This is a genomic window from Bradyrhizobium sp. P3_C3 (assembly GCF_056402655.1).
Map to the genome: position 1 here is coordinate 57,192 of NZ_JBFUGY010000005.1, position 113,247 is coordinate 170,438.

Annotated in this window: 105 protein-coding genes, 1 pseudogene and 1 riboswitch (2 of these 107 running past the window's edge); of the genes and pseudogenes, 51 read left to right on the forward strand and 55 right to left on the reverse strand. The window is 64.6% G+C overall.

Annotated elements, in window-relative coordinates; all coding sequences use genetic code 11:
• The 3 genes in view from fdhF to AC1DW2_RS07825 are tightly spaced (at most 4 nt apart) and all read left to right on the forward strand, a layout consistent with a single transcriptional unit that may run on beyond the window.
• On the forward strand, window positions 1–1,905 hold the 3' portion of the coding sequence (gene fdhF, locus AC1DW2_RS07815) for a formate dehydrogenase subunit alpha (RefSeq protein ID WP_477005639.1). The gene continues 969 nt to the left of window position 1, outside the view; the window shows 1,905 of its 2,874 coding nt (coding positions 970–2,874); its start codon lies off the left edge, out of view; the stop codon is at window positions 1,903–1,905.
• A 4-nt stretch (window positions 1,906–1,909) separates the two neighbouring features.
• Window positions 1,910–2,740: a formate dehydrogenase accessory sulfurtransferase FdhD gene (fdhD, locus tag AC1DW2_RS07820; RefSeq protein ID WP_477005640.1), complete on the forward strand. Its 831-nt coding sequence runs from the start codon at window positions 1,910–1,912 to the stop codon at window positions 2,738–2,740.
• Window positions 2,727–2,963, forward strand: coding sequence for a formate dehydrogenase subunit delta (locus AC1DW2_RS07825; RefSeq protein WP_028151503.1), 237 nt, complete (start codon window positions 2,727–2,729; stop codon window positions 2,961–2,963). The genes fdhD and AC1DW2_RS07825 overlap by 14 nt, the downstream gene beginning before the upstream one ends.
• Here the strand turns inward: AC1DW2_RS07825 and AC1DW2_RS07830 are convergent.
• Entirely contained in the window at window positions 2,920–5,907 is a 2,988-nt protein-coding gene (locus tag AC1DW2_RS07830; protein WP_477005641.1) for a bifunctional [glutamine synthetase] adenylyltransferase/[glutamine synthetase]-adenylyl-L-tyrosine phosphorylase, read from the reverse strand. The genes AC1DW2_RS07825 and AC1DW2_RS07830 overlap by 44 nt on opposite strands.
• Window positions 5,904–7,358 (reverse strand): sensor histidine kinase, encoded by a 1,455-nt coding sequence (locus AC1DW2_RS07835; RefSeq protein ID WP_477005642.1) that lies wholly within the window; start codon window positions 7,356–7,358, stop codon window positions 5,904–5,906. Before AC1DW2_RS07835 ends, AC1DW2_RS07830 begins: the two co-directional genes overlap by 4 nt.
• 259 nt (window positions 7,359–7,617) lie before the next feature.
• On the opposite strand from AC1DW2_RS07835, the gene AC1DW2_RS07840 reads away from it, so the two are divergent.
• The gene (locus AC1DW2_RS07840; RefSeq protein ID WP_477005643.1) at window positions 7,618–8,850 is read left to right on the forward strand and encodes a tyrosine-type recombinase/integrase; all 1,233 of its coding nucleotides are present in this window, start codon (window positions 7,618–7,620) and stop codon (window positions 8,848–8,850) included.
• Here AC1DW2_RS07840 and AC1DW2_RS07845 read toward each other — a convergent pair.
• The 4 genes from AC1DW2_RS07845 to AC1DW2_RS07860 form a co-directional block, all read right to left on the reverse strand.
• Complete coding sequence (locus AC1DW2_RS07845; protein WP_354131488.1) at window positions 8,829–9,269, reverse strand: hypothetical protein; 441 nt, start codon at window positions 9,267–9,269, stop codon at window positions 8,829–8,831. The two genes, AC1DW2_RS07840 and AC1DW2_RS07845, sit on opposite strands and share 22 nt — an antisense overlap.
• Before the next feature lie 48 nt (window positions 9,270–9,317).
• Window positions 9,318–9,521, reverse strand: a complete 204-nt coding sequence (locus AC1DW2_RS07850; RefSeq protein WP_028151507.1) for a helix-turn-helix domain-containing protein — start codon at window positions 9,519–9,521, stop codon at window positions 9,318–9,320.
• Between the two features lie 487 nt (window positions 9,522–10,008).
• Window positions 10,009–10,200, reverse strand: coding sequence for a hypothetical protein (locus tag AC1DW2_RS07855; protein WP_028151508.1), 192 nt, complete (start codon window positions 10,198–10,200; stop codon window positions 10,009–10,011).
• 274 nt (window positions 10,201–10,474) lie between these two features.
• Window positions 10,475–12,106 carry a hypothetical protein gene (locus tag AC1DW2_RS07860; RefSeq protein WP_477005644.1) on the reverse strand — a complete coding sequence of 544 codons (1,632 nt, stop codon included), beginning with the start codon at window positions 12,104–12,106 and terminating at the stop codon, window positions 10,475–10,477.
• Window positions 12,107–12,320: 214 nt separating this feature from the next.
• Here AC1DW2_RS07860 and AC1DW2_RS07865 point away from each other — a divergent pair, with 214 nt between their 5' ends.
• The 4 genes from AC1DW2_RS07865 to AC1DW2_RS07880 are packed head-to-tail and all read left to right on the forward strand — an operon-like array spanning window position 12,321 to window position 16,432.
• Window positions 12,321–12,989, forward strand: coding sequence for a hypothetical protein (locus AC1DW2_RS07865; RefSeq protein ID WP_028149888.1), 669 nt, complete (start codon window positions 12,321–12,323; stop codon window positions 12,987–12,989).
• Window positions 12,986–14,422, forward strand: a complete 1,437-nt coding sequence (locus AC1DW2_RS07870; protein ID WP_477005645.1) for a phage portal protein — start codon at window positions 12,986–12,988, stop codon at window positions 14,420–14,422. The genes AC1DW2_RS07865 and AC1DW2_RS07870 overlap by 4 nt, the downstream gene beginning before the upstream one ends.
• A 2-nt stretch (window positions 14,423–14,424) precedes the next feature.
• Complete coding sequence (locus AC1DW2_RS07875; RefSeq protein WP_477005646.1) at window positions 14,425–16,215, forward strand: prohead protease/major capsid protein fusion protein; 1,791 nt, start codon at window positions 14,425–14,427, stop codon at window positions 16,213–16,215.
• 1 nt (window position 16,216) lies between these two features.
• The gene (locus AC1DW2_RS07880) at window positions 16,217–16,432 is read left to right on the forward strand and encodes a phage head-tail joining protein (RefSeq protein ID WP_028149891.1); all 216 of its coding nucleotides are present in this window, start codon (window positions 16,217–16,219) and stop codon (window positions 16,430–16,432) included.
• A 283-nt stretch (window positions 16,433–16,715) separates the two neighbouring features.
• Here the strand turns inward: AC1DW2_RS07880 and AC1DW2_RS07885 are convergent, their stop codons facing one another.
• The 15 genes from AC1DW2_RS07885 to AC1DW2_RS07955 all read right to left on the reverse strand — a co-directional run bounded on the left by AC1DW2_RS07885 (window position 16,716) and on the right by AC1DW2_RS07955 (window position 32,024).
• On the reverse strand, window positions 16,716–18,149 hold the full coding sequence (locus tag AC1DW2_RS07885) for a chromosomal replication initiator DnaA (RefSeq protein WP_249164987.1): 1,434 nt from the start codon (window positions 18,147–18,149) through the stop codon (window positions 16,716–16,718).
• A gap of 97 nt (window positions 18,150–18,246) precedes the next feature.
• Window positions 18,247–18,549, reverse strand: coding sequence for a DUF6680 family protein (locus AC1DW2_RS07890; RefSeq protein WP_309249507.1), 303 nt, complete (start codon window positions 18,547–18,549; stop codon window positions 18,247–18,249).
• A gap of 52 nt (window positions 18,550–18,601) precedes the next feature.
• On the reverse strand, window positions 18,602–18,940 hold the full coding sequence (locus tag AC1DW2_RS07895) for a helix-turn-helix domain-containing protein (protein WP_477005647.1): 339 nt from the start codon (window positions 18,938–18,940) through the stop codon (window positions 18,602–18,604).
• Between the two features lie 143 nt (window positions 18,941–19,083).
• Window positions 19,084–19,764 (reverse strand): response regulator transcription factor, encoded by a 681-nt coding sequence (locus AC1DW2_RS07900; protein ID WP_477005648.1) that lies wholly within the window; start codon window positions 19,762–19,764, stop codon window positions 19,084–19,086.
• Between the two features lie 274 nt (window positions 19,765–20,038).
• Window positions 20,039–21,616 (reverse strand): Do family serine endopeptidase, encoded by a 1,578-nt coding sequence (locus AC1DW2_RS07905; protein WP_028149896.1) that lies wholly within the window; start codon window positions 21,614–21,616, stop codon window positions 20,039–20,041.
• Between the two features lie 219 nt (window positions 21,617–21,835).
• Complete coding sequence (locus AC1DW2_RS07910) at window positions 21,836–23,179, reverse strand: methyl-accepting chemotaxis protein (protein WP_477005649.1); 1,344 nt, start codon at window positions 23,177–23,179, stop codon at window positions 21,836–21,838.
• A 128-nt stretch (window positions 23,180–23,307) separates the two neighbouring features.
• Window positions 23,308–23,790 carry a cytochrome c-type biogenesis protein gene (locus AC1DW2_RS07915; RefSeq protein ID WP_247308447.1) on the reverse strand — a complete coding sequence of 161 codons (483 nt, stop codon included), beginning with the start codon at window positions 23,788–23,790 and terminating at the stop codon, window positions 23,308–23,310.
• Window positions 23,791–23,794: 4 nt separating this feature from the next.
• The gene (locus tag AC1DW2_RS07920; protein ID WP_247308446.1) at window positions 23,795–25,774 is read right to left on the reverse strand and encodes a heme lyase CcmF/NrfE family subunit; all 1,980 of its coding nucleotides are present in this window, start codon (window positions 25,772–25,774) and stop codon (window positions 23,795–23,797) included.
• The gene (gene ccmE / locus AC1DW2_RS07925) at window positions 25,771–26,280 is read right to left on the reverse strand and encodes a cytochrome c maturation protein CcmE (RefSeq protein WP_063984547.1); all 510 of its coding nucleotides are present in this window, start codon (window positions 26,278–26,280) and stop codon (window positions 25,771–25,773) included. The genes AC1DW2_RS07920 and ccmE overlap by 4 nt, the downstream gene beginning before the upstream one ends.
• Before the next feature lie 37 nt (window positions 26,281–26,317).
• Window positions 26,318–27,427, reverse strand: coding sequence for a c-type cytochrome biogenesis protein CcmI (gene ccmI / locus AC1DW2_RS07930; protein WP_071917603.1), 1,110 nt, complete (start codon window positions 27,425–27,427; stop codon window positions 26,318–26,320).
• Window positions 27,428–27,558: 131 nt separating this feature from the next.
• Complete coding sequence (locus AC1DW2_RS07935; protein WP_028149902.1) at window positions 27,559–27,828, reverse strand: hypothetical protein; 270 nt, start codon at window positions 27,826–27,828, stop codon at window positions 27,559–27,561.
• 99 nt (window positions 27,829–27,927) lie between these two features.
• Window positions 27,928–29,331 (reverse strand): hypothetical protein, encoded by a 1,404-nt coding sequence (locus tag AC1DW2_RS07940; protein WP_477005650.1) that lies wholly within the window; start codon window positions 29,329–29,331, stop codon window positions 27,928–27,930.
• Window positions 29,332–29,492: 161 nt separating this feature from the next.
• Window positions 29,493–30,869, reverse strand: a complete 1,377-nt coding sequence (locus AC1DW2_RS07945) for a sensor histidine kinase (protein ID WP_071915617.1) — start codon at window positions 30,867–30,869, stop codon at window positions 29,493–29,495.
• Window positions 30,870–30,961: 92 nt separating this feature from the next.
• Window positions 30,962–31,636, reverse strand: coding sequence for a response regulator transcription factor (locus tag AC1DW2_RS07950; protein WP_477005651.1), 675 nt, complete (start codon window positions 31,634–31,636; stop codon window positions 30,962–30,964).
• 232 nt (window positions 31,637–31,868) lie between these two features.
• Window positions 31,869–32,024 (reverse strand): hypothetical protein, encoded by a 156-nt coding sequence (locus AC1DW2_RS07955; RefSeq protein WP_223153641.1) that lies wholly within the window; start codon window positions 32,022–32,024, stop codon window positions 31,869–31,871.
• A gap of 236 nt (window positions 32,025–32,260) precedes the next feature.
• On the opposite strand from AC1DW2_RS07955, the gene ku reads away from it, so the two are divergent.
• From ku to AC1DW2_RS07995, 8 genes and pseudogenes are all read left to right on the forward strand, one after another.
• The gene (ku, locus tag AC1DW2_RS07960) at window positions 32,261–33,247 is read left to right on the forward strand and encodes a non-homologous end joining protein Ku (protein WP_085402737.1); all 987 of its coding nucleotides are present in this window, start codon (window positions 32,261–32,263) and stop codon (window positions 33,245–33,247) included.
• Window positions 33,248–33,307: 60 nt separating this feature from the next.
• Entirely contained in the window at window positions 33,308–33,544 is a 237-nt protein-coding gene (locus AC1DW2_RS07965; protein WP_085402736.1) for a hypothetical protein, read from the forward strand.
• 184 nt (window positions 33,545–33,728) lie between these two features.
• Window positions 33,729–33,908 carry a hypothetical protein gene (locus AC1DW2_RS07970; RefSeq protein WP_028149907.1) on the forward strand — a complete coding sequence of 60 codons (180 nt, stop codon included), beginning with the start codon at window positions 33,729–33,731 and terminating at the stop codon, window positions 33,906–33,908.
• Window positions 33,909–34,125: 217 nt separating this feature from the next.
• Complete coding sequence (locus AC1DW2_RS07975) at window positions 34,126–34,290, forward strand: Flp family type IVb pilin (protein WP_014496710.1); 165 nt, start codon at window positions 34,126–34,128, stop codon at window positions 34,288–34,290.
• 349 nt (window positions 34,291–34,639) lie between these two features.
• Entirely contained in the window at window positions 34,640–35,074 is a 435-nt protein-coding gene (locus AC1DW2_RS07980) for a hypothetical protein (protein ID WP_477005652.1), read from the forward strand.
• A 191-nt stretch (window positions 35,075–35,265) separates the two neighbouring features.
• Window positions 35,266–36,909: pseudogene (locus tag AC1DW2_RS07985) on the forward strand (thiamine pyrophosphate-requiring protein); the annotation flags it as partial.
• A 95-nt stretch (window positions 36,910–37,004) separates the two neighbouring features.
• Entirely contained in the window at window positions 37,005–39,518 is a 2,514-nt protein-coding gene (locus tag AC1DW2_RS07990; protein WP_208085765.1) for a GAF domain-containing protein, read from the forward strand.
• A gap of 21 nt (window positions 39,519–39,539) precedes the next feature.
• Window positions 39,540–41,240: an alpha/beta hydrolase gene (locus AC1DW2_RS07995; protein ID WP_477005653.1), complete on the forward strand. Its 1,701-nt coding sequence runs from the start codon at window positions 39,540–39,542 to the stop codon at window positions 41,238–41,240.
• A 3-nt stretch (window positions 41,241–41,243) separates the two neighbouring features.
• Here AC1DW2_RS07995 and AC1DW2_RS08000 read toward each other — a convergent pair whose 3' ends face one another.
• Window positions 41,244–42,830 (reverse strand): MDR family MFS transporter, encoded by a 1,587-nt coding sequence (locus tag AC1DW2_RS08000; RefSeq protein ID WP_208085763.1) that lies wholly within the window; start codon window positions 42,828–42,830, stop codon window positions 41,244–41,246.
• Window positions 42,831–42,985: 155 nt separating this feature from the next.
• Window positions 42,986–43,501, reverse strand: coding sequence for a YcgN family cysteine cluster protein (locus AC1DW2_RS08005; RefSeq protein ID WP_014496718.1), 516 nt, complete (start codon window positions 43,499–43,501; stop codon window positions 42,986–42,988).
• Between the two features lie 292 nt (window positions 43,502–43,793).
• On the opposite strand from AC1DW2_RS08005, the gene AC1DW2_RS08010 reads away from it, so the two are divergent.
• The 3 genes from AC1DW2_RS08010 to AC1DW2_RS08020 are packed head-to-tail and all read left to right on the forward strand — an operon-like array spanning window position 43,794 to window position 47,248.
• Window positions 43,794–46,079, forward strand: a complete 2,286-nt coding sequence (locus AC1DW2_RS08010; RefSeq protein ID WP_477005654.1) for a transglycosylase domain-containing protein — start codon at window positions 43,794–43,796, stop codon at window positions 46,077–46,079.
• Window positions 46,080–46,088: 9 nt separating this feature from the next.
• Window positions 46,089–46,667: a DUF1214 domain-containing protein gene (locus AC1DW2_RS08015; protein ID WP_028149914.1), complete on the forward strand. Its 579-nt coding sequence runs from the start codon at window positions 46,089–46,091 to the stop codon at window positions 46,665–46,667.
• Window positions 46,664–47,248 (forward strand): DUF1254 domain-containing protein, encoded by a 585-nt coding sequence (locus AC1DW2_RS08020; protein ID WP_063984559.1) that lies wholly within the window; start codon window positions 46,664–46,666, stop codon window positions 47,246–47,248. Before AC1DW2_RS08015 ends, AC1DW2_RS08020 begins: the two co-directional genes overlap by 4 nt.
• A gap of 350 nt (window positions 47,249–47,598) precedes the next feature.
• On the opposite strand, the gene AC1DW2_RS08025 is transcribed toward AC1DW2_RS08020, so the two are convergent.
• Both AC1DW2_RS08025 and AC1DW2_RS08030 read right to left on the reverse strand, forming a co-directional pair.
• Window positions 47,599–48,291 carry a glutathione S-transferase family protein gene (locus AC1DW2_RS08025; protein WP_477005655.1) on the reverse strand — a complete coding sequence of 231 codons (693 nt, stop codon included), beginning with the start codon at window positions 48,289–48,291 and terminating at the stop codon, window positions 47,599–47,601.
• 40 nt (window positions 48,292–48,331) lie between these two features.
• Window positions 48,332–48,568: a DUF1127 domain-containing protein gene (locus AC1DW2_RS08030; RefSeq protein ID WP_166050647.1), complete on the reverse strand. Its 237-nt coding sequence runs from the start codon at window positions 48,566–48,568 to the stop codon at window positions 48,332–48,334.
• A gap of 129 nt (window positions 48,569–48,697) precedes the next feature.
• Here AC1DW2_RS08030 and AC1DW2_RS08035 point away from each other — a divergent pair, with 129 nt between their 5' ends.
• Window positions 48,698–49,636, forward strand: a complete 939-nt coding sequence (locus AC1DW2_RS08035; protein ID WP_477005656.1) for a transcriptional regulator GcvA — start codon at window positions 48,698–48,700, stop codon at window positions 49,634–49,636.
• A 72-nt stretch (window positions 49,637–49,708) separates the two neighbouring features.
• On the opposite strand, the gene AC1DW2_RS08040 is transcribed toward AC1DW2_RS08035, so the two are convergent.
• The 3 genes from AC1DW2_RS08040 to AC1DW2_RS08050 form a co-directional block, all read right to left on the reverse strand.
• On the reverse strand, window positions 49,709–50,455 hold the full coding sequence (locus tag AC1DW2_RS08040; protein ID WP_477005657.1) for a sulfite exporter TauE/SafE family protein: 747 nt from the start codon (window positions 50,453–50,455) through the stop codon (window positions 49,709–49,711).
• A gap of 130 nt (window positions 50,456–50,585) precedes the next feature.
• On the reverse strand, window positions 50,586–51,182 hold the full coding sequence (locus tag AC1DW2_RS08045; protein WP_477005658.1) for a superoxide dismutase: 597 nt from the start codon (window positions 51,180–51,182) through the stop codon (window positions 50,586–50,588).
• Between the two features lie 28 nt (window positions 51,183–51,210).
• Window positions 51,211–52,107 (reverse strand): DUF1259 domain-containing protein, encoded by an 897-nt coding sequence (locus AC1DW2_RS08050; protein WP_477005659.1) that lies wholly within the window; start codon window positions 52,105–52,107, stop codon window positions 51,211–51,213.
• Between the two features lie 712 nt (window positions 52,108–52,819).
• On the opposite strand from AC1DW2_RS08050, the gene AC1DW2_RS08055 reads away from it, so the two are divergent.
• Window positions 52,820–53,602 carry a sulfite exporter TauE/SafE family protein gene (locus tag AC1DW2_RS08055; RefSeq protein WP_477005751.1) on the forward strand — a complete coding sequence of 261 codons (783 nt, stop codon included), beginning with the start codon at window positions 52,820–52,822 and terminating at the stop codon, window positions 53,600–53,602.
• Window positions 53,603–53,609: 7 nt separating this feature from the next.
• Here AC1DW2_RS08055 and AC1DW2_RS08060 read toward each other — a convergent pair whose 3' ends face one another.
• The 5 genes from AC1DW2_RS08060 to AC1DW2_RS08080 all read right to left on the reverse strand — a co-directional run bounded on the left by AC1DW2_RS08060 (window position 53,610) and on the right by AC1DW2_RS08080 (window position 58,057).
• Window positions 53,610–54,782: an MFS transporter gene (locus AC1DW2_RS08060; RefSeq protein ID WP_477005660.1), complete on the reverse strand. Its 1,173-nt coding sequence runs from the start codon at window positions 54,780–54,782 to the stop codon at window positions 53,610–53,612.
• Between the two features lie 28 nt (window positions 54,783–54,810).
• Complete coding sequence (locus AC1DW2_RS08065) at window positions 54,811–56,031, reverse strand: MFS transporter (RefSeq protein WP_477005752.1); 1,221 nt, start codon at window positions 56,029–56,031, stop codon at window positions 54,811–54,813.
• A complete protein-coding gene (locus AC1DW2_RS08070; protein WP_477005661.1) occupies window positions 56,028–57,398 on the reverse strand; it encodes an NAD(P)-binding domain-containing protein in 1,371 nt (456 codons plus the stop codon). Before AC1DW2_RS08070 ends, AC1DW2_RS08065 begins: the two co-directional genes overlap by 4 nt.
• A 48-nt stretch (window positions 57,399–57,446) precedes the next feature.
• Window positions 57,447–57,764 carry an ArsR/SmtB family transcription factor gene (locus AC1DW2_RS08075; RefSeq protein ID WP_477005662.1) on the reverse strand — a complete coding sequence of 106 codons (318 nt, stop codon included), beginning with the start codon at window positions 57,762–57,764 and terminating at the stop codon, window positions 57,447–57,449.
• A 92-nt stretch (window positions 57,765–57,856) separates the two neighbouring features.
• The gene (locus AC1DW2_RS08080; protein ID WP_080586512.1) at window positions 57,857–58,057 is read right to left on the reverse strand and encodes a GDCCVxC domain-containing (seleno)protein; all 201 of its coding nucleotides are present in this window, start codon (window positions 58,055–58,057) and stop codon (window positions 57,857–57,859) included.
• A 98-nt stretch (window positions 58,058–58,155) separates the two neighbouring features.
• Here AC1DW2_RS08080 and AC1DW2_RS08085 point away from each other — a divergent pair, with 98 nt between their 5' ends.
• The 4 genes from AC1DW2_RS08085 to arsC are packed head-to-tail and all read left to right on the forward strand — an operon-like array spanning window position 58,156 to window position 60,155.
• Window positions 58,156–58,518 (forward strand): ArsR/SmtB family transcription factor, encoded by a 363-nt coding sequence (locus AC1DW2_RS08085; protein ID WP_477005753.1) that lies wholly within the window; start codon window positions 58,156–58,158, stop codon window positions 58,516–58,518.
• Window positions 58,511–59,038: an arsenate reductase ArsC gene (locus AC1DW2_RS08090; protein ID WP_477005663.1), complete on the forward strand. Its 528-nt coding sequence runs from the start codon at window positions 58,511–58,513 to the stop codon at window positions 59,036–59,038. The genes AC1DW2_RS08085 and AC1DW2_RS08090 overlap by 8 nt, the downstream gene beginning before the upstream one ends.
• Window positions 59,038–59,739, forward strand: coding sequence for an aquaporin (locus AC1DW2_RS08095; protein ID WP_259258428.1), 702 nt, complete (start codon window positions 59,038–59,040; stop codon window positions 59,737–59,739). Before AC1DW2_RS08090 ends, AC1DW2_RS08095 begins: the two co-directional genes overlap by 1 nt.
• Window positions 59,736–60,155: an arsenate reductase (glutaredoxin) gene (gene arsC / locus AC1DW2_RS08100; RefSeq protein WP_477005664.1), complete on the forward strand. Its 420-nt coding sequence runs from the start codon at window positions 59,736–59,738 to the stop codon at window positions 60,153–60,155. Before AC1DW2_RS08095 ends, arsC begins: the two co-directional genes overlap by 4 nt.
• A 79-nt stretch (window positions 60,156–60,234) precedes the next feature.
• On the opposite strand, the gene AC1DW2_RS08105 is transcribed toward arsC, so the two are convergent.
• From AC1DW2_RS08105 to AC1DW2_RS08120, 4 genes are all read right to left on the reverse strand, one after another.
• Entirely contained in the window at window positions 60,235–63,405 is a 3,171-nt protein-coding gene (locus tag AC1DW2_RS08105; protein ID WP_477005665.1) for an efflux RND transporter permease subunit, read from the reverse strand.
• Window positions 63,402–64,835: an efflux RND transporter periplasmic adaptor subunit gene (locus AC1DW2_RS08110; RefSeq protein ID WP_477005666.1), complete on the reverse strand. Its 1,434-nt coding sequence runs from the start codon at window positions 64,833–64,835 to the stop codon at window positions 63,402–63,404. Before AC1DW2_RS08110 ends, AC1DW2_RS08105 begins: the two co-directional genes overlap by 4 nt.
• Window positions 64,836–64,919: 84 nt before the next feature.
• Window positions 64,920–65,312: a FixH family protein gene (locus tag AC1DW2_RS08115; protein ID WP_477005667.1), complete on the reverse strand. Its 393-nt coding sequence runs from the start codon at window positions 65,310–65,312 to the stop codon at window positions 64,920–64,922.
• A 102-nt stretch (window positions 65,313–65,414) separates the two neighbouring features.
• Window positions 65,415–65,780, reverse strand: coding sequence for a hypothetical protein (locus AC1DW2_RS08120; protein WP_477005754.1), 366 nt, complete (start codon window positions 65,778–65,780; stop codon window positions 65,415–65,417).
• Between the two features lie 230 nt (window positions 65,781–66,010).
• Window positions 66,011–66,218, forward strand: a riboswitch (cobalamin riboswitch).
• Between the two features lie 200 nt (window positions 66,219–66,418).
• On the opposite strand from AC1DW2_RS08120, the gene AC1DW2_RS08125 reads away from it, so the two are divergent.
• The 3 genes from AC1DW2_RS08125 to AC1DW2_RS08135 all read left to right on the forward strand — a co-directional run bounded on the left by AC1DW2_RS08125 (window position 66,419) and on the right by AC1DW2_RS08135 (window position 70,553).
• Window positions 66,419–68,767 (forward strand): TonB-dependent receptor, encoded by a 2,349-nt coding sequence (locus AC1DW2_RS08125; protein ID WP_477005668.1) that lies wholly within the window; start codon window positions 66,419–66,421, stop codon window positions 68,765–68,767.
• 138 nt (window positions 68,768–68,905) lie between these two features.
• Complete coding sequence (locus AC1DW2_RS08130; protein ID WP_208085752.1) at window positions 68,906–69,313, forward strand: GFA family protein; 408 nt, start codon at window positions 68,906–68,908, stop codon at window positions 69,311–69,313.
• Window positions 69,314–69,473: 160 nt separating this feature from the next.
• The gene (locus AC1DW2_RS08135) at window positions 69,474–70,553 is read left to right on the forward strand and encodes a Cj0069 family protein (RefSeq protein WP_477005669.1); all 1,080 of its coding nucleotides are present in this window, start codon (window positions 69,474–69,476) and stop codon (window positions 70,551–70,553) included.
• Between the two features lie 114 nt (window positions 70,554–70,667).
• Here AC1DW2_RS08135 and AC1DW2_RS08140 read toward each other — a convergent pair whose 3' ends face one another.
• The 5 genes from AC1DW2_RS08140 to AC1DW2_RS08160 form a co-directional block, all read right to left on the reverse strand.
• Window positions 70,668–72,515, reverse strand: a complete 1,848-nt coding sequence (locus tag AC1DW2_RS08140; RefSeq protein ID WP_477005755.1) for a TRAP transporter large permease — start codon at window positions 72,513–72,515, stop codon at window positions 70,668–70,670.
• A gap of 41 nt (window positions 72,516–72,556) precedes the next feature.
• Window positions 72,557–73,582: a TRAP transporter substrate-binding protein gene (locus AC1DW2_RS08145; protein ID WP_166351341.1), complete on the reverse strand. Its 1,026-nt coding sequence runs from the start codon at window positions 73,580–73,582 to the stop codon at window positions 72,557–72,559.
• Window positions 73,583–73,751: 169 nt separating this feature from the next.
• Window positions 73,752–74,762 carry a transketolase family protein gene (locus AC1DW2_RS08150; RefSeq protein ID WP_477005670.1) on the reverse strand — a complete coding sequence of 337 codons (1,011 nt, stop codon included), beginning with the start codon at window positions 74,760–74,762 and terminating at the stop codon, window positions 73,752–73,754.
• The gene (locus tag AC1DW2_RS08155) at window positions 74,759–75,604 is read right to left on the reverse strand and encodes a transketolase (RefSeq protein ID WP_477005671.1); all 846 of its coding nucleotides are present in this window, start codon (window positions 75,602–75,604) and stop codon (window positions 74,759–74,761) included. Before AC1DW2_RS08155 ends, AC1DW2_RS08150 begins: the two co-directional genes overlap by 4 nt.
• A 22-nt stretch (window positions 75,605–75,626) precedes the next feature.
• Entirely contained in the window at window positions 75,627–76,388 is a 762-nt protein-coding gene (locus AC1DW2_RS08160; RefSeq protein WP_477005672.1) for an SDR family NAD(P)-dependent oxidoreductase, read from the reverse strand.
• 137 nt (window positions 76,389–76,525) lie between these two features.
• On the opposite strand from AC1DW2_RS08160, the gene AC1DW2_RS08165 reads away from it, so the two are divergent.
• The gene (locus AC1DW2_RS08165; RefSeq protein WP_477005756.1) at window positions 76,526–77,422 is read left to right on the forward strand and encodes a LysR substrate-binding domain-containing protein; all 897 of its coding nucleotides are present in this window, start codon (window positions 76,526–76,528) and stop codon (window positions 77,420–77,422) included.
• On the opposite strand, the gene AC1DW2_RS08170 is transcribed toward AC1DW2_RS08165, so the two are convergent.
• Window positions 77,419–78,246 (reverse strand): MBL fold metallo-hydrolase, encoded by an 828-nt coding sequence (locus tag AC1DW2_RS08170; RefSeq protein WP_477005673.1) that lies wholly within the window; start codon window positions 78,244–78,246, stop codon window positions 77,419–77,421. The two genes, AC1DW2_RS08165 and AC1DW2_RS08170, sit on opposite strands and share 4 nt — an antisense overlap.
• 93 nt (window positions 78,247–78,339) lie before the next feature.
• Here AC1DW2_RS08170 and AC1DW2_RS08175 point away from each other — a divergent pair, with 93 nt between their 5' ends.
• Window positions 78,340–79,203 (forward strand): LysR family transcriptional regulator, encoded by an 864-nt coding sequence (locus tag AC1DW2_RS08175; protein WP_477005674.1) that lies wholly within the window; start codon window positions 78,340–78,342, stop codon window positions 79,201–79,203.
• Here AC1DW2_RS08175 and AC1DW2_RS08180 read toward each other — a convergent pair.
• The gene (locus tag AC1DW2_RS08180) at window positions 79,200–79,961 is read right to left on the reverse strand and encodes a hypothetical protein (RefSeq protein ID WP_477005675.1); all 762 of its coding nucleotides are present in this window, start codon (window positions 79,959–79,961) and stop codon (window positions 79,200–79,202) included. The genes AC1DW2_RS08175 and AC1DW2_RS08180 overlap by 4 nt on opposite strands.
• A gap of 15 nt (window positions 79,962–79,976) precedes the next feature.
• Window positions 79,977–80,165, reverse strand: a complete 189-nt coding sequence (locus AC1DW2_RS08185; RefSeq protein WP_014496746.1) for a hypothetical protein — start codon at window positions 80,163–80,165, stop codon at window positions 79,977–79,979.
• A gap of 255 nt (window positions 80,166–80,420) precedes the next feature.
• Between AC1DW2_RS08185 and AC1DW2_RS08190 the strand changes: the two genes are divergently transcribed.
• On the forward strand, window positions 80,421–81,395 hold the full coding sequence (locus AC1DW2_RS08190; RefSeq protein WP_477005676.1) for a DUF2336 domain-containing protein: 975 nt from the start codon (window positions 80,421–80,423) through the stop codon (window positions 81,393–81,395).
• Here AC1DW2_RS08190 and AC1DW2_RS08195 read toward each other — a convergent pair.
• From AC1DW2_RS08195 to AC1DW2_RS08205, 3 genes are read right to left on the reverse strand one after another with little or no spacing between them, the layout of a single operon-like run.
• Entirely contained in the window at window positions 81,392–81,736 is a 345-nt protein-coding gene (locus tag AC1DW2_RS08195) for a DUF1491 family protein (RefSeq protein WP_063986550.1), read from the reverse strand. The genes AC1DW2_RS08190 and AC1DW2_RS08195 overlap by 4 nt on opposite strands.
• Window positions 81,737–81,793: 57 nt before the next feature.
• Window positions 81,794–82,510 (reverse strand): peptidoglycan-binding domain-containing protein, encoded by a 717-nt coding sequence (locus AC1DW2_RS08200; RefSeq protein WP_085402709.1) that lies wholly within the window; start codon window positions 82,508–82,510, stop codon window positions 81,794–81,796.
• Complete coding sequence (locus AC1DW2_RS08205) at window positions 82,503–84,374, reverse strand: PAS domain-containing sensor histidine kinase (protein ID WP_477005677.1); 1,872 nt, start codon at window positions 84,372–84,374, stop codon at window positions 82,503–82,505. The genes AC1DW2_RS08200 and AC1DW2_RS08205 overlap by 8 nt, the downstream gene beginning before the upstream one ends.
• Window positions 84,375–84,783: 409 nt before the next feature.
• Here AC1DW2_RS08205 and AC1DW2_RS08210 point away from each other — a divergent pair, with 409 nt between their 5' ends.
• Both AC1DW2_RS08210 and AC1DW2_RS08215 read left to right on the forward strand, forming a co-directional pair.
• Window positions 84,784–85,209 carry a DUF5330 domain-containing protein gene (locus tag AC1DW2_RS08210; protein ID WP_063984586.1) on the forward strand — a complete coding sequence of 142 codons (426 nt, stop codon included), beginning with the start codon at window positions 84,784–84,786 and terminating at the stop codon, window positions 85,207–85,209.
• 68 nt (window positions 85,210–85,277) lie between these two features.
• Complete coding sequence (locus AC1DW2_RS08215) at window positions 85,278–85,706, forward strand: SufE family protein (protein ID WP_028149946.1); 429 nt, start codon at window positions 85,278–85,280, stop codon at window positions 85,704–85,706.
• A 5-nt stretch (window positions 85,707–85,711) separates the two neighbouring features.
• Here AC1DW2_RS08215 and AC1DW2_RS08220 read toward each other — a convergent pair whose 3' ends face one another.
• Together AC1DW2_RS08220 and AC1DW2_RS08225 are read right to left on the reverse strand one after the other, a co-directional pair.
• The gene (locus tag AC1DW2_RS08220) at window positions 85,712–86,128 is read right to left on the reverse strand and encodes a Ros/MucR family transcriptional regulator (RefSeq protein ID WP_063984587.1); all 417 of its coding nucleotides are present in this window, start codon (window positions 86,126–86,128) and stop codon (window positions 85,712–85,714) included.
• Between the two features lie 158 nt (window positions 86,129–86,286).
• Window positions 86,287–87,147: a DUF308 domain-containing protein gene (locus tag AC1DW2_RS08225; protein WP_477005678.1), complete on the reverse strand. Its 861-nt coding sequence runs from the start codon at window positions 87,145–87,147 to the stop codon at window positions 86,287–86,289.
• A 312-nt stretch (window positions 87,148–87,459) separates the two neighbouring features.
• Here AC1DW2_RS08225 and AC1DW2_RS08230 point away from each other — a divergent pair, with 312 nt between their 5' ends.
• On the forward strand, window positions 87,460–89,109 hold the full coding sequence (locus AC1DW2_RS08230) for a glycosyltransferase family 39 protein (protein ID WP_477005679.1): 1,650 nt from the start codon (window positions 87,460–87,462) through the stop codon (window positions 89,107–89,109).
• A 186-nt stretch (window positions 89,110–89,295) separates the two neighbouring features.
• A complete protein-coding gene (locus AC1DW2_RS08235) occupies window positions 89,296–90,075 on the forward strand; it encodes a class II aldolase/adducin family protein (protein ID WP_477005680.1) in 780 nt (259 codons plus the stop codon).
• 319 nt (window positions 90,076–90,394) lie between these two features.
• Here the strand turns inward: AC1DW2_RS08235 and AC1DW2_RS08240 are convergent, their stop codons facing one another.
• The 3 genes from AC1DW2_RS08240 to AC1DW2_RS08250 form a co-directional block, all read right to left on the reverse strand.
• On the reverse strand, window positions 90,395–91,789 hold the full coding sequence (locus AC1DW2_RS08240; protein WP_477005681.1) for a M20/M25/M40 family metallo-hydrolase: 1,395 nt from the start codon (window positions 91,787–91,789) through the stop codon (window positions 90,395–90,397).
• 24 nt (window positions 91,790–91,813) lie between these two features.
• The gene (locus AC1DW2_RS08245) at window positions 91,814–93,097 is read right to left on the reverse strand and encodes a glycosyltransferase family 87 protein (RefSeq protein ID WP_477005682.1); all 1,284 of its coding nucleotides are present in this window, start codon (window positions 93,095–93,097) and stop codon (window positions 91,814–91,816) included.
• A gap of 233 nt (window positions 93,098–93,330) precedes the next feature.
• Window positions 93,331–94,956: a helicase HerA-like domain-containing protein gene (locus AC1DW2_RS08250; protein ID WP_477005683.1), complete on the reverse strand. Its 1,626-nt coding sequence runs from the start codon at window positions 94,954–94,956 to the stop codon at window positions 93,331–93,333.
• A 348-nt stretch (window positions 94,957–95,304) separates the two neighbouring features.
• Here AC1DW2_RS08250 and AC1DW2_RS08255 point away from each other — a divergent pair, with 348 nt between their 5' ends.
• The 16 genes from AC1DW2_RS08255 (at window position 95,305) to AC1DW2_RS08330 (ending at window position 110,377) form a co-directional block, all read left to right on the forward strand.
• A complete protein-coding gene (locus tag AC1DW2_RS08255) occupies window positions 95,305–95,670 on the forward strand; it encodes a hypothetical protein (RefSeq protein ID WP_063984593.1) in 366 nt (121 codons plus the stop codon).
• 24 nt (window positions 95,671–95,694) lie between these two features.
• Window positions 95,695–96,102: a DUF4332 domain-containing protein gene (locus AC1DW2_RS08260; protein WP_071915663.1), complete on the forward strand. Its 408-nt coding sequence runs from the start codon at window positions 95,695–95,697 to the stop codon at window positions 96,100–96,102.
• Between the two features lie 229 nt (window positions 96,103–96,331).
• Entirely contained in the window at window positions 96,332–97,192 is an 861-nt protein-coding gene (gene folP, locus AC1DW2_RS08265) for a dihydropteroate synthase (protein WP_477005684.1), read from the forward strand.
• The gene (folB, locus tag AC1DW2_RS08270; RefSeq protein ID WP_008553485.1) at window positions 97,189–97,557 is read left to right on the forward strand and encodes a dihydroneopterin aldolase; all 369 of its coding nucleotides are present in this window, start codon (window positions 97,189–97,191) and stop codon (window positions 97,555–97,557) included. The genes folP and folB overlap by 4 nt, the downstream gene beginning before the upstream one ends.
• Window position 97,558: 1 nt before the next feature.
• Window positions 97,559–98,050, forward strand: a complete 492-nt coding sequence (folK, locus tag AC1DW2_RS08275; RefSeq protein WP_477005685.1) for a 2-amino-4-hydroxy-6-hydroxymethyldihydropteridine diphosphokinase — start codon at window positions 97,559–97,561, stop codon at window positions 98,048–98,050.
• An 81-nt stretch (window positions 98,051–98,131) separates the two neighbouring features.
• On the forward strand, window positions 98,132–100,003 hold the full coding sequence (locus AC1DW2_RS08280) for a methylmalonyl-CoA mutase family protein (protein WP_477005686.1): 1,872 nt from the start codon (window positions 98,132–98,134) through the stop codon (window positions 100,001–100,003).
• Window positions 100,000–100,464, forward strand: a complete 465-nt coding sequence (locus AC1DW2_RS08285; protein ID WP_063984598.1) for a GFA family protein — start codon at window positions 100,000–100,002, stop codon at window positions 100,462–100,464. Before AC1DW2_RS08280 ends, AC1DW2_RS08285 begins: the two co-directional genes overlap by 4 nt.
• A 24-nt stretch (window positions 100,465–100,488) precedes the next feature.
• Complete coding sequence (gene scpA / locus AC1DW2_RS08290) at window positions 100,489–102,645, forward strand: methylmalonyl-CoA mutase (protein ID WP_477005687.1); 2,157 nt, start codon at window positions 100,489–100,491, stop codon at window positions 102,643–102,645.
• A 37-nt stretch (window positions 102,646–102,682) separates the two neighbouring features.
• Entirely contained in the window at window positions 102,683–102,979 is a 297-nt protein-coding gene (locus AC1DW2_RS08295) for a nucleotidyltransferase family protein (RefSeq protein WP_354174748.1), read from the forward strand.
• Between the two features lie 53 nt (window positions 102,980–103,032).
• The gene (locus AC1DW2_RS08300; RefSeq protein ID WP_477005757.1) at window positions 103,033–103,785 is read left to right on the forward strand and encodes an RsiV family protein; all 753 of its coding nucleotides are present in this window, start codon (window positions 103,033–103,035) and stop codon (window positions 103,783–103,785) included.
• Window positions 103,786–103,916: 131 nt separating this feature from the next.
• A complete protein-coding gene (locus AC1DW2_RS08305) occupies window positions 103,917–104,909 on the forward strand; it encodes a tripartite tricarboxylate transporter substrate binding protein (protein WP_028146998.1) in 993 nt (330 codons plus the stop codon).
• 191 nt (window positions 104,910–105,100) lie between these two features.
• A complete protein-coding gene (locus tag AC1DW2_RS08310; RefSeq protein ID WP_041955719.1) occupies window positions 105,101–105,595 on the forward strand; it encodes a tripartite tricarboxylate transporter TctB family protein in 495 nt (164 codons plus the stop codon).
• 4 nt (window positions 105,596–105,599) lie between these two features.
• A complete protein-coding gene (locus tag AC1DW2_RS08315; RefSeq protein ID WP_477005688.1) occupies window positions 105,600–107,111 on the forward strand; it encodes a tripartite tricarboxylate transporter permease in 1,512 nt (503 codons plus the stop codon).
• A gap of 51 nt (window positions 107,112–107,162) precedes the next feature.
• On the forward strand, window positions 107,163–108,152 hold the full coding sequence (meaB, locus tag AC1DW2_RS08320; RefSeq protein ID WP_477005689.1) for a methylmalonyl Co-A mutase-associated GTPase MeaB: 990 nt from the start codon (window positions 107,163–107,165) through the stop codon (window positions 108,150–108,152).
• Window positions 108,149–108,805, forward strand: a complete 657-nt coding sequence (locus AC1DW2_RS08325; RefSeq protein WP_477005690.1) for a pyroglutamyl-peptidase I — start codon at window positions 108,149–108,151, stop codon at window positions 108,803–108,805. Before meaB ends, AC1DW2_RS08325 begins: the two co-directional genes overlap by 4 nt.
• Window positions 108,806–109,006: 201 nt before the next feature.
• Entirely contained in the window at window positions 109,007–110,377 is a 1,371-nt protein-coding gene (locus AC1DW2_RS08330; protein ID WP_477005691.1) for a TIGR03808 family TAT-translocated repetitive protein, read from the forward strand.
• Between the two features lie 28 nt (window positions 110,378–110,405).
• Here the strand turns inward: AC1DW2_RS08330 and AC1DW2_RS08335 are convergent, their stop codons facing one another.
• Window positions 110,406–111,128, reverse strand: a complete 723-nt coding sequence (locus tag AC1DW2_RS08335; protein WP_477005758.1) for a TIGR03809 family protein — start codon at window positions 111,126–111,128, stop codon at window positions 110,406–110,408.
• Window positions 111,129–111,639: 511 nt separating this feature from the next.
• Window positions 111,640–113,247, reverse strand: the 3' portion of a protein-coding gene (locus tag AC1DW2_RS08340; RefSeq protein WP_477005692.1) for a S8 family serine peptidase. The gene runs 99 nt beyond the window's last position; only the last 1,608 of its 1,707 coding nucleotides appear in the window; its start codon lies off the right edge, out of view; it ends in the stop codon at window positions 111,640–111,642.

Sequence of the window (113,247 nt, forward strand, 5' to 3'; positions counted from 1 at the left end):
TGGGATGAGGCGTTCTCGTTTGCCGCGGCCAAGATGCGCGGCATCCAGAAGAAATACGGCCGCGACGCCATCGGCGGCATCACCTCGTCCCGTTGCACCAACGAAGAAACCTATCTGGTGCAGAAGCTGATCCGCGGCGGCTTCGGCAACAACAATGTCGACACCTGCGCCCGCGTCTGCCATTCGCCGACCGGCTACGGCCTGTCGCAGACCTTCGGCACGTCGGCCGGCACGCAGGACTTCGACTCGGTGGAAGATACCGACGTCGCGGTCATCATTGGTGCAAATCCCGCCTCCGCTCACCCGGTGTTCGCTTCGCGCCTGAAGAAGCGGCTGCGCCAGGGCGCAAAGCTGATCGTGATCGATCCGCGCCGCACCGAAATGGTGGAATCGCCGCACGTAAAGGCGTTGCACCTGCCGCTGATGCCCGGCACCAACGTTGCCGTCGTGACGGCGCTGGCGCATGTCATCGTCACCGAGGGCCTCGCCAACGAAGCCTTCGTGCGCGAGCGCTGCGACTGGGCCGAGTTCGAGGAATGGGCCGCCTTCGTCGCCCAGCCGAAACACAGCCCGGAAGCCACCGCGATCCTCACCGGCGTCGATCCGCAGGTGTTGCGTGAAGCCGCGCGCATCTACGCCACCGGCGGCAATGGCGCGATCTATTACGGCCTCGGCGTCACCGAGCACAGCCAGGGCTCGACCACCGTGATCGCGATCGCCAACCTCGCGATGGCGACCGGCAATATCGGCCGTCCCGGCGTCGGCGTGAACCCGCTGCGCGGCCAGAACAACGTGCAGGGCTCGTGCGACATGGGCTCGTTCCCGCACGAGCTGCCCGGTTATCGCCACATCTCGGGCGACGCCGTGCGCGATCAGTTCGAGGCGCTCTGGAACGTCAAGCTCAACCCGGAGCCGGGCCTGCGCATTCCCAACATGTTCGATGCCGCGATCGAAGGCACGTTCATGGGCATCTACGTGCAGGGCGAGGACATCCTCCAGTCCGATCCCAACACCAAGCACGTGGTGGCGGCGCTGTCGTCGATGGAATGCGTCATCGTTCACGACCTCTTCCTGAACGAGACTGCAAACTACGCCCATGTCTTCCTGCCCGGCTCGAGCTTCCTCGAGAAGGACGGCACCTTCACCAACGCCGAGCGCCGCATCCAGCGCGTTCGCAAGGTGATGTCACCGAAGAACGGCATGGCCGACTGGGAGGTCACCATCGCCCTCGCCAAAGCCATGGGCTTCGAGATGAACTACAGCCATCCGTCCGAGATCATGGACGAGATCGCGGCACTGACGCCGACGTTTACCGGCGTCTCCTACGCCAAGCTCGACGAACTCGGCTCGGTGCAGTGGCCCTGCAACGAGAAGGCGCCGGAGGGCACCCCGGTGATGCATATCGGCGGCTTCGTCCGCGGCAAGGGCAAGTTCATCGTCACGGAATATGTCGCGACCGACGAGCGCACCGGCCCCCGCTTCCCGCTGCTGCTCACCACGGGCCGCATCCTCAGCCAGTACAATGTCGGCGCGCAGACAAGGCGCACCGAGAACGTGGTCTGGCATGCCGAGGACCGGCTCGAGATTCATCCGCACGACGCCGAGCAGCGCGGTGTGCGTGACGGCGACTGGGTGCGGCTCGCGAGCCGTGCGGGCGAAACCACGCTGCGCGCGGAGATCACCGACCGCGTCTCACCGGGCGTCGTCTACACCACCTTCCATCACCCGGACACGCAGGCCAACGTCATCACTACCGACTATTCGGATTGGGCCACCAACTGCCCCGAATACAAGGTCACGGCGGTGCAGATCTCGCCGTCGAACGGCCCGTCCGACTGGCAGAAGGCCTATGACGCGCAGGCGCAGCACTCCCGCCGCATCGCGCCGGCCGAGGCCGCGGAGTAACGGCATGCACGTGCCGGTCCAGGCCATCGACCGCGAGATCTGGCGCGACGGAGTCGCGTCCGAAGGCGCGCGCCTGATCCCGGAGGAGACGCCGCTGGCGCTGACCTATAACGGCGGCACCTATGCCGTCATGATGGGGACGCCGCAGAATCTCGAGGATTTTGCGGTCGGCTTCAGCCTGGACGAAGGCATCATCAAGTCGGTCGATGACGTCAAGTCACTTGAGGTGGTCCGCCTCGACGACGGCATCGAGCTGCGCATGTGGCTGGAGTCGGAAGATGCCGCGCGCATCAGCGAGCGGCGGCGGCACATCGCCGGCCCGACCGGCTGCGGCATTTGCGGCATCGATTCGATTGCCGAGGCCGTGCGGCCCGCGGCCGTCGTCCCACCAGGGTCCAGCTTCACGCCGCAACAGATCATGACGGCGATGCAGGCGATCGCGCCCCTGCAATCGATCAACATGCAGACGCGCGCGGTCCACGCCGCGGCCTTCTGGTCGCCATCGAATGGCATTGTGGCCCTGCGCGAGGACGTCGGCCGCCATAACGCGCTAGACAAGCTCGCAGGTTCGCTGGCGCGCAGCCGGACGGACGCTAGCGTGGGCATGGTGCTGCTGACGAGCCGTGTCTCGGTCGAGATGGTGCAGAAGACGGCTGCAATCGGCGCCCCGGTGCTGGTCGCCGTCTCGGCGCCCACCGCGCTCGCGGTTCGCACCGCGGAGGCCGCCGGCATCACGTTGATCGCGATTGCCCGCAGCGATGGGTTTGAAGTATTCACGCACCAGAGTCGCGTTACGGCTCATCGTGCTCAGGAGATTATCGATGTCGTCGCCTGACCGCCTCGTCTACATGGCCAACCAGATCGGTACCTTCTTCAAGAGCCAGGGCCACGACAAGGCCGTGCCGGGGATCGCCGATCACATCAAGAAGTTCTGGGATCCCCGGATGAAGCGCGCGATCTTCGCCCATCTCGACGCGGGCGGCGCAGGCCTGGAGCCGAACGTGCGCGAGGCTCTCACCTCGCTGAAGCAGACGACGTCCCTTCCAGCAGCGCCGTAAATACGCGCCTCACCTCGCTCTGCGTTTCCTTCACGCGCGCCTCCAGCGACGAGAAGTCGGGCGCATCGCCGGCGCGCGCCATCACGCGCTGAAGGTCGGTGCCGGCGGTCTCGGGCTTGAAGCCGTCGCTGACGCAGAGCCGCAGGATCTGCGTCAGGTCGTGATAGAGCCGCGCCGCCGCGCGAAGGATCTCCGCCTCCGATTGCGGGAGCACGTTGAGCTTGGCGGCGTTGTCCAGAACCTGAAGGGTGCTGACGTCGAGAATTTCAGGCTTGTCATGGGCGTGCACGAGCTGGAGATATTGCGCGATGAAGTCGATATCGACCATGCCGCCTGCGGCGTATTTGAGATCCCAATGGTCGCTCTCGCCCTTCTCCTGCGCGATGGCGCGCCGCATGTCGGCGACGTCGTTGGCAATGGTCGCCCGATCGCGGCGGCGGGTCAGGACATCGCGGATGATACGCTCGATCCGCTCACGGAATTCATCCGAGGCCGATACCACGCGGGCGCGGGTCAGGGCCATGTGCTCCCAGGTCCAGGCCTCGTTGGCCTGGTAGTCCGCGAATGAGACGAGGCTCGACGCCACCGGACCGGCGCGTCCCGACGGGCGCAGCCGCATGTCGATCTCGTACAGCACGCCGTAATTCGTGCGTGTGGTGAAGGCACTGATCAGGCGCTGGGTGAAGCGCGCGAAGTAGTGGGCGCCCTGAAGCGATTTGGCCCCGTCGGAGTCCGGATTGTCGCTGTCGAAATCGTACAGCAGGATCAGGTCGAGATCGGACGATGCCGTCATCTCGCGGCTGCCGAGCCGGCCCATCGCGATGATCGCGGTCTCCTGATCCTTGATACGTCCGTGTTGGGCGGCGAAGCGTTCGGCGACAAGATCGTGCACAGTGTGGACGATGCCTTCGGCGACATCGGCGAAAGCCGTGCTGGCCTGCTGCGCCGAGACAGTACCGGAGAGAATGCGCGTGCCGATCAGGAACAGGCTCTCCTGCCCGAACAAGCGGAGACGGTCGAGAAACTCCTCATAGGAGTCGGCGTCGCGCACCGTCGCGGCCAATCGCGCCGACAATTCCTGTTTGTCCGGCATCGCGCCGAAGAATCTGGGATCGATCAGGCCGTCCATGAGCTGCGGCTTCCGCGCCAGCATCTCGCCGAGCCGCGGCGCCGCGCCCAGCACCAGCGCCACGAGCGCGACGAGATCGCGGTTCTGGCCGAGCAGCGTGATCAGCCGGCCGCCAAGCTGGAGTGCCTGGAGGAACTGATCGAACGCCACGACGGCGCGATCCGGCTCCTCGGCCCGCGCGAGGCCGTCGATCAGGGCCGGCACGAACTCGACGAAAGCGCTTCGCGTCTGGTCGTTGCGGAACACGCGGTAGTCGCCGGTGATCCAGTCGCGTATGGTCTGCGCGAGCGCGGCCGGCTTCTTGAAGCCGAGCGTCGTCAAATATTGCAGCAGGCGCGGATCGTCAGGACCTGCACTGTAGTCGAGCGCCGGCAGCTTTGCCGTGCCGGTCGGGTCATCGCCCTCGAACAGTTTTTCGTAGTGTCCCTGCACGATCTGGAGCTGCCGCAACAGGTCGCGCGCAAAGGCTTCGCGATCCGGATAGCCGAAGAAGCGCGCAAAGCGCTCGACCACCTCCTTGTCGTCGGGCAACGCATGGGTCTGCTCGTCGGCGATCATCTGGAGGCGGTGCTCGACACGGCGCAGGAATTCATACGCAATGGTCAGCTCGTCACGCGCGGCAAAGGTGATCCAGTTGCTGGTGGCGAGAATATCGAGCGCGGCGAGCGTCGGCCGCACCCGCAACTCCGGATGGCGACCGCCGGCGATCAGCTGCTGCGTTTGCGCGAAAAATTCGATCTCGCGAATGCCGCCGCGGCCGACCTTGACGTTGTGCCCCTCGACCGCGATCTCGCTCTGGCCGCGATAGGTCTGCATCTGCCGCTTCATGTCGTGGACGTCGGCAAGCGCGGCGAAGTCGAGATGCTTGCGCCAGACGAAGGGCGCGATTTCGGCGAGCAGCGCCTCGCCCGCTTTGGCATCGCCGGCGCAGGCACGCGCCTTGATCATCGCAGCACGCTCCCAGGTGCGCCCTTCCCGCTCGTAATAGTTCAGCGCGGCGTCGCGCGAAATCGCCACTTGCGTCGAGGACGGATCGGGACGCAGGCGCAGGTCGACGCGGAAGACGTAGCCGTCATAGGTACGCTGCTGGAGAATGCGCGCCACGCCCTGCGTCACCCGCACGAAGAACGGCTGCGGCTCGATGTCGGGCGCGAGCGTCGTGGCATCGGGATCGAAGAACACGATGAGGTCGATGTCGCTGGAATAGTTCAGCTCGCCCGCCCCCATCTTGCCCATCGCGAGCACGATCAGGCCGCAGCCCTCTTCCGGAGCTTCGGGATTGGGCGGCAGGATCTTTCCACGTGCGGCTTCCTGCCGCAGCTGGTACTGGAGCGCCGCCTGCACCGAGGATACCGCGACATCGGTCAGCGCCGCCGTCACCCGCATCACCGGCCAGACGCCGCCGATATCGCACAGCGCAGTGAGAAGCGCCGCTTCGGCCTTCATCCTGCGAAGCAGCCGCATCACCTCGGCTTCGTCGGTCGCCGCGAGGACCGCGTCCCTCGCCTCCGCGATGAGCGCGGCCAGATGCGCGTCCGGATCGCATTCGAGCAGCCGGATCAGGCGCGGCGCGTCGGCGCGCACGAGATCAAACAGATAGGGCGAGAATTCGGCGATGCCGGCCAAAATATCCCGTGCGAAGGGATGGACCAGCAGGGCTTGGAGACGGGCTGATTGAACCGGCTCAAGCTCGGCCAGCCAGTTTTCAAGACGTCGTTCATCGGTTGTGGAAGCGGCAATATGGGGAGCCTCCGCGAAGCGCGCGGCCAGGCCCTCTCCATGCTTGTCCGCGTTTCCCGGCGCGGAGTGGTTCATGCCACCTTCTGTGGCACATCCTGCATTGGCGGAGCAACCCTGTCGCCGGCACGCGCCGGGAGCACCAGCGTGGCGACGAGGCCGGGCTGGGCATCACCCAGCCGCAATTCTCCGCCATGCAATGTCGCAACTGCGGCGGCAAGGCTGAGACCGAGGCCGGAGCCCGGCAGCGTGCGGCTGGCTTCAAGCCGCACGAATCGCTCGACGACATGCTTGCGGTCGGCTTCGGGGATACCAGGGCCGTGATCGGTGACGCTGAGCAGCACCTGGTCGCCCTCGCGCTTCGCCTCGATGATGATCTGCCTGGAGTCCATGCTAACCACGGTTCCGCCGGTCTGCGCGACCGGCTGGCCGTACTTGATCGCATTCTCGACCAGGTTGGCAAGCGCCTGGCTGATCAATTCGCGGTTGGCGTGAACCGGCGTCGGCTCGGCCTTGACCTTCAAGGTCATGCCGTCGTCCTCGGCCAGCGGCTCGTAGAGCTCGTGAATGCCGCCCGCGACTTCGGCGGCGTCGAAATCATCCATGTTGCCGCGCGCCTGGCCGGACTCGGCGCGCGCGATCATCAACAGCGCATTGAAGGTGCGGATCAGGCCGTCGGATTCCTCGATGGTCCGCTCCAGCGCCGCTCGGTAATCGGTCTCGCTGCCCGATTTCGCCAGCGCCTCCTCGGCGCGGTTGCGCAGACGCGTCAGTGGCGTCTTGAGGTCGTGGGCGATGTTGTCGGAGACTTCCTTCAGCCCCGCCATCAGCGCCTCGATCCGCTCCAGCATCGCATTGAGGTTTTCCGCAAGACGATCGAGTTCGTCGCCGCTGCGCCCCACCGGCAGGCGCCCGCTGAGATCGCCGGTCATGATGCGCTGCGCGGTGCCGGTCATCGCATCGATGCGCGTGAGCACGCGGCGCGCGACGAAGATGCCGCCGCCGAGGCCCAGCACGACCACGATCAGGATCGACCATTGCGCGGCCTTGGCGACGATGCCGAACAGGCGCCGCCGCTCGTCGAGGTCGCGGCCGATCAGGAGGCGGAAACCGTTTTCGAGCTCGGTGACGCGCACCAGCGCGCGATGGTCGCGCTCGTCGGCGTCCTCGATCCGCTTGTAGGCCGTCTCCGACCAGCCGCGCGTCGCCATTACGCCCGGCGCCAGCGAGCCGACATTGCCGGCGATCGCCTGCCCGGTCGGCGTGGTCACGAGATAGAGGTTGGCGCCCGGCCGCAGCGCCCGGTACTCGATCGCGAGCACGAGGCCGCGCAGGCCGCGACGGCCGTAGATCTCGTTGATCTCCGAGGTCTCGGCATTGACCGTCTGCGTGATTTCCTCGGTGATCAGCCGCCGCGTATTCCAGGCGAAATAGCCGAGCAGCGAGGCCGCGAAAATCGCAAACAGGAACAGGTAGACCAGCGTCAGCCGGAATGCCGTGGTGCGGACGAGTTTACCGAATGCCGTCACGGATCCGGTACCTAAAAGCTGCCACTGCGTCGATTGTCATGCCTTACCGTCCTTTTGACAATTATCATTTAATTTCAATAAGATAACTGTCACAAATTATCGTCAACTCACATCGACGATCGTCCGACGTCAGCTCACCTCGGTAAAATAGCGGTAAGCATCTGGCTTACACACTTCCAAATGATCCGTGCCGGTCGTACATATTTGGTTGTTTCTGCCGAAGTGTCCGTGACAGCAACTGGTAAGTGGGGAGCCTAAAGTGAAGCTGAACTCGACCCAAGTTAAATCCCTGAAAGACGGCGTTCACGCTGACGGCGGCGGTCTCTATCTGGTGGTTCGCCCCACCGGCCGCATGTGGCAGTTCCGTTTCACGGCGCCCGATGGCAAGCGCGCCGCCATGGAGTTCGCGAGGGTCGGCGACAAGGAGGGCGAGCTGAGCCTGACCGAAGCCCGTGATCAGGCCCGCGCCTACCGGCTGGCCCTGAAGAAGGACGGCATCGACCCCCGCCATAAGAAGCAGCTCGCCTTGAACGGTGACAAGACCTTCAAGGAGTTCGCCGAGGAGCAGTATCCGGACTGGTGCAAGGGCCTGTCGAGCGAAGAGGAGAAGCAGTKGGCGCGATCGATCGCCGACGTGCCGAGCCTGCACAAGCGCAAGCTGCACGAGATCACCACCGACCACGTGCTCGCCGCCCTCAAGCCGATCTGGAGCGAAAAGCCGGTCACCGCGATGCGGACGCGCCAGCGCATCGAACGGCTGCTCGACGCCGCCAAGGCGCTGAAGCTGCGGGTCGGCGAGAACCCCGCGATGTGGCGCGGCAATCTGAAGTACCTGCTGCCGAGCCCGCGCAAGTTGAACCGACAGAAGAGCAAGGGCGGTCACGCCGCGATCCCCTATGGCAAGACGCCGGCCCTGATGGTCGAGCTTCGCTATGATGCCGGCGTCGTCGCCCGCTGCGTCGAGGTCGGCATCCTGACCGCAACGCGCAGTCAGGAAATCCGACTGATGGAGTGGAGCGAGATCGACTTCGACAAGCGCACATGGCTGATCCCGGCCGAGAAGATGAAGATCAAGGGCGAGGTCAAGCCGAAGCCGCATCTAGTGCCCCTCTCCGATCAGGCGATCGAGATCATCCGCTCGATGCCGCGCGTCGGCAAATATGTGTTCCCCTCCGATCATGCCGACGTTCACCAGCCGTTCCGACCGAACGCGCTGGTCGGCGCCATCACGCGCGCCGGCTTCCGTGCCACCATGCACGGCAATCGCACCAGCTTCCGCAACTGGGGCGGCGAGAGCGTCGAGCACAACTTCCGTCGTGAAGTGCTGGAGCATTGCCTGTCGCATAGGCTCGGTGATGAAGCCGAGCTGTCGTACTGGACCGGCGACATGGTCCAGCGGCGCCGCGTCGTGTTGCAGGCATGGGCCGACTTTGTGAAGCCGAAGCGAAGCAAGGAAAGCGGCAAGCGCGGTCAACTGACATTGGTCGCCTGATCGCCGGACGTATCCACCAATTTGTCGTTTGCGTCCCGGCCCGTCGCCAGCGACCAAAAGCAACACCGCTCGGCTCGGTAATCTGTAGGTGGCGACTTCGCCAGTTTGAATATCTTCTGTCCGTCAGCATGCACCGTGATTTCCTGTTGCCCGCATACGAGACCCTTACGCCGAAGGTTCGCCAACGCACGCTTGGTGGCGGTGTGCTGGGCGTCGTTGCACCATCGATTGCCATCTTGGTCTCGCTCGACCTGATAGACTTCACAGGCGACGGTGAAGGTCGTCGGCCTTTCGCCGGCAGCCTCATAGCTTTTAATGACGCGCAGACATTCGCGCTGTATCCGACCAAGACCTCTAGACACCTGATGCTCCCGCCGTAAGCGTTGCTCAACCGGGAATTTTTCTTTGTTGAGGAACACATAAAAGCCCCGCCTAGGCGGGGCTTTTTGTGGTTCTCAAGACAATAGCTAAGCGAGCGGCATGGTATCCACCCACGCATCGAGATCAACACGCTTGATCATCTTGCGAGTGCCGTTCTCGCGCCCTTTAAGAGCCTTCGACTTGAGCGCCGCACGGATCGTGGTGACACCGATACCCGTGAGGTCGCTTGCCTCGTCCGGCGACAACAAAATCCGCTCAGCCAACGGCACATTCCCCTTGAACTTATGCATCCCTCTATTTCCCTGTGAAGACGACGCCACCTGTCGGCGTCCAGTGATAGCTACAGCAGCAAGATGAGTTTTGGACAAGGCGCGTTGGTACGTAACTCTGAAAAGGCGGTTCAAAACCTGAGACGACGATCGATGCCGGTGACCATTTTGGTCACTTCGTCCAATTTGGACACTTCGACGGCCTGCACCACTCAATTCGGTTCCGCAGATGCAGACGCGCAATCACGAGCGGCAACGGCTTCATGCGCACCGGGAGAAACATCAACACCCCGGAAAAACACCGTCCCAAGCGATAGCCTGAGCGCGCGCGCGACCGGCCCCCGCTCCCCATATAGGGGAGCCGCGCCAATTGCGTGGCCCTCCCAAAGCATTCCACAATCAGTATAGCCGGAAGCTACTTCCGAATGGGAAGCAGCTCGGCCTCACGCATAAAGACATTCATGAAGCTCGCGCCATCCGCGACGCCGAACTCGCCGAGCCCGGCATCTCACTTGTCGGCCCAGTCGTCGTTCAAACACAGCTCGACGCGCAGCTCGCGTGCGATGGCGTCGGCGCTGTCGCGCATCGCGATCTCGACCATCCGAAGTTGGTCGCGATCGGCGCCGCGTAGCGCCTCAGCGCCGAGTTGCCGAACGAGATCGGCGAGGGAGGGATGGTCGGTGGTGATCTGTATCGTCATGGCATCCCTCCCGGGTTCGCCGTCCGATCGACGATCGAGGATCGAGGACGACGCAGCCGACGTGACAGATGACACGCTTGACCAGTGTTTTCCTATTATCTCTATAACTCTCACTTTCCTCTCTCTCTTCCCTTCTATTTCTATTACTTAGCTTTAATAAAAATAACTGGTCACTACTGTCATAGATGGTGGAATTACAAACGCGACCAATGACTTGCGACGGTGACAGTTGCTATGACAGGTCTCGATCGGCAGCGCCCAAACTGGTCACTGGTCACGCCGAATTCGTGACCAGTTTGGCCGGCGTGACCAGTTGCATGACACTTGCCCGCGAGCTGTCATGACGCTCGAAGCCTTTGCGCATGGCGACGATGCTGTCCTTCACGTCCCAGCTCGCCGGGATGAAGCCGTTGACCTCACGCGCGGGGTCCGTGGCCGTGAGCGCCTTTACCTCGAACGACCGGCCCTCGTGACCATTACGATGATAACGAAGCCCGGCCGTGTTCAGCTTCATCCCGCAATAGTAGCGCCCGGCATTGTCGCGCAACTCTTTGCGGTCGATCGCGATGCGCCTGTCGCCCATCGCCTGCAACGCCTTGTTGATCGCCTCGTTAGACGGCAGGCGCCGGTTCTCTCCCTTCAGCTCCGACCACCACACCGTATGCGCCAGACAAAAATCGACGATCTTCAGCCGAGCATTGGGGTCGAACTCGACACACTCGCTCAAGAAGCCCGCTACGAGGTTGCTGTCCTCATGGATGGCCTTGGCCGTTGCGGCGATGCTCTCGGTGGTGGCGATCGAACCCCGCTCCAGTGCGCGCTTAAGGCCGGCAATCGCCCAGTTCAAGACGCCGGGTAATTCCGTCGCGACGATGAACTCGCCGGGCTTGGCGAAGCCGCGCCGGATCGCTTCGGCAGCGGCGCCGATCGGCTTGCTCTCCGAGAATGCGCGCGTGACCTCGATCACCATCATGCGCGAGACGATCGCCTTCGTCGCTTCCTTAAACTGCGGCTGGAAGTTCGTCGCCCAAAAGACCGGCGCCCGGATCGGCTGCGTCAACATCGGACCATTCTTGATGTTGATCAGGATCGGCTCGCCCGTGATGATCGACTTCACGATCGACGACAAGTGCCACTGACCGCTAAACGCTTCGTGCAGAACCCACGGCGCCCGGCGCACAAACGGCATCGTGCCATGGTTGCCTTCTAACGACCCGATCGACGTGGCGATCGGGTTGCCGCCGAACAGGCCGGTCACGACATCAAGGGCACCGGACTTGGCCCGGTTCTCGATGCCCCAGAACACGCACGCCTTCGAGAGCGCGCGCGGCTTCTTGTCGATCAGCGCGGCGCCCATCAACTCCTGAACAATACCGATTAGAGCACGCTGTTCGTCTGGCTCCTTGTCGCCGAACATGTCGGCGATCATGATCTCCCACCACGTACACTTCTCGGCCGGGTCGTAGTCGATGTCGATGCGCCAAGAGCAGAAGTGCTCAGGCTTCGCCGGCTCTAGCTCGCCGGTGCGCGGATCGACGAGGCCCGAGCGCGTCGGGATTTTGCCATGCTGGTCCCATGGGATTTCCGTCTCGCGCCACAGCTTAGGACGGTGTTCGATCCAGCGGGTGGCTTCGTAACGCAGCTTGTTGTTCACCGTGAAGCCGAGATCATCACCGGCAGCCTGGACGCGAACTTCGAGCCAGTCCGTAGACGTGCGCAATTCCCAGACGCCTTTTCTGTAGAGCCACAGTCCATCGCGTGTACTGATCAACTGCTCGCCATCGTGCGCCATCTTGTTGAGCACAGCTTCGCCGACGACGACGTGTTGCTCGTTCTTCTTCACACGCCGATGCCGTTGCAGCAGCGCTCTTGCAGTCGCAAGATCGATCGGGGTAGTGTCGGTCATTCCAACATATCTCCTTTTGATCTGCCTCCGGTTCACCAGACCGGGGCAGATTTTTTTCGTTTCACCGGACGACACGTGGTGAGCACCACACGCGATCAGACGCGCTCGGATGACACCTCGTAACGTATTGATTTATTTATCTTTTCTTCTTGTCGCTCGTTCTATGACGGCTTATGGCTGGAGGTCAACAGCATCGTCACGGGAGACCTCAAACATGTTCGCACTCACCCCGATCGCACCGACCCTCTTCGACAAGTTGATCGCGAAGTCCGAGCACAACCGCCGGCAGATGAAGCAGCGTGGACAGCTTCAACCGCTCATCGTCGCGACGCCAGAGCAGCGCGCGGATGGCTTGTGGCGCGAACAGATTTTGCTTGTCGCTGACGCTGTGATCATGGTGCTGATCGACATGCTGATCGAGGCTGGAGCTAAGCGCGCACAGCTCGACGACGCCGTCATGCACGCGCTGCAGCTCGAAATGATCTCGCGCTTCCACGATATTGACGAAGGTAAGTCCGTCGTTCTTGCTTTTGCTCACGACGGTCGCCGCTGGCTGATCTCCTCGGCGGCGACCGTTAACGACGTGATGCAGGCGACCGCCGAACACTTCATTGCGACCGACGAAACCCTCGCGAAGTTCGGTGTCACTGTGACGCCGCGCGTCTCCTTCTATTGCGCTCCGCTGCACGAAGCTCTGGCGACTGTTCGCACTCGTGCCGCCGAGCACGACATCCAGCTTCCGGAACGCATCTGGCCGACGCCTGACGAACTCGATGCCGGCGCCGGCTTGCTCGCGGCAGCAATTGCGCCCCGCACCAGCCCGATCATCGAGAAGTGGCAGGCGTCGCGTCAGAGCGAAGCTGCGGCGGATGTGCTGCAGTGAGCGCGAAGGCCCCGAACATCATCAAGCGGACCGCTCGCGCTTTCCGCGCGTTCGCGCGTTCGTTCAGCGGATACGACATTACTGGCGGCTCTGGCCGCTGGCCTCAAAACTATATGCTCAACAGCCCGGTCACGCAGTCGCTCGCGGCTGCCCGACTGGCATCGCGCAAAATTGCACACCAAGCCGAGAACAACGCGCTCATCTCGTCGATCGTCACGAACACTGCCACGGCGATCGTCGGCGACGGTCCCACCGTCCGCTCGGCTCATCCTGACGCCGAGGTCAACGCCCACCTGCAGCGCGTCTGGAATGCGTTCTTCGCACGCTGCGACATCGAGGGCACCATGGGGCTCGGCGGCTATCTCTGCCGAGTGGGGCGCGGCTTCGTGATCGACGGGGAGAGTTTTACGAAATTCGTGGTCGATCCCGACGCCATGACGCTGAGCTTGCAGCTTCTCAGCGCCGATCAGGTTGACAGCGCCCGGACTGTGCCCTCGCTCGGAATGACCGGCGATGCGCCGAACATCGTTGCCGGCGTCGAGTTCGACGCGATTGGTCGTCGTGTTGCCTATTGGGTTCTCCCGACGCAGCCAGATGCGCCATGGGCATCGGTCCTGCCTCCGGTGCGCGTGGCGGCGCTCGATGTCTGTCACGTCTATGAACCTCGCTTTCCCGGCATGCCGCGCGGCATCAGCCCGTTGACGGCAGTTGCGCCGCTGGCGATGCAGCTCGACGAAGCTGTCGATGCGTCGATCGTGAAGCTGAAGACGACGGCGCTGCTCTCGATGCTCATTCGCGACCCAGAGGGCGAACTGAGCTACGACTTCGACAGCACCAACAATCCGCAAGCCTTGCATCTCGAACCGGGCGCGACCTTGCGTCTGCCGCCCGGCGCCGATGTGTCGTTCCCGCCTGTCAGCGAGATGAACACGCTCGGCGAAGTCCTCGCGCATATCGAACGCCTCATCTGTGCCGGCTCCGGCACGGGCGTGCCGTTCTTCATCGCGACGGGCGATCTTGGCAGCGTAAACTTCAGCGCCGGAAAGCTCGGCATGGCGGCGTTTCAGCGCCGCGTTAAGGCGCTGCAGGCGAACCACTTCGTCGCGCAGCTCTTGACGCCTATCTGGGACCGTATCGTCTTGCTCGAAGTCCTCAGCGGCCGACTACGGGCACCCGACTTCGAGAGCAACCCCGAACGCTACACCGCCCAGTTCTTGTTCACCGGCTGGCCACCGATCGACGAGCTGAAGGCCGCGAAGGCCGCCACGTTGAACATCGCGGCAAAGGTTAAGTCGCGCGCTGAAGTGATCTCGGAAGGCGGGCGCGATCCCGCCGATGTCGATGCCGAGATCGAAGCCGATCCATTCGCCGCCGACGATCTGTCGGCCAGCGCAACCACCATCAACGGTCAACCCGACACGGAGAACGCCTAACCATGCGTCATATTCTTCTGCGCGAGAGCGCACTTCCCCTCGAACGTCGCCATGCCGTGCCGCGCCCGCGTTCGTTTGACCCCGAGGCGCTGACCATCGAAGCGGTCATCGCGTCCAACACGCCTGTGCGTCGCCGTAATGCGCAGGGCGAGTTCTTGGAAATCCTCGACCCGGCTGGCCTCGACATCGCGACCACGCGAGGCGCTTCCGTGTTGAGCAACCACAACAGCGGCAGCCTGGACGCCGTCCTTGGTTCGCTCGACGACGTGCGCGTTGAAGGCGATCAGGTCATCGGTCGTGTCCGCTTTTCGTCCCGTCCGGAGATCGCTGCGGTCGTTCAGGATGTCCGCGACGGCATTCTGCGCAGCCTGTCTGTCGGCTACGCGGTGGATGAATGGAAGCCCGGCAAGGACGCCAACGGCCAGCGCACGATGACCGCTGTGAAATGGTCGATCCGCGAAGCCTCGTTCGTCGCGGTCCCGGCCGATCCAACCGCGCGCACGCGGGCAACTGACCCAAATGGGTCAGTTGTCCCAGATGGGACAACTGACACCCGCGCCATCCGCTCGCTCGGCCTGCGCGCTGGCGCCTCTCAGCAGCGCATCGACGCTCTTATCGAACTCGGTGCCACCGTCGAACAGGCGCGCGCTGCCTTCCTCAACGACATGATCGACCGCAACGTGACGGTTCGCAGCAATGGAAACTCTATGCCTCACAACCGTGAAACTCTCGACAATCCCGAAGTGTTCCAGCGCGCCGTCGCTGAAGCGCTCTACACTCGCATGAACTCGACGTTCACTCCGATGCCGCAATCCCGCGAGTTCATTGGCATGACCTGCGCCGACGTTGCGCGGGCGTGTCTGTATCGCGCGGGCGTGTCGGTCATGGGCATGGCCGGACCGACCGTGATCACGCGCGCGTTGCAGACGACCAGCGACTATCCGCTGTTGCTGGCGAACGTCATGAGCAAGAGCCTGCGCGATGCCTATCAGGCGGCGCCGGGCGGCATCCGCCGCATCGCTAAGGAAACGCAGGCCAACGACTTCCGCGCCAAGTCGCGCATCGTGATCGACCATTCCGGCTTCGTGCTGGAGCAGGTCAGCGAGAGCGCCGAGTATCCCTTCGGCAGCTTCATCGATAGCGCCGAGACCTACGCCATCGCGACCTACGGCAAGATTTTCTCGATCTCGCGCAAGGCGCTGGTCAATGACGACCTTGGAGGTCTCGGCGATGTCTCGCGCAACCTCGGCCTTGCGGCTGCCGAGTTCGAACGTCAGGCTCTCGTCAATCTATTGGTTGGCGCCGCCGGCCTTGGCCCGACGATGTCGGATAACGTGACGCTATTCCATGCGACCCATGGCAACGTTGGCACGGCCGGAGTGCCGAGCGAAACCACGCTTTCCGAAGCGCGCCTCTTGATGCGCAATCAGACCGGCCCGGGCGGCGGCTTGATCTCCGTCGTGCCGCGCTACCTAATCGTACCGAGCGAGCTGGAGACGGCCGGCGAGAAGTTGATCACCTCGGTGCAAGCGACCCAGACCGCTAACGTCAACCCGTTCGCATTCCTCGACCTGATTGTCGAACCGCGCCTGACCAGCGCGACGCGCTGGTACATCGCCTGCGATCCCGCACTGCTGCCGTGCGTCGAGTATGCGTATCTTGCCGGCGCCCCGGGACCGCAGACCGAGAGCCGCTCCGGCTTCGAGGTCGATGGCGTCCAGACCAAGGTTCGTCTCGACTATGGCTGCGGCGCCGTCGAGTTTCGCGGCCTCGTCACGAACGCTGGCCAGTAACATGGCCGACATTGTCGATTTGCAATCGCAGCTCGATGAACTGAAGCGCGCCTATCGTTCCGGCGCGCGGACCGTTTCATACGATGGCAAGAGCGTCACTTATGCTGACGGCGCCGAGTTGCGCGCCGCCATCGCTTCTCTTGAAAGCGAGATCGCGCGCGCCACTGGGACGCCGGCGTCGGCGATCGGCGTGGTGCGGTCGAGCAAGGGTTACTAGGAGATCGGCGCAGCACTCCTTTGCGGGCGACGCGGCCCGTCCAATAACGGAAAGCAAACCTCCCCGCTGTCGTCGTTGCACGCTTCTGTTTCGTGAGGGGTCAAGGTCGCAAGGCCGCACACAATGTCCTTGGCTCGGCGAAGGACGATCATCGACCTTCCTCAGAATGGACTGATTTGTTTGAGGGTGACGATAAGAGCGCTGGAGATCGCCTCATGCGAGCCGGGAGAAGTAGCGCCGCTCGTACTCGGAAAGTACATGGGATGGATCAAGTTTTCGGCTTTCATTTTCTCTTGCTGGCCGACGCCTTTCTGGTAGCGTCAATTACGACGATTTCGGAAGCGCGCTCGCCCTTTTTGAGGCGCTCTTCTCGAATACGCCTGATCTCATTCAGCTTGTTGCCCAGATCGCCGTAGTCGATGACGACAAACAGGCCAAATTCGGTTTGCGCGGCGGTCTTGTAGAATTCCAATTGCTTCTCATAGCCGTGAACGACCGTGCCGCCTGATCGTTTCATCTCGACCAACACGCGGGCCTCATACCCACTTGAGAATTTGAAATCGATCGGTCCGCCGCCCATGTTGGCCTCTGGCGAGATATCGAGATCGTTTGCTTTGCAGAATGCATCTGCGATCGCATAGTAGATCAGCTGTGAAGCGCGTTCTTTCTTCGGTTTGGCGCCAACCCAAAGCTCTTCCCACAAATTGCCCGCTTCCACGTGCCGCTTGAATTGATCAATTGTGTCTTTAACGACGCGAACTATCTCGTTAGCGCCGAGCTTTAGATCATAGGGAGTTGGCTGTTTGAGACCCGGAAATCCATGCGCGACGATCTCCTTGAGCCGATAGTAGCCGAGCGCATCTAGGTTTGGATCGTAGTTGCCGACATTTGCCTTCACAGCCGCCAAGAAGAAGTCAAAGTCTGCCGACGATCCTAGGGCGGCGTTACGAAGGGCATTTTTCCGCTCGATTACGGTGGGTCTGATAATGCCGCCAAGAAACTTGTTTACGCGATCCCGTATGCGCGCGTTTTCCATCGCTGCGCGCTCAATATCCGACCAGTCGTTGGCAATAGGCAGGTCGCGTACAATGTCCCTTGGAACGAGAATGATTGGTGTCAAGCGACCTTTCGCGTCAACGAATTTCGGCAGCATATGGCCTGCCCCGAAATCGAACGAAAAGAGCGGCACCCCGTTCGTCTTGCAGAAGCCCTCTGTGATCGCCGCCAAGTCCTCAATTATGACCGTCGTTGTCATGTCGCTGATGGTGTCGGGGCCTACGTCTTCTTCGAAAAATCCCATCAGCGAGATCATTTCCGGATCGCTTGCGCCTAGAGTGACGATCTCCTTGCCCGTCCGGAGGATCGCTTCGCGAATATCTTCAGGTCGTGAACTACCAGATCGGCTACTTCCGCCATAGCCCAACCCATTCTCGGGCGGCTCACTCAGGTCGAGTTGGCGCCGCGCCGCCTTCCAAGGTGCGTCATTCTCCGCCTTCGAGATGTTGAGCATGCGAACCAATATCTCGAAGTGCCTGCGAAATCGGGCAATGGCCGTCGTATTGATCGTGTTGTTGCTAGACTTCTCCAGCAGAGCTGGGTCTATGAACAGCGGCATGTCAACGTCTAGAAAAGGATCAATCAGCCCAGCAGCAGCCAAGGCTTGGGTCGATACTCCGAAATGGGCTGAAAATAGGATTGGATTTTGGATGCGAGCCATGTGGCTGAATGTAACTCGCGTTCAGATTGAGCGCTAAGGTGGATGCAAGAATGGGTGTGGATAAAGGCGAGGTTGGTAGTCGCGCGAGAGGCCGCTTTTAGTCATCAGCCTCGGGGAGCTGAGGAGCGATCTCAACCCGCAAGCCGGCGTCGCCGATTGCGCTGATCAGTTCGCCTTGAAGCGCGAGCTGCGATCTGACCATCTCGCTTGAGACCGGGAAGCTCGATATCTCCATCTTCAACGGCTGGCTACCTGAAAGCACGGCAGCGGCATTCCTCCGAATGCGACGACGATCGGCTTCTATCTCAGCATGGCCGGTCGGGTAGTAGATGCCTCGCTGCAAGTGCTCCTTGGTGAAGTCGAACCCTACCGCCTTAGAAATCACGAACAGCAGCTCGATGAAAGTCGATACACCTCACCATTCCACGCGAGTGGGCCTTGGCGGCGCAAATTCAGGAAGTCTGGCGCGCCCGAAGCTCCTCTTCGTATTTCAGCTTATCCAGCAGCATGTCGGTCACAAGACGTCGTAATTGCGCGTTCTCTAGCTCTAATCGCTTGATTGTCTCCATGGCGCTGGTCTCATTGAGACCGGATGGCCGGCCTTCGGCCTCCCCGCGCCGGCCATCAACCGGCACCGACGAACCCGGTGTCTTCTTCCAGCGATGGTAGGTCATGATGCTGACACCAAGCGCCTTCGATATCTCGCGCTGGGTCTTTCCCTTGGCTACAAGTTCTTTGGCTTGCGCCAGCTTGGCCGAAATCTCTCCCGAGGCATGCCTCTTGCCGCCCATGATGGTCCTCTTCGGCAGAATGTCGCCAGTCCGAAGTAAGCGCTAGTCGTGAATGTTTGATATCAGGCGCACCCGTGCGGGCCGGTAAGAAAACGGTAATCCGCTAGCGGGCTTGGAAGCTAATGAATTGATATTACGTCGCTTTATCTCATACCGTCACGGATCATGTACCCGGCGCCGCGGATCGTGTGCAGTAGCGGCCGCTCAAAACCCTTGTCGATCTTGGAGCGCAGCCGCGAAATGTGCACGTCGATCACGTTGGTCTGCGGATCGAAATGGTAGTCCCAGACGTTCTCCAGCAGCATGGTGCGCGTCACCACCTGGCCGGCATGCTTCATGAGGTATTCGAGCAGGCGAAATTCGCGCGGCTGGAGCGTCAGCTCGTCCTTGCCGCGGGCGACGCGATGGGACAGCCGGTCGAGCTCGAGAYCGCCGACGCGGTAGAGCGTATCCTCGGCCGGACCGCCGCGGCGTCGCGACAGCACCTCGACCCGGGCCAGCAGCTCGGCAAAGGAATAAGGCTTCGGCAGATAGTCGTCGCCGCCGGCGCGCAGACCCTTGATGCGATCGTCGACCTGCCCGAGCGCGGAGAGAATCAGCACCGGCGACGAGTCGCCCTTGTCGCGCAACGCGCCGATCAGGGACAGGCCGTCACGCTTGGGCAGCATGCGGTCGACCACCAGCACGTCGTAATCGCCGCTCTCGGCCATGGCGAGGCCTTCCTCGCCGTCGGCGGCGTGGTCGGCAATGTGTCCGACTTCACGAAACGCCTTCACGAGATAGTCGGCGGATTCGCGGTCGTCTTCGATGATGAGGAGGCGCATCGTGCGTTCGGCGGCGGTCAAGGGGGTCAACCTTCTCTGAACATGGCGCGAGCGGCAATCGCATGCAAGCCAAGCAAACGGGACTTGGGTAGGCAAAAAGGCGGGCGGTGAAGCTGGGGGGACCTCACCGCCCTAGGCCTTCCGACGGAGGGGGGCGTAATTCCACCGGAAGGTAGGCTGGGGGAGCGGGCCTTACGCTGCTCCCCCGAAGGGCGTCGGCGGCGGGGGCGACTGATGCCGGCGACACCCCTCATCTCGTAGACCTCCTGAAGGCTTAGCCCTTGGCGATGGGCACGGCGACGAAGCGCGACTGGCCGCCGCTCTTCACGCGCATCAGGACGCTGTTCTTGTTGTCGGTCCGCGCCGTGTTGATGGCGTCGCGGACTTCGCCGGCGGTGCTCACGCTCTTGCCGCCGACTTCGAGAATGACGTCGCCTTCCTTGAAGCCGCGTTCGGCCGCGGCGCTCTTCGGATCGACTTCGGTGACCACGACACCTTCCTTGCCGGCGCCGGCGACGGAGTCGGCGGGCGCGACGGTCATGCCGAGCTTGGGCACGTCGGTGCCACGGCTCGCACCCTTGCCGCTATCCTTGTCGGTGTCGGCCTTGGCCTCGATCGTGTTCGGCAGCTGGCCGAGGGTGAGGTTCACGACCTTGTCCTGGCCCTTGTGCAACACGTTGAGCTTCACGGTCGCGCCGGGCGCCATGCCGCCGATGGTACGGGCAAGCTCGCGGGCGTCCTTGACGGATTCGCCGTTGACCGAGGTGATCACGTCGCCGGACTCGATGCCGGCCTTCGCCGCCGGACCGTTCGCCTGCGGCTCCGCCACCAGCGCACCTTCAGCCTTCTTCATGCCGAGGCTGTCGGCGATATCGGACGTCACCGGCTGGATCTGGACGCCAATCCAGCCGCGGCTGACCGAGCCCTTGTCCTTGAGCTGGGCCACCACGCTCTTCACGGTGCTCGCGGGAATCGAGAACGCGATGCCGACGCTGCCGCCGGAGGGCGAGTAGATCGCGGTATTGACGCCCATCACCTCGCCGTTGGTGTCGAAAGCGGGACCACCGGAATTGCCCTTGTTCACGGGCGCATCGATCTGGATGAAGTCGTCATAGGGACCGTTGCCGATGTCGCGGCCGCTGGCCGAGACGATGCCCGCAGTGACGGTGCCGCCGAGGCCGAAGGGATTGCCAACCGCGAGCACCCAGTCGCCGATCCGCGGCTTGCTGTCGGCGAGCTTGGCGAACGGGAAGTTCGAGCTGCCCTCGACCTTGATGAGGGCGAGGTCAGTGCGCTGGTCGGTGCCGATCACCTTGGCGGTATAGGTCTTGCCGTCGTCGGTCGTGACTTCGACCTTGTCGGCGCCGTCGACCACGTGGTTGTTGGTCACGGCAAAACCGTCGGCGGAGATGAAGAAGCCGGAGCCCTGGCCCTGCACGACGCGGCCGCGGCCACCCTTCTGGCCCGGGAAACCATCCGGACCGCCGAAGCGGCGGAAGAAGCGCTCCATCGGCGAGCCCGGCTGGAACGGCGAGGAGGAATCATCGCCATCGTCGTTGCTTGCAGTCTTCTCCTTGATGTTGACCTTCACCGAGATCACCGACGGTTTCACGCGCTCGACGATGTCGGCGAACCCGACCGGACGCTCAACCTTCCGGACCTCGTTGTTGACCTGCGCATGCGCCGGGCTGGAGAACAGCTCGCTCGGCGAGGTCGACGGGCTGAAGCCGTGGACGGCAATCCCGAGGCCAGCGACGACCGAAGCCATCAGCGCGATCCTGCGCGCGGAGAAAACCGACCGGCGGGGCGGCCGGTAGGACGGAAGGTTCGTGAGGTCGGGACGGTCGGTCATGCAGGAATCTCCAAGGCCTTGAATTCTTTCGGTGCCGGATGGCAGCACGTTACGGACATGAAGATGGGGGCTCCCGCCTTACCGTGCGCTGGCGGCGGGGTTAAACTTTTGTAATGAAGGGTCGCGCCGTTGCGGCAGTTTATCGCACGCCGAAAGTCGTGGCCTTACAGGAACTTAATCGAGTTCCCCTGACGAGCGTCGAACACGCCTTTAGCGAGATCAGCTCGCCCTCACACTGACGATGAATTCGTCGACTTCACGCTTCAGGGTTTCGGCCTGCTGCGACAGATCGACGGCGGAATCGCGCGCTTCGGCCGCCATGCGGCCGGTCTCCGCCGACGCCGAGGTGATCTGGACGATGTGGTTGGAGACGTCCAGCGTTCCATGCGCGGCATCCTGCGCGCTGCGGGTGATGTCCTGCGTGGCGTTGCGCTGCTGGGCGGTGTCGACCTCGATGCCCGACATGATCGACGAGATCTCCGACAGCGTCTTCGAGATGCCGTCGATCGCGCCGCGCGTCTCCGCGGTGATGCCCTGGATGCTGGCGACGTGCGAGGTGATCTCCTCCGTCGCCTTGCTGGTCTGGTGCGCGAGGCTCTTCACTTCGGAGGCAACCACGGCAAAACCCTTGCCGGCGTCCCCTGCCCGCGCCGCCTCGATGGTGGCGTTGAGCGCCAGCAGGTTGGTCTGCGAGGCGATCGCCTGCACGAGCTGCACGACCTCGCCGATCTTGTCGGCGGCATCCGACAGGGTGTGGATGGTGTCGCGGCTCTTCTCGGCCTGCGTCGCCGCGCCTTCGGCACGCTGCGTCGCGTCGGTGACGCGGCGGCTGATCGTGCCGATCGAGTTCGTCATCTCCTCGGCCGAGCCCGCGACGATCTGCACGCTGGCGCTGGCCTGGTTCGCCGCGCTCGCGACCGCATTGGCCTTGGAGCTCGTGTCGTTGGCCGTCCGTGACAGCGTTTCGGCATTGCTCTTCAGGTGCGCGGCCGAGGACGCCACGCTGTCGACCACGCTGGCAACGAGATCGTTGAAGCGCTTGATCCGGGCGTCCAGGAATTTCGACCGCTCGGCCTGATGCTGCGCTTCGTGTAATTGCTGCTCGGTGAGGCGCCGCCGCTCCAAGCCGTTTGTCTTGAACACTTCCAGTGCGCCGGCGAGCAGGCCGATCTCGTTGGTACCGCCGAGGCCCGGAACAGGCGTCTCGAATTTCTGATCGGCGACCTCACGCATGGCGTGCACAATCGCCGCCAGCGGATTGAGGATGCCGTTGCGCACAGCGAACCAGGTAGTGAGGCAGATCGCGACAGCGACCACCGCGATCACGCCGCAGGCGATCAGAAAATAGGAGAATGCCGCCTGCGCCTGCTGGTAGATCAGCATTGCATGCTCGCGCGCGGGGCCGCTCAGCGCGGCGAAATCCGACGACAGGCTGGTGATCTCGTTGTTGAGGTAGAGCACCGCGACGAAGCCGGTGCCGCCGCCGATGCCCAGCAGGAACAATAATGCAGCGACGACGGCGCCGACCAGGAAGCGGATCGTCAGATTGCTGTTCGTGAACATCGGCTGAGGACTCAAAAATCTGGAATCGAATTTCGCGACAAGCTTCCAGACAAAGGTCAACAGAGCATGAAACACGCGGCCGCAGACGGCCTACGTATCATTACGTAGGCCGGGACGACTTGAAGTCGCTAGGACGACTTCGTCTCGTCCGACATCAAGGCTGTGAGCCGTGCCTCTTCATCCGCAGTGAGCGGCGGAGCTGGTAGGTCTGCACCGCTTCGCGCGCGCCGGCGGATTTGCAGCCAGAGCGCCAGGCCGCCGCCGATCAGCAGCAGCGGCGCGAGCAGCCACAACAACACGGTCTGCCGCTCGAAGCGCGGCTTGAGCAGCACGAACTCGCCATAGCGCGCGACCAGGAAGTCGAGCACCTGCGAATTGCTGTCGCCGGCAGCGATCCGCTCGCGCACCAGCAGCCGCAAATCGCGCGCCAGCGGCGCGTCGGAATCGTCGATCGACTGGTTCTGGCAGACCATGCAGCGCAGCTCGCGCGATAGGTCGCGCGCGCGTGCCTCCTTCGCGGGATCCGACATGATCTCGTCGGGCTGCACGGCGTGGGCGGCGGGCAAAGCCAGCAGCATGAGCGCAACGATCGTGACCATCATCCGCCGCATCGGATCACTCCGCCGGCTGAAGGCGCTGCTTGGCCCGCGCCGGCTTCGGTGCGCCGACCCGCAGGCGCCGATCGGACAGCGACAGCATGCCGCCAAAGGCCATGAGCACCGGTCCCCACCAGATCAGCAGCACCAGCGGCTTGTGATAGATGCGCACCGCAATGGCGCCATCGGCAGTCGCGTCGCCGAGGGAAACGTAGAGCTGGCTCGCGCCGCGCGTCAGCAATGCGGCCTCGGTGGTCGAGGACCCGCGCGTCGTGAAGTTGCGCTTGGACGGCGTCATGACGCTGATCTTCTCACCGTCGCGGCTGACGTTGAACTCGGCGATCATCTCGCGGAAGTTCGGCCCCTGACGCTGGGACAGGCCGTCGAGCTTGAGATCATAGCCGGCGACGTGTGCAACGTCGTTCTGCTTCATGGTCGCGATATACTCGCTGTTCCAGGTGGTCTCGCAGACGATCCCGATCAGCGCGACGCCGAGGCCCGCATGGGCAAACACAGAACCCCAGGCCGAACGCGGCAGGCCGCGGGCCCGGTGCAGCGTCGTTGCGAACGGCAGGCGGAACAAACCGGTCCGTTCGGACAGATCGGTCACGGCACCGGCGATGACGAAGACTCCAAGCCCAATTGCCAATGGTGCCAGCGCACTGCCACCACGGGTCCAGGCCCAGACGATGGCGATCACAACGAGCGCGGCAACGCCCGCCGCAAGCAGCCGCTGGGTGACGCCGAGCAGATCGCCGCGCTTCCACGCCAGCATCGGCCCGAACGGCACCACGAGCAGCAGCAGCGCGAACAGCGGGACGAAGGTGAGATTGTAGAAGGGCGCGCCGACCGACATCTTGAAGTCGAGCGCTTCCATCGCCAGCGGATAGAGCGTGCCGAACAGCACGACCGCGCAGGCTACGCTGAGCAGCAGATTGTTCAAGACCAGCGCGCCCTCGCGCGAGATCGGCGCGAACAGGCCGCCCTGCTTCAACGAGGTCGCGCGCCCTGCGAACAGCGACAGGCTGCCACCGATGAACAGGCAGAGGATCAGCAGGATGAACACGCCGCGCGTCGGATCGGTGGCGAAAGCGTGCACGGAGGTGATGACGCCCGAACGCACCAGGAAGGTGCCGAGCAGCGACAGCGAGAAGGTCAGGATCGACAGCAGGATGGTCCAGACCTTCAGCGCGTTGCGCTTCTCCATCACCAGCGCCGAGTGCAGCAGCGCCGTGCCGGCGAGCCACGGCATCAGCGAGGCGTTCTCGACCGGATCCCAGAACCACCAGCCGCCCCAGCCGAGCTCGTAATAGGCCCAGTACGACCCCATCGCGATGCCGAGGGTCAGGAAGATCCAGGCCACCAGCGTCCACGGCCGCACCCAGCGCGCCCAGGCCGCGTCGATCCGCCCCTCCATCAGCGCCGCGATGGCGAAGGAGAACGAGATCGAGAAGCCGACATAGCCGAGATAGAGCATCGGCGGATGCACGGCGAGGCCGATGTCCTGGAGCACCGGATTGAGATCGCGTCCCTCGATCGGCGGATTGGCGATACGCAGGAACGGATTCGATGTGACCAGGATGAAGAGATAGAACGCACTGGCGATCCACGCCTGCACGGCCAGCACATGCGCGCGCAGCGACAGCGGCAGATTGTTACCGAAGGCGGCGACCATTCCGCCGAACAGCGCCAGGATCGACACCCACAGCAGCATCGAGCCTTCATGGTTCCCCCACACGCCGGTGATCTTGTAGATCAGCGGCTTCATCGAATGGGAGTTCTCGTAGACGTTGGCGACGGAGAAATCCGAGTTCACGTGCAGTATCACGAGAGCCACGAACGACGCACCGACGAACAGCAGCTGCGCCAGCGCGGCGGAGCGCGCCACGTTCATCAGCGCGGCATCGCGCAAGCGCGCACCGATCAGCGGCACGATGGACTGGATCAGCGCCAGGCCAAGGGCCAGCACCAGCGCGTAGTGTCCGGATTCCGCGATCAACGCACTGCTCCCTGCGGGTTGCCCTGCGCGGTCGTCGCCGCGGGTTTGACGCTATCAGAAGCCTTGGCGCCGTAATCGTCCTTCCAGTGCCCCTGCTTCTTCAGGGCATCGGCGACTTCCTTGGGCATGTAGGTCTCGTCGTGCTTGGCGAGCACGGTGTCGGCCTTGAACACGCCATTGGCATCGAGCGCGCCTTCGGCGACCACGCCCTGCCCTTCCCGGAACAGGTCGGGCAGGATGCCCTTGTAGGCGACCGGCAGCTTGGCGCCACCGTCGGCAACCTCGAAGGTCACGGCGAGATTATCGCCGCGCTGGAGCGAGCCGGGCTGCACCAGGCCGCCGAGACGAAACCGCTTGCCGGGCTCGACGTGCTTTTCGGCGACCATCGTCGGCGTCGAGAAGAACACGATGGAGTCGCGCAGAGCGTTGAGCACGAGCGCGGCCGCAAGCGCGAGCACCGCGAGGGAGCCGCCGATGATGGTCATACGTCGCTGCTTGCGCGTCATCGCGTATCCGTTCTCCGCTCGCCTCGTCCCGACATCGTCATCCGTCGAGCCCGAGAGTCTTGAGGCCTTCGTTGAGCTGGCGCAGCCGCGCGGCGTCGTTGGCGACCGCCTGTCGGGCGTCGGTCGAAGCGCCCATTGCCCTGTCACGATCGCCCATCACGAGATAAGCGCGCACCAGGCGCAGCCAACCCTCGACATCATCGCCGTTCTGCTTCAGCCGGGTGGCCAGGCGTTCGACCATGCCGCGCACCATCGCGTTGCGATCGCCCTCGTTCATGTCCTTGGAGGCTGCGATCGTCTCGTCAGACAGCGCCGGCATCGTAGCGCCACCGCCGCCGACCCGCGCCAGCGAGGTCTGCACCAGAGGACGCCACGGCGCATCCGCCGGCGCTTTCGCCAGCAGTGCGCGCCAGATGTTGGCGGCATCGTCCTTGCGGCCATCCTGCTCGGCGGCAAGTCCGAGGAAATAGTTCGCCTTGGGATCGTCCGCGTTCAGCCCATGCGCGCGTTCGAATTCGGTCTTGGCCTCAGCAGTCACCACGCCGCCGGCGGCAGCCGCGATCGCCTCGCCGAGATCGGCCCGGCGCTCCGAACTCTCACCATTGTAGGTGAGCGAGTTGCGATAGGCGCGCACCGCATCGTCGAAGCGGCCAAGCCGCACCAGCACCGGCGCGAGCACGTTCCAGCCGCGCCCGTCGGTCGGATTCTTTTCCAGATGCTGCTCGACCTGCACGACGAGATTCTCGAGCGCCATGCCGGACCCGGCCCCGCGCTCCCGCTGCGCCAGGGGAAAGTCCTGGAGCCTGGGCGAGCCGAGCGGCATGTAGACGCCGATCGCAATGAGCGGCAGGCCGGCAAGCGCCAGCACAGCCGCCGCGCGGCGCCATTTGAGGCTCGATGTCGGTTCCGATGCCGGCTCGCTCCCGGCCGCGGCAAGCAGCCTGCGGCTGATCTCGACACGTGCGGCCTCGGCTTCCGGTGCGGCGATCAGTCCTGCGGCGAGATCACGCTCGATCTCAGCCAGTTGGTCCTTGTAGACCGCGACCTCGCTCCCCTGATTTTGCGCGCGTCCGCTGCGGCCGAGCGGCAGAAGCACGGCGAAAATCGCCGCGACCGTCATCAGCGCGAACACGAACCATAGCGTCATCTGGCAAGCTTCCGGCGGCGCGCGAACCGCGCCCATAGGTGGCTTTACACCACGGCCGGACGATGCGGCAATTGACAATTGTCAATTCGGCGCGACCGCACACAGTCCCGAAACTGTGAAAATCCAACGGCTTAACGGATCTCGAAGTCCGCGCTTTGAGCGGCGTCCTCGCCGTGCCCGTTGAAGGCCCTCAGGAAGTATGTTCCCGGCTCGATTGCTTCAGGCAATTTGATGCGCAACGCCCCGACGGGAACGGGCGATGCAACCCTGGTGACGGTCTCAGGCAGTTGGCGACCGCTTGCCTTCTCGATCAGCACCACCTTCGCGCCAACCATCAGCCTCTGATACTTGGCGACAATGACGCGGTTTTCAATTTCGATGGAGCTGATAAGGGGTTTCATGCGCCCACAGATAGAAATTCCAAAAATTTGCACGGCGACCGTAGGGCCCGCCACCGGCACCGTCAACCACAAATTGTGATCACAAAAAAATGCGCTTGATCAGCTTGCCCGCGACGATTTGCGCTCGCCCGTGGCCGCGTTCTCCGCGGCGCGGCTCATCAGCGACGCGTAATCATCGCCGAACAGCACCTGGCAGAAGCGGATCGCGGCCTGCACCTGCTGCTGCCGATAGGTGCGGACCTTGTGATCGGCCGCTCGCAGCGACTGCACCAGCTGCTCGGTCGAGCGTTCGACATATTGCTGGAGATCGGAATAGGTGCGCAACGTCACTTCGTTGATCGCAAGCTCGCTCGCGTAGTTGCGGCAGGTCGCGACGAAATCGATCAGTGCCGCGGTTTCCTCGACCTCGGTGCTGTCGATCCGCGCCCCCGGCGGAATGTCCTTCTCGGCGCGCTGGCGCAGGATGCGGCGAACCCGGCCGGGAACGCTGTCGATCTCCGATTGCAGCGCATTGGAGATGTCGGCCCGGATCGAGGTCAGCTGCTTGCCCCAGACGGAATCGTTGCGCAGATCGAGTTCCGTGCGAAGACCGCGCACGCCGTCATGCAGCGCCTTGAGATTGTCGGCGACGTTCTCGAAATGGCCGCGCTTGATGTCCATGCGCAGGATCGCGGCAACGCAGGACAAATCATGCAAAGCGATCGTGACGGCCACGCCGTAGGGCGTCGCCGCGACGCGGATCTCGTCGTCGGACGCGGCAATCTTGATGGCGAGGCGGATGATCTGCCACGGCGCGGTCATCCGCTGCACGACCATCGACAGCGCGAAGGCCAGCATCTGCGGCGTCTGGAGCGCGGGGATGTTGAGTGTGGAAGTCACAGATGCGATCTGGGCTTCGCCGAAGGTACGCAGGAAGCGCGGCAGCTTCTCGTTCAGCGTGGCGATGGCCTCCCGGACCTGAAGCACCGCTCCGATCGAATAGAGGTCCTCGATCACGTTGGGCGGGCCGACACGGGCGAGCGCGCGCGACTTGTCGCCGCCGCCGGGACCCGTCAGCCCGAAGATGGCATCCGCGGCCACGGCCTGGAGCTTCGCGGCGAGGGCTTCGACCTGCCCTGCACTGTCTGAAGCCGACATGTGCGCCAGCGCCGCCTCGAATTCGTTGACCTTGTCGGGGGCGCCATCGCGGCCGAGCCATTGCCAGATCGGATGCAGCGAGGAGCGACAGATCTGGCCGACCCTGACAGGGGCGCCCGTCTCGACCAGGAACGGTTCCAGCACCTGGAACAACAGCCGCGACAGATCGTCCGTGCGCGGCGGCGCAGCCTCGTCGACTTCGGTCTTGCGGACGATCTTGCGCAGCTGCTCGAGCACGAGGGTCGCCACCGCCGTGTCCTGGCCGCGCTCGAGCGCGCGCTCGAACTCCCGCATCAGCAGCGCCTGCGACTGCGGCGGGAGCTGCGCGAGATATTCCCTCAGCCGCTCGATCGATGTCTGGCTCATGCGCCCGGGTGATGCACGATAAAATGGCAGACGTGGGATGCGTCCTGCGCGATCATAGATGGGGCCCACTTAAGAAGCCGTTTAGGAAGTCGCTCCGAAATAGCTCCGGTTTGGTCCGGATCGGTGCCGGACCGGTCAAATAGTCGAGCCGGAACAAAGGATTATATTCCGGGGAGGACCAGCTCCGCCCGCAGGCCACCGGTCGGGGCGCCCGCGAGCGAGAGGCTGCCGCCATAGAGCGCGGCGAGGTCGGTCACGATGGACAGGCCGAGCCCCGAGCCGGGCTTGGACTCGTCGAGCCGCTGGCCGCGCCGGGAGACCTGGGCGCGTTCGGCCTCCGACAGGCCGCGGCCATCGTCGTCGACGATGATCCGCAGGCGCGGGCCGGCGCCCGCCTGGTGCGGCGCTTCCACCAGAACCTCAATGAAGACCTGCGAGGCCGCCCATTTGCAGGCATTGTCGACGAGATTGCCGACCATCTCCTCCAGATCTTGCCGCTCGCCGCGAAATTTTGCGGACGGATCGGCCTTGGCCTCGACCACGATGTCGCGATCGCGATGGATCTTCTCCATGGTCCGCCGCAGCGCCTCGATGACGGGCGCGACCTCCGTCACGGTCGCCACCACCGAGACGCGCGCCGCGATGCGCGCGCGCTCTAGATGATGGGCGACCTGGTCGCGCATCACGTCCGCCTGCTCCATCACCTTGGCCGCGAACGGATCGGCGATGTGGGCGCCGGCCTCGTTCACGATCACCGAGAGCGGCGTCTTGATCGCATGGGCGAGGTTGCCGACATGGGTGCGCGCGCGCTCGACGATCTCGCGATTGGCATCGATCAGCGCGTTGGTCTCGCGCGCCAATGGCGCGATCTCGACCGGGAATTCACCCTCGAGCCGCTCCGCCCGCCCCGAGCGGATGTCTGCGATGGACTCGGAGATGCGCTTGAGCGGCGCAAGACCGAACCTCACCTGGAACACCGTGGTCAGCAGCAGCACGATGCCAAGCGCGGTGAAGGTGCCGCCGAGGTAGTAGTCGAAGCTCCGCGTCTCGTCGAAAATCTCGGTGTCGTCGCCGGCGACGCTGACCAGATATTTGCCGTCCGCACCGAGATCGACCGGCCGCTCCACCATGCGCAGGTTCTGTCCCTCGGGCCCGTCGACATAGGCAAGGCGAATGCCGGCAGCGGTGAGCTCGGTGCCCTGCTCCTCCAGCTTCGGCAGCTTCTTGTCCCAGAGCGAGCGCGAGGAGCGCACCTCCGGCTTTTCGGTGTCGGTCCGCGTGATCTGCCAGTACCAGCCCGACAGCGGCAGCTCGAACAGGGGCTCGCCGAGCGACTGGAATTGACGGTCCGGCGGCTCGTCGGGCGTCGCGACCTCGGCGATGAGGGTGCGCAGATAGAGATTGAGCCGGCGGTCGAAGGCGCGCTCGGTGGCGCTCTTGTAGACCGACGACAGCACCACCCCGGTGATGGCCAGGATCACCACGAGCCACGCCGTCGCCGACAGGAACAGGCGGTTGGCAAGCGAGCTAGCGGCCATCGGAAGGATCCCGGCAGGCGCAGGGGGGCGGGGCGTCGGACGTCATGACCGGACCAAGGCCCCTGTTCGGCCGGCCGTCAAGTCCTGACGCCTCAAGCGCCGGGAGCAGGCGGCGGGGTCAGGAGATAGCCGAGGCCGCGAACGGTCTGGATGATGTCGACGTCGAGCTTCTTGCGGATGCGGCCGACGAAGACCTCGATGGTGTTGGAGTCGCGGTCGAAGTCCTGGTCGTAGAGGTGTTCGACCAGCTCGGTGCGGGACACGACGCGCCCCGAATGGTGCATCAGGTAGGCCAGAAGCCGATATTCGTGCGAGGTCATCTTGACCGGATTGCCGGAGACGCTGACCCGCCCGGTCCTGGTGTCGAGCGTGACGGGGCCGCAACTCAATTCGCTCTGGGCATGGCCGGTGGAGCGGCGCAGCAGCGCGCGGATGCGCGCCAGCACCTCCTCCAGATGGAACGGCTTCGGCACGTAATCGTCGGCGCCGGCATCGAACCCCTGGACCTTGTCGCTCCAGCGGTCGCGCGCGGTGAGGATCAGGACCGGCATGGTGCGGCCGTTGCGGCGCCAGGCTTCCAGCACCGAGATGCCGTCCTTCTTCGGCAGGCCGATGTCGAGCACAACGGCATCGTAGGGCTCATTATCGCCGAGATAATGCCCCTCCTCGCCGTCGAAGGCACGGTCGACGACGTAGCCGGCTTCGGTCAGCGCCTTGGTGAGCTGCCGATTGAGATCGGGGTCGTCCTCAACAACAAGCAGGCGCACGCTTCTCTCCAGAAATAGACTGCACAATCGATCGCCAGAGATGAGCAATTCCGGCGTGAACTGAATATGAACACGGGGAACCGGCCGCGTTACTTTTTGGTCATATAGAGCTTCTCAAGCGCCGACGCGACGGCGCCCGCCAGGCCACCGGACGAGCCGGCGGGCGTGGCGGGCGCAATGTGCCGCGTTATGCGGCGAGTCGGAAGGTCCGAACCGTCCGTTCGATCGGCCGTCAGGTCCGGAAGAACACGAACCAGATGACGGCAAGGATCAGGATCGCGAGCCCGGTCGAGATGGTAAGCAGGGCCGCCACTGACGGCCCCGGTTCGCCCTGACGTGCCTCGGTGGCGGTTTCGACGATCTGATCGTGCTCTCGCGTGGTTGCCATAACGCCCTCAATCTCTGGATGTCGGCTGCGGTGGTCGCACCCCCCCTCGCGGCCTGATGTCTTAAGCCAACGCGTGATTGGATATGATGTTCCGGTTTTTGCCGCTGCATCGGGCTGCAACCGCGCACCGGGCGGCCGGTTAACGCAGTTGCAAGATTCCGCAATCCGCCTTGCTATGATTCGTTGTTCCCCGATGGTATCCTCGTCCTCTGTCCCCGTTGCGTTTGGAGTAGCCCATGGCCCCCCGCGCCAATTGGAAGGGTTTTCTGCGTCTGTCGCTCGTGACCTGCCCGGTCGCGCTGTATCCGGCCACTTCGGATACCGAGAAGGTCTCGTTCAACCAGATCAACCGCAAGACCGGCCACCGGATCAAGTACCTCAAGGTCGACGCCGAGACCGGCGACGAGGTGACCTCCGAGGACATCGTCAAGGGCTACAAGGTCGACACCGACACCTATATCGAGGTCACCAAGGACGAGCTCGACGACATCGCGCTGGACTCCACGCACACGATCGAGATCGACGAGTTCGTGCCGAAGACCGATATCGACAGCCGCTATTTGATCCGTCCCTATTATCTCGTGCCTGACGGCAAGGTCGGCCACGACGCCTTCGCGGTGATTCGCGAGACCATCCGCAGCATGGACAAGGTCGCGATCGGCCGCGTCGTGCTGACCAACCGCGAGCACATCATCGCGCTGGAGCCGCTCGAGAGCGGCCTGATGGGCACGCTGCTGCGCTATCCCTACGAGGTCCGCAGCGAGAAGGAATATTTCGACGACATCCAGGACGTGAAGCTGACCAGGGACATGCTCGACCTTGCCAAGCACATCGTCGAGAAGAAGTCCGGCGCATTCGAGCCCGAGCTGTTCGAAGACCACTACGAGACGGCGTTGATCGACCTCATCAACAAGAAGCGCAGCGGTGCACCGATCGCGGCGAAGGCCGCGCCGAAGACCGGCGGCAACGTCATCAACCTGATGGACGCGCTGAAGAAGAGCATCGCCAGCGAGAAGGACATGGCGCCCGCGGCCAAGGCCGCCAAGGAGCCCGTCAGGGAGACCGTCAAGGGCAAGAAGCCGAAGAAGCGCGTCGAGGGCCAGCGCGAGATGCTGCTGCCGATCACCGGCAAGGGTGGCAAGACTGCAGCAGCCAAGGAAGCGCCGCCCAAGAAGGCCGACAAGCCGGTCCGCGCGCCGGCGCGGGCGAAGAAGGCCGGTTAGACGCAATCCGCGTCTGCAATCGCGCCGTGATGTCTCCCCTCGCCGATCGGCCGGCCTGACATGCCCTGGTCGACGGCGTTCGACGATCCCGTTCGCGTAAGTCACAAGCGCAAGCTGCTGACGCTACAAGACGCGGCGGACTACATCATGCAGCTGCCTGAAGACTTGCAGCACGAGACGCACTGGCAGACCGCCATCGAGACCTTGATCAACGCAGCCGAGACAGGCGGCGGCTGGGTGATGTTCGCCCGCATCGCGATGTTGCGGGCGCTGAATGCGGACGGCCGCGGCCGATGAGCGCCTTGGTTGTCATCTCTGGCAGGCATCCGTGCCGACCGTGACGAACAGGCTCAACAAACCGTTAAATGGCGCCCTCGTGTCCAGCACGACAGGGTATTCCTACGGGCGACAAAATTAACCGTTGGTTCCCCTTATGCGCAGCATGGTTCCGGCTCCGATCGAGCCAAGGTTCGCGTGCCCCGTGCAGCAGGACGTCAGAAAGAACTACATCAGCATCGTGAACGACGCGCCTGATCACGAGCAGGCGGCGAGCACGGCGCCGCGGCCGCAGCCGGGCACGATGAAGGACTTCGTCGGCCGTCTCGCGACCGTGCTGAAGCGTCGCCTCCCCGCCGCACCGGGCCCGACCATCACGCCCTGACAGGCGCACCGGCTTCCGCGTGTCCTTGCGGGGGGCTGTCGATTTGAATCCATTTGGATGGATCGATGGAACCTTAATTTAATGGATGCCATCGTATGTGACGGAGGCGCGGCCGCCCGGGCTTCATTCTTCCGTCGCGCAGAAAAATCTATTCGATCTATTTACCAGTCCGAAAACGACGCTGCCACACATTGGATCGGATGAAGAGGAGTTGGCAATGACTTTGCTTAGGTCTTTCCTTGCCGATGAGACTGGCGCAACCGCCATCGAATACGGCCTGATTGCCGCCGGCATTGCGCTGGCGATCGTGACCGTCGTGAACAACACGGGCAGCCAGCTCCTCAACAACAAGTTCAACTCGATCAGCTCGTCGCTGAAGTGACGGCCGCCGCGTAACGGCCGCCCTGGCCTGAGGCGACGTCCCCTGCACGCGCCGACCCCGGCGCGGCCGTCGGCGCATGCTCCCTCCCCGATCTCGTCATTGCGAGCGATAGCGAAGCAATCCAGAGTCCTCCCGCGGAGGAATTCTGGATTACCCCGCTGCGCTCGCAATAGCGCGTGGCCCGTAACGCACTCAAAATCGTGTCCCGGACGCTACGCAACGTCCTTCAAGCAACCACATCCTCGCGCTCCCGCGCTTTGACGGCCTTTTGAGTCCTGATAGTCTTCGGCCCGGCGTGGTTCGACGGGCCATGCTCAATCATTGGACCAGAGCGGTTTGAAGGATGCGGATGAGAAGCGTGACGCTCTTGGCTCTCAGCCTCATGTTTGTCGGCGCCTGGTCGCACGACAGTGCGAAAGGACAGACTTCGGTCGCGCCTCCGGTTTCGCTTGCTCCGCCCGTTGCATCGCCGCCACGCGCGAGCGCCAAAACTTCCAGAATTCCGCCGGCGACATCCGGCAGGGAGGCTTCGCCCCCTGTGATCGGCGGGCCTCCGCCGATGCCTAATCCGGCCGCCGACTACGATGGCTTCAGCGTAGGCACCGTCGACGACAATGACGCCTCAAGCCAGGTGACGCCGCCTGTGAGGTCACCCGCAGCAAAGGGCGCCAAGTCCAATTCCACGTCCAATCCCGATACAAACGGCCTCGGCGGCCAGTCATCGGTCGATCAGGAAGACGAGGCGCTGAAACGAAAGCTGACGATCTGCAAAAACTGCAAATAGGACGTTTGTAGCTTGGATTGCGCTTCCGCCTTCGCTCTTCGAGCTACGGCGGACAAGTCGCTCTATCCAGGCTACGGCAGCTCGCTGCATGGCTGACCTACCGCGACCGTCGCCCACCCGTGCTTTACCCTCCTGTAAATTCCTGATCCTCTCTCCCCAATCGGCCGGAGCAACCGGCCAAGCCTGAGGAGAGAGACGCCATGAAGCTCGGCACCGCCATTGCGGAAATCATGAAGCGCGAGGGGATCGAGATCCTCTGCGGCTATCCGGTCAACCATCTGATCGAGCACGCGGCCAAGGCCGAGATCCGGCCGGTGATGGTGCGGCAGGAGCGCGTCGGGGTGCACATGGCGGATGCGATCTCGCGGGTGACGTCGGGGCGATCGATCGGCGCGTTCTGCATGCAGCACGGGCCCGGCGCCGAGAACGCGATGGGCGGCGTTGCGCAATGCTATGGCGAATCCGTGCCCGTGCTCGTGCTGCCGATGGGCTATCAGCGCAGGCTTGCGCATATCGAGCCGAACTTCAATTCCAGCGAGGCAATGAAGGCGTTTTCGAAATCGTCCGAGCCGATCATTTTGGCGGCCGAGGTCACCAACATCTTCCGCCGCGCATTTACAAAACTGAAGAACGGCCGCGGCGGTCCCGTCATCGTCGAGATCCCTGCCGACATGTGGAATGAGGAGGTGCCGGAGCCGCTGAACTACACGCCGGTGCTGCGCACGCGCTACGGCGCCGATCCTGTTCATGTGAAGGAGGCGGCAGCCCTGCTCGTCAACGCGAAGCGCCCCGTGATCTATGCCGGCCAGGGCGTGCACTACGCGCAGGCCTGGCCGCAACTGAAGCGGCTCGCCGAGCGGCTCGCCATTCCCGTCACCACCAGCTTAGGGGGCAAATCATCGTTCCCGGAAACGCATCCGCTGTCGCTCGGCTCGGGCGGCCTCGCGGTGCCGCGCGCGGTCCCGAAATTCCTCGCTGAGGCCGATGTCATTTTCGGCATCGGCTGCTCGTTCACGGAAACCAGTTTCGGCGTCGCGATGCCGAAGGGCAAGACCATCATCCACTCCACGCTCGATCCGAACCATCTCAACAAGGATGTGGAAGCCAGGATCGGCCTCGTCGGCGATGCCGGCCTCGTGCTCGATGCGCTGCTGGAGGAGATCGGCAAGACCGTCACGGCGGATCGCGACGCATCAGCGGTCGCGGCCGAGATCGCCGCTTCGCACAAGGAGTGGCTGGCGAAATGGATGCCGAAACTCACCAGCAATGACGCGCCGCTCAGCCCCTATCGCGTGCTCTGGGACCTCCAGCACGCCGTCGACATCAAGAACACCATCATCACCCATGATGCCGGCAGTCCGCGCGACCAGCTCTCGCCGTTCTGGAAGGCGGTCGAGCCCCTCACCTATCTCGGCTGGGGCAAGACGACGCAGCTCGGCTACGGCCTTGGGCTCGCGATGGGCGCAAAACTCGCAAAGCCCGACAAGCTCTGCATCAATGTCTGGGGCGACGCCGCCATCGGGTTCACCGGTATGGATTTCGAGACCGCGGTGCGCGAGCGCATCCCGATCATGTCGATCCTGCTGAACAATTTCTCGATGGCGATCGAGTTGAAGGTGATGCCGATCTCGACCGAGAAATACCGCTCGACCGACATCTCCGGCGACTATGCCGCGATGGCGCGCGCCTTCGGCGGCCATGGCGAGCGGGTGACGCGGCCGGAGGACATCATCCCCGCGATCAAGCGCGGCATCCAGAAGACGAAGGAAGGCACCCCGGTGCTGCTGGAGTTCATCACCAGCAAGGAGACCGAGGTGTCGCGGCCGGGGACTTGAGGCGGCCACAAGGCTGCAGACGCTGGCTCCGGCCGCAGGAGATGTGATAATCGGGCTTGGTACCGCGTACGTCGCGGCGCTTAGCCGGATTATCAATGACCGCGCCTCCCCAGGACAAGGCCGCCGAGCTCGAACGGCAATTGCGATCCCAAGCGGCCGAGAATGCCCGCCTGCAAGCCGAGCTTGCCATTGCGCGCGACCGCCAGAACGCCAGCATGGAGATCCTGCGCACCATCGCCAACTCCTCGGGCGATGCGGAGGGCTCGCTGCAGCAGATCGCGGAAGCGACCATGCATCTGTTCGGCGCGCCGAGCGCCACCATTCACATTGCCGAAGGCGACGGGTGGTCCAGGGTGATCCGGGTCGGCGACAGCTCCATGCGCGTCGGCGCCGGCGTGCCGCTCGCCCAGCTCAAGATCGGCGGCCGCAACATGCCCGGCACCATCGTGGCCGAGAACCGGCAGGTTCATGTTCCCGATCTCGACAATGTCGATCCGGCCATCGCCGACTGGCCCGGCATGCCTCACGCTCGCGCCGCCGGCACGCGTTCGATGTCCGGCTCGCCGCTGCGGCTTGAAGGCAAGGCGATCGGCGCGCTAATCGTCTACCGCGACCGCCTCGCGCCCTTCACCGATGATGAGATGGCGCTGCAACAGAGCTTTGCCGACCAGGCCGCGATCGCGATCGAGAACGCGCGCCTGTTCAACGAGACGCGGGAATCACTGGAACGGCAGACCGCGACCGCCGACATTCTGAAAGTGCTGGCGAGTTCGCCCTCCGACGTGCAGCCGGTGTTCGACGCCGTCGCCGCCAACGCCAACCGGCTGATCGGCGGCTTCTCCACCGCGGTGCTGCGCTATGTCGACGGCGCCGCGCACCTCGTGGCATTCACGCCGGGCGATCCAGCCGGCGACCGCGTGCTCCAGGCCTCGTTCCCGGTGCCGTTCGCGCAGTTCCCGGCGTACCAGCTCACGGCCCATGGTGAATCGGCGCAGCTGCCGGATACCGAGCTTGAGCCGGCCGCACGCGACATCGCGCGCGCCCGCGGCTTTCGCAGCATGCTGTTCACGCCGCTGATGAGCGAGGGCGAGGCCAAAGGCGTCATCATCGCCACGCGGCGAACCACCGGCGCGTTCGCCGAGCATCATGTGCGGCTGCTGCAGACCTTCGCCGACCAGGCGGTGATCGCGGTCAAGAATGTCAGCCTGTTCAACGCCACCAGGGAAGCGCTGGAACGGCAGACCGCGACCGCCGACATCCTCAAGGTGATCGCGGCCTCGCCGGCCGACGTCACGCCGGTGTTCCAGGCCATCTCCGACAGTGCCAAGGCGCTGGTCGGCGGACATTCCTCCACCGTCACCCGCGTCATCAACGGCATGCTGCATCTGGCTGCCTTCACCACCGACAACGAGGCCGGCAACGCGGAGCTGCGCAGCTCGTTCCCGGCGCCGCTTGCGGCATCGGGCATTCACAGCCGGGTGGCGACAGGTGGTGAATACGCATTCCGCAGCGACATGCAGAACGAGCCCGACCTCACGGAGGCCATGCGGGAGCTGGCGCGGACGCGCGGCTATCGCAGCATCCTCGTGATTCCGATGCTGCGCGACGGCATTGCCATCGGAACCATCGGCGTGACGCGCCGCGAGGCCGGCCCTTTCCCGGACAAGGCGATCAGCCTGCTCAAGACCTTTGCCGACCAGGCCGTGATCGCGGTCGAGAACACCCGCCTGTTCAACGAGGTGCAGGACCGCACGCGGGAGCTCGCCAGATCGCTCGACGATTTGCGCGCCGCGCAAGACCGTCTGGTCCAGACCGAAAAGCTGGCCTCGCTCGGCCAGCTCACCGCCGGCATCGCGCACGAGATCAAGAACCCGCTCAACTTCGTCAACAATTTCGCCTCGCTCTCGGCCGAGCTGACCGACGAGCTGAACGAGGTGCTTGCGCCCGTCCCGCTCGCCGACGATCTGCGCGCGGAGGTCGACGAGCTGACGGGGCTGTTGAGGGACAATCTTGGAAAGGTCGTGCAGCACGGAAGGCGCGCCGATTCCATCGTCAAGAACATGCTGCTGCATTCGCGCGAGGGCGGCGGCGAGCATCGGCTCAGCGACATCAACGCGCTGGTCGAGGAGAGTCTCAACCTCGCCTATCACGGCGCGCGTGCCGAGAAGCCGCTCTTCGACGTGACGCTGAAGAGCGAGCTCGACCCGGCGGCGGGTTCGGCCGAGGTGTTTCCGCAGGAGATTTCCCGGGTGCTCTTGAACCTGATCTCGAACGGCTTCTATGCGGTGACCCGGCGCCAGATGGGCAGCGGCGCCGGTTACGTGCCGGTGGTGATCGCCGCGACCCGCGACCGCGGCGACAGCATCGAGATCCGCATCCGCGACAACGGCACCGGCATTCCGGAAGACGTGAAGGCGAAGATGTTCAATCCGTTCTTCACCACCAAGCCGGCCGGCGAAGGTACCGGTCTCGGGCTGTCGATGAGCCACGACATCATCGTGAAGCAGCACGGCGGCACGATCGACGTCACGACAGAGCCCGGCGCGTTCACGGAGTTCACGATCCTGTTGCCGCGAAAGAGCAGCTTTCCGGACACGACCGGAGGATAGCGTGGCTCGGGAGGTGCTTTCATGAATCCAGCTCGGTTCATTCGGCGACAATTGCTGTCGCTGTCCGGCGTCGGCCTCATGCTGGGTGCGCTGTTCTTCGCTGCCGCGCTGACGCCGACGCTGATCCCGCGCAGCTATCTCACGCAAGGTGCCCTCGCCGGCGGCTGCTTTGCGATCGGCTATTTCACCGGAATCCTGTGGCGCCGGCTGTGGCACTATCTCGAACTGCCCGAGCCTTCGGCGCGCGCAAGATCAGTTGCGAATGCGCTTGTCGCAGTCGGCTGCCTGCTCGTCGTCATCCTCGCCCTCGCGCGCACCGCCGAATGGCAGAACTCGATCCGCACCGTGATGAAGATGGCGCCGGTGGAGACCGCGCATCCGCTCAAGGTCTGCGCCATCGCCCTGATCACGTTCGTCGTGCTGTTGGCGCTGGGGCGGCTGTTCGCGCTTGTCGCCCGCTTTCTCGCCGCGCGCATACGACGCCTCGTTCCGCGGAAGGTCGCGAACGTGGTCGGCCTGCTCGTCGCAGCCCTGCTGTTCTGGTCGATCGCCAGCAATGTCCTGATCCGCACGGCGTTCAACGCACTCGACTCCTCCTTCCGCGAACTCGATGTTCTGTTCGAGCCCGAGCGGCCGCAGCCGACCGATCCCGGTCGGACGGGAAGCCCGGCATCACTGGTGAAGTGGACCGAGCTCGGGCGCATGGGGCGCCGGTTCATTGCCTCAGGCCCGGCCGCAGCCGAGATCAGCGCCGCTACGGAAAGGCCCGCGCAGAATCCCGTGCGCGTCTATGTGGGGCTCGGCAGCCGCAACACCGCGCAAGCGCGCGCCAGGCTCGCGCTCGAGGAGCTCAAGCGCCAGCACGGCTTCGACCGCAAAATCCTGATCGTCATCACGCCGACCGGCACGGGCTGGATCGATCCGGCCGCGATGGATACGGTCGAATATCTCCACCATGGCGATGTCGCGAGCGTCGCGATGCAGTATTCCTATCTCAACAGCCCGCTGTCGCTGCTGTTTCAGCCCGAATACGGTGCCGAAGCGTCGCGCGCGCTGTTCGCAGAAATCTACGGCTATTGGACGACCCTGCCGAAGGACAAGCGGCCGATGCTGTATTTGCACGGACTGAGCCTCGGCGCCATGAACTCGGAGAAATCCGCGGAGCTGTTCGAGACGATCGGGGATCCCATTGGCGGCGCGCTATGGAGCGGGGCGCCATTTGAGAGCCGCATCTGGCGCTCGGTCACCGCGAACCGCAATCCGGGATCGCCGGCCTGGCTCCCGGAATTCCGCGACGGCCGCCTCGTCCGCTTCATGAACCAGAATGGACCGACGGTGCCGCCGGATACGCCCTGGGGGCCGATGCGCGTCGTCTATCTGCAATATGCCAGTGACGCGATCACGTTCTTCGCCTACCGCGACGCCTATCAGGCGCCGGACTGGATGAATGCGCCGCGCGGGCCGGACGTGTCGCCGCAGCTGCGATGGTATCCTGTCGTGACGATGCTGCAGCTCGCCCTCGACATGGCGGTCGCGACCGCGACGCCGATGGGCTTTGGCCATGTCTACGCGCCCGAGCATTATGTCGATGGCTGGGTCGCGGTGACAGATGTCAATGATTGGTCCGCCGAAGCACTCGCGCGGCTCAAGGAACAGCTTGCGGCGAAGGCGCGAAAGACGAGCGCAGGTGATGCCGACGACGATCCCGATCGCGGCGGCTAACCCCTACTCCGCCATCTCCACCTGCTGCGTGACGGAGGGGCCGGCGAGCGGCCGCTCCTCCATCATGATCAGGCAGAGCGAAGCCGTGGTCATCAGCGCGGTGGCGGCGCCGAAGACGTAACGGAACGCGTGCCGCATGTCTTCGGCAGGGATCGCGGGGATGCTGCCTGCGGCGTGATGCTCGCCGGCCAGCGGAACGTCGGCGCCGAGCGCGATCAGCAGGATCGCCGCGAACGCCGCGACCGTGAACGAGGACATCAGCGAGCGGAAGAAGTTCATCGCGCCGGTGATGGTGCCGACTTGCGGGCGCGCGACCGAATTCTGCAGCGAGACCACGCAGACCGGAAAGGTCGTGCCGAGGCCGAGCGCAAAGGCGGCCATCAGCATCAGCAAGCCCCACAGCGGCAAGGTGGTGACCGTGAGGGCGAGGCCGCACAGCGCGGCCCAGGACGTGCCGATGATGGCAACGCGCTTGTAGTGTTTTGCGCGCGCCATGGTACGGCCGGCAATCGCCGCACCGCAGGTCGAGACTGCCGCGAGCGGAATCAGCGCAAGCCCCGCCTCGCTGGCGCTGAGATGGTAGACCGACTCGTAGTAGAGCGGCAGCTGCACGGTGAGGCCCGTGATCGCACCGAGCCCGCAGCCCCCGGCTGTCATGGCGAAAGGCGCCACCGAACCCGTCAATAGCTTCAACGGCAGGAACGGCTCGTCGGCCCGCCGCGCGTGCCACACGAAGGTGACCGCGAGCGCGACAGCGCCGCCCACCATCGCGAGCACCGTCGGCGAGAGCCACGGATAACGCCTGCCGCCCCAGGTCAGCACCAGCATGAAGACGACCGCAGAGGCCATCAGCAGCACGCCGCCGAGCCAGTCGACCTTGCGCTTGCGGTGGAACACCGGGATCTTCTTCATCTTCGGCAGCAGCATCGCGATGGCGGCGGCTGCGAGCGGCAGATTGATCCAGAAGATCATCGACCAGTGCAGATGCTCGGCGAACACGCCGCCGATGACGGGGCCCAAAATGCCGCCGACCATCCAGACGCTGGAGAAATAGGCCTGGTACTGGCCGCGCTCGCGCGGGGAGACGATGTCGGAGATCACGGTCTGCACGACAGGCATGATGCCGCCGCCGCCGAGGCCCTGAAGGCCGCGCGCCAGAATCAGCATCGGCATGCTCGGCGCGATCGCGCACAGCACGGAGCCGGCGACGAACAGGCTGAGCGAAATGATGATCATCACGCGGCGGCCATAGATATCGCTCAGCGTCCCGAACACCGGCGCGACCGCGGTCGAGGCGAGCAGATAGGCTGTGATGACCCAGGAGAGATTGGAGACGTCGTGAAACTGGCGCCCGATGGTCGGCAGCGCGGTCGCGACGATGGTCTGGTCGAGCGCAGCCAGAAACATCGTCAGCATCAGGCTGATCACGATGGTCCGGACCTCGTCCTGCGATAATGGTGCCGGCGGCGCGAGCGAAGGCGCGTCGTCGACGCTCAAGACCTCGCTGGGAAGGCGGGACAGCTCTTCGGCAATGTCGTCAGGCAACGCCTGAATGTCGGCAGAACTGCTCTGCCGGTCGAACTTGTTCATCTCGATCGGAAGCCGTGAAGCGGCGCAACACCGCGAAGGATTCGTTCTATGCAGGCAATGTAGAGAGGAAAGTTCTTCTCAGGCAGGCACCGCGGCGCATGGGTGCATCCCGCCGCGGGGTCATCGCGATGACGTGATTCGACGTCGCAGGCGGGTCAGTCCTTCGGACGTCGCTTCAGGCGTGCCCGTTTCGGCAGCTGCGCCGGCCATTGCACGATGTGGTCCTCGAGCTCCTCGTCCGGGATCTCCTCCTCGCTGCCCTCGACCCGGCCGCGGACGGAGACGCCGGCTTCATGAACGGTGTTGGGATCGCCCGAGACCAGCGGATGCCACCAATAGAGGTCGCGCCCTTCGGCGACCAGCTTGTAGCCGCAGCTCGGCGGCAGCCAGTTCAGGGTGCGGACATTGGCCGGGGTCAGGCGGACGCAGTCGGGAACCTTGGCGGAGCGATTCGGATAGTCCTTGCAGCCGCAGGTCCCGGCATCGAGCAGCTTGCAGCCGACATGGGTGAAATAGATATCGCCGGTATCCTCGTCCTCGAGCTTGTTCAGGCAGCAGCGGCCGCAACCGTCGCACAGGCTCTCCCATTCGGCCGTCGACAGCTCTTCCAACGTCTTGGTTTTCCAGAAGAATCCTTCCTGGCCTGAAGGTCGTTTGGGAGCTGCGGTCATGCGCCTCAACAAGGGTTCGAAAGAGCTACGGCTCGTTCATCTACGGCGTGCGGCCGGGACACTGCAAGCAACGCCCAATTGAGGCCCGTAATGAACCGGGGTCAATTAGGCCTGTTGTTCAAAATCGCGAGCCTGACCATTGGTTTATGGGCCCTGCTCAGCTAGAAGGAACAGCAAGTCCCCTCGGACGCGAAACCGGCGCCTTGGGTTTGCCGTAACATTCCCTCAAGACGTCTCGGTGCCGCCCGGCCGGGTGCCTGAACGCTGTCGAACCGAGCCTCAAGGGTTCTAGGTGGTCCAGAACACACCATCCAACTGGAAGAGCCGCATCCGGAATTTCTTTCTGGACCTCGACGCGCGCATCGATTCCTCGCTGTTCTCCTCGGCCAAGGGCATCCGCGAGCTCTACGAGCGCTACTCGACCTTCATGGACCGCTTCTATGTCGGGCGGTGGAAGCGCTGGGTGTTCATCGAGCCGCTGTCGGAGGCCGCGACGCTGGGCCTCGGCGGCCTGGTCGTGATGCTCACCCTGGCCATCCCCGCCTTCCGCGAGACCGCGGACGAGGACTGGCTGAAGAAGTCCGACCTAGCGGTGTCTTTCCTCGACCGCTACGGCAACCCGATCGGCAGCCGCGGCATCAAGCACAACGACTCGATCCCGCTGGAAGACTTTCCGGACGTGCTGATCAAGGCGACGCTCGCCACCGAAGACCGCCGCTTCTACGAGCATTTCGGCATCGACATCGCCGGCACCGCGCGCGCGCTCGTCACCAACGCCCAGGCCGGCGGCGTCCGCCAGGGCGGCTCCTCGATCACCCAGCAGCTCGCCAAGAACCTGTTCTTGAGCAACGAGCGCACCATCGAGCGCAAGGTCAACGAGGCCTTCCTCGCGATCTGGCTGGAATGGCGCCTGACCAAGAACGAGATTCTCAAGCTGTATCTCGACCGCGCCTATATGGGCGGCGGCACTTTTGGCGTCGACGGCGCAGCCCACTTCTACTTCAACAAATCCGCGCGCGACGTGACGCTGGCGGAAGCCGCGATGCTCGCCGGCCTGTTCAAGGCGCCGACCAAATACGCACCCCACATCAACCTGCCCGCGGCGCGTGCCCGCGCCAACGTCGTGCTCGACAACCTCGTCGACGCCGGCTTCATGACCGAGGGCCAGGTGTTCGGCGCCCGCCGCAACCCCGCCTTCGCGGTCGACCGCCGCGACGAGGCCTCGCCGAACTACTATCTCGACTACGCCTTCGACGAGATGCGCAAGCTGGTCGACACCTTCCCGAAGTCGTACACGGAGCGCGTCTTCGTGGTGCGCCTCGCGATCGACACCAACGTGCAGAAGGCCGCGGAAGACGCCATCGAGAACCAGCTGCGCCAGTTCGGCCGCGACTATCACGCGACCCAGGCCGCGACCGTCGTCTCCGATCTCGACGGCGGCATCCGCGCCATGGTCGGCGGCCGCGACTACGGCGCCAGCCAGTTCAACCGCGCCACCGACGCCTACCGCCAGCCCGGCTCGTCGTTCAAGCCTTACGTCTACACCACCGCGCTCCTCAACGGCTTCACGCCGAACTCGATCGTGGTCGACGGTCCGGTCTGCATCGGCAATTGGTGTCCGCAGAACTATGGCCATTCCTATTCCGGCTCGGTGACGCTGACGCAGGCGATCACGCGCTCGATCAACGTCGTGCCGGTCAAGCTGTCGATCGCGATCGGCCAGAAAGAACAGCCGAAGGCGCCGAACCCGGCCAAGCTCGGCCGCGCCAAGATCGTCGAGGTCGCCCGCCGCTTCGGCCTCAAGGCGCCGCTGCCCGACACGCCGTCGCTGCCGATCGGCTCGGACGAAGTCACCGTGATCGAGCACGCCGTCGCCTACGCCACCTTCCCCAACCGCGGCAAGGCGGTGACGCCGCATTCGGTGCTGGAAGTGCGCACCGGTGCCGGTGATCCGGTCTGGCGCTGGGACCGCGACGGTCCAAAACCGCGACAGGCGATCCCGGCCTCCGTTGCCGCCGACATGGCCGGCATGATGAGCCACGTCGTCAGCGAAGGCACCGCGCGCCGCGCCGCGCTCGACGGCATTCCGACCGCCGGCAAGACCGGCACGACCAATGCGTATCGTGATGCCTGGTTCGTCGGCTACACCGGCAATTTCACCTGCGCGGTGTGGTACGGCAATGACGACTATTCGCCGACCAACCGCATGACCGGCGGCTCGCTGCCGGCGCAGACCTGGCACGACATCATGGTCACCGCGCATCAGGGCGTCGAGGTCCGGGAAATCCCCGGCATCGGCATGGGCCAGAAGCTGCCGCCGCAGCCGACGGCAGCGCAGGCCAATGCGGCGCCGAAGGTGCTGGAGACCAAGCCCGGCCCGCCGCCCGTGCTGACCAAGCGCGGCGCCGACGTCCTGGTGCGCGTCGAGAAGCTGCTCGATGACGCCGCCAGGACCGCGACCAAGGCGGCTGCCGACGACGACAAGCTGGCCAAGCCGGCGTCGTCGACGAGCGCCCTCGCCTTCCCGCAGAACTATGCGGAAGAGAATGCGAATGCATCCGTCCCGCGCAAGAACTGATCGAAACCCGTGCGGCTGATCCTGATCACATTGACGGCCCTTTTGCTCGCGAGCGTGGTCGGCGTTGGCGCGACCTGGATGACGACGACGCGCGGCACCGAGATCGGCGCGCTGACCATCGGCCCGTGGACCGCCCGCCCCCGCACCGGCACCGCCGACGTCGATCCCTATTCGCGCGCCACCATCGTGCGCAACGGCGAGTTGCCGATCGGCACCGGTGACGGCGTCGCCTTCACCGCGACCGCCGACGAGAAGAAGAAGGCGCTCGACGGCCGCTGCGACGTCGTCGTCTCCGGCGTGACGCCGCCGGCGCGGTTCTGGACGCTGACGCTGTACGACCGCAAGGGCCACCTCGTCGCCAATTCGCTGCAGCGCTACGGCTTCACCAGCCAGGAGATCGTGCGGCAGTCCGACGGGACGTTCGAGATCCGCATCGCCTCGCGCTCGCGCGCCGGCAACTGGCTGCCGACCGGCGGCATCGAGCGCTATGCGCTGATGCTGCGCCTCTACGACACCCCTGTCGGTGTTGCGACGCGCACCCAGCGCGATGCGCCGATGCCCACGATCAAGACGGTGGGCTGCTCATGATCCGCCTGATGTTCACCATCGTCGCGGGCGTGGTGCTGGGCCTCGTGGTCCATCTCGTCAGCGTGCTGGCGCTGCCGCGGATCGCGACACAGGACGCCTATTCGCGGCTGACGCCGATGACCAAGCTCAACGCCGTGACGCAGCTTCCCCTCGCCGATCCCAACAATTCGCCGATGCCGTTCATGGACCCGGCCTTCGCGATCGCGATCTGCCGCTACGACCTCACGGGCGGGCCGCTCAAGCTGACGGTGCCGGTGAGCCAGGCCTACACCTCGGTGTCGTTCTACACCCGCAACGAGATCGCCTATTACGCCATCAACGACCGTTCCGCCGGCAAGAAGGTGATCGAGCTCGACCTCATGACCGAGCCGCAGCATAACGAGCTGCCCGAGGACGAAGAGATCACCGCGGCCGACCGCCTCATCATCGATTCCCCTGCTACCACCGGCCTGATCGTGATGAAGGCGCTCGCCGCCGAGCCTGGCCTGATGCAGCAGGCGCAAAACTCGCTTCAGGCTGCGACCTGCGCGCCGCAGACAGAAGCGCCGGCCAAGGCGGAAGCGCCGCGCGGGCGGCGCTGAAACGCGGGCCATTTCGGCGCCCTCAAAACAAGAACTGAAAAACAACCCCATGCACAGTAGCGGGGGCATTGAAACTGTTAGCTAATCTGAACGACCGATCAGCAGCAGCGCGACCTCAGCAGCGAGACCATTTTGGCCGCCTTTGACACGTCGGGCAAAACACTGGCATGATGGCAACATCGAAAGTTCGTAACACCCGCGGCGGAGCAATCCGCCGCGTTTTTTTCATGTCGTGGCACAGGTTGCCGTGATCTAAGGATCACCGTCGTCCGCCGCCGCTCGAAAACGCAATCCACTGCGTCGGGTACCTGGCGGAAAGTCCCTGCCCCCAGTGTCAGTCCAAGCCTAGCTCAATATCTCGGGCGGTGCGAGTGCGCCCACTCGCGGGCATGCGCAATGGGCGCGCGCGGCGGCAGGATCGCGCGCAGCTTCTGCGTCGTCGGCAGGCTCTCCATGCGATCCCGCCATCGACAGAAGGCCGGATATTTCGGGTACATGGCCTTGCCTTCCTCCGTCAGGCTGAACGCAAAGGTGCTTGGCAAAAGGTAGAAATCCGCGATCGAGAGTTCTGGACCGAGGAGGTAGTCCCGACCATCGGCGAGCTCGCGCTCGATGGCCACGAGTGCGTTCTCGACCTTGGGCAGTGCGTGCGCCACCACCTTCTCGTCGGATGCAATCCCGAGCTCGGGAAACACCAGCCGCTCGTGGGTCACATGGTAGATCATGTAGGGATAGACGTAGGAATCGACGACACCGATCCATTGATTCATGCGAGCCCGCGCGTGCGGGTTCTCCGGCGTCAGCCGTGCTCCCGCGAACACCTCGTCGATGTAGCCGACGATGGCGCGCGTCTCGTAGACGGTGAAGTCGCCGTGCCGGAAGATCGGAACGCGGTTGAACGGATGGAGCGCGAGATGCTCGCTCCTGCCCATCACGGGCTCGAGGTCCTCGAAGCGGTAGGCCACGTCCTTGTGGGTGAGGACGAGCCGCACGATGTTGACGAACGTGCTGCGGGGAAAGCCGTAAACGATGGTCTCGGACATCTTTTCTCCTCCCGGTTCGCTTGCTGTCGATCGGGCTCGATCAGCGCCAGAACGGCTTGTTCGCTTGCTCCAAGGCCTCTTCCCGGGTGAGCCCGAGATCGGCAAGGAGATGGGGATTGTCGGCAATCGCGCGAAGATCGTCGCGCTGATTTATCCGCTCGATGCGGGCAAGCCATCTGCCGATCAACGCCTGCCATGAATTTTGTTTATGATCCGCAGCCGTCACGCTGCGTCGAACTCGCGACGGAAAACCACGATCGGCAATAGGTATTGACATTTATTGCCTCCAACTCCCATGATTTCGTGTCGTGGCCGCCTGCATAGGGCCGGCAGGGCAAAGTCCGCAAAGCATCGTTTCTCGGGCCAGCCCCAATTTTTCTCATGAAGTCCCTCAGGAGGGTGCGTCATGCGCCCGCGTTTGCCACCGCTGAACGCACTAAAGGCCTTCGAAGCCGCAGCCCGCCACGAGAGCTTCACGCGGGCCGCCGAAGAGCTGTGCGTCACGCAAGGTGCGGTGAGCCATCAGGTCAAGGCGTTGGAAACGGAGCTCGCCATCAAGCTGTTCAGCCGCGAGCGCCAGCGCCTGATCATCACGGAAGCGGGCCGCGACTATCTCGCGGTGATACGTGATGCGCTGGACCGAATTGCCGCGGGTACGGAGCGGCTGTTGCAGCGACAAAACGCAGGCGTGCTCACGGTCAGCACGTCCCCGGATTTTGCCGCCAAATGGCTGGTGCATCGCCTCGGCCATTTCGCGGAAGCGCATTCGGGAATCGATCTCCGCGTCTCGGCAACGATGCATCACGTCGATTTTGCGCGTGAGGAGGTCGATCTTGCGGTCCGCCATGGCGATGGAAACTGGCCGGGCCTCGATGCCACAAGGCTCTGCACGGAACGGCTCTTCGCCGTATGCAGTCCCAAGCTGCTGTCGGGACGCCGCCGCATCGGCGGGGTCGCGGATATCCTGAGATTTCCCCTGATCCACCTCGACAGCAGATCCGACTGGGCAAATTGGCTACGTGGCGTCGGCATTGACGACGCCGATGTCACGCATGGTCCGGTGCTCAATCGCGCCAGCATGGTCATCGATGCCGCAATCAACGGCCAGGGCATCGCCCTGGCCCGCACGACATTAGGGGCCTGGGACCTGATCAATGGACGGCTGGCGCTGCCCTTCCCGGAGTCGGTGCCATTGTCGAAGAGCTATTGGATCGTCTGCCCCAAGGCGACCGCGTCACTTCCGAAGATTGCGACATTTCGTGACTGGCTGCTCGCGGAGGCGTCGAGCGACCTGCGCCTGCTTAAATCCGTCACCGGGACACCAAAGGTAGCGAGGCGACGATAGGCCTCTTTCCGGCGATTTTCTCGTCCGCGGAGAATAGTCCGAGGTGGTAAGCCGCCGGGGATTCGGCTGATATCAACGCAGTCCGAACGACAGCACCGATGCGATCAGCGACAATCCCGCGAGCAGCAGAAGCGCCAGCACGGTCCTGCGGAAGGTCTCATCGTTGATCTTGCCGAACAATTTGAAACCGGACCAAAGGCCCGCGACCATGAAGGGAACGCCCAATGCGTATAGCATCAGCGTTTCCTTCGTAATGGTACCGGCTACGGCCTGAGAACTCGAGATGACAACGAACGCCACGAACAGCACTGGCTGGAACACCGCGCGCTGCACGTCCTTGGGCCAGCCGCGCCATTGGCAGGAAATCGTCGAGATCACGCCGCCGAGCCCAGTCAGGCCGCCAAGCAAGCCGTTGGAGACGCCAATGGCGATATCGGCTCCGACTCCGATCTTTACCGGAGCGAATACGGGCTTCGTCAGGCCGTAGATTGCGTAGAGCACCAGCAGGCCCCCCACACCAAATCGGAGGTAGCTGGGGTTCAGGTAAGCGAGAATGCTGACGCCGATCGGGATGCCGATGACAGTTCCGAGCGCGAGCGGCCAAGCCTTCCGAAGGTCGAGGAGACGTCGCAGCTTGAAGATGCCGTAGCCCTGCGTGAGCAAGCCGTAGCCTGCGATCAAGGTAGCGGTCTGCATCGGCGTGATGATGTGCAGCCATACGCCCGACACCACGAGGCCCATGGCGAATCCGGAAAAGCCGCTGACGAAGCCGCCAGCGAGCGCGGCAAATGCGAAGAGAGCGAAGACAGGTCCTTCCATAGCTCGTCTCCCCAAGAACAATGCAGGCGAGCACTTGGATGCATATCCATCTGATGGGGAGGTCGCGGGTCCCAGCAATCGATCACTCGTTTGGCAATACCTCGGCGTCCTACCCCCCCTCCCGCCTCTTTCAGGATTCCCCGGCGTATCGATCGTACAATTTGGCGGCGTTCTCCCAGCGAATGGCCTCCATGTAGACGTCGACATAGCGGGCGGCGGCAGCGCCGAAATCCATGTGATAGGCGTGCTCATACATGTCGAGCACCAGCACCGGCCGACCGCCGGCGAGCGTTGTCGTATGATCTGCGGCCCATTGGTTGATGAGCCGCCCGTCACGGGGTGAATAGGCAAGGATCACCCAACCCGAGCCGCCGCCTTCGGCCTTGCCCATGGCCGCGAATTCCGTACGCCAGCGCTCGATGCTGCCAAAGTCGCGCGCAATCGCATCGGCGAGAGCGCCGCTCGGTCTCTCAGATCCACCACGACCGTCGAAGTAGATCTCGTGCAGGATCATCGAGTTCGTTGCGATCAACTCCTCGCGCTTCAGGCCGTTGATGAGAAAGTTCGGCGCCTTGGCGAAATCGAGTTCTGCGAGCTGCGCGCCAATCGCGTTGAGCCGCTTCACGGCCCCGCCGTAGTTGTTCTCGTAGTGGCTGATAAGAACCTTTTCGGAGATGCCGTTGATCGACTTCGGATCGAACGGCATCGGCTTGGCTTCGTAACGCATCGGGCGTCTCCTTCCCTCGATCTTTGGCTCAACTCTTCGTGCTGGCAGTCTTGTCCAAGGCCGCGCGCAGTCCTTCGGCGAGCTTGACGGCGGCGTCGTTCGCCCAGAAGTGCATGAAGAAAAGTCGCGGCTGCTCATCCAGCATGTGGCTATGCAGCGCGGTCACCTCGATGCCGTGCGTGCGCAGCGCCAGAATGACAGGGTTGACCTCGTTGCCAGTCAGTACGAAGTCGCCCGTGATGGCCGCCTTCCCACCCCCGGTCGGCTGGAAGTTGATACCGATCGCAACGCCCATTGGAGCGACGGGGGTCAATGGCATGCCGTCTTGCGTGATCGGATCACGTCGCTTCACATTGAATTGGTAGACGCCTCCGTTGGCCTGTCCCTTGCTGCCGATAATCTGGTCGAGCTTCGCGGTGTCGAGGTCCACGGCCGGCGGCGGGCTCGCCGGCGCTGCGACGGTCAATGGAGTCTTGCTTTCGGCAAGTGCATCGTGGATCGCAGCGGCGAGCTTGACCGGGTCCCCGTGCCCGGCAACATGCATGTAGAACGTCGCCGGACTCGCGCGCAGCAGATGATTGTGGATGGCGGTGATCTCAAGGCCGTTCGCGATCATCTTCGCCATCACGGGATTGATCTCGGTTTCGAGCAGCACGAGGTCGCCCATGACCATGGCGCCGCCGTGCCCAGGCTTGAACGCGACCCAGCCGCCGAGCGCCAGCGCCGGCTTGATCGTCACCCCGTCCAACGTCACGGAGAGATCGCTGCGGGGAAAGCCGTAGCGGTGGACGTCGTCCGAGACGGCGGGCTTGCGGCCCAGCGTCTCGTCAACCTTCTGCCAGTCGATGTTCTGCGCTTGAGCCGTCGAGACCGAGCCAAGGAGGCAGGCGCCGAGACCGATGAACGCGAAGAGTGTGTTTCTCATTGATGTGCTCCTAAGTCTTGAAGCAGCTGCGGCTAAGCACGCCCCGAGATCGATCGCATCGGCCCATCAAGCGGGAGTCCCAATCCTGGACGTCGCGCGAGCGCCGCACGGCGCCGGGAATCAGGCGGGGGTCGGCTGAGACGTCCCCGTCAATGCACGCATCGATAAGCGCCGGCGCATTCGCCGTGCCGATCAGTCTAGATAATCTGCCGGAAGAAATGGGGATGTATGATGCTGACATGCTGCGCCCTTGGTGATTAAGGACGCGATACTTGGGCATGTCGCCTCACGGGGAGATCGCACATCCCCGTAGCGGCGAATTAAAACCCGGATGGCCGAACTGTCAACCTGCTTAAGTCGGGGAATGCAGAAGTCATCGGAGGCACGTCGCGAGGATAGCACCGACGGTTTGGAACCTTTTGCACGTCGAGCAAAAGACCGGCATACCGGCAGCATCTAAAGTTCGTAACACCCGCGCAGAGCAATCCGTCGCGGTTTTTTTCATGTCGGAGCAAAGCGAGCCATGATCGAAGGATCGTCATCGTCTCCTGCCGCTCGAAGCCGAGTGGACGTAAGTTTGCAACGCCCGAGATTCTAGACTAGCCTGTTCCTCAGCCCCACGCCCTGCCGTAAGCAGGTGTGAAGCTCCCCGCCACGACGGATTGCGGGCAAGTCCAGTTTTGCGCACCAGCGCATTTTTTCCGTCGTGACCATGCGAAACAATTCCGCCGCGTTCGGCTCGGGCGCAATCATCGGTACCTTGGGCGGCCTCATCGGCCTCGGGGGCGCCGAATTTCGTCTGCCGCTACTCATCAGCTTGTTCAGGTTTCGCGGTCTTGAAGCCGTGGTCCTCAACAAGGCGACGAACCTGATCGTGGTGGCCAGCGCGCTGCCATTTCGTGCCCGCGCCGTTCCCTTTGCCGAAATATATGCGCATTGGCCGGTCATCCTGAACCTGCTGGCTGGCAGCCTTGTTGGCGCCTATGCCGGAGCATCCTGGGCGACGCGCCTCAAGTCCGAAACGCTCTACAAGATCATAGCCATCTTGTTGCTGCTGATCGCAGGTGTGCTTCTGTTCGCACACAGCACTGCGGCAGCACCCGCCCCGGCGCTGACTGGCGTGTACCTGATTGTCGCGGGTGTAGCGGCAGGCTTCGTGATTGGCATCGTGGCGTCGTTACTCGGCGTTGCCGGTGGAGAGTTCCTGATCCCCACCCTGATCCTGCTGTTCGGCGCGGACGTGAAGCTGGCAGGCAGCCTCTCACTCGCGGTAAGCCTTCCGACGATGCTCGTGGGCTTCGCGCGCTATAGCCGCGATCAAAGCTTTTCAGTGCTCCGCGCCAACTGGCAGTTCATGCTTGCAATGGCGATCGGATCGATCGTCGGTACATTCATCGGCGGCTTGCTGCTCGGCGTTGTCCCGAATTCGATTCTTCTGCCGGGATTGGCTGTGATGCTGGTCATCTCAGCCGTGGAGATATGGCGGCACGAGTAGAGCTGGCTCAGGCGTGATGCGTTCGATCCATCCGCGCCCAGAGCAGCGCGAACGGACCGAGCGCAATTCCCGCCGCAAGAACGATGAACGCCAGCAGCCAGCCGGTCGCGCTCTGCGGACCGCCGGCCGCGTCGAGCGCGGCGCCGGTTCCCCAGGCTCCAACCGCCGACAGACCGAAGCCGACCGTCGAATGCAAGGCCAGGGTCGCGCCGCGATGTTCGGAAGTCGCCGCGGCAGACATGCCGGCGGTCAACGCACCTGAATCGGCGGGCACGGTCAGGCCATAGGCGAGCAGCAGCAGTGCGAGCACCCATGCCGGCGCCGTCGCGTTGAGCCCGATGATAAGTGCGACGCAGGCCGATGCGATCATGACAATCGTGATCGCCCGATGGCGGCCGAATTTCAGCGCGGCCTCGTTGCCGAGGATGCTTGCGGGCATCGAGATCACCGCGAAGCAGAAGCTCAGCACGACGGGGCTCAACCAAGACGGCGCACCCTGGTGCGCAACGACGAAGGTCCAGAACCCGACCAGCCAGGTGCGGATGCCGTAAAGCTCGAAGCAGTGCGCGCCGTAGCCGAGGATGTAACCGAGCGCCTCGCGGTTGGCGAAGACGGGTGCGAAGTTGAGCAGACGCCCCGCCTTTGGCGCGGGCCGCTGCTCCCGCATCAGAAGGCACGCGATGACCATGGCGACGGGGCCGAAGCCGGTGACGAGGAAAGCGATCCGCCATCCCCAGCGGTCCGCGATCAGTTGCGCGACCAGGAACGAGAGGCCGACGCCGACCGAGAAGCTCGACGTGTACAGCGTGACGGCGCGCGAGGTGTCGCCGGCGGGAAGCCGGTCTGTCAGCGCCTTCAGGCCCGGCATGTAGGCGCCGGCAAATCCAAGCCCTGCAAGGGACCAGATCGCGGTCGCCGACCAGAACCCTTGCGCGAAGATTCCGAACGCTGCGGTCGCGAGCCCGCTGACGATCGAGCCCCAGAGCAGGACAATCCGCGCGTCGATCCGGTCGGTCAACGTCGTCAGCACGGGCACCGCGAGCATGTAGCCGAATGCATAACCGCTTGCCATCAGCCCGCCTTCGGCGGCGGAGAGGCCCCACTCCGGCATCAAATGCTGCACCAGATTTGCGGACAACGTCACATGCGGCAGCAGGTTGCCGACCTGCCCTATGCACATCACCGCAATCAGGGACCGACCGCCGAACTTACGAATTTTGTTCTCCCACCTGGAGAGGCGTTGAGTTTGCCCGCTCCGTACGAAGCAACAGGAGCGCGAAGAAGGCCGAGACCGAGACGAGCGCACTGATCCACAGCGCACTGCTGCCGATGTGCTCGACCATCAGTCCCAGTGCGAGCGGCGCGGCGGCACCCGTTAGTCTAGAAGGCAGCGAGATCATACCGACCCGCCTGCCGAATCCGGCCGGCCCAAACAGCGCCAATGGGAGCGTACCACGGGCAATGGTGATGATGCCGTTGCCCGCTCCGTACAGCACCGTGAAGGTCGACGCGAGCAAGGGTCCGCCCACCACCAGCACAACGACGCCGATCGGATTCATCAGCATGGCCAGCCTCGCCGAGAGCAGCGGGTGAAACCGGGCGAGCCATCCTGCTTCCAGCAGACGCGCGCCGACTTGTGCAGGCCCCACCAACGCGCCCGCGAGCAAGGCCTGAGCCGGTGTCGCGCCGAACGCAACCAGCATGGTCGGCAAAATGGCCGAGATGCCCGAACTGACGAAGCTTGCTGCCGCGAACATGTAAGCCAGCAGCACCATCGCAAAGGTCTCGCTCTGGCGTCCGGATTGCTGGATTGCACCCGGCCCCGGTCGAGCCTGCTGGTCCAATGGGACGGCGCGCGGCAGCGAGAGATTGAGCGGCAACGCAACAGCGATATGGATCGCCGCCCATACCTGACAGGCGACGCGCCAGCCGTACTCCGACGCGAGCCAGGTCGTGAGGGGCCAGCCGAGCGTGCTGGCGAAACCGGCGATCAGCGTGATGCCGGTGATGGTTCGTCGTGCATTGGTACCGTAGATGCGCGCAAGCGTCGCAAAGGCCGCCTCATAGAGGCCCATGCCCATGCCGATCCCGAGCAACGCCCAGGCCGCAATCAGCACCGCCACGCCATGGGCCACGGACAGCAGGAGCAGGCCTGCCACAAACACGAGGTTCGAAATGGCAAGCAGGCTGCGCCCGCCAAACGTATCGATGGCATGCCCCACGCGCGGGCCGAGCAGACCAGAGATGACGAGCGCTCCCGACAGCGCGCCGAACACGTAAGTCGGCGCGAGACCGAGATCGCGCGCAATCGGCGCAGCCAGGATGGCCGGGAGATAATAGCTTGACGCCCATGCAACCGTTTGCGCGGTGCCGAGCGCGGCGACGACGCCGAGCGGGCCTCGGGCTGGGCCCGCAGGAACTTGCATCATGAACAACCGCACCCCGCAGCGCCCGACTTCTTCGCCGTTTCGTCGGCAACACAGCAGGCTGACGACTCCTCCTTCGCAGGGCCGCCGCAACATCCCGATGCGGTCCCGGCGGCCTCGACACCGCCACGTGTGCAGACGCCGGTCTCCGGCAGCACAAGCTCCACCCTCGCCGCCGCCTCCTTGTCGCCAGCGATGTCGGCCGCAATCGAGCGAACCTGCTCATAACCCGTCATCATCAGGAAGGTCGGAGCGCGGCCGTACGACTTCATGCCAGCCATGTAGAAACCCGCTTCATCATGCGCGAGCTCGCGCGCGCCGTGTGGACGCACCGTCCCGCAGCTATGCTCGTTGGGGTCGATCAGCGGTGCGAGAGCGACCGGTGCCTCGATGGCGGGATCGAGCCGCAAACGCAATTCAGACAGGAACGAGAAGTCAGGACGAAAACCTGTCGACACGATCAGTTCGTCCACGACCACGCTTCGCCCACCGCAACAGGACCCTGCCGCGATCTTGAGGCGACCTTCGGAGTCCGAGAGGTGCGTGACGCCGAATTCGGTTTCGACCTTGATCTTCCCGGAGGCAACAAGTGCGGCGAAGGCACTGCCAAGTTCGCCGCGCGCCGCGAGTTTATCGTTACGGCCGCCGCCAAAAGCCTTCGCGGGATCGGCGCCGCGCAACAGCCAGACAGGCTGCGTTCCCGGCACTTCGTCGGCGAGATGTACGAGATCGATCAGCGTGCCCACCGCTGAATGACCCGCGCCGAGCACAGCAACAGTCTTCCCGGCATATTTGGAACGGCTGGCACCCCGGACATCCGGCATGCCATAAGCAATGCGGTCGCCGCATTCGGACTCACCGATCGCCGGCAAGCCATTGCGGCCGGCCGGATTGGGGGAGAACCAAGTGCCTGAGGTATCGATCACGGCATCTGCACGCAGAACCTCGGGCCCCTTGCCGTTCTGATAGCGGATTTCAAAAGGCGCCTGCTCGCGCCCCCTGGTCTTTGCCTTGTCGAAGCCGACGCGGCTGATGGCCGAGACGCGGCTGGAGGTCCGGATCACATCGCGCAGTGACGTTCGCGTCGCGAGCGGCGTCAGGTATCGATCAAGCAGTTCGCCGCCGGTCGGATAGGATTGCGGGTCCGGCGAATTCCATCCCGTCGGTGCAAGCAGGCGCGCGGCGGCCTTGTCGACATTGTACTCCCACGGCGAGAACAGCTGGACCTGCTGCCACTGGCGGACGGCGTGTCCGGCTTCGGGTCCGGCCTCGAGCACAATGGGAGACATGCCGCGCTCGAGCACGTGCGCGGCCGCAGCCAGGCCGACCGGTCCTGCCCCGATAATGGCAACTGCCTTTCCGTCGCTCATGTCGCTACTCTCATCTTTCTAGAATTATCGAATAATTCGGCAAAAAAATCAGGCCGCCGTCTTGGCATCCTTGCATTCGGCTTCGTCCGCGCAGCACTCCGACACCAGGAAATCGACCAAGCCCCGCATCCCGTCGTAGTTCGCGTGGCAGACCAGGGTCGTGGATTCGCGGACCTGACTAATGAGCCCAACCGCAACCAGAGACTTGATGTGATGAGATAGCGTCGATGCCGGGATCTTCAGCTTGTCCTGCAAGCGACCGACGGGCATGCCCGGCTGTCCAGCCCGGACCAGCGCCCGATAGATCTGAAGCCGGGTCCGGTTACCCAGGGCTTCCAAGCGTGCTGCTGCGTCGTCGATCTTCATGACCACAAGATGCGCCGATCCCCCCTCGCCGTCAACCATATTTCTAGAATATTAGAAATATGGGAGCGACCGCGCGCCCGGCAGGGGCGGCTTCAGCAGCACTTTCCGTTCTGCTGGATCGGCGGACAAGGGACCGATCCGTACGAACAGAAGACGCAGCAATCGCCGCTCGTCGGCTTGAGCCGGGTCCCGCATCCCTTGCAATCGTAGAAGAACTGACAGGCGTCGGTCGGCATGGTTTCGGCTGACGCGTGATGACAGACCGGACACGTGATCACCGATTGGGTTTGCATTGCCGGCTTTCCTCGATCGCAAGACACAACGCATTCTAAACGCGCCCAGTTCGGAAATTCAATTGACGCTTTATCATCATTTCTATAAATCTGGATATATGGAATCTGAAGAAGCAGTCCTCGCGCTCGCCGCCCTGTCACAATCGACCCGTCTGGAGGCCTTTCGGACGCTGGTCCGACACGAGCCCGATGGCCTTGCGGCCGGCGACCTCGCACGTCTGCTGGAAGTCCCGCCGAATACGCTTTCGGCTCATCTCTCGATCCTGACGCGTGCCCGCCTCGTCACCTCCGAGCGACACAGCCGATCAATCGTCTATCGCGCCAACCTTGCGGAGTTCAGGGACGTTGCGGTTTTCCTGCTTCGGGATTGTTGCGGCGGCCGGCCGGAGGTTTGCGAACCGGTCGTCGAGAGCCTTCAAGCCTGCTGCTCGCCAAAGCGAAAGGAGCGAAGCCGTGCCTGACCAGATGTACAATGTTTTGTTCCTGTGCACCGGCAATTCGGCGCGCTCGATCCTCGCCGAGTCGATCCTTCGCAAGGACGGAGCCGGCCGCTTTCAGTCGTTCTCCGCCGGCAGCGCGCCGAAAGGCGCGGTGCACCCGCTGGCCTTGCGTACGCTGGAAAGCATGGACTACCCCGCCGACGGGATGCGCTCGAAGAGCTGGCTGGAGTTCGCCGCTCCCGATGCGCCGGTGATGGATTTCGTCTTCACCGTTTGTGACAATGCGGCCGGTGAATCCTGCCCCATCTGGCCGGGACAGCCGATGACCGCACATTGGGGTATCGAGGATCCCGCCGCAGCCGAAGGTACCGATCTGGAGAAACAGGCAGCGTTCGTCACCGCATTCCGCTACCTCAAGAATCGGATCGACACCTTTGTGAGCCTGCCGCTCAGGAGCATCGACAAGCTCTCCCTCGGCACCAAGCTGCGCGAGATCGGACGCTCCCGGGGCGCAACACATTCAACGCCGAAGGCCGGCTGATGGACAATTTCGATCTTCCACGGCGCCTCGCAGCCGAAGCGCTCGGCACCGGCATTCTCGTCGCCACCGTCGTCGGCTCCGGCATCATGGCCGAGACGCTGACCAAGGACGTAGCGCTGGCGCTTCTGTGCAATACCCTGCCGACCGGAGCCATTCTGGTTGTCCTGATCACCGTGCTCGGTCCGATCTCCGGCGCGCATTTCAATCCCGCTGTGACCCTCGTCTTCGCCGGCAAGCGCGAGCTTCCGGTCAACGAAGCCGTGCTCTACGTGGTCGCGCAGATCGCCGGCGGCATCGCGGGAACGATGGCCGCGCATCTGATGTTCGGACTTCCCCTGCTCGATTTCTCGACGAAGGTCCGGACCGGCGGACCCCAATGGTTCGCCGAAGCAGTCGCCGCCTTTGGGCTGGTCGCAACGATCCTAGCCGGCATCCGATTTCAGCGGACGGCGGTTCCCTGGCTGGTGGGCCTCTACATCACGGCAGCCTATTGGTTCACGGCCTCCACGTCGTTTGCAAATCCGGCGGTGGCCATCGCGCGCTCGCTGACAAACACGTTCTCGGGCATTCGTCCGACCGACCTGCCCGGATTCATCCTTGCGGAGCTCTGCGGAGCATTCGCCGGCATGCTGTTGATGAACTGGCTGCTCGGACAGTCGAAGTCGCGCGGCCCTGTCCCAATTGCGGAGACGACCCGATGAACGTTACGATCTACCACAACCCCGATTGCGGCACCTCGCGCAACACGCTGGCGATGATTCGGCAGAGCGGCGCGGAGCCCACGGTCATCGAATATCTCAAGACCCCGCCGTCGCGCGAGACGCTCAAGCAGCTGATTGCGGCGATGGGCATTCCGGTTCGCGCATTGCTGCGCGAGAAGGGCACGCCGTACAAGGAACTCGGCCTCGCCGACCCCAAATGGACCGACGACCAGTTGATCGATCAGATGCTCGCGCATCCCATTCTCATCAACCGCCCGATCGTCGTGACCTCGAAGGGCACGCGCTTGTGCCGTCCCTCCGAGGCCGTCGTCGATCTCCTCGACCATCCGGTCGGCAGGTTCACGAAGGAAGATGGCGAGGTGGTCGAAGCGCGCCAGGCAACTCACCGCCCCTAACGCTCCTCGGTCGGAATCCGCCGCGGTTTTTTTCACGCCGGAGCGGAGGTCGCCGTGAAGACGACCTCCGCTGCCCAGCCTATTCGGCGGCTTGCGACGCGCGCGCGGTCCATTCGTCGGCAGGAGCCGATCGCTCGCCCGATGGAAGCCCCCGCCCCTTTACCAAGCCGAAAATTGCGGGGATCACGACGAGCGTCAGCAGTGTCGATGACGTCATGCCGCCGATCATCGGCACCGCAATGCGCTGCATGATCTCCGATCCGGCCCCGGTGCTCCACATGATCGGCAGCAGACCGGCCATGATGGCAACCACCGTCATCATCTTGGGCCGCACGCGCTCGACCGCGCCCACCATGATGGCATCGTGGAGATCCCGGCGCGTCAGTGGTCTCCCCTCGGCGCTGCACCTGGCCTTCACCTCGGCCAGCGCATGGTCAAGGTAGATCAGCATGACGACACCCGTCTCGGCGGCGACGCCTGCGAGCGCGATGAAGCCGACCGCGACGGCAACGGACAGGTTGAAGCCGAGCCACCACATCATCCAGATGCCACCGACCAGCGCGAACGGCAGTGACAGCATCACGATCAGCGTCTCGGTCATCGCCCGGAAGTTCAGGTAGAGCAGCAGGAAGATGATCGTGAGCGTCACGGGCACCACGATCTTCAGCCGCGCGGCGGCGCGCTGCAGGTATTCGTACTGGCCGCTCCACACGACGTAGGTGCCGGCGGGAAACCGGATGCTCTCCGTCACGGCGCGTTGCGCGTCAGCGACGTAGCTTCCGATGTCGCGATCACGGATGTCGACGTAGATGTAGGTCGCGAGCTGGCCGTTCTCCGTCCGGATCGACGTCGGCCCGCGCGCGGGTTCTACCTTCGCCACCTCGCCGAGCGGCACGGCGCCGCCCGACGGCATCGGCACCAGGATGTCGCTGGCGATGGCCTTGGGGTTGTCGCGAAGGTCGCGCGGATAGCGCATGTTCACCGTGAACCGCTGCCGTCCCTCCACGGTGGTCGTGACCGTCTGACCGCCGAGCGCCGCCGCGATGGTGTCCTGGACGTCCTGGATCAGGATGCCGTAACGGGCGAGCGCCTCACGGTCGGGAACGATCTCGAGATAATAGCCGCCGATGCCGCGCTCGGCGTAGGCCGACGACGTGCCGGGCACGGTCTTGATGACGCGTTCGATCTGCTTCGCGAGCCGGTCGATCTCGGCGAGGTCCGTGCCCATGACCTTGACCCCGACCGGCGTGCGGATTCCGGTCGAGAGCATGTCGATGCGCGCCTTGATCGGCATGGTCCAGGCGTTGGAGACGCCCGGAAACTGCAACGCCTTGTCCATCTCGGCGATGAGACTGTCGACGGTTACGCCGGAGCGCCATTGCTCCTTCGGCTTCAGGTTGACGATCGTCTCAAACATCTCGGTCGGAGCGGGATCGGTCGCAGTAGCGGCTCGTCCCGCCTTGCCGTAGACCGAAGCGACCTCCGGAAACGACTTGATGATGCGGTCCTGCATCTGCATCAGTTCGGCCGCCTTGGTGACCGAGATGCCGGGCAGCGTCGTTGGCATGTAGAGCAGCGTTCCCTCGTTCAACGCCGGCATGAACTCGGTGCCGAGCTGGCGCGCCGGCCAGATCGTCACCGCAAGCACGACGAGCGAAGCCAGGATAACCAGCGTCTTGGCGCGCAGAACCCCCTTGATCACGGGACGGTAGGCCCAGATCAGGAAGCGGTTGATGACGTTCCTGCTCTCCGGGACGATCCTGCCGCGGACGAAGATCACCATCAGCGCCGGCACCAGGGTGACGGACAGCAAGGCCGCGGCGGCCATGGAGAAGGTTTTCGTGAACGCCAGCGGACTGAACAATCGGCCCTCCTGCGATTCCAGCGTGAAGATCGGCATGAACGACACGGTGATGATCAACAGGCTGAAGAAGAGCGCGGGGCCGACCTCGGATGCTGCGTCGATCAGAACCTGCACGCGCGACTGATCGGGCCTCGCCCGTTCGAGGTGCTTGTGTGCGTTCTCGATCATGACGATGGCGGCGTCCACCATGGCGCCGATCGCAATCGCGATGCCGCCGAGGCTCATGATGTTCGATCCCAGCCCGAGCAGCTTCATGGCGCCAAACGCCATCAACACGCCGACCGGCAACATCAGGATCGCGACGAGTGCGCTGCGGACATGCAGAAGGAACACGATGCAGACGAGCCCGACGACGATGCTCTCCTCGAACAGGGTATGCTTGAGGGTATCGATGGCCGCGTAGATCAGGTTCGACCGGTCGTAGACCGGCACGATCTCGACCGATTTCGGCAGGCTGCTCGCGATCTCCCTGAAGCGCTTCTTGACGTTTTCGATGACGTCGAGGGCGTTGACGCCGAACCGCTGCAGCACGATGCCGCTTGCGACCTCGCCCTCGCCGTTCAATTCGGCGATGCCGCGCCGCTCGTCGGGCCCGAGCTCGACGTTGGCGACGTCCCGCAGGAGCACCGGGGTGCCGTTGCTCGTCTTCAGCACGATGTTGCCGAGATCGTTGATGCTCTTGATGTAGCCCTTGCCGCGGATGACGTATTCGAACTCGGAGAGCTCGACGGTGCGGCCGCCGACGTCGGCGTTGCTGGCGCGGATCGCCTCACGTATTTTTTGCATGCTGATGCCGCGGTCGCGCATCCGCTGCGGGTCGAGGACCACGTTGTACTGCTTGACGAAGCCGCCGACGCTGGCGACCTCGGCGACGCCTTCGGCCTTGGCCAGCGCGAACTTCAGATTCCAGTCCTGGATCGTGCGCGTGTCCGCAAGGTTCAATTCCTTCGATATGACGGCGTATTGGTAGACCCAGCCGACACCGGTGGCGTCAGGCCCGATGGTCGGGGTCACGCCGGCGGGAAGCCTGGACGCCGCGCCGTTCAGGAATTCCATGACGCGCGACCGCGCCCAATAGATGTCGGTGCCGTCCTCGAAGATCACATAGACGAAGGAGACGCCAAAGAACGAGAAGCCGCGTACGACCTTCGATTTCGGCACGGTGAGCATCGCCGTCGTCAGCGGATAGGTGACCTGATCCTCGATCACCTGCGGCGCCTGGCCGGGATACTCGGTGTAGACGATGACCTGCGTATCCGAGAGGTCCGGGATCGCATCCAGCGGAAGGTGAACCAGGGCATAGAGGCCGGCGGCAGCCGCGAAGCCGGTCCCGAACAGCACGAGCAGCAGATTGCGCGCCGACCAGGCGATGATGCGGGCGATCATTTGTGATCTCCCGTTGCATCGCCAGGGCCGGCGTCGGTGGCCTGGGATGCCGCCTCGCCAAACCCCTTCAGCGCCGCCTTCAGGTTGCTTTCCGCATCGATAAGGAAGTTGGCGGAGGTCACCACCGCCTCGCCGTCCGCGAGACCCTGGCGCACCTCGACATAGCCGCCGCCGCGACGGCCGAGCTTGACTTCCCGCGGCTCGAAACGCCCTTCCCCCTTGTCGACGAGCACGGCCTGCCGGCTGCCGGTGTCGAGCACCGCGCTGTCCTGTATCGCCAGGACGGGCGCGGCATCGGCCGTGTCGATGTCGGCATCGACGTACATGTCGGGCAGCAGCACCGCGTCCGGATTGGCGAGCTCGATCCTGATGCGAACGGTGCGCGTGTCGCGGTTCACCTGCGGATAGACGACGGCGATTGTCCCGGTGAAGGTCCGGCCGGGGAAACTGCGCGCGCGCACCGCGACTGACTGCCCCACCGCGATGTTGCCGAGATCGCGCTCGGCCACGTCGACCAGCGCCCAGACCACCGAGGTGTCCGCGATCCGGAACAGAACGTCGCCGGGATTGGCCCGCATCCCTTCGATCGCATTGCGTTCGAGCACGACCCCGTCGCGCGGTGCAGACCAGCGTATGGCGACGGGCGCGGTGTGCGTCTTGTCCATCTCCGCAATGACGGACTCGGGAACGTCGAGATTGACCAGCCGCTGTCGCGAGCCGCGGCCGTACATCTCGACACCGCCGACCGTCTTGGAGGTGATCGTCGCGAGATATTCCGCCGCCGCGGACGCCACCGCCGAACTGTAGATTTCCATCAGCGGCTGGCCGGCCTTCACGCGCGTGCCAGTGGTCACGTCGGCGACCTTCTGCACGAAGCTTTCGGCGCGCATCGCGATCACCGACACGCGGCGTTCATCGAGCTGGATCGTGCCGGGCGCCTTCACCGAGACCCGGATCGAGCGCCGCGCGACGGGCTCGGACTTCACGCCCGCGCGCTGGATCTTGCCGGGCGACAGCTTCACTGTGCCGTCGTCGGTATCGTCGCCTTCGTAAACGGCGACATAGTCCATCCCCATCGGATCCTTCTTTGGGACGGTCGATGTATCGGGCAGCCCCATGGGATTGCGGTAGTAGAGGATCTTTCGCGGCGACGCCGCCTGCGCCTTCGGGGGCGCCGGCGCGACGGCCGCTCCGTCGTCGTCGTAGACCGGCAGATAGTCCCGCCCGCGGTCGTCCTTCTTCGGACCAGCAGACCAGAGCGGCGCACCGCTTGGATCGCGGTAGTAGAGCGGCGTTCGCTCCGCGGCAGCCGCAGCCGATGATATGTCGGCCTCAGCGAGCCAGCCCGCACCGTTCGAATGCCAGTAGTAGCCGGCCAGGACCAGGCCGCCGCCCAGCGCAAGTGCCGTCAGGAGACGCAGCGTTTTCATATGGTGTTTCCGCGCGCCCGGGAGCGCGCGTCCGTGTGAAGGAAAAAGGGGAATGTCGGGCGCTGCCGGGCAGCGCCCGAACGCTCACTTGACCACCGTGACGATCACCTTGCCGGTGACGGTCTCCGGTTCGCCCTGCACCTTCACGGACAGCGTCATCTGGTAGTGTCCAGCCATCGGCAGGTCCGTCTTGAAGGCGTACACACCCGGCTCCCTGGACGGCAGCGGCGCGACCGCCGATTCCATCTCGGCCATCCCGTCCGGGGCCATGTCGAGGCGGCTTTTGAAGATGACTGCGTCCGGTATCGGCTTGCCGGTCTGCTTGTTCGTCAGGCGAACGGCGAGCGTGACGTCTTCGCCCTTCTTCATCTGCGGAGTGACGGGCTCGAAGGCGTAGTCGCCCGCGCCCGCCATCGCGGCGGAAGCGGCAAGCGAAAGGGTGGCGGCGAGAGCCGCGGTGCTGATTTTGGAAAGCATTGTCCTGTCCTCATGAATTGATCTTTCGCCGTGGCGCGTGAAGCGCGCACGTCAGTCGTCGTCGCGAGCAGGCACGCCGCTCGCGTCTCGGGCTTTGCGAGATCAGATTCGAGGAGGTCGGAAAGGAGGACTGCCGCCGCGGAAGGAAACGACCTGATCCGGGGGAATAGCCATCGTGCTGGCCATGACGGCGAGACGTTCGAACGCCATGGGCCTGACATCACCAAGCGCGATGATCCCGCCAACGCAGCAGAAGCCCATCCCGCACTTGTAGCCGCCGCTATGGGAGCCCGTTCCCTTCATGTCGGGACAACAATCGTCCATCGACATGTCGGCGTCGCCGCTCATGTGCATGGCCGTCTGCATGCCATCCGACGACATTGCGAGGTTCGCCGCGGACACGCCAACCGGCAGCATCGCCAGGGATATGGCGATGGCGACTGCCAGGATGGTACGGACGAACTGCATCAATATCGACTTACCTTGTCGGGCCGGAACTCGGCCTCAGTAGCATATTCGGACACCAAAGGCAGTCATTGATCGTGGTCAAGCGTCCGTTACCCAGGCTCGCACGGAGGCCGGGTTGGACGTTTCGACGCAGCCCTAGGACTATCGTGCAAAACAGCAACACAAGGCCACCATCGACCGACCGGCCCGTCGAACAGCCCGCGCGGATGTTGACGCGCTCATCCCCTGATGCCAGTTTCGTGATCGGTAGTGTCCGCAAGGACTCTTCAAGGGAATGCGGTGCGTCCACCTCAGTGGGCAATTCCGCGGCTGCCCCCGCAACTGTAGGCGGATAGCCGACGACCAAACGAACCACTGGAGCCCCGCTTGGGCCTCTGGGAAGGTGGTCGAAGGCGATGACCCGCGAGCCAGGAAACCTGCTACCAGCCATGGTCACGCGCGAACGCATTGGGCGGGGTGCCCTGATGTCGGACAAGTAGCCGGTGCATCCGCCGCCTGGGGCGAAGGTGGATGACTAAGGCAACCGCGGTGACGGTTTGTTTGCGTCGCCGCAGAGCGTTGTCGTGCAAAATCTTCATTTCCGTGCTGGCGCAAGGCCAGCGTTATCGCGTGCTTTCCTGATTACTCTGCTCTCGTCGGTGTCCTTGTCGTCCGCGGCGCTCGCGCAAAGCGCGACGCAGGACAACCGCTCCCGGGAGGTCGGTCCGGTGATCGTGTCGCCGCCTGCGCCGCGACAGGCTCCTGCCGTCAGCCCGGGCACTCAGAAGCAGCGCGCGGCCCGGCGCGCCGCGGGACGCAATCGTGGCGCCCCTGCTGTCGCCGTTCCGGCCGCGCAAGCTCCGAGCGGCCCGGTGCAGACGCCGCTCAACACGGCAGCCGTCACCGACGTCGGCTCCCGGCTCGGCATCACGGCGCGCGAGATGCCGGCGACCGTCGAGGTCATCAGTCAGCGGACGATGCAGGACCTGGGCATCCGGACCACGACCGACGTCGCCAAGGCTGCAGTCGGCGTCACCGGCGGCGATGCGCCCGGCGCGCCCGCCATCTTCTCGATGCGTGGCTTTTCCGGCGACCAGATCTCCACGCTCTACAACGGCATCCCGATCGGGCCGTCGACCATGACCGGCCGTCCCATGGACGTGGCTGGCCTCCAGCAGGTCGAGATCATCAAGGGACCGGACTCGCTGGTGGCGGGCCTCGGTGCGACCGGCGGCGCCATCAACTACGTGAACAAGGCGCCGCACACCGGACCAATCGTCAACGACGCCTTCACCTCCTACGATTCCTTCAACGGCTATCGCGCCGGTTACGGATCGGGCGGCAGCACGCTGATCAACGGCCTCGACTACCGCTTCGACATCAGCCATTTCAACAACAAGGGCTTTATCGACGACACCTATTCGAAGCTCAGCAACGTCTCGGGCCAGCTGAACTATCGCGTCAACGAGAACCTGAGGATCTGGGGCGCGACCGAATACAGGCAGGACAACGACCGCTTCTACTGGGGGACGCCGCTGGTGCCGGCGAACGCGCCGGGCATCGTGCCGACGTATGGCGTCGTCTCCGGCCTCTGGAGCAACTATTACCTCGGCGGCGGCACGCCGGTCCCGGTCACCATCGACGCGCGCACGCTGACCACGAACTACAACGTGCTCGACAATCACAGCGGCGCCAACGAGCTCTGGCTGCGCAGCGGCTTTCAATGGGACATCACCAACAACATCTCGCTGAAGAGCCAGGTCTATGGCTATGACGCCCACCGGCACTGGTTCAACAACGAGATCTCGTCGTTTGACCAGACCGTAGGCAATTTCGCAGGCGCGCAGAGCATCTACCGCGAGCGCCTGGCGCTCGATCACGCACAGCGACTCTACGGCAACATCACCGACCTCACCGTCAATTCCAATCTCGGCGGAATGGACAATCGCTTCGTCGCCACCGTGGCGGCGAGCAGCAACCAGTTCAACGTCTCGCAGGACACGCTGTTCTTCAATGACTACGTCGACCTCCTCAATCCGGACCGCGGCCTCTACGGCCCGCGCAGCGACGAGAAGATCTACACCCATCTCGACACCGCCTCGCTGTCGTTCGAGGACCGGCTCAAGCTGACCTCGACCTTCGCGCTGATCGGCGGCATCCGTTTTGAGAATATCGAGCTGTCGCGGACCCGCTTCGACGAGAATGGCCTCCTGAAAGCCAGCTATCCTTTCTCGAAGACGTTCAATCCGGTCACCGGACGCATCGGCTACACCTGGGACATCGCGCCCGGCGTGATGCTTTACAGCCAGTACGCGACGGCAGCCGACCCGACGGTGGCGAACATCTTCATCCTCAGGCCCACGACGCCGCTGCTGCTCACGACGTCGCGAACCTACGAGACCGGCGTGAAGCTGCTGTCGGCCGACAAGCGCGCGGAGGCCACGTTCTCGGCCTTCGACATCGAGCGCAAGAACGTCTACGTCCCCGAAAGCGGCATCCTCTTCAACGTCGCCGGCAAGATGGCCTCCAAGGGCGTCGAGATCGCCGCCGCGGTCAATCCGGTCGCAGGCCTGAAACTGTGGGGCAACGTCGCCTTCGTGCAGTCGCGCTTCATCGACTTCACCTATGTCGACGGCAATGGCGACTTCCAGTCCTATTCGGGCAAGACGCCGCCCAACGTTCCGAACTTCATCGCCAACGCCGGCGCCTCCTATCGCTTCGACACGAAGCTGCCGGTGGAGATCGGCGGCCTCGTCCGTCACGTCGGCGACCGCTTCAACTTCCAGGACAATCTGGTCACGATGGACGCCTACACGATCTTCGACGCGTTCGCGTTCGTCGATATTCCAAAAGCCTATTTCCCGGGCGTCGACCAGACCCGGATCAGCTTTCGCGTGAGGAACCTAACCAACAAGCTCTACGCGGCCTGGGGCGATCCGGGTTACACCGACCAGATCATCCTGGGCGCGCCGCGCAGCTACGAGGTCGCGGCTTCGTTCAAGTGGTAGTCGCGGATCACCTCGCCCGCGCCGTGGCAGGAGTTGTCACGCGACAGTAGGACGCAATCGCAAATCGATTGCGCCGTTGAAGCCGCAGGTCTCGAGAGCTATCGATCAACGAGACCTGTCTTCCATCGGGAGGAACGCATGAGCACCATCACCGGCGGTTGTCACTGCGGCGCGATCCGCTATCAGGTCGAGGGCGAAGCGATCGTGCACGCGCTGTGTCACTGCCGCGATTGCAGGCTTCACGCGGGCGCTCCCGTCGTCGGCTGGACGATGTACGCGGACGATGCCGTCAAGGTGACCAAGGGCGAGCCCAAGGTCTACAGCTCCTCGGAACATGCGCGGCGGCACTTTTGCGGCGACTGCGGAACCGGCCTGTTTTATGTCAATGCCGACATGTTGCCCGGGGTCATCGACGTCCAGAGCGCGACCTACGACGATCCCGACGCCGTACCGGCGACGATGCACATCCAGGTCGCAGAGCGCCTTCGATGGATGGAGCGCGCGCACGAACTGCCGACATTCGACCGCTATCCTCCGCCACCGTAGCGGCGCGCGCGAAGCGTTCGCCGTCTCGATGGAACCGCACAAACACCATCTTGCAACGGCCGGACGATCTCACGTAGATTGATCGGCGTGGGGACGAAGCAGACTCCCCGTGAGACCTCGGTCCAAGCTCTGCGCAGCACGCCATTCGTGGAGCTTGCGCATGGATACCGAACGCCATCCTCCTGTCCGCCATACCGTTGCCATCCTCTCCCGCGGCGACGCCGCCGCGCGCCGGGACGCGACGGCGCAAAACAGCCGCTTCGTCCGCGTTTTCGAAGCACTCGCCGCGGTCGGCATCGAAGCCCGACCGGTGATCTACGACGAGATCTTCGCCGACGCCGTCCGCGATCAACTGCTCGCCGTCGATGGCGTGCTCGTCTGGGTCGATCCGATCCATCAGGGCAAGACGCGCGAGGCCCTCGACCCGCTGCTTCGCGACGTTGCGGCGCAAGGGCCATGGGTGAGCGCCCATCCCGACGTGATCCTGAAGATGGGCGTCAAGGAGGTGCTCTACCGAACGCGTCATCTCGGCTGGGGAGCCGACACGCATCGCTATGACACCGCCGCAAGCTTCCGCGCCGAATTTCCCGCGCGTCTTCAGGCGAACGGTCCGCGCGTGCTCAAGCAAAATCGCGGCAATGGCGGCCAGGGGGTGTGGAAGGTGGAGGCCCTGCCCAACGCGGACGCCATGGTTCGCGTGCTGCATGCCCAACGCGGCAGTCTGCCCGAGGACATGCCGCTCGATGCCTTCCTCGCGCGCTGCGAACCGTATTTCGGATGGGGCGGCTGCGTCATCGACCAGGCGTTCCAACCCCGCCTGCCCGACGGCATGATCCGCTGCTACATGAGCGGCGCCAAGGTCGCGGGCTTCGGGCATCAATTGATCAAGGCCCTGATCCCGCCGCCGCCGGAAGGCCCCGACGCACCCGAGGCGCAGCCGGGCCCACGGATCATGCATGGACCCGATGCTTCGCAATTCCAGACGCTCCGAAGATCGATGGAGGACGAATGGACGCCGCAGCTGATGGACACGCTCGGCATCGACGAACCGTCGCTGCCGGTGATCTGGGACGCCGACTTCCTGTACGGGCCCCGCGACGCCGCCGGTACCGACACCTACGTCCTGTGCGAGATCAACGCGAGCTCATGCTTTGCGATTCCCGACGACGCGCCAGCGGCAATCGCCCGAACGGTGAAGCACCGCTTGCTCCGGATTCAAGCAGTGCGTTCGGGCGCATAACGCGGAACACTAGGCCGGCAGCCGTGCTGTGACGTCGCCGGATGTCTCCGTGCACAACGGGCAGCGTTGACGAGCCCCGTGGTGGCGCGATCAACGCGCCCGTGCCATCCCACGTCACAGGAATCCGGTCGATATCCACGGTATCGCGGCCACCACGAGCGTGCCGATCAGCAAGGCCACGATATAGCCGACGATCGGCTTGATGCCTTCGTCGGGACTGATGCGGCTGATGGCACAGGCCGCATAGTAGCCGACGCCGAACGGCGGGGCGAACAGACCGATGCCCATGGCGAGAACGACGACCATCGCGTAATGCACCTCGTGCACCCCGACCTGACGGGCGATCGGAAACAGCAGCGGCCCGAACAGAACGATGGCCGGGATGCCCTCGAGCACGCTGCCCAGAATGACAAACGCCACGATGGTAACGCCGAGGAAGACCGGCGTTCCGCCCGGCAGCGCGGTCATGACCTTGGCGAGCGATGCCGAGAAACCCGACTGGGTCAGGGCCCACGCCATCCCGGTCGCGGCACCGATGATCAGCAGAATCGCGCCGGACAGTGACGCGGTCTCCACCAGCATCGGATAAAGGCGGCGCCAGGAGAACTGGCGATAGATCAGAAGCCCGGTGAGAACCGAGTAGACGATGCCGATGGTCGACACCTCGGTAGCCGTCGCAACGCCCTCGACCACCGCGGCCCGGATGACGAAGGGCAGAGCCATCGCCGGAATCGCGATGACGAAGGCGCGGCCGATCTCGCGCCCGCTCGCGCGCTTCACATGCGACAGGTCTTCGCCGCGATATCGCCACCAGACCACGGAGCAGAGCCCGATCGCCAGCACGATGCCGGGCAGCAGACCGCCGGTGAACAGCGCCGCGATCGACACGCCCGTGACCGAGCCGATCGTGATCAGCACCAGCGAGGGCGGGATGGTCTCGGTCTGGGCGCCGGTTGCGGCAAGCAGCGCGACGAGATCGCCAGGCTTGGCGCCCCGCTTGGTCATCTCGGGAAACAGCACGGGCGCCACCGCTGCCATATCGGCCGCCTTGGAACCCGAGATTCCCGACACCAGGTACATCGCGCCGACCAGCACATAGTGCAAACCGCCACGCACATGTCCAAGCAGGCTGGCGAGAAAGCCCACCATGGCACGCGCCATGCCGGTCATTTCGATCAGTAGGCCGAGGAACACGAACAGAGGCACCGCCAGCAGGATCAGATGGCTCATGCCTTCGTCCATGCGCCCGATGATGACCACATCGGGCGTGCCCGTCGTCAGCGCCAGATAGCCGACGGTTGCAAGGCCAAAGGCAAACGCGATCGGCACCGCCGCAAGGACCATGGCGCCGACGATGATCACGAAGAAGATGAGCAGGTTGAGATTGCCGAGAGGCTTGAGCAGCGGCCCCGCCAGCACAAGCGCGGCGATGATCCCGGCGACGAGCGCTACGGCGGCCAGCAGGCTCCGCAAGCCAGCGATGCGAGCCAGCCGCAGAACTGCGGCGACCAGCATCAATCCGATGCCGACGGGTAACGCCGCGGCGCGCCAGCTGTTGACGATTTCCAGCGCCGGCGTCGTGACGAACACCTCGTCGGCCGCGAACTCGTAAGCCGGGTGGATCACCAGCAGGAGAAACGCCAACGACGCCGCGGCGGCAACGACATCCAGGAACGCGCGGGCGTCGGGCCGAAGCATGCCGATGATAGCCGTCATCCGCATGTGCTCACCACGCTGGAAGGCAATCACCGATCCCAGCATGGCGAGCCACAGGAACAGAATGCCGGCGAGCTCGTCGGCCCAGATGATCGGAGCGTGAAAAACGTATCTTCCGACGATGCCGGCCGACAACACGACGATCTCGGCCAGCACCAGCAGTGCCGCCGGGATCGCAACCACATGACCAAGCACCTTGTTGGCCCTGGCGGCCCACAGGTGCACACTTGACTGAGGTGCGGCCATTGCGGCACCCTGATCGATATTCGGCATATGGTTGATCGCGGTCATGACAGTTTGCCCGCCGCTTTCTCGAGCTGCGCCCAGGCCTCTTCACCGAACTTGGCCTTCCAGTCGGCATAGAAGCTCGTCTTCGCCAGCGCCTGCCTGAACGCGCCGCGGTCGACCTCGATGAACTGCATGCCCTTGGCGGTCAGATCCGAGCGCAGTGTGTCGCTCAACTTCGCGATGTCGGCGCGCTCGTCCTTGGCCGAGCGGTCGAATTCGCGGGTCACGATCTGCTGCACGTCCTTTGGCAGTTTTTCGAAAGCGCGCTTGTTGCCGAGGATCCAGTAATTGTCCCACACATGCCCCGTCAGGGAGCAGGTTTTCTGCACCTCGTAGAGCCGGGCCGTCGCGATGATCGGCAGCGGATTCTCCTGCCCGTCGACCACCTTGGTCTGCAGCGCCGAGTAGACTTCGTTGAAATTGATCGGCGCGGGTCCTGCACCAAGCGCCTGGAACAGCGACGTCAGATTGGGCGCGGCCGGCACGCGCAGCTTGAAATTCTTGAGGTCCTCCGGAGTCCTGATCTCGCGGCCCGACGATGTCACGTGGCGGAAGCCGTTGTCCCAGGCGCTCGACACCGTCATGATCGGCGTCTTGGCGATCTGCGCGCGAATATAGGTGCCAAGCTCACCGTCCATCGCCTTCCAGACCGCGTCATAGCTCGTGAACAGAAAGCCGAGGTTGACGATACCCGCCGCCGGAACCAGCGTCGCGAGGATCAGCGAGGAAAGATTGAAGAACTCGACGCCGCCGTTGCGCACCTGCGTCAGCAGGTCGGTATCGGAGCCGAGCTGGTTGGCCGGAAAGAGATTGATGTCGAGCCGCCCGCTCGTCGCCTCGCGAATGCGGTCGGTCGCCTCTTTCGCGCGAACGTTGACGGGATGGGTCGGATCCTGGCCGGTCGCGAGCTTGTAGGTGAATTCCGCGGCCGAAGCGGGACGCGTGAGAATGCCGCATAGCGGCACGGCTGCGCCGGCCATGAGCAACTTGCGACGGCTGAGGGTGATTGGCTTCCGCGGGGTCATCGTCTCCTCCTGTTGAGCATGGATTGATCTGTAGCGACGGCTTTCGCCGCCAGCTGTTGCTGCAGGCCGGCTCTCGATGCGTCGGCATTGGACAGCAGCTCTCGTTCTCCGCAGCAGCGCTGCGAAACATTTTGGCCCGATCGATCGTGAATGGTGGCTGCCTGTGCCGCTAGCGCAGCCACTCCTTGATCTGCCGCTTCACTTCTGCGGTCGAGATGCCGTAGCGGTCGTGCAGCGTCGGCAGCGCGCCGGCGGCGAGAAACTCGTCGGGAAGCCCGATCTGCCGGAATGTCGGATGCACGCCCGAGCGCATCAGGAGCGCCGCGACTGCTTCGCCGAGACCGCCGATCACGGTGTGGTTTTCGGCGACGACCACCAGGCGGCCCGGCTTGCCCGCCTCGCGCAGGATCGCCTCGGTATCGAGCGGCTTGATCGTCGGCACGTGCAGGACGCCGACGTTGATGCGGTCATCCGACAGGGCCTGGGCAGCCTCCAGCGCGCGCATGGTCATGATGCCCGAGGAGATGATCAAGACGTCGGCGCCGTCGCGCAGGAGCGCGGCCTTGCCGAGCTCGAAACGGTAATTGTACTCGTCGAGCACCAGCGGCACCTGGCCGCGTAACAGCCGCATATAGACCGGTCCACGATGCGCAGCGATGGCCGGCACGATCTGCTCGATCTCGTGCGCATCGCAGGGGTCGATCACCGTCATGTTGGGCATCGCGCGGAACAGCGCGAGGTCCTCCGCGGCCTGATGGCTCGGTCCATAGCCCGACGTCAGGCCAGGCAGCGCGCAGGCGATCTTCACGTTGCGGTCTTCTTCCGCGATGGTCTGGTGGATGAAGTCATAGGCCCGCCGCGAGGCGAACACCGCGTAGGTCGTCGCGAACGGCATGAAGCCTTCGGCGGCCAGGCCCGACGCGGCGCCAAACAGGAGCTGCTCGGCCATGCCCATCTGGTAGTAGCGATCGGGAAAGGCCTGCGCGAAGATGTGCAGATCGGTGTATTTGCCGAGATCGGCGGTCATGCCCACGATGTCTTCGCGGCTGCGAGCGAGTTCGACGAGCGCGTGACCGAAGGGCGCCGGTTTGGTGCGCTGCCCTTCCGCCGCAATCGAAGCGATCATGGCGGACGTGGTCAGCCGCGGCTTTGCGGAGGGTGTCGATCCGGCGGACTTCATGATTGGTCTCCCGCGTTCAGTGCAGACAGGGCGAGCTGCCATTCGTGCGGCTCGACGCGAATGAAGTGGTTCTTCTCGCGCTGCTCCAGGAAGGGAACGCCCTTGCCCATCAACGTGTCGGCGACGATCATGCGGGGCTTCGCTTCCGGATGCGCCATCGCGGCATCGAAGGCACCCACCACCGCGTCGAGATCGTTGCCGTCCACCCGCTGCACGAACCAGCCGAACGCCTCAAGCTTGTCGACCAGCGGCTCGAACCCCAGCATCTGCCTGGAGGGCCCATCCGCCTGCTGATTGTTGACGTCGACGACCCCGATCAGATTGTCGAGCCTGTGATGAGCGGCCGACATGATGGCTTCCCATTTGGAGCCCTCGTCCAGCTCGCCGTCCGAAAACAGCGTGAAGATGCGCGCTGCCGATTTCTTGCGCTTCAGCCCGAGTGCCATGCCGACGGCGATGCCAAGGCCAAGGCCCAGCGAGCCACCGGACATCTCCATGCCCGGCGTATAGGAGGCCATGCCCGACATCGGGAGCCGGCTCTCGTCGAAGCCGTAGGTTTGCAGCTCGGCCTCGGGAATGATCCCGGCCTCGATCAGGGCCGCATAGAGCGCGATCGCATAATGTCCGTTGGACAACAGAAAGCGGTCGCGGCCTTCCCAGGTGGGATCTTCGGCGCGAAAACGCATCGCGTGAAAATAAGCCACCGCCAGCACATCGGCGATGTCGAGCGCCTGTGCGATATAGCCCTGGCCCTGGACTTCGCCCATCAGCAAGGCGTTGCGGCGGATGTTGCGGGCACGCTGTGCGAGCGTCGGCGCGTTTGCGAGCGTCGGTGTTGTCATGATCGTTTCTCCTCTGCTCCGCTCAGTGGATCAGCATGCCGCCGTTCACGTCGATGACCGCACCGGTCACGTAGGCCGAGAGGTCGGAGGCGAGGAAGGTGTAGATCCCGGTGACGTCGGCGGCCTCGCCGAGCCGGCCGAGCGGAATTCCCTCGAGGATCTTCGCCCGCATCTCGTCAGTGAGCTTGCCGGCGGTGATGTCGGTCCCGATCAGGCCCGGCGTCACGCAGTTGACGCGGATGCCATCGGGGCCGAACTCGCGCGCCATCGCCTTGGCGAGCCCGAGCACGCCGGCCTTTGCCGCCGAATAGTGTGGTCCGCCGAAGATGCCGCCGCCGCGCTGGGCGGAGACCGACGACATGCATGCGATCGATCCGCCCTTGCGCTTCTGCATATGCGGGATCACGGCCTGCGACAGGAACAGGATGCCCTTGAGATTGACGTCCTGGATGCGGTCCCAATCCTCGGCCTTGATGTCGAGGAGCTTCACGGGCTGGGTCACGCCCGCGTTGTTGATGAGGATGTCGATCTGGCCGAATTTGGCGATGACCGCCTCGACGGCCCTGATGCAGGTTTCCTTGTCGGCCACGTTGCAGGCGAGGCCGAGATGCGGCTCACCGGTGCTGGATTCGAGGCTGCGCGCGGCCGCTTCCGCCGCAGGGCCGTCGATGTCGAGAATGGCGACCCGGGCCCCTTCGGCCGCAAAGCGGCGGGCGGTTGCAAGTCCAATGCCCCGCGGAGAGGCCGCTCCGGTAATGATTGCAGTCTTGCCGCGTAGCAGCATCTACTCCTCCCTGAATGGCTGTTGCCGGGCACCCCAAAAGGCGCCGCTGTTCTTGACCCGGTTGATTATGCCCCCGCCCGATTTCCCACAAACGCGCTGTTGTCTTGCATGGGTGAATTTGGTTCACTTGTCGGATGCTGCTGTCCAGTATCCCGATATCGTCCATCCGCGCCTTCGAGGCGGCCGCACGCACCGGCTCGTTCCGGGATGCGGCGAACGAGCTTCATCTCACCCCGAGCGCGGTGAGCCACGCCATTCGCAAGCTCGAAAGCGCGATGAGCACCACCTTGTTCGAGCGCAGCGCCCGGGCGGTCCGCCTGACACCGGCGGGCGAGAACCTGATGCGTCACGCCGGCGCCGCGTTCGACAATCTGCGCCGGGGCATCGAAGAGGTCGCGGGCCGCGGACCGCAATTGTTGAGGGTGCACTGCGCCCCGAGCTTTGCCGCCCAGTGGCTCGCCCCGCGCCTCGCCCGCTTCATGGCCGCCGAGCCGAAGCTCGAGGTCCGACTCGCCGCCAACACGGAATATGCCCGGTTCAGCAATGACGACTTCGACATCGACATCGTGTACGGCCAGCCGAGGGCAGAGGGCGTCGAGGTCATTCCGTTGGGCGAGGAGACCGTGACGCCGCTCTGCACGCCCGAACTCGCGAAAAAAATTCGCAAACCGAAGGACCTGCTCGACCAGGTGTTGATCCGCTCGGACGTGAAGCAGGTGCAGTGGCACCAATGGTTCACCGCAAACGGGCTCGAAGCGCCGGCCATTCACGGCATGCGCTTCGATCGCAGCTTCCTGGCGATCGCCATGGCGTCGAGCGGCCTCGGCGTGACGCTGGAATCAACACGGCTGGCCGAACGGGAAATCGCGACGAAGCGGCTGGTTGCGCCCCTCGCGGGACGCTCGGTCGACATCCGTTATGTCGGCCACCATCTCGTTTTTCCGCGCGCAAGCCGGCAGCGTCGGCCGATCCGGGTTTTCGCCGACTGGATCACGCGTGAGCTTGCAGCTGGCGGCCCAGCTTCGACACCCTAATGCGCACCGCACCGGCAGCGCTCGTAATCGGCGGGATCGTGGCTGTTGACGATGGTCACGCGGTCGCCGTGGTTCAGCTTCAGCGCGCGCAGCCGCGCCTGGTTGGCGATCCGCATGCCACGGTCCATGTCGCCCTTGCGCTGGAAATAGCCCAGCATCAACGGCACGCGCGGCGATGGGTCGAGCTGGGCGTGGTGGAAATAGCTGTCGCCGGCATGCAACAGCCATTTGTCACCTGATCGCACCGCGATGCCGCAATGGCCGAGCGTGTGGCCGGCGAGCGGGATCATCAGGATGTCGGCTTCCTTGTCGCCGAGCGCGCGCACGCCCTTGAAGCCGAACCAGTCCTCGCCGGCCTCGCCATAGAATGTCCAGCCCGGCCCATGGCTCCACTGCCCCGTGACATAGCGCCCTTCGGGCGGCGCGGGCTTGCGTAGCACCGCCATGTCGTATTCGGCGCGGTGGACGTGGATCGCGGCATGGGGAAAGTCCGGCACGCCGCCGGCGTGGTCGCGGTCGAGATGCGTCAGCAGCACGTGGCGCACATCGCCGGGTGAGTAGCCGAGCGCCTTCACCTGCTCGACCGCCGTCTCCGCCGGGTCCAGCCTTGGCGCGGTCTGGCGCAGCCATCGGCCACCCAGACGATCGGGCGTTGCAATATCGCCGAGACCGATGCCGGTGTCGACCAGAGCGAGTCCGTCCCTCGTCTCGACCAGCAGGCAATGGCAGACCAGGCGGGCGCGCTGGAACAGGCCGCCGGTGCCGTTCACAAGGCGGCGGCCGATCGGGCACATCGTGCCGGTGTTGAGGTGGTGGATCTTCATCGCGCTTCCCTGCTGTTGTGAGCAGGGCGTTCTTGCCACCGGGCGATCTATAGGTAAAATATTGAATATTGATACTATCTCTAGGCACATCCTATGGACATCCGCGAGCTTCGCTACTTCGCCGCCGTGTATCGCGAGCGCAATCTGACCGCGGCGGCACGCGCTTGCTTCGTGTCGCAGCCGTCGATCTCGACCGCGATCACCCATCTGGAGGCCGAGCTCGGCACCACGCTGTTCATCCGGCACAAGAAGGGCGTCGCACCGACCGCCTCAGCCGAGCAGTTTCATGCGCTGGCCCGCCGCATCATCGACGAGGCGGACGCCGCACGCAGCCTGTTCAGGAAGCCGAATACGAAGACCACCGTCACGCTGGGACTGATGCGCACGCTCGACATACCCCGAACGATCGCGCTGCTGAAGCCGCTTACGGCGCGCACCGACATCGCGCTCCGCCTCGTCGGCGGCGACGAGCGCGCCGATGCGCGCATCATCTCGAAGAGCATGCTCCGCGCTGACGAGCATTTCGTCGCGCTATGGAGCGAGCGCTACGTCGCCGCGCTGCCGCCCTCGCATCCGCTGACGCTGAAGGAGAAGCTGCGGACCGCCGATCTCGCCGGCGTCCCCCTGATCGACCGCTGCCATTGCGAGCAAAGCGAATTCTTCGGTCGGAGTTCACAACGAAGGCAGACCGCGGCGGTCGCGCAATCGGAGGATTGGGCGATGGCGCTGGTTGCGGCCGGCGTCGGCATTGCCATCGTCCCGGAAGGCGTGGCGCGCGGCAATCCCGACGTCGCGGTGCGCGAGATCGAGGTCAGGGTCAAACGCGAGGTCGGCCTCGCCTACCGCGCATCAGTGCCGCTCGCGGATGCGCTGAAGGATTTTGTCCGGAAACTTCAGAAGCAGCGGCGCAAGCCGGATCCGACCGGCCCACGGCGCAACAAACGCAGGAAATCCTAGCCCTTCGAGATGACTGCGCGGCCATAGGGCGGCTGGGCCGCAACCGGCGGATTGGCGGTCTGGGCTGCGAGTTCGCCGATCAGGCGGTCGGCATCGGCGGCCATGCCGTCGGGCGCCTGGATCACCAGACGCTCCAGCGCCCAGCGATAGGACGAGACGCGCTGCTCCAGGCACTGCTGCACCCACTGGATGATTAGCGAGTTCTCCCGCATGCGCGCGACCGCATCATCCCTCTCCCTTGGCGAGAGCTCGGAGACCCGCGCCATGGTCGCATCGCGCTTCCTGTCGAGATCGATGACGCGGATCGCGGAGCCGAAGAACGGCTCGAAACGGGTGATGTCGTTGCGCACGTCCTCGATCAGCTGCGCATAGCGCGATGAATGCGAGCGATGCGGCTCGTCGATCAGCGTGCGCCCATACATGGTGCGGTCGAACACGACCTTCTGCTGCCAGGGCGACGGCAGCGCCCTGTAGTCGCCGAATACGCTCTTCCAGGCGGGCCGCGACAGCGGCGGCTCGATCATGGGATAGGCGAGATCGCGAAGCTGGCGCTCCGCGTCGGTGAGCTGGAATTGGGACGACTTCAGGCCGACGCTGCCGGTGGCCTCGGTCCCGAGCCAGCGATGCATGTCGTCGCTGCGCATGTCAGCGCGGGTGCGGCCGAAATCGCCGCCGCTGCACGCGCCGAGCGTCGCACCGACGAGTGCGAGCAGGACGGCCGTTACGACAGGCCGAATCTGGCGGATGGCATCCGGCATTGCAAAAGCCGGATGCTAGCGGCGACGACGACGGCGCCCCGGCGCTGTGCCCTGCTCCGGCCCGCGATCGCCGCTGGTTTCTTCCGTCTGGCGCTCGATGCGGATCACGGGGAGGATCAGAATCGTTCCCGTTTCCGTACGCGGCGTGGCATCCCCCGACGAGCCTGCCCGGCGACCGGCCGGAAATTCGATAATGGTCCCCATATCAGCTCTCTATCAATTGCCGCGCGACCGAGCGCGCTGGTGCAACGTGCGTTCATTAAGATCAGTTCATGGTTAACGGGGTGTAAACGCGCCTTCCGGACCGTAACTTCACGGGCGGCCTCCCGCGTCCCGTTGCGGGACGACAACACCTGAAATGATGGGGTCGACTTCACGCCTCGTTTTCCTTAACGAGCCTTTAAAGGAACCTGCGTTAGGCTCGCGGACGAGTATCTTTTCCAGGTCGCGTATCTCTCCATGACCAAGTCGCTGTTTCCCGGATTCGACGGGCTGATGAGCCTCTCCCGTCGCGAAGGCGTTGATGTTCGCCCGACGCTGCTGCGCGTGCTGACGGACCTCTATGTCCAGGCGCCCACCCACAGCGACGACGAGCAGCGCCAGTTCATCGAGCTTGCGACGCGGCTGATCGACCAGGTCGACGATGCGACGCGCGCGGCCGTCAAGGCGAAGCTTGCGATCTATCCGCAGACGCCCGTCCCGGTCCTGCAGAAACTCGGGCTGGTTGCGACCCAGGAAGGCCGCAGGGTTCCGCTCGCGCGCGAAATTCGCAGCTCCCCGCAGGCGGCTTCGCCTGCTCGCACGCCGACCGACGCCGAGTTGCGCATGGCCGCCAACATGGCGATGCAGCCGAAGGAAGCGGCCGAGATCCACGACATGTTCTTCCGCGCCGATGCGACCCAGCGCGCGCTGGTCCTGCACAATCTGGGGCAGACCCCGCTGAAGGCCGCGCCACGGATTCCGACCGTGCGTGCCAAGCGTGCGATCCAGATCCTGGAGATGGCGGCAATCGCCAACGATGTCGAGAATTTCACCTACGAGCTCGGCGACAGCCTGATCCTGCCCTCGCGCGTCGCAGCCCAGATCGTCGACGATGCCGGTGGCGAAGCGCTCGCAATCGCCGCGCGCGCGCTCGACATGCCGAGCCCGAACTTCCAGCGCATCCTCCTGTTCTTCAAGCCGGAGATCGGCACGTCGGTCGATGCGGTGTACCGGTTGTCGCGGCTCTACGACCGGCTCAGCGACCGCTCTGCGCTCGTGATGCTGGCGGCCTGGCGCGGCTCGACGCTCGCGGTCACGCGCGCAAAATACCAGTCGTCGCTGCACGAGAGCGAACGCCAGCGCGCGCGTGCGGGCGCCAGCCAGACCCGGCCGGGCGTGCAGCCGGGCTCGGCGCCTGCGGTGCGGACGGGCACCGACGGATCGGACCGCTAGGTCTTCGCCAATTCGAGGAAGTGACGACCTTTGCGGTCCTCGGTCTCGACGATCCAGGCGTCCGGATCGAAGCGGATTTCCTTGGTGAGGCGCTCCTCGACCGCTGGCTCAGGCATCGGCTGCGCGGCAAGTGGCACGAAGAAGCGATCGACCGGCCGGCCGTCGTCATAGACGGTCTGCGGCGCCGGTACGTACAGCATCGCGTTGCCGTCGAGCAGCGACACCTTCACGAATACCGCGCCCGCCTCCTCGGCACCGCGACGACGCACCGCCCCGAACACGCCTTCGGTCTGGCACCGGCGCAGGTAGGCGGAAACCCAAATGTTTGATTTCAAACGCATGAAGAGCACGATAGGCCAGTGCTGCAATCAGCACCAGCCTTCGCACAACAATGACGCTTATTCGACGGGGTGGCCGATCGCGGCTCCGAGCTCGCGCAGCAGGCGGTCGGAGACCTGACCCGTCACCTGCATCTTGTGCTCGCGCTCGAATTTCTGGATCGCGGACTGCGTCTCTGCGCCCATCGTGCCCGTGATCTTCAAATTGCCATAGCCGTATTCGGACAGCGCGCGCTGCACGCCGGCGATACGCCGCGCGGCCGGACTCTGCGCGACGGGAATCGGCGCCGGCGGACGCGCGATGGCGACGGATTGCGGCGGCGCCGACGTCGTTTGCTTGACCAGATTGGTCATCGGATCGCCCGCGCGCGGCGTCGATGCCGTCGCCTCGACCGGCTTCTCGGGGGCCTTCTCGGCGGCGCGCTCGACAGGCTTGGGCTCGGCGCGGAATTCCGTCGCTCTCGGCTCCAGCGGCGAGGTATCCGCGCCGACGGGGCGCGGACGCGGCAAGGGGTTCGACAGCGGCACGGACGACGGCGCGGGAAGATTGATCACGGTGCCGAACATCGGCGCCGGATGCCGGCCGGTCTGAAGGAACAGCGCGTTGGCAACGATCGCGCTGACTGCGGCGACGCCGACGAGACCGGCCAGCGTGTCCTTGGGACTGTGCAGCAGGATGCGCATCGCAAGATTGCGCTCGGTCTCGACATCGATGACCGCGGCCTTGGCGCCACGGCGGCGCGGAGCGGCTTCGTCCTTGGCAGACTTCTTAGGCACTTTTCTTCACCAGAGCTGGTTGGTCGTGAGATTGGTCCTGAAGCTCCTGGCGCGGCACCGGTGTCAGCGACGCGATCTTGCTCTCGGCCGCCATTCTATCGGGCGTCTTGGCCTGCGGCGGCGTGTAGACGAGCGGCAGCCTGACGGTGACGGAGGTGCCCTCGCCGAGCCTGCTTTGTACAGTCAATTCGCCGAGATGCAACGCCACCAGACTCTTGACGATCGAAAGTCCGAGGCCCGTGCCTTCGTGACGGCGCTGATAGGTCTTTCCGGCCTGGAAGAACGGCGCGCCGATGCGCTTGAGATCATCCGCCGCAATGCCGACGCCGGTGTCGCTGATGCGCAGCGCGAGCTGCGATCCGGACACCGCGGCCGATACGGTGACCTGACCACCGCGCTCGGTGAACTTGATGGCGTTGGCGACGAGATTGAGCACGATCTGCTTGAAGGCGCGCGGATCGCCGGTCATGACAGGCAGGTCCTGCGGCGCATCGGTGATGAGGTCGATGCCGTTCTCCCGCGCCTTCAGCGCCAGCAGATTGCAGCAATGCATCAGAGAGGCGCGCGGCGCGAACGGTTCCGACGCAATCTCGAAATTGCCCGATTCCATCTTCGACATGTCGAGGATGCCGTTGACGACCGAGAGCAGATGCTGGCCGGAATCGTTGATGAGCTGGGCATATTCCTTGCGCTGGGCCGCACCCAGCATCAGGGTCTGCTCCTGCGCGATCATCTCGGAGAAACCGATGATGGCGTTGAGCGGCGTGCGCAGCTCGTGGCTCATGGTGGCGAGGAAGCGGGTCTTGGCGGCATCGGCCGCTTCCGCGGCGCTGCGCGCCTGATCGAGCGCCTGCTCCGCGAGCTTGCGATCGGTGACGTCGCGCATCACGCCGACGACTTCCGCTTCGCGCGTGGCGTCACCGTCAATATCCTGGCGGCCCATGTCCTGGTCGAGCGGCCGGCAGCGCATCTCGACCCAGATGAAATCGACCTGGCCACGCTCCGATCCGGCCGGCTCCCGCCGCAGCCGGAACTCGACGCTGCGCACGTCCCCGCGCGCGGCATCGGAGAGCGCCGTGAGATAGGCCGGACGATCGGCGACATGGACGCGGTCGAACAGGCCGTGGCCGAGCAGCTGCGCGACAGGCATGCCGAGCATGGCTTCCACCGCCGGCGAGATGAACTGCACCGCGCCGTTGCGCCGATGCCGCGAGATGACGTCGCTCATGTTGCGCGCCAGCAGGCGATAGCGCTCTTCCTCGCGCAACAGCAGCGCAACGCTGGTGCGCGCGAGCGATTCCGCACCGAAGGCGAGGCCCGCGGCATAGAGCGTCGCCGAGGCGACGCCGAACGCCATCAGCACGCCGCGTTGTGCGGCGCTGGCGTCTCCGGCCGGCAGCCAGCCGAGCTGGCCGGCAAGGATCAGGACGCCGGCGCAGGACAGCGCAAGCAGGGAGGCAAAGGCCGCGACGCGGCGCGAGGCCGACAGCGCGGCTTCCAGGGGAACCACGACCAGCCAGATCGCGGCGAATGATTCGATGCCGCCGGTGGTGCCGGCAACCGCCATGATCAAGCCGGCCAGCGCCAGCGACGACAGCACATGGGCGCCTTCATAGCGGCCGGTGCGCGACAGGAACCATGACAGGAGAATGGGGGCGATCAGCCACGCGAAGGCGGCGACCTCGATCGCGCTCGGCGCGCCGCGCGTCGCGAGATAGACCGGGAATGCGGCAAACGCGGCCAGGCTGCCGAGCAGCCGCGGCGCCATGAAGGCACGATGGCGCGCTCGCGTCAGCGCGTCGTAACGCGCGGAGGGATGCAGCAGTGCATCGAGACAATCGCGGATGATACTCAAAACTGTCACGGGTCTCGCGCTTCGGCCCACTCGTCGAGAAGACGCGCCGGAACGCCTCCTTATCGTTGAGCCACCGTGTCAGAGCGACCTTAAACGAGTGCTAAGGCAATGCGGCCCGCCGCCGGACACTGTGTCATCGCGGAGATTTTTAGGCGATTTGACCACGTCATCATCGGGGATGGTGAACACAGGGTTTCACCAGTCCCCGCATGGTTTCGAATTGGTGGACAAGCGGCGCCACCGAAATCACGGGGCTCCGGCGTCAATCGAAAATTTACGACGTGGCGGTTCGGGAAGATTCTTGCGTAGATTTTCCGCGAATTAAGCGGAAGGCAATCACTTGCGATTTATCGAGAGTTGCTAGGTCCGGCGCCTCGCGGGCATCGCCGCGGCGGGATCTAACATACAGGTCGATAAGATGCGCTTTCTGCTCCGCATCACATTCTGGCTCGGGCTGGTGCTGGTGCTCCTGCCGCGGGACAAGACGCCCGAATCGGAGAAGCTGCCGCAGATCGGCGCCGCCGATGCGGTGCAGGCTGCGACCGCGGCCGTCTCCGACGTGACCCAGTTCTGCAAGCGCCAGCCGGCGGCCTGCGAGGTCGGCGGCCAGGCCGCGACCATCATCGGCCAGCGCGCACAGGACGGCGCGAAGAAGATCTACCAGATCATCAACGACAAGAAAGAGCAGCTCGAGAAGACCGACAAGAAGGCGCCCGATCATACCGGCTCGATCGCGCTGGCCGGCGAAGGCGATGCCGCCTCGGGCGAGGCGCCGCGCGACACCCTGAGCCAGGACGACCTCGCGCTGGAATGGCGCGGCCCTGCGGCGGCGCCGGCGAATTAGCGCCCAAACCCTATCGATTTCGCGTCCTCGCATCCTTATATTGGCCTGAACGGGAACATTGGGCCAGCATGACGACGATCGACGAAATCAGGGACAATTTCGAGCTTCTGGACGAGTGGGACGACCGCTACCGGTACGTCATCGAGCTCGGCCGCACCCTGGAACCGATGCCCGAATCCGAGCATTCGGCCGAGAACAAGGTGAATGGCTGCGTCAGCCAGGTCTGGCTCCAGAAGCTGGTCGATCGCGATGGCGGCGCACCGATCCTGAAATATCGCGGCGACAGTGACGCCCACATCGTGCGCGGGCTGGTCGCGATCGTGCTCTCGCTTTACTCCGGCCGCACGCCGCAGCAGATCCTTGCGACCGACGCGATCGCGGTGTTCAACGAATTCGGCTTTCGCGATCATCTGACGCCGCAGCGCTCCAACGGCCTGCGCTCGATGGTCGAGCGCATCAAGACCGACGCGAAAGAGGCGCTCGCGGAAGCTACCTGAAGCGACTACTTCCGCTTCCGCTGCTGCTGCCCCAGTCCCATCTGCTTTGCCAGTTGCGAGCGCGCCACCGCGTAGTTCGGCGCGACCATGGGATAGTCGGCCGGCAGGCCCCATTTCTCGCGATATTGCTCCGGCGTCATGTTGTACTGGGTGCGCAGATGGCGCTTCAGCGACTTGAAGCGCTTGCCGTCTTCCAGACAGACCAGATAGTCCGGCGCGATCGACTTCTTCAGCGACACCGCCGGTTTGGCCGGCTCGAGCGGCGCGGTCTCGGTGCGGCCTGACGAGACGCGCACCAGGGCGCCATGCACCTGACTGATCAGGTTCGGGATATCGGCCGCCGGCGTCGGGTTGTTGCCGACATAGGCGGACACGATGCTCGCCGTCAGCTCGATGAAATTCTTAGCCCCGTTATCCGACATGGGCCCGACCTTTCCCTGACCTTGCGTCTCGCCGGAGAGACGACGCCTAAGTATTCCGTGTCAACAATACATTCGGCCGAAATAAGACGACTGACGAATATGAGCTGATTACTGACGAAGTGACAAGAACGATGGCGCTCTACTTGGACGCGGCGGCCTCAGGACCGCTGGTCGAGATGGGCGCGCAGTTCGTCGATCGAGGCGAAGCGCATCATGCCTTCCGGCATCTGCGCTTCGATCGAGCCATCGGAATAGAGCGAATAGGCCATGCCGTCGACGATACCCGATTTGAGCACGGTCACGGGCGCCTGCTCGACCGGCGTCGGTTCGGGGGGAGGCGGCGGCGGGCCGGGCTCGGTAAAGATCGACGGCGAGCGCGGCGGCGGGCGACGCCCGGCGGCCGGCGGTTCCGGTGGCCGCATACGGTCCGGCCTCGGCCAGGCATCGTCGAAGCTCGCCGGCTGACTCTCCGGGGCGGTCGGTTCCGTGGGCTCGTCATGAGGCTGCGGCGGCAAGCTCTCTGTCGCCTTCGCCTCCGCGCGCTCGCGCTCCTTGCGGGAGGACGATGCGAACAACAGGTTGCGGCGGCGCGGCGCTTCCGGAGCCGCAGGCGGTGTCGGAGCTTCCGGCTCCGGCGGCGGTTCGGCGCGCGGCCGCTCGCGCGCGGCGGCCTCGCTCTGCCACGGCGGCAGACCCGCGGCCGGTGGTGGCTCGGTTTTCGTCGCCGATGCCGGGAACGGCTCGGACACTGGCGCGCCAGGCACCGCGAGGCCCGGCAGCACGGGCCTGACCCGAACCTCGCCCGGCACGGCCGATCCGGCCAACCGGCGGGCGATGCCCTTCAGTTCCACGACCACGACGTAGAGGCCGGCCAGTAACATTCCGGAGCAGACGCCAATGGTGCCGGAGATTATGAGGGTGCTGCCGAGGCTGGCCTCCCTAACGGTGAAGCCGAACAGGATCGTAAGGAGGCCCGCCAGGACGGCGAAAATCCCCACAATCAACAATGCCAAGCTCATCGAACTCACCCCTGGTCGCGCAGCCGTGCGCGACACCCGTTACGCCACGATACCGTCATACGGTGTTCCACGCCAACGGCGAATTAGAGCCTGCGTTCCTAAAGGGAAGGATATCAGGGACTTATTCACATTCCCTTCAGCTACGGCCCGCTACTTCTAAGCTGCTCTCAACTGTCTGGATTTGCTGCGTCGCATCAGGATTTTAGCCATAATGCCCAATTACTTGGTAATGGAACTGCGCTATAGGGATTCCGGGGAAGTGGCCCGCGGGCACCAGCAGGGCCAAGAGGGGATTCCGGGTCACCAATAGCCATGACATCCATCACGACTTCGGCGATCGACACGCCTCTGCGGCGCTCGGTTGAACGGACTTGCGACGATCTCGCCATGCTGGTGCTGGCTGCGGTCGCCGTCATTGCAGGCTTGACCTTCCGCGACTACGGGCTCGGCTGGGACGATTACACCCACGCTGAATATGCCGACCTGCTGCTGCGCATGTTCGGTTCCGGCTTCAGGGACACCGCGGCGCTCTCTTTCGCGAATCTCTACATGTATGGCGGCGGCTTCGACATGGTCGCGGCTCTCCTGCACAAGGTCATTCCGCTCGAGCTGTTCGAGACGCGACGCCTGCTCGGCGCCATGGTCGGCGTGATCGGGCTTGCGGTGACGCGGCGGCTCGGCCGCCGCATCGGCGGGCCCCTTGCCGGTCTTGCCGCGCTGCTGCTGCTCGCGCTCTGCCCGATCTTCTACGGCCACATGTTCATGAACCCGAAGGATGCGCCCTTCGCGGTGGCCATGATCATCCTGATGCTGGGCCTCGTACGCCTCGCCGAGGAATATCCGCAGCCGTCGCCGCGCACGATCCTGATTGTCGGCCTGGGTGCCGGCCTCTCGCTCGGCTGCCGCGTCCTCGGCGGCCTCGCGCTGGTCTACGCCATGATCGGCTTCATGCCGCTGTTCCTGGAGGAGCTGCGCACCGAAGGCGCCCGCGAAGCAGCCCGCCGATTCGCCCATGTCGTCTACGTGCTGCTGCCCGGCCTCGTGTTCGGCTACCTCGTGATGGGCCTGATCTGGCCGTGGTCGATCATGGAGCCCGGCAATCCCTTCGAGGCCCTGACCTATTTCTCGCATTTCTTCGAGAAGCCCTGGAAGGAGATGTTCGACGGCGCGATCGTGTCCGTGCCCGACATGCCCTGGTCCTATCTGCCGACGCTGTTCGCGCTGCAGCTTCCCGAGGTGATGCTGGTGCTGATGGGCGGCGCCGTGGTCAGCACCTTCGCGATGCTGCCGCGCCGCGAGGTTCCGGCTCGCCGCAAGACCATCCTCTTGATGCTGACGCTGGCGGCGACCCTGCCGCTCGCAATCGCGATGGTGAAGCGGCCGGCGCTGTACAACGGCATCCGCCACTTCGTCTTTGTGATCCCGCCGATGGCGGTGCTTGGCGGCGTCGCCTTTGCCTGGGCCATGGAGCGCCTGCGCACCAACCACCGCACCTGGCAGCCCGTCGTGCTCGCGACCTTCTGCTTCGGCCTCGCGCTGTCGCTGGCCGAGATGATCCGGCTGCATCCCTATCAATACACGCACTTCAACCACATCGCCGGCACCGTGCGCGGCGCCGACGACCGCTTCATGCTGGACTATTGGGGCCTTGCGCTGAAGCAGGCCTCGGACGAACTGCGCGAGCAGATCGTCGAGCGGCAGGAAGTGGCGCCGGGCAACCGCAAATGGAAGGTCGCGGTGTGCGGTCCGCAGCGCCCGGCCCAGGTCGCGCTCGGGCCCGACTTCACCATCGGCTGGGATTCCAACGCGGCCGATTTCGCGATGACGCTCGGCGAGTTCTACTGCAAGGGCCTCACTGCGCCCGTGATGGTCGAGATCAAGCGCGACGACGTGGTGTTCGCCCGCGTCTACGACATCCGCGGCCGCAGCATTTCCAGCCTGCTGTCGATCCCGGCGCCGTAATAATTTTCTCCGGGACCTTTCGTGAGGCCCCCGCATTACGCGGAGCCTGTCATCGGGCGGCGCTTCGCGCCGACCCGTTGGCTCCATGCGGGCTACGCGTGGCTGCTGCGATTTGACCGCCTTGCCGCCAGCCCCACCCGCGACTACGCTCCCTCCCCGAAACAACGAAGTTCGGAGAGATAAGCCATGTCGCCAGCGGAAGCGCGCCTGAAGGAAGTGCCTTCGAACATGACGGAGGCGGAGTGGCAGCAACGGGTCAATCTCGCCGCCTGCTACCGCCTCGTCTCGCTGTACGGCTGGGACGATCTGGTCGACACCCACATTTCGGCGCGCGTGCCCGGCCCCGACCATCATTTCCTCATCAACCCCTACGGACTGATGTTCGACGAGATCACGGCATCGAGCCTCGTCAAGGTCGACCTGCACGGCAACCAGCTCTCCGAGAGCGAGTACAGCATCAACCCGGCCGGGTTCACCATCCATTCGGCGATCCACGAGGTGCGTGAGGACGCAATCTGCGTGCTGCATCTCCACACGCTCGACGGCACCGCGGTGTCGAGCAGCGCGGAAGGGCTGCTGCCGCTGAACCAGACCGCCCAGCTCGTCACCCACGACCTCGCCTATCACGACTATGAGGGCATCGCGCTCGACCACGACGAGCGGCCGCGGCTGCAGAAGGACCTCGGCGACCATAACCACATGCTGCTGCGTAACCACGGCACGCTGACGGTCGGCCGGTCAGTCGCCTCAGCGTTCGAGCGCATGTACCACCTTGAGCGCGCCTGCTCGATGCAGGTGCGCACGCGCGCGCTGGGCACGCCGGTCTATCCGGTTGAGGAGATTGCGATCGAGAAAAACACCGAGCTGCTCGCCAACCGCGACCGCGCCGAGCTGCGCGCCACCAACCTGGTTTGGCCGCCGCTGCTGCGCAAGCTCGACCGCGAGCTTCCGGGCTACCGGACTTGAGATTCTGCCGATTTAGTGTAGGGTAGCGTTCAACGAACCTCTACGCCTTTTGGAATGAAACGCCGCCCAATTCCGGGCGGCGTTTTTATTTGCGCCGTCATTGCGAGGAGCGAAGCGACAATCCAGACTGTGCCCGTGGAGGGATTCTGGATTGCTTCGCTACGCTCGCAATGACGAGGAGAGAGTCTTCGTAGGGCCGGCAAAGCGACTTGTCCGCCGTAGCTCGAAGAGCGAAGGCGGAAGCGTGCCCACCTCTCTATCGCGATCGCGGACGAATGGTGGGCACGGCGCTTTGCGCCTTTGCCCTACGGCACCGCGCCTATTTCACGTCCGCGAGCGCCGCGAGGATCCGCGCCCAGGAGCGGATGCCCTTCTGGAAGCTGCGGAGGTCGTACTTCTCGTTCGGCGAATGGATGTTGTCGTCGTCCAGGCCGAAGCCGACCAGCAGCGAGTCGAGCCCAAGCGTCCGCTTGAAATCGGCGACGATCGGGATCGAGGCGCCCGACCCCATCAGCACGGTCTCCTTGCCCCACTCCTCGGTCAGCGCCTTGCTGGCGGCGGCAAGCGGTTTCATGTTCCAGTCGAGCGCCACCGCGGGCGCGGCGGAATGATCGCCGAACTCGACCTTGCAGTCGCCCGGAAGCCGCGCCGCCACGTAGTCGCGAAAAGCCTTGCGGATCTTCTGGGGGTCCTGCCCCTCGACCAGGCGGAACGAGACCTTGGCCGAGGCATGCGACGGGATCACCGTCTTGGAGCCTTCGCCGATATAGCCGCCCCAGATGCCGTTGACGTCGCAGGTCGGACGCGAGGAGGCCTGCTCGATCAGCAGCCGGCCCTTCTCGCCGGCGGGGATCGACAGACCGATCGGCTTGAGGAACATCTCCGGCGTGAGGTTGAGCTTCTTCCACTGCTCCAGGATATCAGGTGGCAGATCCTTCACGCCGTCATAGAAGCCGGGGATGGTGATGCGGTTGTCGTCGTCGAACAGGCCGCCCAGGATTTTCGTCAGCACCCGGATCGGGTTCATCGCGCTGCCGCCGAACACGCCGGAATGCAAATCACGATTGGCGGCGGTGATCTTCAGCTCCTCATAGAGCAGACCGCGCAGCGACGTCGTGATCGCGGGCGTGTTGCGATCCCACATGCCGGTGTCGCAGACCAGCACGTAGTCCGCTTTGAACTCGTCCTTGTTGGCCTCGATGAACGGCACGAAATTCTTGGAGCCGACCTCCTCCTCGCCTTCGATCAGGAAGGTGATGTCGATCGGCAGCGAGCCGGTCACTTTCTTCCAGGCGCGGCAGGCCTCGACGAAGGTCATGACCTGGCCCTTGTCGTCCTCGGCGCCGCGCGCGACGATGATCTTGCGGCCGTCGGCGTGGTCGGTGACGACAGGCTCGAACGGCGGACGATGCCACAGATCGAGCGGATCGACCGGCTGCACGTCGTAATGGCCGTAGAAAATCACATGCGGCCGTCCGCCCGCCCCGGTCTTGCCGACGATTGCGGGATGGCCCGCGGTCGGGCGCACTTCAGTGGCGACACCGAGGCTCGCGATGTCCTTGGCGAGATGCTCGGCCGCGGCCTTGCAGTCGGCGGCAAAAGCCGGATCCGCAGAGATCGACTTGATCCGCAATAGCGAGAACAGACGCTCCAGGCTGTTGTCGAAATCCTTGTCGATGTGATCGAGCACCGATTGAAGCTGCGCATTGGCCATGGTCGTATTCCTGACTTTTGAGTCTCAAGAGGTACCGGGTTTTAGCGCTGCCGCCGCCTCGGAGCCAGCCGCAACCGGCGGATGCCGGATGTGCCATGCGAGGCTACCTGCAAGAATGGCGGTCGCGACAAGGTTATTGCCCCAGGCCTGGATGACATTGGGAAACCACGGCAGCGACAGCAGCATGAGGATGCCGGCGGCGCCCAGCGCGAGCCAGGTTCCCAGCCGCACGTTCGGTCGCGCGTCGAAGGCGGCGCGATGCATCAGCACCGTCATCGGGAAGAACAGCCACATGAAGTAGTATTGCCGCGCCAGCGGCGATGCCACCGTCATCAGGCAGAACAGGATGCCGAGCTCCTCCGCATCCGAGCGCGCCGTTCGCCGCGCTTGCGACGGCATCACCGCGAGAAAGCCGAGCCCGAGCAACGCCGACAACGCCATCACGATCAAGTTCGCCGTCTTGTAGTCGACGTCGATGACATTCATCGTGCGCGGTGGCTTGCTGGGATCTTCCTGATTGTAGTTGATCGGCCGGACCAGACGGTGCGTGACGGCAATGAGGGACTGGTTGACCCACGACCAGTTCTGCTCATCGCGCTGGCCAAAGCCCTTTTCCGAGCTCGTGCCGACCATGCCCTGGTACCAGGTCTTGAGCTCGGCCGCGTTGCGCTCGAAGCCGCGGATCGGTGCAGGCACGACATAGAGAAGGATGCCGGTGAAAGCGACCGTCGCGACGGTGGCCGCCCACTTCCTGCGCCAGATCAGATAGGGCAGCACCGCGATCGGAAACACCTTGATGGCGGTGGCGAGCGCGAACAGGAAGCCCGCGAGCCAGGACCGTTGACGCTGCAACAACCAGAAGCCCCAGAGCATCATCGCCAGCAGCACGAGGTTCGGCTGGCCGAGGTCGAACATGTCGAACACGAAGGTCACGGTGACGATGGCCGGCAGCGCTTCGAGCCATGGGCCGGGCCTGCGGCCCGATCCCGTCATGGCATTGGAGAAGTTGCCCGTGTACCACCATGCCACCACGTTCAGGATCGACAGCACGACATAGAGCGGGATCTTGCCGAACCAGCTCGGGATCGCCAGCAGGATCGCCGGCAGCGGTGGATAAATGAATTCGAAATACTCGCCGACCTGGTCGGGATAGAGCGATCCACCGTGCAGCACCTGCTGCCCGGCCCAGTACCACAGCCCATAATCCTTGGTCTTGCCGTGGCCGAAGATCTCGGGAACGAGCACGTCAGCGGTCAGGAGGACGCAGCAGATCAGGAAGAGCAGATCGAGCGGCGCACGCAGCGACAAGGCTCTGTGCGGGCCAAGTTTGTCTGATAGATTCGGTGATGTCACATTATGTCCCGTCGGCAACAAATAGCACGTAGCAGACCGACGGACGCTTGGAGAACCCCCTTCACCTGAATTTATGGTGTTCGGCCTCGCCCGGCGTGCGGGGCAATCGCATCCAAATACTCGCGAGATTTCGTCCTGCCGGGCTTGACGCAATGGAGGCTTTAGTGCCTCAAATCCGGCTTCTCTGCCTAACGACGCAGCAGCCCGCCGAGCGCGCCTCGCACCAGGGTGCGGCCGATCGAGCCACCGAGCTGGCCGGCGACCGACTTGCCGAGATTGGCCGCCATCCCTCCGATCACCTGGTTGGTGACCGATCGCGTCACGTCGCGCGCAATGACCTGGCCCGCCGACAGGCGGCCGCGCTTGACGTTGGTGCCGAAGATGGTGCCGACCATCGAGCCGATCTGGCCGAGGATGCCGCCGCCACCTCCGTCGGCCGCACCGGCATCGGCAGTCGCAGCCGTGCCGGTAATCCGCTTCTGGATCATCTCGTAGGCGGATTCGGCATCGACAGCGGTGTCGTATTTGCCCTTCACCGGGCTCGCATCCATGATCGCCTTGCGCTCTTCCGGCGTGATCGATCCGATGCGGGCCGATGGCGGCCGAATCATGACACGCTCGACCATCGTCGGCGTGCCGTTGCCTTCGAGGAAGGACACCAGCGCCTCGCCCTTGCCGAGCTCCATGATCACCTTGGCGGTGTCGAGCTTCGGGTTGGGCCGGAAGGTCTGGGCCGCTGCGGCGACCGCCTTCTGGTCGCGCGGGGTGAAGGCACGCAGCGCATGCTGGACACGGTTGCCCAATTGCCCGAGCACGCGGTCGGGCACGTCGACGGGGTTTTGCGTCACGAAATAGACGCCGACGCCCTTGGATCGGATCAAACGCACGACCTGCTCGATCTTGTCCATCAACGCCTTCGGCGCGTCGTTGAACAACAGATGGGCCTCGTCGAAGAAGAACACCAGCTTCGGCTTCGGCAGATCGCCGGCCTCGGGCAGCTCCTCGAACAATTCTGACAGCATCCACAGCAGGAATGTCGCGTAAAGCCGTGGACTCTGCAGCAGCTTGTCGGCAACAAGGATGTTGACCATGCCGCGGCCGTCGCGGTCGGTCTTCATGAAGTCCTTCAGCGTCAGCGCCGGCTCGCCGAAGAATTTGGTGCCGCCCTGGTTCTCCAGCACCAGAAGCTGGCGCTGGATGGTGCCGACGGTGGCCTTGGTGACGTTGCCAAAACCCTGGGCCTCCTTCTTGATGTCGGCAAGCGGGCTTTCCTCGGCGTCCGCCCCCTTCTTGCCGGCATCCGGCACGATGGCATCGAGCAGCGCGCGCAGATCCTTCATGTCGATGAGGGTCAGCCCGTTGTCGTCGGCGACGCGGAAGGCGACGTTGAGCACGCCTTCCTGCACGTCGTTCAGGTCGAGCATGCGCGCAAGCAGAAGCGGCCCCATCTCCGTGACGGTCGCCCGCACCGGATGGCCCTGTTCGCCGAACACGTCCCAGAACACCGTCGAGAACTGGTCGGGCTGGAACGTCAGCCCCATCTCGGTGGCACGCTTGACAATGAAATCCTTGGCCTCGCCGACCTCGGAGATGCCGGAGAGGTCGCCCTTGATGTCGGATGCGAAGACCGGAACGCCGGCGCGCGCAAATCCTTCCGCCATGACTTGCAGCGATACCGTCTTACCGGTCCCGGTTGCACCCGTGACGAGGCCGTGGCGATTGGCAAGCGCCAGCGTCAGCCATGCCTGCTCGTCTCCCTTGCCGACGAAGATCTTGTCGTCGGTGTCGCCGAGCTTGCTGTCCTGTGCGGTCATGCTTCTCTCTGATCTCTCTGCCGTGTTTCGCCTATTGAAACTCGAATGCGCCTGCTCCGTAGTTTAACGCATGTCGCGTGCGGATTAAAACCGTTCAACGCGCCCCGAGCATGCGACATTGTCGGAAACATACTGCCGACATCAGCCGAAAGTAGGAATGACGCGTTCGCACCGCGGCAATTTTTCGCTGAATCCATCTCCGCTCTTGCATCGCTGCAACACTTTTCGCGCCTTCGAGAGTGAATCGGAACCTTGCGTACGTTCATCGCTTGTATTTCACATCGCTCCGGATCAAGATCATTTCGGAAGCAATACTCGGGCATGCAAACCGGCTGAGGGGCGGGCCTTATGGACGAGCTGATCGGGCGGCTGGCGTCGAACGCCAGCATAGATGGTGCTGTGGCTGAAAAGACCGTCGGCATTATCCTGGGCTTCCTCCGCAGCGAAGGTCCTTCCGAGAACGTCGAAGCGCTGATCGATCAGATTCCCGGTGCAGAAGCGGCGATAGAAGCGTCCAGGAGCGGCGGCGGACTGTCGCGGCTGATGGGCGGCGGCCTGATGGCCGTCGGCACGCGCCTGATGGGCCTGGGACTTGGCATGTCCGAGATTCAGAACGTTGCCCGTGAACTTTTCCGCTACGGCCGAGACAAAATCGGAGCGGATCAGATGGGCAAGATCATCGCGGGGACGCCGGGCCTCAGCCAGTTCGCCTGAGCGACGCTTTTCATATCGAGTATCATGACATATCCGATCTCCGAGATTGAGGGCCTGCCAGCCTTTGCCGCCAACAAATTGAAGGCGCAAGGAATCCGCACGACCGACGCGCTGCTCGAGGCGGCCTCGACCGTGAAGGGTCGCAAGGCGCTCGCCGCCAAGACCGGCATCAGCGAGCAGCAGTTGCTGGAATGGGCCAACGTCTCCGACTACATGCGCATTCCCGGGATGGGCCGGGCCAAGGTCGGCCTCGTCCGCGCCGCCGGCGTCACCACCGTGCGCGAGCTCGCCTATCGGAATCCGGCACGGCTGGCCCAGAGCATGCGGGAAGCCAACGTGAAGAAGAAGCTCGTCCGCATCCTGCCCTCGGAAAAATCGGTCGGCGACATCATCGCCAAGGCGAAGAAGCTGCCGCCGAAGATTACGTATTAGGGCATCTCCCTCGGCATACGACCTGCCGCGTTAGCTCTCGGTGTCGTACCCCGCGTAGGCGGGGTATCCAGTACGCTGCGGCTCCTCCGTATCACCGCACGGTCTCGGAATACTGGATTGCCCGCTTTCGCGGGCAATGACAGTGGAGGCGATCGATGCTCCGCGAACACATCGACATTCGCCACCTCCCACCTTGAATCCCCCCTCCCCGACCGCTAAAGCGGGCCGCATGAATGCCTCGCCCTCCCCATCCGTCCCGCCGGCCGGCTCGGCCGGGCCCGACGTGCTGCGGACGCTGCTGGAGCGGCCGATTCCGGCAGTGATGGGCGTGCTCAACGTCACCCCGGATTCCTTCTCCGACGGCGGCGAGTTCATCGCGCCCGAGCTGGCGCTTGCGCGGGCGCGGGCGATGATCGAGGCCGGCGTCGACATCATCGACATCGGCGCCGAGTCCACCCGGCCCTACACGGGCGCCCGGCCGGTGACGGCGGCGGACGAACTGGCCCGGCTGAAGCCGGTGCTGTCAGGCGTGGTGGCGCTCGGCGTGCCCGTATCGATCGACAGCATGAAGGCTGAAGTCGTGGCCTTTGCGCTCGACCAGGGCGCTGCGATCGCCAACGACGTCTGGGGCCTGCAGCGCGACACCGGCATGGCACAGCTCATCGCCGCGCGCGGCGTCCCCGTCATCGTCATGCACAACCGCGAGACCGTCGATTCCGCCATCGACATCGTCGCGGACATGAAGGCGTTCTTCCTGCGCTCGCTCGATATCGCCGCCAAGGCCGGCATCGCGCGCGACAAGATCGTGCTCGATCCCGGCATCGGCTTCGGCAAGACAGCCGAGCAGAGCATGACCGCGCTGGCGCGGCTGCGCGAATTCGACATGTTCGGCCTGCCGATCCTCGTTGGTGCCTCGCGAAAACGCTTCATCGCTTCGGTGTCGCCCTCGGAGCCGAAAGAACGGCTCGCCGGCTCGATCGCCGCGCATCTGATCGCCGCACAGCGCGGCGCCAAGATCATCCGGACCCATGACATCGCCGAGACCTTGCAGGCCCTGCGGGTCGCGAACGCAATCGAGAGCAAGCAATGACCGATACGATCTTCGTCACCGGCCTGTCGATCCACGCCCGCCACGGCGTGATGGATCACGAGACCGAAGTCGGCCAGCGCTTCGTCATCGATCTCGAGCTCTATACCGATTTGTCGGAGCCGTCGCGCAGCGACCGGCTCGCCGACACCGTGTCCTACGCCGAAGTCGTGGCGACCACGACGGCGGCGTTCAAGAATACAAATTACAAGCTGCTGGAGCGGGCGGCCGGCGCGGTCGCCGATGCCATCCTGTCGCACTTCCCGCGCATCCGCGCCGTGAAGATCACCGTGCACAAGCCGCATGCGCCGATCGCCGCAATCTTCGACGACGTCGGCATCATGCTGACGCGCTCGCGGCATCCTTGAGATGGCGAGCGTGCTGATCGCACTCGGCGGCAATGTCGGCGATGTCCGCGCGACGTTCCGGAAGGCGATCTCGCACATCTGCGGCATGGCGCAAGCTGCGGTGATCGCGCGCTCCTCGGACTATGCGACGCCGCCCTGGGGCGACGAGGACCAGGATCCCTTCATCAATGCCTGCGTCGAGATCGAGACCAGCCTCGATCCGCATGCGCTTCTGTTCGTGATGCAGAAGGTCGAGCAGAAATTCGGCCGCACACGGAACAAGGAGCGGCAATGGGGCCCGCGCACGCTCGATCTCGACATGATCGCTTATGACGATGTCAGCTTGCAGAAGCCCGACCTGACCTTGCCGCATCCACGCCTGTTCGAGCGCGCCTTCGTGCTGGTGCCGCTGGCTGAAATCGCGCCCGACCGCGTGATCTCAGGCATACGTGTGCGTGACGGGCTTGCCAGCGTCTCGACGCAAGGCATTGAGCGGCTTCCGGATACCGGTTAACCAAAAACAACCGTTTGCAGCGACGGCCGGCCGTGGCAATTTCGCCTGCGAACAACAAGATTTTTGGGAGCCCTTGGCCGTATGACCTCCGTGACTGACGACCTGCCGCTCGCGGCCGATTTTCCCAAGGCCACGGTCGACGACTGGCGCAGGCTGGTCGACGGCGTGCTGAAGGGCGCGCCGTTCGAGAAGCTGGTCGGCAAGACTTATGACGGCCTCAAGATCGACCCGCTCTACCCGCGCGCCAGGGGCGTTGCGCCCGTGGTCGGGCGGGCTGCGGCGGCGCCGTGGCAGATCATGCAGCGGATCGACCATCCCGATGCGGCGCTCGCGAATGCGCAGGCGCTGACCGATCTCGAAAATGGCGCGACGGGTCTCGCGCTGGTGTTCGCCGGCGGCAGTGGCGCTCACGGGTTCGGGCTGGAACCTTCGGCCGATGCGGTCGCCACGCTCTTCAAGGATATTCATCTCGATGCCGGCATCGGCATCGAGCTCCAGATCGGTCCGCAATCGCGGATGGCGGCGATCCATGTCGCGGAATATGTGAAGAGCAACGGCCTCGATCCCGCCGCCTGCAACATCCGCTTCGGGCTCGATCCGCTTGCGGCCGGCGCGGTGTGGGGGCACAGCCCCTACACATGGGACGAGATCGTTCCGGCCGTCACCGGCGCCATCAAGGGGCTCGCCGCGCTCGGCTTCAAGGGACCGTTCGCGTCCGCCGACGGGCGCGTGATCCACGATGCCGGCGGCTCCGAGGTGCAGGAGCTCGCGTTCGTGCTCGCCTGCGGCGTAGCCTATCTGCGCGCGATCGAGGGCGCCGGCGTTCCGCTGGAGCAGGCGCAGGACATGATCTATGCGCGGCTCTCTGCGGATGCCGACCAGTTTTTGACAATGGCAAAATTCCGCGCGCTGCGGCTGCTGTGGGCGCGCATCGCGACGGCGTGCGGGCTGACGCCGAAGCCGCTGTTCATTGCCGCCGATACGGCCTGGCGCATGCTGACGCAGCGCGACCCCTACGTGAACATGCTGCGCGCGACCATCGCGACATTCGCGGCCGGGCTCGCCGGCGCCAATGCGATCACCGTGCTGCCGCATACGCTGGCGCTCGGGCTACCCGATCCGTTCGCGCGGCGCGTGGCGCGCAACACGCAAGCCCTGCTGCTGGAAGAAAGCAACCTCGCCAAGGTCAGCGATCCCGCCGCCGGCGCGGGCGGCATCGAGACATTGACGGCGCAGCTTTGCGAGGCGGCTTGGGCGCTGTTCCAGGAGAGCGAGAAAGCCGGCGGCGCCTTCGCCGCGCTTCAGCAAAGCGTGTTTCAGAGCGAGGTCGCGGCCGCGCGAAAGGCGCGCGACGCCAACATCGCAAAGCGCCGCGACGTGCTGACAGGCGCCAGCGAGTTTCCCAACCTGCATGAGCGCGAGACGGCGGTGCTGACGGCGACGCCGGTCAAGCTCGCTCCCTACGGCGAGCAGAAATACAAGTTCGATGCGCTGCCGCCGATCCGGCTGGCGGAACCGTTCGAGGCGTTGCGCGACAAATCCGATGCGGCGCTGAAGGCGCGCGGTGCGCGGCCAAAGGTGTTTCTGGCCAATCTCGGCACGCCCGCCGATTTCACGGCGCGGGCGACCTTTGCCAAGAGCTTGTTCGAGGCTGGCGGCATCCAGGCCGTCGACAGCGAGGGCTTTGCCGATCCGGCCAAATTGGCCGCCGCATTCAAGGCCTCCGGCGCCGAGCTTGCCTGTCTTTGTTCCAGCGACAAGGTCTATCCGGAACACGCCGACGCCGCGGCGAAGGCCCTGCAAACGGCCGGCGCGCGACATATCTATGTGGCAGGCCGTCCGACTGATGCCGAGGCGGCACTCCGTGCGGCCGGCGTCACGGGTTTTGTCTTCGCCGGAGGCGATGCGCTTGCGACACTGCAAGACGCCTACCGACGGATGGAGCAGGCATGAGCGAAGCGGGCAAACCAGTTTTCACCGGCGGCTGCCAATGCGGCGCGGTGCGCTTTGCGATTTCGGCAACCCCCAACAGGGTTTCGATCTGCCATTGCCGAATGTGCCAGAAGGCGAGCGGCGCTCCGTTCGCGTCCTTCGCCGACATCAACCGGACGGATTTCGCCTGGAGCAAGGGGCAACCGGCGTTCTTCCGCTCCTCCTCGATCGCCGATCGCGGCTATTGCGCCGCCTGCGGCACGCCGCTGAGCTTTGGCCGCATCGACGGCGACCGGATCGAGATCATGACCGGCGCCTTCGACCGGCCCGACCAGCTGGTGCCGACCCGGCAGTACGGAACTGAATCCCGCCTCGGCTGGGTGGTCGGAATCTCCAATTTGCCGAGCCAGACCACGCAACAGAATTACGGGCCGGAGAAGATGGCGACCATCGTCAGCCACCAGCATCCGGATCATGATTGAGCGTCTAATGATATGGTTGAAACCATGAGCCGCATTCCTGATTTCGCCGACGTCGCCTTCGAGCGCATCGCTACCGCCGCGCCGACCGGCAATGCTGAGCCGTGGCTGACGCCCGAGGGCATTCTGGTGAAGCCCGCCTATGGCGAGGCCGATCTTGCCGGGCTCGATTTCCTCGAGACCTATCCGGGCATCGCGCCGTACCTCCGCGGCCCCTACCCGACCATGTATGTCAACCAGCCCTGGACCGTCAGGCAATATGCCGGCTTCTCCACGGCGGAGGATTCCAACGCGTTCTACCGCCGCAACCTCGCGGCCGGACAGAAGGGCCTCTCGGTCGCCTTCGACCTCGCCACCCATCGCGGCTACGACTCTGATCATCCGCGCGTCGGCGGCGACGTCGGCATGGCCGGTGTTGCCATCGATTCCATCTACGACATGCGCACGCTGTTCGCAGGCATTCCGCTCGACCAGATGAGCGTGTCCATGACCATGAACGGCGCGGTGCTGCCGATCCTCGCGCTATATGTGGCCGCCGCCGGCGAACAGGGCGTGCCGCCGGAAAAGCTCTCGGGCACCATTCAGAACGACATTCTGAAAGAGTTCATGGTGCGCAACACCTATATCTATCCGCCCGCGCCCTCGATGCGGATCATCTCCGACATCTTCGCCTATACCTCCACGAAGATGCCGAAATACAATTCGATCTCGATCTCCGGCTATCACATGCAGGAGGCCGGCGCGACGCAGGATCTCGAGCTCGCCTATACGCTGGCCGACGGCGTCGAATATCTGCGTGCAGGACTTGCCGCCGGCCTGGATGTCGACCGCTTTGCGCCGCGCCTGTCGTTCTTCTGGGCGATCGGCATGAACTTCTTCATGGAAGTCGCCAAGATGCGCGCCGCCCGCCTGCTCTGGGCGAAGCTGCTGAAGCCCTTGAACCCGAAAGACCCGCGCTCGCTGTCGCTGCGCACGCATTGCCAGACTTCGGGCTGGTCCTTGACCGCACAGGACGTGTTCAACAATGTGATGCGCACGACGGTGGAGGCGATGGCGGCCACCCAGGGCCACACCCAGTCGCTGCACACCAACGCGCTCGACGAGGCCTTAGCGCTGCCGACCGACTTCTCGGCGCGCATCGCCCGCAACACCCAGCTCTTCCTGCAGCAGGAGAGCGGCACCACCCGCATCATCGATCCCTGGGGCGGCTCGTATTATGTCGAGCGGCTGACGCGCGATCTCGCGGCGAAGGCGTGGGGCCACATCCAGGAGGTCGAGGAGCTTGGCGGCATGGCCAAGGCCATCGAGGCCGGCGTGCCCAAGCTGCGCATCGAGGAGGCCTCGGCCAAGACGCAAGCCCGGATCGACGCCGGCAAGCAGGCGGTGATCGGCGTCAACAAGTACAAGCCGACGGATGAGGCTCCCATCGACATCCTCAAGGTCGACAACACCAATGTCCGCCGCCTCCAGATCGACAAGCTGACGCGGCTCAAATCCGAGCGCAACCAGACCGACGTCGATGCGGCGCTTGCCGCGCTGACGCGCTCCGCCGGCGAAGGCAACGGCAATCTGCTCGCGCTCGCGATCGACGCGGCACGGGCGAAAGCCACCGTCGGCGAAATCTCGGACGCGATGGAAAAGGTGTTCGGCCGGCACCGCGCCGAGATCAAGTCCATCACCGGCGTCTACAAGCGGGAGGCGTCCAGCATGGGTAACCAGGTCGAGAAGGTTCAGGCGCTGATCGACGCCTTCGAGGAGGCGGAAGGCCGCCGGCCGCGCATCCTGGTCGCCAAGATCGGCCAGGACGGCCACGACCGCGGCCAGAAGGTGATTGCCTCGGCCTTCGCCGACATCGGCTTCGACGTCGACATCGGGCCGCTGTTTGCAACGGCGGATGAAGCTGCGCGGCAGGCGGTCGAGAACGACGTCCACATCCTCGGCGTCTCCTCGCTCGCCGCCGCCCATCTCACCGCAGTGCCTGAACTCAAGGCCGCGCTGAAGAAACAGGGCCGCGACGACATCATGATCATCATCGGCGGCGTGGTGCCGCCGCAGGATTACGACGCGCTCTATGCGGCCGGCGCCGAAGCCATCTTCCCGCCGGGCACGGTGATCGCGGAAGCCGCCGAGGAGCTGATCCGCAAGCTGAATGCCCGGCTCGGGCATAGCGAGGCGGCGGAGTAGATGGTACGCTGGCCGCATCACCGGCCGGAGTGTCTCCATGACACGTGATGAGGTCATCGCTGCGATACGCAGGAACGCTGATGCCATCAAAGCCAAGGGCGTCTCGAAGCTCGCCATCCTCGGCACGCGGGACGGCGACGATTATCACCCGCACAGCGACATCGATGTCCTGGTCGAGGTCGAACCGGAGGCCTCTTTCTCGCTGCTCAACCTGATCGACGTCGAGCAGATCATCGAGGACGCGACCGGCTTGCAGGCGCAGGCGACTGTCCGGCGCTCCGCCTCCCCCCACTCTGCGCAGCAGATCGCAGACGACATCCTCGAAATATTCTGACGCTCACGTAAGGAGCACTCCCCTTGAAGTTCATAATCGGTTTGAGCGTCGCCATGGCGCTTAGCGCAACGTGCGTGATCTCCGCCTTCGCGGCGGACCCCAAGCCCGACGCCGTCGTCAAGACCAAGAGCATCGACGCCCGCGTCTTCCTCGACGACAAGATCAAGGCGGATGCATCGCTCGCAGCGGATTGCCTTACAGAAGGCAGGAATTGGCTCGACAAGAACGCGGCCGAGGCCGCCGCCTCGCGCAAGGAAGATCCGCAGTTCTTCAAGGACGGCGGCTGGGATTTCGAGCGCAAATATGCGATCCGCTCCGTTGTTGCAGATCGCTATGTCAGCGTCCTGCGCAACGACTACATGGACACCCATGGCGCGCATCCCAACTCGGACGTGAACACGATCCTGTGGGACAAGAGCGAGCATAAGCGCATCTCGATCCGCCCGTTCTTCACCGAGACCGTCGACAACGGGGCGACAATGAAGGCGATGGTGAAGGCCGTGATCGCTTCGCTGAGAGCCGAGAAGAAGAAGCGCGACACCAGCGAGACCGCGACCGACGAGTGGTTCAAGAGCGTCGAGCCGAGCCTGCTCAAGATCGGCGCGGTGACGCTCGCGCCGTCAACCGAAGCGGGCAAGAGTTCCGGGCTCACCTTCCACTATCCGCCTTACGCGGTCGGCCCCTACGCCGAGGGCGAATATGTCGCATTCGTGCCGTGGGAAACGCTGAAGACCTATCTCACGGCGGAAGGCATGCGCATCTTCGGCGGCGCGCGGCCGAAGAGCGACGCGGAGGAGCCGCAGTGATGATGTTTTGAGCAGCGACACGTTGCTCACAGCGCCGTGGTAGCGCTACCTTGCAGCGGCGCCGCAAAGCCGACTAGAATGCCTTCATTGACAAGAGCGCCCGGTGTCACGGGCGCCGCTGGGAGGCATTGATGTCCAAGATTTCGCGCCGCACTTTTGCGGCCTCTTCCGCCGCGATTGCCGCATCCGCCGCATTCGGTCTCACACCCGCACGCGCACAGGCGTATCCGGCGCGGCCGGTCACCGTGATCGTGCCCTGGGGCGCCGGTGGCGGCACCGACGCGACTGCGCGCATTGTCGCAGCCCTGCTGGAAAAAGATCTCGGCCAGCCCTTCAACGTCGTCAACCGCACCGGCGGTTCAGGCGTGGTCGGCCATAGCGCGATCGCGACCGCGCAGCCGGACGGCTACACGATCGGCATGCTCACCGTCGAAATCTCGATGATGCACTGGCAGGGCCTCACCGAGCTGACGCCGAAGAGCTACACGCCGCTGGCACTGATGAACGAGGACCCGCCGGGCATCCAGGTCTCCTCCTCCTCGCCCTACAAGACCGTCAAGGAGCTCGCCGAAGCCATCAAGGCGGCGCCCCCCGGCAAGTTCAAGGCGTCGGGCACCGGCCAGGGCGGCATCTGGCATCTCGCGCTGGTCGGCTGGATGCAGGCGATGGGTCTGCCCGCCAACCAGGTCGCCTGGGTGCCGTCGAACGGCGCTGCGCCCGCGATGCAGGATCTTGCCGCCGGCGGCCTCGACCTCACGACGTGCTCGGTGCCGGAGGCGCGCGCCATCATCGAGGCGGGCAAGGCAAGGAGCCTTGCCATCATGGCACCGGCGCGCAACCCGATCTTCAAGGACGTGCCGACGCTGAAGGAGGCGATGGGCATCGACTACGCAACCGGCGCCTGGCGCGGCATCGGCGCGCCGAAGAACCTGCCGCCGGAAATCGCAACGAAGCTCACCGCGGCGCTGAAGAAGGTCTACGACTCCGCCGAGTTCAAGGACTTCATGAGCAACCGCGGCTTCGGCACGGTGTGGGGCGATGCCGGTCAGTTCGCAAGCTTCATGGACAAGGGCGACGCCCAGATGGGCGAGGCGATGAAGGCCGCCGGCCTGAGCAAGGCGTGATCCGCACCTGCGATGCTCCGATCGCCTCTCCCCGCTTGCGGGGAGAGGCCGGAATTCGCGCAAAGCGCGGATTCCGGGTGAGGGGGACTCTCCACAAATCCAATTCTCACCTTCCCCGCGGAGAGCCCCCCTCACCCCAACCCTCTCCCCGCGCGCGGGGAGAGGGAGAATACCTCGCATAGGATTCTCACATGCGTCTTCCCGACTCCGTCACGGGATCGTTTCTCGTCGTGCTCGGCGCGGCGGCTGCCTATGGCGGCTGGATCCTGCCGCCGGTGCCGGGGCAGCCGGTCGGCCCCAACGTATTTCCGCTCGTGATCGGCATCGGGCTCGCGCTGTGCGGGCTCGCGATCGTGTTCGGCATCGGCCATTCCTTCGAGGAGGAGGAAGAGCTGGTCCCGCTCGAGGACGGCCAGGTGGCGGCTGCGCCGCCGCCGCAGGGCAAGCTCTATGGCCTGCGCGCCCTGCTGCCGCCGGCGCTGCTGCTGTTCTACGTCGCCGCCGCCGACCGGCTCGGCTTCATCATCACCGCGGCGATCATGGTCTACGTCACCTCGACCGCGCTCGGGGCGAAGTGGAAGCTGGCGCTGCCGCTCGCGGCGCTGTCGCCGTTCGGCATCCACCTCATCTTCGGCAAGCTGCTGCGCGTGCCGCTCCCCGCCGGCCTGCTGCCGACGCCCTGGTGATCCCATGCTCAAGACCCTGATTGAAGCGTTCGCGCTGATCTCCACCTGGGAGGTCATCATCGCGATGTTCGCAGCCTCCGTGTACGGCCTCGTCATCGGCTCACTGCCGGGCCTGTCGGCGACGATGGCGACCGCCCTGCTCGTCCCCGTCACCTTCTACCTCTCGCCGATCGCAGCGATCGCAACCATTGTCGCGGCTTCCTCGATGGCGATCTTCTCGGGCGACATCCCCGGCGCGCTGCTGCGCATTCCCGGCACCCCCGCCTCGGCCGCCTATGCCGACGAGGCCTACGCCATGACGCGCAAGGGCCAGGCCGAGCTGGCGCTGGGGGCCGGCGTCTGGTTCTCCGCCGTCGGCGGCATCGCCGGCGTGCTGTCGCTGATGATCCTGGCGCCGCCGCTGGCCGAGATCGCGCTGTCGTTCTCGACCTTCGAATATTTCTGGCTGGCGCTGCTCGGCCTGATGTGCGCCACCTTGGTCGCGCGCTCCTCGCCGGTGAAGGCGATCGCGGGCATGTTCCTCGGCCTGCTGGTGTCCTGCATCGGCATCGAGAATCCCGGCGGCGTGCCGCGCTTCACCTTCGGCATCACCGATTTGTTCGGCGGCATCGAGCCGATCCCGGCGCTGGTCGGCGTGTTCGCGGTGGCGCAGGTGATGCGCGCGATGCTGACGCCCGAGCCGCCGCCGCTGCCGCGGCGAAAATTCGGAAGCATCATGGCCGGCCAGTGGAAGCTGACCAAGAAATATCACTGGCAGATGACGCGCGGAAACATCATCGGCATCATCATCGGCGTGCTGCCCGGCGCCGGCGCCGACATGGCCGCCTGGGTCTCCTACGCGATGTCGAAACGCTTCTCGAAGGAGCCGGAGAAATTCGGCACCGGCCACGTCGAGGGCCTGGTCGAGGCCGGCGCCAGCAACAACGCCAGCATCGCCTCGGGCTGGGTGCCCTCGCTGCTGTTCGGCATCCCCGGCGACACCATCGCGGCGATCGCGATCGGTGTGCTCTACATGAAGGGCCTCAATCCCGGCCCGACGCTGTTCACCGAGAAGGCGTCGAGCATGTACGCGATCTATCTGATGTTCATCATCGCGAACATCCTGATGATCCCGCTCGGCATCGCCATGATCCGGATCGCCGCCTATATCCTGCTGGCACCGCGCTCCGCCATCATGCCGATCATCATGCTGTGCTGCGCGGTCGGCTCGTTCGCGATCGGCAACAACATGTTCGGCGTCGTCACCGTCGCCGCCTTCGGCGTGATCGGCTACGTGATGGAGGCCAATGGCTATCCGGTGGCCGCGATGGTGCTCGGCATCGTCATGGGCACCATGGTCGAGCAGGCTTTTGTCACGTCGCTGATCAAGTCGGACGGCAGCATCCTGCCGTTCTTCGAGCGGCCGGTCGCAGCCATCCTCGCCGCCATGGCGATCGGCGCGCTGCTCTGGCCGGTGATGGTGTGGGTCTGGCGCAAGGTGAAGCCGGTGCAGACAGCGGCAGCAACGACTCGGTGATATCGGGCGAGCGGCCCTCGCCTGCCCCGCCGGGGCGTTGTAAAGCAGGGCATGACTGAGAAGAAGGCCTCGCTGGACATCAAAACCCTCGCCCGCGACTTGCGCTCCGGCAGTCGCGCAGCCCTCGCCCGCGCGATCACGCTGGTGGAAAGCCGGCGCGGCGACCACCAGGCGCTGTCGCGTGAGCTGGTGCAGATGCTGCTGCCAGACACCGGCAAGGCGGTTCGCGTCGGCATCACCGGCTCGCCCGGCGTCGGCAAGTCCACCACCATCGACGTGCTCGGGACGTACCTGATCGAACAGGGCAACAAGGTCGCGGTCCTTGCGGTCGATCCGTCCTCGGCGCGCAGCGGCGGCTCGATCCTTGGCGACAAGACGCGGATGGCGCGGCTGTCAGCCTCCGACGACGCCTTCATCCGTCCCTCACCATCGTCAGGCACGCTCGGCGGCGTCGCCGCCAAGACGCGCGAGGCCATGCTGTTGTGCGAGGCCGCCGGCTTCGACGTGGTGCTGGTCGAGACCGTCGGCATCGGCCAGTCCGAGACCGCAGTCTGCGACATGACCGACTTCTTCCTCGCGCTGATGCTGCCGGGCGGCGGCGACGAGCTGCAAGGCATCAAGAAGGGCCTGGTCGAGCTCGCCGACATGATCGCGATCAACAAGGCCGACGGCGACAATCTCAAGCGCGCCAACATCACCGCCGCCGACTATCGCGGCGCGCTGCATATTTTGGCGCCGCGATCCGAGCATTGGCACCCGCCGGTCGAGACCTATTCGGCGCTGACCGGCGACGGGATCGCAAAACTCTGGCAGAAGGTTCTGGATCACCGCAAGGCGATGAACGCGTCCGGCGATTTCGCTGCACGGCGGCGCGAGCAGCAGGTGAAGTGGATGTGGTCGATGCTGGAGCAGCGCATGCTGGCGCGGCTGCGCAGCGAGGCGTCGGTGCGGACCAAGGTCAGGAAGATCGAGGCTGAGGTGGCCGAAGGCCATCTCACGCCGGCACTCGCCGCCGAGCAGATTTTGGAGTTGCTGCAATGAGCGAAAAGCTCCGCATTCTCCTCACCGGCTTCGGACCGTTTCCCGGCGCGCCCTATAACCCGACCCAGCCACTGGTGGCGCGGCTGGCGCAATTGCGCCGTCCGGCGCTCGACGATGTCGCGCTCGCGAGCCACATCTTCCCGGTCACCTATGCCGCGGTCGACCGGCAATTGCCTGATGTGCTCGCGAAGGAACAGCCCGACGCGCTGCTGATGTTCGGCCTCGCCGCGCGTACGCCTTACCTGCGCATCGAGACCCGCGCGCGCAATGCCGTCACCATGCTCTGGCCCGATGCCGCCAACACCCGTTCCAGCAAGCGCGGCATCGCCGGCCATGCGGACGCGATGACGTTCGGTCCGCACACGGCAAGGCTGCTGCGCGCCGCGCGCCTCACCGGCATCGACGCGCGCGCCTCGCGCGATGCCGGCGCCTATCTCTGCAATTATCTCAGCTGGCGCGCGATCGAGAACGTGAGGGCGGGCGGACCGCAGCTAGCGGCGTTCATCCACATTCCCCTGCTCGCGCGCAGCGGCGCGGTGCGGCGCAAGGGCGCAGCCCGGATTACGCTGGAGGAGCTCGTGGACGCGGGGGAAGCGATGCTGATGGAGCTGGTGGGGCTGGCAAGAAAGGCGCGGAACACGCCGGCTTCGTAGGGTGGGCAAAGGCGCGCGAGCGCCGTGCCCACCATGCATCCACACCGGTTGTAACAATGGTGGGCACGCTACGCTTTGCCCACCCTACGGCACCTTGCTCTGGGTAAACATTTAACCCTACCGCAAACAATCCTCACCGCCCCAGCCACCCTGCGCTACCTAGTCGGTCGCGGACCTCCCGCGTCCGCCGAAGGATGCGTCATGGACCTCAACCGCCGTCATCTCATCGGAGCTTCGACCGCAGGCATCGCGGGTGCACTCGCCATGCCGGCCGACGCCGCGCGTGCGGCGCCGCTGACATCCCTGCTCGGCCGCGATGCCACGCAATTCGGCGTGCGGCCCGGCAGCAGCGAGGACCAGACCCGCGTGCTCCAGCGCGCCATCGACGAAGCTGCGCGGGCACAGGCGCCGCTGGCACTGCCACCCGGCATCTATCGCAGCGGATTGCTGCGGTTGCCGAATGGCGCCCAGCTGATCGGCGTGCGCGGCGCGACCAAGCTCGTCTTCACCGGCGGCGCTTCCGCGATCCAGAGCGACGGCTCGGACTCGATCGGCCTGACCGGCCTCACCTTCGACGGCGGCGGCATTCCGCTGCCGACGCGGCGCGGACTGATCCATGTCCTCGGCGGGCGTGACGTCCGCATCACCGATTGCGAGATCACCGGCTCCGGCGGCAGCGGCATCTGGCTCGAGCAGGTGTCCGGCGACATCTCCGGCAACATCTTCACCAACATCGCGGTGACGGCGGTGGTTTCGTTCGACGCGAGAGGCCTCAGCGTCTCGCGCAACACCATCATCGGCACTAACGACAACGGCATCGAGATCCTGCGCACTGCAATCGGCGACGACGGCACGCTGGTCACTGATAACCGCATCGAGGACATCAAGGCCGGTCCCGGCGGCTCGGGCCAGTACGGCAACGCCATCAACGCGTTTCGCGCCGGCAACGTGATCGTGCGCGGCAATCGCATCAGGAACTGCGATTACTCGGCGGTGCGCGGCAATTCGGCGTCGAACATCCACATATCAGGTAACAGCGTCAGCGACGTGCGCGAGGTCGCGCTCTATTCGGAGTTTTCGTTCGAGGCCGCGATTATCGCCAACAACACGGTCGATGGTGCCGCCGTCGGCGTCTCGGTCTGCAATTTCAACGAAGGCGGCCGCATCGCGGTGGTCCAGGGCAACATCATCCGCAATCTGATCCCGAAGCGGCCGATCGGCACCGCCCCCGACGACGATGCCGGTGTCGGCATCTACATCGAGGCTGACAGCTCCGTGACCGGCAATGTGATCGAGAACGCGCCGTCCTATGGCATCGTCGCCGGCTGGGGCAAATATCTGCGCGACGTCGCGATCACGGGCAATGTGATCCGCAAGGCGCTGGCCGGCGTCGGCGTCTCCGTGGTGTCCGGCGCAGGCACCGCGCTCGTCAACAACAACATGATCTCGGAAACCCCGCGCGGCGCCGTGGTTGGGCTCGATCACGCCCGTGCGGTGACGTCGGATCTGTCGGCCGACGGCGCGCAGCGCTTTGCACAGCTGGTGGTCGGCGGCAATGCGGTGCGGCGGTAGCTGCCGCCCTCATCTCGGCGCCCAAACGCTAGAACGCGTTCCTCAGCAGCGGGTACTTCGCTTGCAGGCCGTCGAGGCTGAAGGTGAATTCGACGACGCGCTCGGGAGCGGCGACGATTTCGGCGGCAGGCGGGGCGAACTGCGGCAGGAGCGTTGCCATTGCAGCCGGCACGGCGGACGGCGCCTTCACGGCAGGTGCGGTGAACGCCGCCTTCACGGCAGGCGTGGTGAACGCCGCCATTGCGGCAGGCGCGGCGACCGGCGACCTCACGGCGGGTGCGGTGAGCGGCGCCCGCGCAGCGGGAGCCTTGAGCGGAGCGACAGCGGCGGGCGCAGTGAACAATGCCACCGCAGCAGGCGGCGCTCGCGGCGCGAGCGGGGCTTCGGTGATTTCGGCAAGAACCTCCGGCTTGGGTGCGAGCCTGACCGGGACGGTGGTCTCCGCGGCGATGTGGACGGCCTTCGGCTGCATGGTCTGCGCCTGTTGGTCGCGCGGAAACACGCGGGGCATGGTCGCCGGCGACCAGCCGAATACGGGCGAGACACTCGCGGCCGCCGCGGCCACGTCAGCACCGGTCGCGAGAGCGCGCCAGGTCTGGACGGCGCGCTTGGCTTCCTGGATGTTTTCGAGGAATGCGATCTCGGAGTGATAGCGGCGCCAGCGTCCGGTCTCGAACATTTCGGAGAGATGTTCCAGCCGCTGCTCGGCGAGAGCGCACCAGCGTGCCGCAATGTCGCGGCCACGCGCCACGTCGCGAACAGCCTCTTGGCGATGTGTCATAAACCAGCCCGTTGGGAGAAAAATACGGACGCGACGCAACGCACACGAATCAATTTAGACGCGACATGAATATTTTGTGGAAAAGTTTTGACTTGTCCAGCAACGACACGCCGGTCGCCGTCAATCACCGTAGTCGTGCGGAGAATTGCTGTGTTTTCGAGTCAAGCTTCGCACAAGCATAACCGGACTGCGGGGCGACTCGCGGACGCCGACAAGGGGCGCCGCCACGTTCGTTCAACCGGAAGCTGATCGCGCCGAGCGGTTCAAGAAATCAGACGCCTGAAAAGAAAAGACCCGTCCGGGGGGACAACCGGACGGGTCGAGCCATATGGGCGCTTGGGGTGGATGGGCGCTCGCGCCTGATATGACTTATGGGGAGGGATGACCGCTCCCACATAATTTGGTCGTGGCAGCCGGCTGAACGTTCAATGCGGCGTTCGATTTCTTGGCCCTCGCACCGCGCGCAAAGTTGTCGCAGCCGCTATCGCGTCGCCGGCCTATCCGCCTGAGAAATCGTGGATTTATCGCCTGCGCTCGACAGCGAGGGTTGTTCGATCGCGCGGATGCCAGGCTCGTCGCGACGCTTCTCGGCATCTTCACGTTTTGTTGTACCAGACGCAGCCGCAACAGGCGTCGCGCTGTCGGCGGGAACGGCCATCACCGCGGCAAACGCGTCGGCCTCACCGTCGCCGAACAGATCATCACGGCCGGGTGAACCGAGGTCGCGCGCGGTCTTCGCCAGCGTCATGCGCAGCGCCTCCGGCTTGAGCGTGTAATTGCGCTCGAGCAGCAGCGCGGCGACGCCGGAGACATAGGCCGCCGAGAACGAGGTCCCCGAGGTCATCTGGTACTTGCCGTCGGGCGCAGGCAGGAAGATGTCGACGTCGGGCGCGGCCAGCGCGATATAATTGCCGCGGTTGGACGCCGAGAACAGCTTGTCCTGCTGGTCGGTCGCGCTGACCGCGATCACGTTGGGATTGGCGGCCGGATAGAGCGGCGGCGATTTCGCGCCGGCATTGCCGGCGGCCGCGATCAGCACCAGCCCGCGGGCAGCGGCCGCCGCGATGGCGCGCTCGATCACGGCGTCCTTCGGACCGGCAAAGCTCATATTGACGATCTGCGCGCCGTGCTCGGCGGCGTAATTCAGCGAGCGCAGGACGATGTAGGACGAGCTCTGGGCTCCACCCGTCGAGCCGCCAAAGGCGCGGATGGCGATGATGCGCGCTTCGGGCGCGCTGCCCATCAGCTTGGCATGCGCCACGATGGCACCGGCAATGCCGGTGCCATGGACATGCGGGCCCTCGGCGCTGCCGAGCGCATCAAAGTTGTCGGCGATAGAATGGGCGAGCTCGGGATGTTGGGCATCGATGCCGGAGTCGATCACGGCAACCGTCACGTTGGCGCCGTGCGCCAGCGTATGCGCCTGCGGCAGGCGAAGCCTGGCCAGCGCATATTGCGCGGGATCGCCCTCGGTCGGCACCGACGATTTCTGATCCTGGAGCACGTAGCGGAAGTTCGGCTGGACCGAGCGCACGCTGCCGTCGGCGGCGAACTCCCGCCGCACCGTCTCGGAAGGCCTGCCGTCCGTGATGCGGAACAGGCCGAACGTCGCCCCGATCAGCGGGAAATTCTCGGATGAGACACGCGTCAAGCCGTGGCGACGCGCAAGCTCGTCGGCTTCGGTCGCCGACAGCGCGCCGTCGATCTCGGCCACGAACTCATTGGCGAAAGTGCGCAAGTCGACGGCGGCCAGCGTGCTGTTGCCCCGCCCCTTCCCGGCGCTCTTCTTGCCCGATTTGCCTGTGCCATCGCCGCCTGCGCCCGGCTGCGCCAGGCATTCGCCATCGGCGTCGCGATAGGGGGCGGTGCAGGCGGGGTACAGGTTCGGCGAATAGCGCGCATAGGGCAGCACCGGTCTCATCCGCGCCGTGGTGGTGGTACGCGGGATAGCAGGGATAGAACGCGGGCCGGGGCCGACGCCGACAGCCCGCGCGCCAACACCGGGGCTGACGCGCGCGGCGATGCTGGGAGAGATGGTCGGGGTGCGCGTGGGGACGCTGATCGTCGGCGTGCGCATGATCGCCTGCGC

Coding starts and splice junctions, on each gene's coding strand:
- fdhD (WP_477005640.1), top strand. CDS start 1,910: ATGCACGTGCCGGTCCAGGCCATCGACCGCGAGATCTGGCGCGACGGA.
- AC1DW2_RS07825 (WP_028151503.1), top strand. CDS start 2,727: ATGTCGTCGCCTGACCGCCTCGTCTACATGGCCAACCAGATCGGTACC.
- AC1DW2_RS07830 (WP_477005641.1), bottom strand. CDS start 5,907: ATGAACCACTCCGCGCCGGGAAACGCGGACAAGCATGGAGAGGGCCTG.
- AC1DW2_RS07850 (WP_028151507.1), bottom strand. CDS start 9,521: ATGCATAAGTTCAAGGGGAATGTGCCGTTGGCTGAGCGGATTTTGTTG.
- AC1DW2_RS07855 (WP_028151508.1), bottom strand. CDS start 10,200: ATGACGATACAGATCACCACCGACCATCCCTCCCTCGCCGATCTCGTT.
- AC1DW2_RS07860 (WP_477005644.1), bottom strand. CDS start 12,106: ATGACCGACACTACCCCGATCGATCTTGCGACTGCAAGAGCGCTGCTG.
- AC1DW2_RS07865 (WP_028149888.1), top strand. CDS start 12,321: ATGTTCGCACTCACCCCGATCGCACCGACCCTCTTCGACAAGTTGATC.
- AC1DW2_RS07875 (WP_477005646.1), top strand. CDS start 14,425: ATGCGTCATATTCTTCTGCGCGAGAGCGCACTTCCCCTCGAACGTCGC.
- AC1DW2_RS07880 (WP_028149891.1), top strand. CDS start 16,217: ATGGCCGACATTGTCGATTTGCAATCGCAGCTCGATGAACTGAAGCGC.
- AC1DW2_RS07885 (WP_249164987.1), bottom strand. CDS start 18,149: ATGGCTCGCATCCAAAATCCAATCCTATTTTCAGCCCATTTCGGAGTA.
- AC1DW2_RS07895 (WP_477005647.1), bottom strand. CDS start 18,940: ATGGGCGGCAAGAGGCATGCCTCGGGAGAGATTTCGGCCAAGCTGGCG.
- AC1DW2_RS07905 (WP_028149896.1), bottom strand. CDS start 21,616: ATGACCGACCGTCCCGACCTCACGAACCTTCCGTCCTACCGGCCGCCC.
- AC1DW2_RS07910 (WP_477005649.1), bottom strand. CDS start 23,179: ATGTTCACGAACAGCAATCTGACGATCCGCTTCCTGGTCGGCGCCGTC.
- AC1DW2_RS07915 (WP_247308447.1), bottom strand. CDS start 23,790: ATGCGGCGGATGATGGTCACGATCGTTGCGCTCATGCTGCTGGCTTTG.
- ccmE (WP_063984547.1), bottom strand. CDS start 26,280: ATGACGCGCAAGCAGCGACGTATGACCATCATCGGCGGCTCCCTCGCG.
- ccmI (WP_071917603.1), bottom strand. CDS start 27,427: ATGACGCTATGGTTCGTGTTCGCGCTGATGACGGTCGCGGCGATTTTC.
- AC1DW2_RS07935 (WP_028149902.1), bottom strand. CDS start 27,828: ATGAAACCCCTTATCAGCTCCATCGAAATTGAAAACCGCGTCATTGTC.
- AC1DW2_RS07940 (WP_477005650.1), bottom strand. CDS start 29,331: ATGAGCCAGACATCGATCGAGCGGCTGAGGGAATATCTCGCGCAGCTC.
- AC1DW2_RS07945 (WP_071915617.1), bottom strand. CDS start 30,869: ATGGCCGCTAGCTCGCTTGCCAACCGCCTGTTCCTGTCGGCGACGGCG.
- AC1DW2_RS07955 (WP_223153641.1), bottom strand. CDS start 32,024: ATGGCAACCACGCGAGAGCACGATCAGATCGTCGAAACCGCCACCGAG.
- ku (WP_085402737.1), top strand. CDS start 32,261: ATGGCCCCCCGCGCCAATTGGAAGGGTTTTCTGCGTCTGTCGCTCGTG.
- AC1DW2_RS07965 (WP_085402736.1), top strand. CDS start 33,308: ATGCCCTGGTCGACGGCGTTCGACGATCCCGTTCGCGTAAGTCACAAG.
- AC1DW2_RS07975 (WP_014496710.1), top strand. CDS start 34,126: ATGACTTTGCTTAGGTCTTTCCTTGCCGATGAGACTGGCGCAACCGCC.
- AC1DW2_RS07980 (WP_477005652.1), top strand. CDS start 34,640: ATGAGAAGCGTGACGCTCTTGGCTCTCAGCCTCATGTTTGTCGGCGCC.
- AC1DW2_RS07990 (WP_208085765.1), top strand. CDS start 37,005: ATGACCGCGCCTCCCCAGGACAAGGCCGCCGAGCTCGAACGGCAATTG.
- AC1DW2_RS07995 (WP_477005653.1), top strand. CDS start 39,540: ATGAATCCAGCTCGGTTCATTCGGCGACAATTGCTGTCGCTGTCCGGC.
- AC1DW2_RS08000 (WP_208085763.1), bottom strand. CDS start 42,830: ATGAACAAGTTCGACCGGCAGAGCAGTTCTGCCGACATTCAGGCGTTG.
- AC1DW2_RS08005 (WP_014496718.1), bottom strand. CDS start 43,501: ATGACCGCAGCTCCCAAACGACCTTCAGGCCAGGAAGGATTCTTCTGG.
- AC1DW2_RS08020 (WP_063984559.1), top strand. CDS start 46,664: ATGATCCGCCTGATGTTCACCATCGTCGCGGGCGTGGTGCTGGGCCTC.
- AC1DW2_RS08025 (WP_477005655.1), bottom strand. CDS start 48,291: ATGTCCGAGACCATCGTTTACGGCTTTCCCCGCAGCACGTTCGTCAAC.
- AC1DW2_RS08030 (WP_166050647.1), bottom strand. CDS start 48,568: ATGTCAATACCTATTGCCGATCGTGGTTTTCCGTCGCGAGTTCGACGC.
- AC1DW2_RS08035 (WP_477005656.1), top strand. CDS start 48,698: ATGCGCCCGCGTTTGCCACCGCTGAACGCACTAAAGGCCTTCGAAGCC.
- AC1DW2_RS08040 (WP_477005657.1), bottom strand. CDS start 50,455: ATGGAAGGACCTGTCTTCGCTCTCTTCGCATTTGCCGCGCTCGCTGGC.
- AC1DW2_RS08045 (WP_477005658.1), bottom strand. CDS start 51,182: ATGCGTTACGAAGCCAAGCCGATGCCGTTCGATCCGAAGTCGATCAAC.
- AC1DW2_RS08050 (WP_477005659.1), bottom strand. CDS start 52,107: ATGAGAAACACACTCTTCGCGTTCATCGGTCTCGGCGCCTGCCTCCTT.
- AC1DW2_RS08055 (WP_477005751.1), top strand. CDS start 52,820: ATGCGAAACAATTCCGCCGCGTTCGGCTCGGGCGCAATCATCGGTACC.
- AC1DW2_RS08060 (WP_477005660.1), bottom strand. CDS start 54,782: ATGTGCATAGGGCAGGTCGGCAACCTGCTGCCGCATGTGACGTTGTCC.
- AC1DW2_RS08065 (WP_477005752.1), bottom strand. CDS start 56,031: ATGATGCAAGTTCCTGCGGGCCCAGCCCGAGGCCCGCTCGGCGTCGTC.
- AC1DW2_RS08070 (WP_477005661.1), bottom strand. CDS start 57,398: ATGAGCGACGGAAAGGCAGTTGCCATTATCGGGGCAGGACCGGTCGGC.
- AC1DW2_RS08075 (WP_477005662.1), bottom strand. CDS start 57,764: ATGAAGATCGACGACGCAGCAGCACGCTTGGAAGCCCTGGGTAACCGG.
- AC1DW2_RS08080 (WP_080586512.1), bottom strand. CDS start 58,057: ATGCAAACCCAATCGGTGATCACGTGTCCGGTCTGTCATCACGCGTCA.
- AC1DW2_RS08085 (WP_477005753.1), top strand. CDS start 58,156: ATGGAATCTGAAGAAGCAGTCCTCGCGCTCGCCGCCCTGTCACAATCG.
- AC1DW2_RS08095 (WP_259258428.1), top strand. CDS start 59,038: ATGGACAATTTCGATCTTCCACGGCGCCTCGCAGCCGAAGCGCTCGGC.
- arsC (WP_477005664.1), top strand. CDS start 59,736: ATGAACGTTACGATCTACCACAACCCCGATTGCGGCACCTCGCGCAAC.
- AC1DW2_RS08105 (WP_477005665.1), bottom strand. CDS start 63,405: ATGATCGCCCGCATCATCGCCTGGTCGGCGCGCAATCTGCTGCTCGTG.
- AC1DW2_RS08110 (WP_477005666.1), bottom strand. CDS start 64,835: ATGAAAACGCTGCGTCTCCTGACGGCACTTGCGCTGGGCGGCGGCCTG.
- AC1DW2_RS08115 (WP_477005667.1), bottom strand. CDS start 65,312: ATGCTTTCCAAAATCAGCACCGCGGCTCTCGCCGCCACCCTTTCGCTT.
- AC1DW2_RS08120 (WP_477005754.1), bottom strand. CDS start 65,780: ATGCAGTTCGTCCGTACCATCCTGGCAGTCGCCATCGCCATATCCCTG.
- AC1DW2_RS08130 (WP_208085752.1), top strand. CDS start 68,906: ATGAGCACCATCACCGGCGGTTGTCACTGCGGCGCGATCCGCTATCAG.
- AC1DW2_RS08135 (WP_477005669.1), top strand. CDS start 69,474: ATGGATACCGAACGCCATCCTCCTGTCCGCCATACCGTTGCCATCCTC.
- AC1DW2_RS08140 (WP_477005755.1), bottom strand. CDS start 72,515: ATGGCCGCACCTCAGTCAAGTGTGCACCTGTGGGCCGCCAGGGCCAAC.
- AC1DW2_RS08145 (WP_166351341.1), bottom strand. CDS start 73,582: ATGACCCCGCGGAAGCCAATCACCCTCAGCCGTCGCAAGTTGCTCATG.
- AC1DW2_RS08150 (WP_477005670.1), bottom strand. CDS start 74,762: ATGAAGTCCGCCGGATCGACACCCTCCGCAAAGCCGCGGCTGACCACG.
- AC1DW2_RS08155 (WP_477005671.1), bottom strand. CDS start 75,604: ATGACAACACCGACGCTCGCAAACGCGCCGACGCTCGCACAGCGTGCC.
- AC1DW2_RS08160 (WP_477005672.1), bottom strand. CDS start 76,388: ATGCTGCTACGCGGCAAGACTGCAATCATTACCGGAGCGGCCTCTCCG.
- AC1DW2_RS08170 (WP_477005673.1), bottom strand. CDS start 78,246: ATGAAGATCCACCACCTCAACACCGGCACGATGTGCCCGATCGGCCGC.
- AC1DW2_RS08175 (WP_477005674.1), top strand. CDS start 78,340: ATGGACATCCGCGAGCTTCGCTACTTCGCCGCCGTGTATCGCGAGCGC.
- AC1DW2_RS08180 (WP_477005675.1), bottom strand. CDS start 79,961: ATGCCGGATGCCATCCGCCAGATTCGGCCTGTCGTAACGGCCGTCCTG.
- AC1DW2_RS08185 (WP_014496746.1), bottom strand. CDS start 80,165: ATGGGGACCATTATCGAATTTCCGGCCGGTCGCCGGGCAGGCTCGTCG.
- AC1DW2_RS08190 (WP_477005676.1), top strand. CDS start 80,421: ATGACCAAGTCGCTGTTTCCCGGATTCGACGGGCTGATGAGCCTCTCC.
- AC1DW2_RS08195 (WP_063986550.1), bottom strand. CDS start 81,736: ATGCGTTTGAAATCAAACATTTGGGTTTCCGCCTACCTGCGCCGGTGC.
- AC1DW2_RS08210 (WP_063984586.1), top strand. CDS start 84,784: ATGCGCTTTCTGCTCCGCATCACATTCTGGCTCGGGCTGGTGCTGGTG.
- AC1DW2_RS08215 (WP_028149946.1), top strand. CDS start 85,278: ATGACGACGATCGACGAAATCAGGGACAATTTCGAGCTTCTGGACGAG.
- AC1DW2_RS08220 (WP_063984587.1), bottom strand. CDS start 86,128: ATGTCGGATAACGGGGCTAAGAATTTCATCGAGCTGACGGCGAGCATC.
- AC1DW2_RS08225 (WP_477005678.1), bottom strand. CDS start 87,147: ATGAGCTTGGCATTGTTGATTGTGGGGATTTTCGCCGTCCTGGCGGGC.
- AC1DW2_RS08230 (WP_477005679.1), top strand. CDS start 87,460: ATGACATCCATCACGACTTCGGCGATCGACACGCCTCTGCGGCGCTCG.
- AC1DW2_RS08235 (WP_477005680.1), top strand. CDS start 89,296: ATGTCGCCAGCGGAAGCGCGCCTGAAGGAAGTGCCTTCGAACATGACG.
- AC1DW2_RS08240 (WP_477005681.1), bottom strand. CDS start 91,789: ATGGCCAATGCGCAGCTTCAATCGGTGCTCGATCACATCGACAAGGAT.
- AC1DW2_RS08250 (WP_477005683.1), bottom strand. CDS start 94,956: ATGACCGCACAGGACAGCAAGCTCGGCGACACCGACGACAAGATCTTC.
- AC1DW2_RS08255 (WP_063984593.1), top strand. CDS start 95,305: ATGGACGAGCTGATCGGGCGGCTGGCGTCGAACGCCAGCATAGATGGT.
- AC1DW2_RS08260 (WP_071915663.1), top strand. CDS start 95,695: ATGACATATCCGATCTCCGAGATTGAGGGCCTGCCAGCCTTTGCCGCC.
- folP (WP_477005684.1), top strand. CDS start 96,332: ATGAATGCCTCGCCCTCCCCATCCGTCCCGCCGGCCGGCTCGGCCGGG.
- folB (WP_008553485.1), top strand. CDS start 97,189: ATGACCGATACGATCTTCGTCACCGGCCTGTCGATCCACGCCCGCCAC.
- folK (WP_477005685.1), top strand. CDS start 97,559: ATGGCGAGCGTGCTGATCGCACTCGGCGGCAATGTCGGCGATGTCCGC.
- AC1DW2_RS08280 (WP_477005686.1), top strand. CDS start 98,132: ATGACCTCCGTGACTGACGACCTGCCGCTCGCGGCCGATTTTCCCAAG.
- AC1DW2_RS08285 (WP_063984598.1), top strand. CDS start 100,000: ATGAGCGAAGCGGGCAAACCAGTTTTCACCGGCGGCTGCCAATGCGGC.
- scpA (WP_477005687.1), top strand. CDS start 100,489: ATGAGCCGCATTCCTGATTTCGCCGACGTCGCCTTCGAGCGCATCGCT.
- AC1DW2_RS08295 (WP_354174748.1), top strand. CDS start 102,683: ATGACACGTGATGAGGTCATCGCTGCGATACGCAGGAACGCTGATGCC.
- AC1DW2_RS08300 (WP_477005757.1), top strand. CDS start 103,033: ATGGCGCTTAGCGCAACGTGCGTGATCTCCGCCTTCGCGGCGGACCCC.
- AC1DW2_RS08305 (WP_028146998.1), top strand. CDS start 103,917: ATGTCCAAGATTTCGCGCCGCACTTTTGCGGCCTCTTCCGCCGCGATT.
- AC1DW2_RS08310 (WP_041955719.1), top strand. CDS start 105,101: ATGCGTCTTCCCGACTCCGTCACGGGATCGTTTCTCGTCGTGCTCGGC.
- AC1DW2_RS08315 (WP_477005688.1), top strand. CDS start 105,600: ATGCTCAAGACCCTGATTGAAGCGTTCGCGCTGATCTCCACCTGGGAG.
- meaB (WP_477005689.1), top strand. CDS start 107,163: ATGACTGAGAAGAAGGCCTCGCTGGACATCAAAACCCTCGCCCGCGAC.
- AC1DW2_RS08325 (WP_477005690.1), top strand. CDS start 108,149: ATGAGCGAAAAGCTCCGCATTCTCCTCACCGGCTTCGGACCGTTTCCC.
- AC1DW2_RS08330 (WP_477005691.1), top strand. CDS start 109,007: ATGGACCTCAACCGCCGTCATCTCATCGGAGCTTCGACCGCAGGCATC.